The following is a 114,524-nucleotide window of genomic DNA, read 5'->3' on the forward strand; positions in this document are numbered from 1 at the left end:
ATGAGCTTCTTCTCAATCGCCTCGTTCTGCAGCTCCAGGTAGTTGACCAAGTTGCCGTTGTGCGCCAGCGCGATGTCCGTGCCGTTGGGCGAGGTGCGGAACATCGGCTGGACGTTCTCCCACGAGTTGCCCCCGGCCGTGGAGTAGCGGGTGTGACCGATGGCCACGTCGCCCTGCAGTGCTTCCAGCGCGGGTTCGTCGAAGACCTGGCTGACCAGACCGGTGTCCTTGAACACGACCAGCTTGTCCGGGTCTCCCACCGCGATGCCGGCGCCTTCCTGGCCGCGGTGCTGCAACGCGAACAAGCCGAAGTAGCTCAGCTTGGCCACGTCCTCGCCCGGCGCCCAGACGCCGAACACGCCGCACTCGTCGCGCGGGGTGTCGCTGTCGATATCGAAGTCCTGACTTGGTTTAGGGCTCTCCGTAAACACGCCCCTCACTGTATCCGAGTCCGCCTAGCGCAGCGCAATCACGGGAAGGCCGGCGGCGATTTCTGCGGCGCGGGAACCGGAGGCGTCGATAGTCCCCCGCTCGAGCTCCTCGCCGAAGGTGGTCAGCCCAGTAGCCAGCCGCAGCCACGTCTCCGGTTTCATCTCCACCACGTTCGGCGGGGTGCCGCGCGTGTGCCGCGGCCCCTCGACGCACTGCACCGCCACAAACGGCGGCACGCGCAACTCCACCGAGTGGCCCGGGAGCTCCTCGGCGAGGGTACGCGCGGTGCGCCGGCAAGCATTCGCAAGCTCGCTTCTCGACGGCTCCGCTTCCCCACCTTCCAACCACTCAGCCACCTGCTGGATCGCCTCACGTGTCAGCGCCGGGTCTTGTTTCTGCACCATGACACACCATATTAAGGTGGCCCCATGTCGAATACCCGCGTCGCCGCCGAGCGCTCCCCGTCCGTGACCCTGCGATTCATGGCCTCCCCCACCGACGTGCTGCACCACGGCGCCCAAGGTGTCTCCGGCGGCCGCGTGCTGGAGTGGATCGATAAGGCCGCCTACGCCTGCGCCGCACAGTGGTCAGCCACTTACTGCGTCACCGCATACGTGGGGCACATCCACTTCACCCGCCCGATCCCCTCGGGCCACATCGTGGAGGTGCGCTCCCGCATCGCCATGACCGGGCGGTCATCCATGCACATTGTCAACGAGGTGCTCTCCGCCGACCCCCGCGAGGGCGTGTTCACCCGCGCCTGCGACTGCCTCGTGGTCTTCGTGGCCAAGGACCCCGGCACCGGCAAGTCCATGGCGGTGCCCACTTTCGTGCCCACCAACGACGAGGAGCGCCGCGTCGCCGATGCCGCGAAGTCCCGCATCGGGCTGCGCCAGGCCATCGAGTCGGAGATGGAGGCGCAGACCTACACCGACGACTCCACCGCCCCGCGCATCGTGCACCGCTTCATGGCCAAACCCACCGACGTGAACTGGGGCGGCAACGTCCACGGCGGCACCGCCATGGAATGGATCGACGAGGCCGGCCTGGCCTGCACCATGGAGTGGTCCGGCGAGCGCACCGTGGCGGTCTACGCCGGCGGCATCCGCTTCTACCACCCCGTGCACATCGGCGACCTGATCGAGGTGGATGCACGCATAACCCGCACCGACTCGCGCTCCATCCACACCTCGGTGCACCTGCGCGCCGGCGACCCGCGCGGCGGGCGCGAAAACCTGAAGGACGCCATCCACGCCACGTTCACCTACATCGGCATCGACATCGACGGCAACCCCCTGCCGGCGCGCCACTTCACGCCGGTGACCGAGGAGGACAAGCGGCTGTGGGAGCACACGCAGACGCTCAAGGATCTGCGCGGGCAGTACGAGCCGGTACCGCTGGTCAAGCCGCTGCCGCCGGCGCAGCGCACGTCCTAAGTTTTCCGCACCCGTATAAGCGTTTGGGGAATGTGGCAAATAATTGCCACATTCCCCAAACGCGTTATTGGTGGTCGCGCTGAACCGTTAGACCGCCGCGTTCGGCGCCGTTGCGGCCGCGAAGTGCGACGGCATGGTCGCAGCCCACGCACCGGCGAGCTCCAGCATCTGGACCTCCTCGCCAGCGACGCGCAGCACGCCGTCGTTGGTGGTCTCGCCCAGCACAGCGACCGGTATGCCCGCCGACGTCGCGCGCTCCACGGCGGCCTCTGCACGGTCGCTGGTCACGGCGACCAGGACGCGGGAGGCGGACTCGGAGAACAGCGCGGTGAACGCGTCCGCGTGCACGCCCTCCAGGTTCACCTCCGCGCCCTTGTCGGAGCCGAGCAGCAGCTCGAACACCGCCTGGGACAGGCCGCCCTCGGACAGGTCGTGCGCGGCCGCGATGCCGGCGGCGTTACCGGCGAAGAACTCCGCCAGGCGCGCCTCGTTAGCCAGGTCCACCTGCGGCGGCAGGCCGGCCAGGCCCGCGCCGGAGATGTCCTGCCACACGGAGCCGCCGAACTCGTCCTTGGTCTCGCCCAGCAGAATCAGGGTGTACTGCTCGTCCGCGGACGGCAGCGCGTGCGGGATGGCCTTCTCCACGTCCTCCATCACGCCGAGCACGCCGACCACGGGGGTGGGCAGGATCGGCGTCTCGCCGGTCTGGTTGTAGAAGGACACGTTGCCGCCGGAGACTGGGATGGCCAGCTCAGCGGAGCCGTCGGCAAGCCCGTGCACCGCCTCGCGGAACTGCCACATCACATCGGGGTTCTCCGGGGAGCCGAAGTTGAGGCAGTTGGTCACCGCAACCGGTGTGGCGCCGGTGACCGCGACGTTGCGGTACGCCTCCGCCAGCGCGAGGCGCGCGCCCATGTTCGGGTCGAGGTAGGTGTAGCGGCCGGACGCATCAGCGGAGACGGCAACGCCGCGGTTGGTTTCCTCGTTGATGCGCAGCACGCCGGAGTTGGCGTACTTGGCCTGCACGGTGTTGCCGCGCACGTAGCGGTCGTACTGCTCCGTGATGAAGTCGCGCGAGCACAGCGCGGGCGATGCGACCATCTTCAGCCATGCGTCCTTGATGTCGCTTTGCTTCTCGACGTCCGCTGCGGCCTGCACACCGTCCTGCCAGTCCGGGCGCGCGTAGGGGCGCTCGTAGACCGGCCCCTCGTCGATGGTTGACGGCGGGGCGTCCACCACGAGCTCGCCGTTGTGGAACACCTGGAGGCGATCCTCGTCCGAGGTGACCTCGCCGATGACGGATGCGAGCACGTCCCACTTGGCGCAGATCTCCATGAACTTATCGACGTCCTCCGGCGCCACAACCGCACACATGCGCTCCTGCGACTCGGAGGCGAGAATCTCCGCGGCGGACATGTTCTCCGCGCGCAACGGGACATTGTCCAGGTTGACCGTCATGCCGCCGTCGCCGGACGCCGCGAGCTCGGAGGTGGCGCAGGACAGGCCGCCGCCGCCTAGGTCCTGGATGCCCTCGACCACGTCGGCGGCGTAGAGCTCGAGGCAGCACTCGATGAGGACCTTCTCCGCGAACGGGTCGCCTACCTGCACTGCCGGCAACTTGCGCTCCTCGCCCTCCTCGAAGGTGGCGGAGCCCAGCACGGACACGCCGCCGATACCGTCGAGGCCGGTGCGGGAGCCGAACAGGATGACCTTGTTGCCGGTGCCGGAGGCGAACGCCAGGTGGAGGTCATCCACCTTCAGCGTGCCCACGCACAGCGCGTTGACCAGTGTGTTGCCGGCGTACGCCGGGTCAAAGACGGTCTCGCCTCCGATGTTGGGCAGGCCCAGGCAGTTGCCGTAGCCGCCGATGCCGTGGACCACACCCGGCAGGACGCGCTTGGTGTCGTCGGCGTCGATGGCGCCGAAGCGCAGCTGGTCCATCACTGCGATCGGGCGGGCACCCATGGCCATGATGTCGCGGACGATGCCGCCGACGCCGGTGGCCGCGCCCTGGTACGGCTCCACGAAGGAGGGGTGGTTGTGGCTTTCCACGCGGAAGGTCACCGCGTCGCCGCCGCCGATGTCCACCACGCCGGCGTTCTCGCCGATACCGGCGAGGATCTTCGAAGCCATCTCCTCGGTCATGGTCTGGCCGAAGTAGCGCAGGTGCGTCTTGGAGGACTTGTAGGAGCAGTGCTCGGACCACATCACGGAGTACAGCGTCAGCTCCGCGTCGGTAGGCCTGCGGCCCAGAATCGCCTTGATCTTTTCGTACTCGTCGTCCTTCAGGCCCAGCTCGGCGTACGGCTGCTCAAGCTCCGGGGTGTCGAAGGCGTTGTCGACGGTGTCGTTGTGCACGGTCATTTCGGGTCTACGCTCCGATCTTCGAAATCGCGTCGATGGCGGAAGTGAACAGGCCGAGACCGTCCGTGGACGGGCCGGTCAGCGTCTCAATGGCGTGCTCCGGGTGCGGCATGAGACCCACCACGCGGCCGGTCTCGTTGGTCACGCCGGCGATGCCGTTGATGGAGCCGTTGAAGTTGTCCGAGTAGCGGAACACCACACGGCCCTCCTTCTCCAGCGCCTCAATGGTCTCCGGAGCGGCCTGAAAACGGCCCTCGCCGTGCTTGGCGGGGACGTAGATACGCTCGCCCAGCTGGCTGGTCCAGGCGGTTTCGGTGTTTTCCACCTCGAGGTAGGTGTCCACGCAGTGGAAGTTCAGGCCCTGGTTGCGGGTCAGCGCGCCCGGCAGCAGGCCAGTCTCGGTGAGGATCTGGAAGCCGTTGCAAATGCCGAGCACAGGCATCCCCTTCTTCGCAGCCTCCACGACGGCGCCCATCATCGGCGCCTGCGCGGCGATCGCGCCCGAACGCAAGTAATCGCCGTAGGAGAAGCCACCCGGGACAACAACCGCATCCACGCCGGTGAGGTCATTGTCCGCGTGCCACAGCTGGCGCGGTTCGGCACCGGCGAGGCGGACGGCGCGCAGCGCGTCAACGTCGTCAAGCGTGCCTGGGAAAGTAATGACTCCGATAGTTGCGCTCATCGCACAACCTCGAAGTCCTCGATAACGGTGTTAGTCAGCAGCGTTTCAGCCATGCGCTGCAGCTCGGCGTCGGAGACGGAATCATCCACCTCAATTTCAAAGCGCTTGCCCTGGCGGACGTCGGTCACCCCCTCGACTCCGATCCGGCCCAGTGCGCGGAGCACCGCCTGACCCTGCGGATCAAGAATTTCGGCCTTGGGCATGACATTAACGACGACTCGTGCCATGAGAATCCTTCACGTTTCGGGAGGTTGATCGACCTTTGCGGTACGCGCGTCAGTATATCGGACGCCCCGACACGGCCCGAAACCCTAGCTGACCGGCACAAAATGAACGACCGGTAAATTCTTAGAAAATCCTGCCATCTCGCCGAGCGCAATCTGAGAAGGACAGTTAGTTTGTTTTTGCTATCAACCGTCTTTCTTCAGTTCCCGAGAGGTTTCCATGTCCACTTACCGCAAGAGCCTCGGTGCCGCGTTGGCAATCGCGTTGGCCGCAGGCACCGTTTCAGTCGTCGCCCCGACTGCATCTGCAGCCACCGACGGTTCCAATGTCGTCATCAACGAGGTCTACGGCGGTGGCGGTAACAAGGGCGCCGCCTTCGATAAAGACTTCGTCGAGCTTTACAACCCAACCGACCAGCCCATCGACGTCACGGGCTGGACGATCGAGCAGCGCTCCACCGGCGACAACGTCGGCAATACGCACACACTCAGCGGCGTTGTCCCCGCGAAGAGCACGTTCCTGATCACAAGCACACCCGGCTCCAACGGTGACGCGATCACCGACGCTGACGACACGACCGCCAAGTTCAACTTCAGTGGCAAGGGCGCGATCGCCGTCCTGCTCGACGCAGACAACAACGAAGTGGACCTCGTCGGCTGGGGCGACGCCTCGCGCGCGGAAGGCGCGCCTGCCAACGGCACCGCGAACGCGACCTCGATCCAGCGTGTGACCCTCGGGATCGACACCGACAACAACGCCGCAGACTTTGTGGTTGCTACCCCGACCCCGAGCGGCTCTGGCCAGGCTCCTGCCGACCCCGTCCCGGAGGATCCGACAGATCCGGCGCCTCAGCCCGAGCAGCCGCAGCCGGGTGAGATCACCCCGATCGCTGAGATCCAGGGCCCCGGCGCCACCTCCCCGCTGGACGGCCAGACCGTCACCACCGAAGGCGTCGTCACGGCGGTGTACGACGAAGGTGGCAAGAACGGCTTCTTCCTCCAGACCGCAGGTACCGGCACTGAGAAGAACCCGGGCGACGCATCTGACGGCATCTTCATCTACATGGGTGACAACCAGAACTACCCGAAGCGCGGGGATTCTCTGCAGGTCACTGGTTCAGTTGGCGAATACTACAACCAGACACAGATCACCGCGTCGGCTATTGCACAGCTTGACGAAGCGCTTGAAGCTCCCAAGGCCATCGAAATCGACACCCTTCCAGCTGGCGACGAGGCTCGCGAGCCCTATGAGGGCATGCTCGTGCGACCGAAGAGCTACACGGTGACCAACAACTACACCCTGAACAACACCGGCGATCTCGGCTTGGCGCCGGGCGATAAGGCGTTCCGCAATCCGACCGACGTGATCGTTCCCGACAAGGCCAAGGTTGCCGAGATCAACGCGCAGCAGGCATCCGAGGTTGTGTATCTCGACGACGGTCGCACCCGCAACTACTTCCGCACCGACAAAGAAACTCCGCTTCCGTACCTGGTCACTTCCGACAACGGCGTGAAGTCGATCCGCACCGGCGACCAGGTGACCTTCCAGACCGATGTCGTGGTCGACTACTCCTTCGACCAGTGGCGCTTCCAGCCGCTGCAGCCGATCACCGGCAAGAATGCAGCCGAGGAACTGCCGATCACCTGGGAAGATTCCCGCGCAACGTCGTACAACGTGCCGGACACCGTCGAAGGTGACAACACCATCGGCTTTTTCAACGTGCTGAACTACTTCACCTCCTTGGGCAAGGACGAGTCGGGCTGCAAGTCGTACACCGATATGAACGGCACCCCGGTTGGCACCAACTACTGCGACGTCCGCGGCGCGTACTCCCAGGATGCGTTCCGGGATCAGCAGGCGAAGATTGTTACCGCAATCAACAAGCTCGACGCGGACGTGCTCGGCCTGTCCGAGATTGAAAACGGTGCCCGCGTCACCGGCGATGTTGCGCAGCGCGACAACGCATTGTCCAACCTGGTCAGCGAGCTCAACGAAGCCGCCGGCGAGAACAAGTGGGACTACGTGAAGTCCCCGAGCGAACTCGGCACCGCCGAAGACTTCATCCGCGTCGGCTTCATCTACCAGCCCGCACAGGTCGAGCCGGTCGGCGAGTCCCGCATCTTCGACGACGAGGCGTTCACCCGCATGGCACGCCAGCCGCTCGCGCAGGAATTCAACACCATCAACCGTGACGACGACGAAAACTTCGTCGCCGTGGTCAACCACTTCAAGTCCAAGGGATCCGTAGCCAATGGCGACGAAGCCACCGGCGACGGCCAGGGCAACAACGCCAATGTTCGCGTTGCGCAGGCGCAGGCACTGCTCGACCACATGGACAAGCAGGACGACTGGCAGGAGCTGCCGACTTTCCTCGTTGGTGACTTCAACGCCTACACCATGGAAAACGCGCTGAACACGCTGCGCGGTGGCGGCTACTCGCTGGTCCACCACGAGAAGGACTTCCCGCAGGAGTCCTACCAGTTCGACGGCCAGCTCGGCTCCCTGGACCACGTCTTCGCCAACGAAGCTGCGATGGCTCTCGTGCAAGATTCGGCTGTCTGGAACATCAACGGCGACGAGTCTGTCGCGTTCGAGTACTCCCGTCGCAACTACAACGTCCAGGACTTCTTCGGCGACGGCGACGACCCGCTCTACGGCTACGGTAACCCGTTCCGCTCCTCCGACCACGATCCGGTCAAGGTTGGTTTCGGCACCAAGCTCGCTGAGAAGGATGCGGACAAGTTTGCTCCGGAGGCAAGCGAGGCCGTCACTGTCACCCAGGGCGATGCTCTACCAGATGCAAAGACCACGGTGAAGGACGCTGATCAGCTGCCGGAAGGCACGAAGTTCGAGTGGACCAAGCCTGCGAACACCGACACTGTCGGCGACGACCAGGACGGTGAGATCACCGTCACCTACCCGGACGAGTCCGTGGATCATGTGAAAGTCGCTGTGAACGTGAAGCCGAAGGCTGAAGAGGAGAAGCCGCGCTACATCGTCAAGGCCGAAATCAACGACGCCGGTGAACTCGTCGTCACCTACGACAACGGTGACACTGAGAACCTCGGCAAGGTCGAGGGTGCCGATGGCAAGGACGGCGATCAGGGCCCGAAGGGCGACAAGGGCGACACCGGCGACGCAGGCAAGGACGGCGCTGACGGCGTCGACGGTAAGGACGGCAAGGACGGCAAGGACGGCGAGAACGGCCGCGGCATCGCGAACCTGGAGGTCAACGAGGACGGCGAGCTGATGGTCACCTACACCGACGGCGAGACCCAGAACCTCGGCCGCGTCGCAGGCGCTGACGGCCAGGACGGAACCGACGGCGTCGACGGTAAAGACGGCGCTGACGGCAAGGACGGCGAGAACGGCCGCGGCATCGCGAACCTGGAGGTCAACGAGGACGGCGAGCTGACGGTCACCTACTCCGACGGCGAGACCCAGAACCTCGGCCGCGTCGCAGGCGCTGACGGCAAGGACGGCGCTGACGGCGTCGACGGTAAGGACGGCAAGGACGGCGCTGACGGCAAGGACGGTGAGAACGGCCGCGGCATCGCGAACCTGGAGGTCAACGAGGACGGCGAGCTAATCGCCACCTACACCGACGGCGAGACCCAGAACCTCGGCCGCGTCGCAGGCGCTGACGGTCAGGACGGAACCGACGGCGTCGACGGTAAAGACGGCGCTGACGGCAAGGACGGCGAGAACGGCCGCGGCATCGCGAACCTGGAGGTCAACGAGGACGGCGAGCTGATGGTCACCTACACCGACGGCGAGACCCAGAACCTCGGCCGCGTCGCAGGCGCTGACGGTCAGGACGGAACCGACGGCGTCAACGGTAAGGACGGCAAGGACGGCGCTGACGGCAAGGACGGCGAGCAGGGCCCGAAGGGCGACAAGGGCGACACCGGCGCCGCAGGCAAGAACGGCACTGACGGCAAGGACGGCAAGGACGGCGCTGACGGCAAGGACGGCGAGCAGGGCCCGAAGGGCGACAAGGGCGACACCGGCGCCGCAGGCAAGAACGGCGTCGATGGCCAGGATGGCAAGGACGGCCGTGGCGTGAAGTCCTTCGAGGTCAACGACGAAGGCCACCTGATGGTCACCTACTCCGACGGCGAGACTGTGGACCTGGGCAAGGTCACCGCTGACGCACCCGACGGCAAGGACGGCGCTCCGGGCACCAATGGTCGTGGCATCGCAGAGGCTGTCGTTAACGAAGACGGCGAGCTCGTCCTCACCTACACCGACGGTGAGACCCAGAATCTGGGCCGCGTTGTGGGTGCTGACGGCGCTGACGGCGAGAAAGGCGCTGACGGCAAGGACGGCCAAGACGGCAAGCCGGGCAAGGACGGCGAGAAGGGTGCAGACGGTGCCGATGGCCGCGATGGCAAGGACGGTGCCAACGCTCCGGCCGGCGAGGGCTCCAGCGTGAGCGACCGCTGCCTGCCGTCCGCGGGCATCATGGCGCTGCCGCTGTTGGCGCTGATCCCGCTCGGCCTGGCTGCAACCATGGACGTCCCGGCGCTGGCTCCGGTGAAGGAGCAGGTCGATGCGGTTGGCGCATCGGTGCAGAACCAGCTGCCGATCTCCCCGGAGATGCAGCAGGCTGCTGGCACGGCTGCGGGTGTGGCGCTGGCCGTCGCGGCGATCGCCACGCTGGCCACGCTGTGCTCCACCGAGGGTGGCTCCTCCAAGTAAGCGCGTAGGCTCGCGCAGCTAGCCCCGTCCCGGTCGATCCGGGCCGGGGCTTCCTGTTTTGAAAACGATTTCCAGTAGTGGTTTAATCTCCCTTATGCGTAATCATTTTCAATACAGTGTTGGTGTGGTGGCTGCGGTGGTGGCCGTAGGGGCGTCGATAAGCAGTTGCTCCACTGAGACCGCGGATAATGCGGAGATTGTCGCCACCACCGGTGTGTGGGCGGACGTGGCCTCGGCGGTCACGGGCAACGACGTGGACGCGATCATCACCGGTGACGCGGTGGACCCCCACCACTTCGAGCCGTCGGCGAAGGACCTCGCGCGTATCAAGGGCGCAAACACCGTCGTGGCCAACGGGGGCGCGTACGACGCGGCGCTCTACACCGCCGCCGAGCAGGACCGCATCGTCTACGCCATCCCGCTTCTCGACGCTGAAGAGGCCCACGACCACGACCATTCCCACGATGATCACGAGCACGGGGACCACGACCATCACCACCATGACATCGGCTCCCTCGACGACATCGAGCACGCCTGGTTCGCGCCCGCGAAGGTGCTGCAGGTCGCGGAGGATGTCGCGGAATGCACCGGCGGGGACGCGTCAGACGTCAAGCAGCGCATCGGCGAAATCCAATCCAAGCTCAACGCGGTGCCGCACGTGCACATCGGCATGACTGAGACGATCGCGGCCGGCTTGGTGTGGGGCACGGAGCTGCACGACATCACGCCCGAGGAATACGTCAAGGCCAGCCTGAACCACCAGGAGCCGTCCGCATCTGCAGTGGCGGCGTTCCTGGAGCAGATCGAGCGCGGCGAGCTGGACATGCTGTTTGCCAACCCGCAGAGCACCAACAGCGCCACCCAGCGGTTGGCGGATGCGGCGAAGGCGCATAATGTTCCCGTTGTTGAAATTCGGGAGACGCCCCCGGCCGGCCAGAACTTCCTGGACTACTTCGAGGAGATCGTGGGGCAGATCACCGACATCGCAGCCCACGCCGAGCCGACCGACCACCACCACTAGGAATTGCCAATTTGATCGCTGAGCTTCGCAGCGCCGCCGTCGAACCACTCTGGCGCGACCTCACCCTCACCGTCGAGCCCGGCGAATTCATCGCGGTGCTCGGCCCAAACGGCGTGGGCAAATCCACCCTGCTGGGCACGCTGATGGGCACGCGCAAGCTCACTACCGGCACGGCCGCGGTCCACGGGCAGGTCGGTTTTATCCCGCAGCAGCACATGTTCCCGAAGGACTTGCCGGTGCGCGGGCGCGACCTTGTTGCGTTGGCGATGGGAAAGCGGGCGAGACCGGAGGACGTCGATAGGCAATTGGCTTCTGTGGGGGCGCAATCCTTTTCCGAGCGGCGCGTGGGGGTACTCTCCGGCGGCCAGCAACAGCTGATCCGCCAGGCGCAGGCATTCTCGCAGAACCCAGAGCTTTTGCTTTGCGACGAGCCCCTGCTCTCCCTCGACCCCGCCCGCGCACGCGACACCGTGCAACGCCTCGCCGAGCACCCCGCGGCCGTGGTGTGCGTGACGCACTCGATCAACCCGGTGATGGGCGTTGTGGACCGAGTACTCTACCTCGGCCCGGAAGGCCACGTGGTGGGCAGCGTTGCCGAAGTTATGCGCTCCGAGGTGCTCAGCGAGCTCTACGGCACCCGCGTGGGCGTCGTGGAGGTTGACGGACGGATGGTGGTCCTGTGAGTGCGTTTTTAGCAGACACTTCGTATCTACTCAGCCAGGACTTCGTGCAGACGACGCTTGTGGCGTGCGCGCTTCTGGGAGTGTTGTCCGGGGTGATGGCACCGCTGATCGTGCTGCGCCAGATGTCGTTTTCGGTGCACGCGACCTCGGAGCTCGCGCTCATGGGTGCCTCCGCGGCGCTGCTGTTCGGGCTCAACGTCGGTTTCGGCGCCGTGGCGGGTGCGGTGGTCGCTGCCCTGGTGCTGGCGGCGCTGGGGCTGAAGGGCCAGCAGGATTCCGCGGTAGGTGTAGCCATGAGCTTCGGCATGGCCTTGTCCGTGCTGTTCATCCACCTGTATCCAGGAAACTCGAACCGGGCGCTAGCGCTGCTGACTGGCCAGATTGTTGGCGTGTCGGCGCAAAACGTGATGCTGCTGGCAGGCACAACGGTGCTGGTTGCCGTCGCCTTGCTGGTCCTGTGGCGGCCGCTGCTGTTCTCCTCCGCGGACCCCGTGATGGCCGCCGCGTGCGGCGTTCCCGTGCGCACGATGGCACTGGTGTTCGCGGTACTCGTGGGCATCGCGTCGGCCCAGTCCGTGCAGATCGTCGGCGCGTTGCTAGTGATGTCGCTGCTGATCACCCCGGGGGCGTCAGCCGCTCAGGTGACGGCGAACCCGAAGCTTGCGGTGGTGCTGTCCATCGTGTTCGCGGAAGTCGCGGCCGTAGGCGGGATGGTGCTTTCGCTCGCCCCAGGTATGCCGGTGAGCGTGTTTGTGGCCTTTATCTCGTTCGGGATCTACCTGGTGTGCCGAGTGATCGGCCGGGTACGCGGCTAGCGGTACTCCCGGTAGTCCGCCGGTGTCGCGCCCTTGTCTACCGCTGCCGCGGCGGCTGCGAGGAAGTCGCGGCGCACCTTCTTCTGCCCCAGCTCGCGCCCGGAGACCGACAAACGGATCGTGTTGCCCTTCTCCGCGCCGCGCTCGGCGGCCTTGATCACGTTGCGGCGCCACCACTTCGCCGCACCATAGCCCTCACCCACCGACAGGTTGCGGGCCTGGGAAAACTCCCCCCGCTTGATGCGGTAGATGCCCTTGGTGGAGGCAGCGACGGTAAAGCCGAACTCGTCGAGCACCTTCAACGTGCCGTCTGACATGCGCCAGCGCGGCGGCGCGAACATATCCAAGTCGAAACCGAGCGCCGACATCTGACGCGTGGCGCCTTTGAGACGAAGCCTCGCCTCGTGCTCGCCCAAACTGGCAAACTCGCTGCGCCTTCCCTGCACCGGCTGGTCGAAGCCGTTGAGCATGAGCGCGCGGGTGCCGAGCTGCTCGGCGAGCCAGGCGCGGGTGCCGTCGTCCTTGGCAAGGTGCCACTTTTTGTCAATGTGGGGCGCAACCAGCAGTGAAACGGGCATCCCCTCGCGGTCCAGGTCGCGCACCATGCTGGTGACATCCTCCAACGTCGTGTCGAAGATGGAAGAAATGGAGACAAGCACGCGCCCAGGCATAGGGGAGATTATCGCACATCAAAACACTCTGCGCCGGGTGAAGTTTTTCGACACCATTCGAACGGGTGTTCTATATCGGCAGGGTCGTGTCGTAGGGGGTCCTACTATGCGTAGTCAAGTGGAATGAAAGGAGGTGCTCCAGATGAGCGCAGTGCTCGACCAAGCAGTCAACCAAATCGTCGCCGGGCTGCGGTCGCTTGCCAACGTAATGCGCGACCCCGACACTCTCCACCTCGTCTCCACCCACGTGGCCATGGAGCGCCTCCACGCCTGCCTGCCGCTGTTGTCCAACGCGGACGCGGCGTTCGCGTTCCTCTGCGACCGGGACGGCGCGGGCGCCCTTGTCGGCGCGAACCACGCGGTGGAGTATCTGACCCGGAGCTTGGGCTTGTCTCGTCGAGAAGCGTTTGCGCTCCTGGAGCAGGGCAGGAAGCTCTACGGCGAACCCGAGGTGCCTGAGCCGGAAGTGAGCGACGACGAAGAAGACCGCGAGCGCAAAGAGCAGGAGGCACAAGCGCGACGCAAGAAGGCGCGCGAGGCACAGGAGCGAGCGCGCCGTGCAGCCGAAAAAGCCAACGCAGAGAAGAAGCGCATTATCACTGACGCGCTCAAAGACCTCAACGCGCACGCAGACCCCGGCTACGAAGAAATCCTCGCCGAAGCGATGGAGGCGGCCGAATCCCACACCGCCGAAGAGCTGCGGAAGTTCGTCCGCGACCTGGTCAAGCGCGCCAACAAGCGCGGGCGCGACTACGACGGAAAGAAGGACCCCCTCGCCGCGTGGAAGAAGCGCGGCATCTGGCTCGGGGAACCGGACGCAGACGGTGGCTCGTATTTCAACGGCTACCTCGACGCAGCATCACGGGCGAAGCTGGAGGCATGCCTCGCCGCCGGCGACCACATGGGATCCAACATGGAAGGCGAGGACGCCGCGAAGCGGGACAGCCGCCGCAAGCACCAGCGCCGCTTGGACCAACTTATGAGCGTGCTCGATCGTTACTGCGACGCCGCCGCAAAATCCCGCGGAGGGGTGGGCACCGTGGTAGTCACGCTCACCCTTGAGGACCTCATGGGTGCGGATGCCTTCACCGAGTTCACGACCAACACTTCGGTGTCAGTCACTCCGCTCGATATTGTCCGCCTGGGCCTTGCAGGAGATAGCTTCATCCTCCAACTCGACTCCGCCACCGGTGTCCCGCTCTCTCTCGGACGCACCCGACTGGCCTCCGTGGAGCAAAAACTCGTGCTGCTGGCGATGCAGAGCGTGTGCGCATGGAACGGCTGCACCAAGCCGGGCGTCGAACTCGAGGCCCACCACCTGGACTCCTACCTCAGCGGCGGGCTGACCAGCATCGACAACCTGGTCCTACTGTGCCGCGAGCACCACATGTGCAACAACGACAACAAAGACGGCGCCGGCAACAAGGGCCACTTCGGCCGCGACCCCGACACCGGCGACGTGCACTACCACCCCGCCAACGGCGACCCACCCAGGCACACCAGCACCTACCAGTACCGCAATTCACCTGGTCAGAGACTCACGAAGAAAGTGAGGGCGCGGCACGGCGGCAACCCAAAACGCCCGCCGGACCCTGCCTTATTCGAACCGGACGGTTAAACCGCCCCGGCTTTCACCAGCGTCCACGCGTACTCGAACGCGGTCTGCTTCCACTTTGCGTAACGGCCGGACACACCACCGTGGCCTGCGGACATCTCCGTCTTCAGCAGGATCTCGCCTGCGGTGCCCACCTCACGCAGCTTGGCCACCCACTTCGCGGGCTCGACGTAGAGCACGCGGGTGTCGTTCAAGCTTGTCACCGCAAGAATGTCCGGGTAGTCCTGCGCGACGATGTTCTCGTACGGGGCGTACCTCGCCATGTAGTCGTACACCTCGGGATCGTGGAACGGGTCGCCCCACTCCTCCCACTCGCCCACCGTCAGCGGCAGCTCCGGCTTCAGAATGGAGGTCAGCGGGTCCACGAACGGCACGATCGCGAGAATGCCGGCGAACTTCTCTGGCGCCATGTTCGCCACCGCGCCCATGAGTAGGCCGCCTGCGGAGCCACCCTCGGCTACCAGCTGCTCGTGGGTGGTCAGGCCCAGCTCCACGACGCGGTCCGCACACGCGATGAAGTCCGTGAACGTGTTTGCCTTGTGCAGCATCTTGCCGTTGTCGTACCACGCGCGGCCCATCTCGCCGCCGCCGCGCACGTGGGCGCACACCCACACCATGCCGCGGTCGAGCAGACTCAGCCGCGCCACCGAAAACCCGGGGTCCGTGGATGCCTCATACGAGCCGTAGCCGTACAGCAGCGTAGGCGCGGGGCCTTCGACGCCCTTGCGGCGCACCACCGAAATCGGCACCTGCTCCCCGTCCGCGGCGGTTGCCCACTCGCGGTAAGCCTCGTACTCGTCCGGGTTGTAACCGCCCTCGATCTCTTTTTCCTTCAGCAGGGTCAGCTCTCCGGTCGCGACCGTGTAATCCAACACCTGCGAGGGCTGGGTGTACGAGGAGTAGCCAATGCGCACCACCGGGGCGTCCCACTCCGGGTTGCCGCCGAGGCCCACGGTGTAGAGCTCTTCGGAGAACTCCAACTCCTTGAACTCGCCGAAGCCGCCGTCGAGCGTTGCCACGGCCAGCCGCGGGATCCCGCCGCGCCTGTAGGCCATGAACAAAAAGTCGCGGTAAGTGTCGATCGCTTCGATGCGCACGGTCTCGGAGTGCTCCACCAGCACGGGCAGCTCCCGCAGGGGCGCCACGGCGCCGACAGGTGTCGTCGCGACGCAGAAGTTCGCCCCGTGAGCGTTGTGCGTGACCACCCACTGCTCTTTACCGTCGACGACGCAGAAGTCCGGGTGGTACTCGATGCCCGCTTCGCGCTCCCACAGCACCTCAAACTCGCCGGTAGGGTCAGTCAGGTCGAGCACGCGGTACTCGGAGGTCAACGACGATGACGCGATGATCATGAGGAAGCGTTCCGCGCGGTCCGCGCCCACGCCGACGCCGAACTTCTCGTCGGTTTCCTCGTACACCAGCATGTCTTCGGCAGCGGGTGTGCCCAGCTTGTGGCGCCAGATCTGGTGGGGGCGCCAGGCGTCGTCGCAGCGGACGTAGAACAGATAGTCTTCGCCCGCCCAGGTCGCGCCGTAGAAGAGACCCTGAAGTTCGTCGTCGAGCAGTTCGCCGGTGTCCAGGTTTTTGAACCGCATGGTGAAGCGCTCGTCGCCTTCGGTGTCGAAGGAGTACGCGAGCAGGCGCCCGGATGTGGACACGGACGATGCCCCGAGTGCGAAGAACTCGTGCCCGGCGGCGAGCTCGTTGACGTCGAGAAGCACCTGCTCCCCCGGCATGTCCTCGGTGACCTCAGGCGGGGTCCACGGGTCATCGCCGGTCGGGACGCGGCACGAGATGCCGTAGTCCTTGCCCTCGATGGTGCGGCCGTAGTACCACCAGTCGCCCTGGCGCTGCGGCACGGACATATCGGTCTCTTTGATGCGGGATTTGATCTCGCCGTAGACGTCGTCCACCAGCCCAGACCAGGCGGACGTTTTCTCCTCCGTATAGGCGTTTTCGGCCTCGAGGTGTGCGATGACCTCGGGGTTGTCCTTGTCGCGCAGCCACTCGTAGTTGTCCACGAACTCGCGGCCGTGAAACTTGCGGACAATCGGGCGCATCGAAGCTACGGGTGGGATCATGCGTGCTCCCCCGGCCATTCGGAGAAGCGGCGGCCAGAAAGGCGCTCGTACGCCTCGATGTAGCGGTCGCGGGTGGCCTCCACGACGGAGCCGGGCAGCTCCGGCGGCGTGGTGCCTTCCTCCTGGTCCCAGCCGGACTTCGGGCCGGTGAGCCAGTTACGCACGTATTGCTTGTCAAAGCTGGGCTGGCTGCGTCCTTCTTCGTAGTTGTCGGCGGGCCAGTAGCGGGAAGAATCGGGCGTGAGCACTTCGTCGGCGAGCACGAGCTCGCCGTTTTCGTCCAGACCGAACTCGAGCTTGGTGTCGGCGAGGATGATGCCCTTGGTCTCCGCGTAGTCGGCGGCACGGCGGTATACCTCGAGCGTGGCATCCCGCAGGCGCGTAGCAAGGTCCGCGCCGAGTTTTCCTGCCATGTGCTCGAAGGTGACGTTGATGTCGTGGTCGCCCTGCTCAGCCTTGGTGGCGGGGGTGAAAATCGGCTCGTCCAGCTTGGACGCCTCGGTCAGCCCCTCGGGCAGCTTCACGCCGCAAACACGGCCGGTGGCGTCGTATTCCTTCTTGCCGGAGCCGGTGAGGTAGCCGCGGGCCACACATTCGAACGGCACCATGTCCAGCTTCTTCACCACCATGGCGCGGCCGAGGACGTCTTCGGGGATACGTTCGTCGTCGATCGGGCCGGCCAGGTGGTTCGGCACGTCGGAAAGCAGGTCGAAGAAGAACATGGAGGTAGCGGTGAGGATCCGCCCCTTGTCCGGGATCGCCGGTTCGAGGGAGAAGTCGAAGGCGGAGATGCGGTCTGTCGCGACCATGAGCAGGGTCTGCTCATCCACCTCGTAGATCTCGCGAACCTTGCCGCCGGAGATGTGTGAGTAATCTGAAAGCTCTGGACGCATGCGCGCTAGTATATGCGCCGTGAAAAACCGCGCTACCGTTGTCCTCCTCCCGCTTATCCTCGCAGCGTGCACCGCACCTTCGGAGTTCAGCGGAGAGATGCCGGATTTCTATCCTTCGCGCGATGGCGCCACATTCCGTTTCGGCCAGACCGGCAAAATCCTCACCGAGGATGTTCGTTACCACGTGCCGGTGCAGTGGGAGGTCACGGTGGACGAGCCGACCACCACCCGCGCGCCCCGCAGCGCCGAGCACGCCCGCTCCATCGTGTGCTTCCCCGTCAGCTTCACGCCGGTTGCCATCGGCGAGTTTCCCATGGATGTCACGGTTGCGTTGCCGGAGCTTTTGCCTATCGACGGCGACCTCGCCGCCAACGTGGCCGACCCCAGCTACTGCGGCGACTGGGACATCACCGGCTACACCGGCGAACTCGAAGCAAACGAAACCTACACCGGCTTCGTGGCCTCCTGGGAGGGCAGTGCCGACCCAGGAATCATCGGCCGGGGCGTCGAGCTCAAATCCCGCGACGCCACCCTGACCTGGCAGTAAGCGCTACAGGATGTCGCCCGGGGTGTAGGCGGCGGCCTGCGGATGCGCGTCGACAAGCTTTTGCACCCTCGCGAGCACCCGGTCAACCTGGGACTCGGCCGCGCCGATGAAGGCGTGCTTGTCCTCCAACGCCGCGTCCAGCTGAGCCTGATCCAACGGCAGGCGCTCGTCGGTGGCCAAACGCTCCACCAAGTTCTGCTCCGCGCCGCGCTCGCGCATGTCCAGCGCCATGGCGACCGCGTTTTCCTTGATCACCTCGTGCGCCGTCTCGCGCCCGACGCCTGCGCGAACGCTTGCCATGAGGATGCGGGTGGTGGCCAAAAACGGCAGGTAGCGGTCCAGCTCACGGTTGATCATGGCCGGGAACGCCCCGAACTCGTCGAGCACGGTGAGCATGGTCTCCAGCTGGCCGTCGATGGCAAAGAACGCGTCCGGCAGTGCGACGCGGCGCACCACGGAGCAGAACACGTCGCCTTCGTTCCACTGCTGCCCGGCGAGGTCCCCCACCATGGTGAGGTAGCCACGCAGGATGACCTGGAAGCCGCCGACGCGCTCGCAGGAACGCGCGTTCATCTTGTGCGGCATGGCGGATGAACCGACCTGGCCTTCCTTGAAGCCTTCGGTGACGGTTTCGTTGCCGGCCATGAGGCGGATCGTGGTGGCCAGCGAGGACGGTCCCGCACCCAGCTGCACCAGCGAGGACACGACGTCGAAGTCGAGGGAGCGCGGGTAAACCTGCCCCACCGAATCAAACACGCGGTCAAAGCCGAGACCTTCTGCGATGCCCTGCTCGAGGCGGGAAAGCTTGTCCTCGTCGCCCCCCATGAGGTCCAGCATGTCCTGCGCGGTACCCATCGGCCCCTTGATGCCGCGGAGGGGATACCGAGACAACAGCTCCTCGACGCGCTCCACCGCGACCAGGATTTCATCGGCTGCCGACGCGAAACGCTTGCCCAGGGTGGTCGCCTGCGCCGCCACATTGTGGGAGCGGCCGGCCATGACCAGGGACTTGTACTCGCCGGCACGGTTGCCGACGGCTTTGAGCAGCGCGATCGCCTTGTCGCGGGTGAGCTCGAGCGCGCGGCGCACCTGCAGCTGCTCCACGTTTTCGGTCAGGTCGCGCGAGGTCATGCCCTTGTGGATTTCTTCGTGGCCAGCCAGCGCGTTGAACTCCTCGATGCGCGCCTTCACGTCGTGGCGGGTGACCCGCTCGCGCTCTGCGATCGAGTCCAGGTCCACCTGGTCGATGACTTTCTCGTAGTCTTCGATCGCGCCCGGTTCGACGGAAACACCGAGCTCTTGCTGCGCTTTTAGCACCGCGATCCAGAGCTGGCGCTCCAGGATGATCTTGTGCTCCGGGGCCCACAGGGTGGCCATCTCCGGGGAGGCGTAACGGTTACTTAGAACATTCGCGTTATTCGGCTTCACGGCATTCATCATAGGGAGATGGCACCCTCAATCGCGGGGCGGGCGATGTCCTTGCGGTAGAACGCCCCGGGAAGTTCGATACCTTCGATGATCTGGTACGCCTGCGCAACGGCGTCCTCGAGCGTCGCGCCTTGGCCCACCACGCCAAGCACGCGGCCGCCTGCCGCGACGTACTCACCGTTTTCTTCCTTGGTGCCGGCGTGCAGCACCCGCGAGGGATCGTTCAACGCTTCGCCGCTCACAACACCACCGGTCTTGGCAGCCTGCGGGTAGCCCTCGGCCGCCAGCACCACCATTGCGGCGAACCCGTCGCGCCACTGCAGTTCCCCGACCTCGTCCAAGCGCCCCTGGGCCACTGCGAGGAGCACGTCCGCCAGCGGGGTCTGCAAAAGCGACAGCACCGCCTGGGTCTCCGGGTCGCCGAAACGGGCGTTGAACTCCACCACTGCCGGGCCCTGCGGACCCCAAGCGGCGCCGATGTACAAAAGGCCCTGGTACGGGGTCCCGCGGCGCACCATTTCTTCCGCCACCGGGCGCGCGATGGTGTCCACGATTGTCTGCACGCCATCCTCCGGCAGCCACGGCAGCGGCGCGTACGCACCCATGCCACCGGTGTTGGGGCCCTCGTCGTTGTCGTAGGCGCGCTTGTGGTCCTGCGCGGGCAGCAACGGCACCACCGTCTCGCCGTCCACGAGGCAGAATAGCGAGACCTCGGGGCCTTCCAGGAAGGATTCGAACAGTACCGGGTTGCCGGTCGCCAGCACCGCTTCCGCGTGCGCTTTCGCCTCGGCGCGGTCCTCGGTGACCACCACGCCTTTGCCGCCTGCCAGGCCGTCGTCCTTGACCACGTAGCGCGGGCCGTACTCGTCCAGCGCGGCCTCAACGTCCGACGTCGTCTCGACGCGGGTCGCCGACGCGGTGAGCACCCCCGCCGCGGCCATGACGTCCTTGGCAAAGGCCTTGGACCCCTCGAGCTGCGCCGCGGCCTTCGTCGGGCCGAACACCGGCACGCCGGCTTCGATCAGCGCGTCGGCCGCGCCCGCAACCAGGGGCACCTCCGGGCCGATCACCACAAGCTCCGCGTCGATGTCGCGGGCCAGCGCCACAATCTCGTCCGGGGAGGCGACGTCGACGGACCGTACCGTCGCTAAGCGGGACATGCCCGCGTTACCCGGTGCGACGGTAAGTTCGTGGCCGTGCATTGCGTTGAGTAGGGCGTGTTCGCGGCCGCCCGAACCGATGACAAGGATGCGCATGCGCCCCAATTTACCGGTAGCGTCGATAAGCATGAGCACCGTATTCAGCAAGATCATCGCCGGCGAGATCCCGGGCCGCATCGTGTACCAGGACGACACCGTCGCAGCCTTCCTCACAATCGAACCCGTCGCCTACGGCCACACGCTGGTCGTGCCGGTGGAAGAGATCGACAAGTGGACCGACATCCCAGCGGAGCTGTGGTCGCACATGAACGAGGTCGCCCAAAACATTGGCGCGGTCATCGTGGAGAAGTTCAACGCAGAGCGCGCCGGCTACCTCATCGCCGGCTTCGAGGTGCCGCACGCCCACATCCACGTGTTCCCCGCCAACGACATGTCGGGCTACACGCTGTCTACCGCGATGCGCCACGATGAAACCGACGCGGAGAAGATGGACGCCGCCGCGGACACCATCAGAGAAGCTCTTAGAGCGCAGGAAGCGAAATAGTAAACGTCGAGCCCTCCCCCGGCGCGGTGGTCACTTTCACGGTGCCGTGGTGCGCCTCAATGAGGGACTTGGTGATGGCCAGGCCCAGCCCCGAACCGCCGGTGGCGCGGTTGCGGGAGGTGTCGGCGCGGTAGAAGCGCTCGAAGATGTGCTCCGCGTCCTTGGCCTCCATGCCGCGGCCGTTGTCGGCGACGTCGATGACAACGCGGTCGAGGTTCTTGCGGATAGTCACGGTGACTTCCGCGTCCGGGCCGGCGTGCTTGTAGGCGTTGGTGATCAGGTTCACCAGCACCTGGTGCAGGCGGTCGGGATCGCCGTTGACCTGGGCGACATCCGGGGTGTCCGTGACGACTTCCACGGTGCGGTCCGGGAAAGCGGCATCGACGGTGCTCTTCGCGGACAGCACCCACTCCAGCACGTCCATCGGTTTCTTCTCTAGGCGCGCGCCCTCGGCGCGGGTGAGCGCCAGCAGGTCCTCCACCAAAAGCTGCATGCGGGCGGACTCTTCGTCGATTTTGCCCAGGACCATGTCCGGGTCGTTCGCCATCCCCTTCCGGTACAGCTCCGTGTACCCTCGCACGCTGGTTAGAGGTGTGCGCAGCTCGTGCGAGGCGTCCCCGACAAAGCGGCGCATCTGTTCCTCTTGGGTGCGGGCGTTATCCAGGGAGTCCTGCAACTTCGACACCATGGTGTTCATGGCGAAGGACAAACTGCCCACTTCAGTCTCACGCGGCCAGGCGGGCACACGGCTGTCCGTCTCGCCGTTCGCAATAGCCAACGCCGTGTTCTCCACGATCTTCAGCGGCGCGAGCGCACGGGCCACCATGTAGTTCGCGGCCACGCCGATGCCGAACAGCGCCAGCACACCGACCCCGGCTTCCACCCAGGCGAGCGCGCGAAGCATCTTCGCCTCGGTTTCCAGCGACTTAGCCACGTACTGCACAGTGCCGTCGGACTGCTGGTGCGCCATCGCCCGCCACTTCACACCTTGGACTTTGTCGTCGACGGAGGGAATGGTGGTGGGGTGGTCGAGGCGCTCCACCTTTGAGTAGTCCGGCGGGTTCACCGATCCCCTGCGCGGCACCAGCTGGTCGTGACCGGGGTACAGGGTGGCTTGGTTGAACTCGCTGGGCAGGCTGAGGATGTTGAACTGCCAGGCGGGTGTTTGCTGCGCCCACGTTGCCATGCCTTCGCGCAGTTGGTCGTCTGCGCGGTCGACCAGAAAGTAGCGCATGACAAAGTAGATCAGCACCGAGCTCAGCGCGATGCCGATCGTCGATGCGGCCATCACCACCGCGACAAGCTGCCGCTTGAGCGGCTTTTTCGACGGCGCCGTTAACACCGAATAGGACATTGCACTACTGACGCGGGGTGCGCAGCACGTAGCCGACACCGCGGACGGTGTGGATCAGCTGCACGTCGCCGGTGTCGACCTTGCGGCGCAGATACGAGATGTAGGACTCGACCACGTTGCCGTCGCCGCCGAAGTCGTAGTGCCACACGTTGTCCAGGATCTTCGCCTTGGACACCACCACCTCGGCGTTGAGCATAAGGTAGCGCAGCAGGTTGAACTCGGTGGGCGACAGTTCCACGATCTCGCCGGCCTTGGTCACCTCGTGGGTATCGTCGTTGAGCGTGAGATCCGCGTAGCGCAGGGTGCTGTCTTCGTTGGAATCTTCGCTGACGTTGCCGCGGCGCAGGATCACGCGCAGGCGCGTGATCACCTCTTCAAGAGAAAACGGCTTGGTCACGTAGTCGTCCGCGCCGATGGTGAGGCCGTGGATGCGGTCTTCCACTGCGTCCTTCGCGGTGAGGAAGAGCACCGGCGCGTCCAGGCCTTCGGCACGCAGCTTGCTTAGCAGCTCGAAGCCGTCCATCTCCGGCATCATCACGTCGAGGATGTAGGCGTCCGGCTTCCAAGAGTGGGCGAGCTCGATGGCTGCGGGACCGGAGTTTGCGGTCTCCACCTCGAACCCTTGGAACTTCAGGGAAACAGTTAACAGTTCCACGATGTTCGGCTCATCGTCGACGACGAGCACCTTCAGGTTCTGCGAGTTCTCTGCCATGACAATCACTTTCCGTTTCGTTGCAAAATTCTGCGTTGCAAATTCCGTATTGCTAACAAGATAGAGCGATTAAACCGCACAAGTCTGCACGTTTCCTGTACGTCCACTGAATAGCCCTAGCGGACTTCCCCCGAAATGTCTCCCCGCACGACAAGCCCCACAAAAGAATTGGAGCTGGAGACGGTGTCTGAAGTCACGACATATTTGACGGGGTGTGCCTGCGGAAGGCGTTGTGATCCTTGACAGGTCAGTCGCGTCATTGTTGACACTTAGGGTTACTTCAGTCGTGTCGGTGATGTTTGACTGGTGAGTCGGGACATGTTTGACACTATGAACAGTCCTAACCGCAACATCGCCATCGTCAGAGCCGTCAGAGATCAAGGCGGCACACCCACCAGCGTCGCCAAACGCTTCGGCATCTCACGGCAACGCGTCCACCAGATCCTCAACGCCTACGACGCAGGCGGCGCCGAAGCAATCGCACCGAAATCACGCGCCCCTCACACCCACCCGCACGCCGTGCCGGAAGCACTACGCAACGACATCATCACCGCCCGCGACTACCAAAAGGCCTACTGGAAACACGGCGACCCACCACTGCCCCCCCCCCGAATGAACAAAACCGGCACCCCAGAACAAAAACAACTGGGATGCCGGTCCGTCCAGCATGTCGCGACTCATGCGTCAAGCATGACGCGACTCATGACATTGGAGCTGGAGACGGGACTTGAACCCGCAACCTACGGTTTACAAGACCGTTGCGCTACCAATTGCGCCACTCCAGCAGTGCAGCAAGATCTTACACACGCCCCGCACCTGCGACATAACTGGCCAACGGATAGTGTGAACGTGTGGCAGAAGGTAGCTCATTGTGGGAGAGGATCTCCGGCTCGCGGCAGCGTGTGGCAACGATTGACGAGGCCCGCACGTCCCCGCCGCCGTCCGTCCTCGCGCCCATTAACCTGGCGGATCCCGCCGAGGTCGCGGCGGTGATGAACATCGCCGCGCGCATCGGGGAGATCCTCATTGCGAACGCGACGACGTCTGCGGATGCGGCGAAGCAGATCCACACGGTGTGTTCCTCCTATGGCCTGCACTACGTGCACGTGTCGATCACCGTGAACACGATCACGCTCAACACGATCATCGGCGTGAATCAGCGCACCCCGGTGAACGTCTTCCGCGTGGTCACGATGATCAGCGAGAACTACCACAAACTGCAGGAAGTGGACCGCCTGATCCGCTCGATCCGTTCCGGCGCGACCCCGCCGGAAATGGCGGAGCGGATCCTCAATGACATCGACACCTCGCCGATCCCCCACCGCAACACCCGCAACCTCGCCGGCTGGACGGTGATGGGTTTCTTCGTGGCGATGCTGCTCGGCGGCGACCTACTGATGATGACCGTCGGCGGCCTGACCGCGTTTCTCATCATGGGCTTCAACAAGCTGCTTTCCCGCGGCGGCCTGCCTGCGTTTTTCCACAACGTCATCGGCGGCTTCCTCGCCACGGTGCCAGCGGCAATCACGTACGACTTCTCCGCGTCGATCGGCCGCACAATTGTGCCCAGCCAGCTGATTGCGACGGGCATCATCGTCCTTCTCGCGGGTCTGACGCTTGTGCAATCGCTTCTCGACGGCGTGACCGGCTCCCCCCTCAACGCTTCCGCACGCTTCTTCTCCGCCATGCTGAACACCGGCGGCATCGTGGCCGGCGTGGCCGGCGGCGTGGCGGTTTCAGAGATGGTGGGAATGCCCCTGCCGCCGATTGAGCTTCTCCCCGGCAGCGCCGCGTATTCGAATGCGCTGCTCACCGTGGTCGGCGGCGGCATGGCTGCAGCCGCTTTTGCCGTGTGCTGTTTCGCGGAGCGCGCCGCGATCATGCTTTCCATTGTCACCGCCGCGCTCGGCTCCGCCTGCTACTACATCCTCCTCGCGCCATTCGGCCTGGGCAGGCTGTCGGCGACCGCAGCCTGCGCCATTGTGGTGGGACTTGTCGGCGGCCTGGTTTCCCGCCGGTTTTTGATCAACCCGGTGATCACGGCCGTGGCGGGCGTGACCCCGTTTTTGCCCGGCTCGTGGATTTACCGCGGCATGTACGCGTTGATGAACGAGCAGATGCTGCTGGGCATGATGAATTTGTTCAACGCCATTGGCACCTGTATGGCCCTGGCCGCCGGTGTGGTTTTCGGCGAGTGGGTTGCGCGCCGCATCCGCCGGCCGCAACTGTATGTGCCGTACCAAGCGTTCAAGCGCGCCGGCCGCTTCACGTTCGAGCAGCTGCTCAGGGTGCGGCGACGCAGATAAGTTCATCGCGTAGGATGAAAGCCCTTGACGCCTGATGGAAGAAGGAGAACGTAGTGCCACCTAAGATCACCGATTCGCGCCCTACCGCCGAGGCGATGCACGCTGTTGAGGAGCAGACGGCTTCGGGTGCCCGTCGGATCGTGGCAACGTACGCCGAGGATTTCCTGGACGGCGTAACCCTGATGTCCATGTTGGGGGTTGCCCCGAAGGGCTTCGTGTACAAGCGCTACGTGGAGGACCTGGAGCAGGAGGCCGAGGAGGAAGCTCCGAAGAAGGCCACCAAAAAGAAGGCCACGAAGAAGAAGGCCACGAAGAAGAAGGCAAGCAAGAAGGCCACCAAGAAAAAGACCACGAAGAAGGCAAGCAAGAAGGCCACCAAAAAGTCGACGAAGAAGACTGCCAAGAAGGCATAAATGGGGGACAACGAGTTCGTCGTTGTGGCGAACCGCCTGCCGGTGGACAAGGTGGGAGACCACTACGAGGTCTCCCCGGGCGGCCTCGTCGCCGCCCTTGCCCCGGTTTTGCGCGCCCGGGAGGGCTGCTGGGTGGGTTGGCCCGGCACCATCGGGGAAACGCTTGAGCCGTTCGAGTTCGGTGGCATTTCGCTGTTGCCAGTCGGGCTCGACAAGGATGATTTTGAAGGCTTCTACGAGGGCTTTTCCAACTCCGCGCTGTGGCCGCTTTACCACGATCTGATTGTCCAGCCGGAGTACAACCAAGCTTGGTGGGACCGCTACGTCGCAGTCAACCGCAAGTTCGCGGAGGCGACCGCGAAAGCTGCGGCGAAAGACGCCACCGTGTGGGTGCAGGACTACCAACTGCAGCTCGTCCCGGGGATGCTCAAAGCACTCCGTCCCGACGTGACCATCGGCTTTTTCCTGCACATCCCCTTCCCCGCCCCGGCGTTGTTCCAGCAGTTGCCGTGGCGCGACGAGATTCTCGAGGGGCTGAAAGGCTGCGATCTGATCGGCTTTCAGCGCCACACGGACGAGGACAACTTCCGCCTGCTCACGGAGGAGATCCGCTCCGGCACTTTCCCCATTTCCATCGATTCGGGGGAGATCGCTGCCGCCACAAACGAGCAGGTCGAGGCGCTGCGAAGCGCCGTCGGCAGCCCGAAGCACCTCCTTCTTGGCGTGGACCGCCTGGATTACACGAAGGGCATCCTGCAGCGCCTGCTGGCCATCGAGTCGCTGCTGGAGGAGGGCAAGCTCTCCGACATCGCCTTTGTCCAGATCGCCACCCCGTCGCGTGAGCGCATCGAGCATTACCGCACCACCCGCAAGCAGGTCGAAGAGGCCATCGGCCGCATCAACGGCCGCTTCGGCGAGGTGGGCCGGCCTATCGTCCACTACGTTCACCGCAGCGTGCCGAAGGAGCACCTGGGCACCTTTTATGCCGCCGCGGACATCATGCTGGTCACCCCGTTCAAGGACGGTATGAATCTGGTGGCCAAGGAGTATGTGGCGGCCCACCCGGACGCGGACGGCGCGCTGGTGCTCTCCGAGTTCGCGGGTGCCGCCGTGGAGCTCGACCAGGCGTACCTGTGCAACCCGTTTGACCTGGAGTCCGTCAAGGAGGCGATCCTCGAGGCGACCGACCCGGACCCTGCGCGCATGCGCCACATGCATGATTGGGTGATGGAGCACGATGTGGCCGCGTGGGCGAAATCTTTCTTGGAGGAGCTGTGAAGCGCGCCGTAGCTATCGCGCCGTTGCTCGCCTTGGCCGCCTGCGCGCCCGCTCCCACGTGGCAGGTTGTCTCGCTGCGCACCAGCGAGGACCAGCCCGCCACTGAGGCGTCGATCGCGCGCGTGCGTATCGACGACCAAAGGTTCTCCGGCACCACCGGCTGCGCCGACGTGTCCGGCTCGTTCGAGGGCGAAGACACCATCACGCTGGAAAACATCGCACTCGGCGACCCGGGCGATTGCTCCGGCTGGGCCCGCCACACCCACGATCAACTGGAACATTTCCTCACCGATAACCGCACCTTCCAGGTGTCCCACCCCGCCGATTTTGAGATGATCCTCGTGGCCGACAGTGGCGAAACCCTGAGGCTGATGCGATGAGGCTCCTCGTTTGCCTGGATTTCGACGGCACGCTCGCAGAACTCAACCCGGACCCGTACGCGGTCCGCATTCACCCGGCCGCGGAGGCAGCCATCCGTCGATTGGCTGCGCTGCCCGACACCGAGGTGGCCATCCTCACCGGCCGCCACGTCGAGGGCATCAAGAAGGTCCTCCCGCAAAACCTACCCGTCACCCTGATCGGCTCCCACGGCGCGGAGCCGGGGCCAAAACTTGCAGGGGAAGACCGCGCCTACCTGGACAGCATCGAGGGTCAGCTCGACACCCTCGCCACCGACGGCGCCTACGTGGAGGTCAAGCCGTACCAGCGCGTCCTCCACGTGGCACAAGTTCACGACCGCGACGTCGCGGCAACCATCCTCGCCGCCGCGAACGCCATCGACACCCATGGCCGCCCGAAGACTCAGGGCCACAACGTGGTGGAGTTTTCTGCGGTGTCGATTACCAAAGGCACCTGGCTAAACGATTACAAGCAGGACTTCGACAGGACGATTTTCGCCGGCGACGACGACACCGACGAGCACGCCATGGCGGTGCTCGATGACACCGACCTCGGCATCAAAGTCGGCACAAAACCGTCGCGGGCCACCCGCCGGGTACCCGACGTCGACGCCATGGCACAATTGCTCACCCAACTCGCCGACGAAAGGGAAGCATGGAGCGCCACGCGCTAGTCCACCAGGGCCACGAGCGTCGCTGGATCGAGATCGAAGGCACGACCAACGCCCTCCTTCTGGTCCTGCACGGCTCGCTGCAGTCCGGCAACGTGCTGCGCAACTTCACCGACCGCACCTTCGAGGGCCTCGGTCCCACCGTGGTCTACCCGGACGGCATCAAGCACCACTTCAACGACCTGCGCGCGGGCTTCAACGAGGATGCGCGCCGCATGCGCATCGATGACGTCGGCTTCCTCACGAAACTCGTCGAACACTACAGCGCCGACACGGTGATCGGCTGCGGTTTCTCCAACGGCGGGCAGATGGTCATGCGCTTGCTTTTCGACGCCCCAGGGCTGCTCACCGGCGCCGCCACCTTCGGCGCGTCGATGCCAACCGCGGACAACACGCTGACCACCACCGACAACTACCAACCGACGAAGCTTCTGGCCGTCCAGGGCACAAAAGACAAGCTGGTGCCTTACAAAGGCGGCGTGGCCGGCATCGGCGGCAACAACCGGGGAGAAACCCGGTCCGCCCTCAACTCCGCCGAGTTCTTTGCGAACTTAAACGGCTGCACCGACCACGTAACGTCGACAAGCGAAAAGCTCCGCGTCGACGATTGGACCGGCGAGCACCCAGTCCGCCTCGTCTCCCTCGAGGGCGCCGGGCACATGGTGCCGGTGGACAAGGACCTCGACCCGCGGCTGGGCCACAACCCGAAGTCCCCTACCGGCGGGGAGCTTATCCGGCAGTTCTTCTTTGCCTAGCAAACTCGCTTAGCACCACGCCTGCCGCGACGGAGGCGTTGAGGGATTCCACCCAGTCCTCCATGGGCACGGACATGATCACGTCGCAGTTTTCGCGCACCAGGCGCGAGATGCCCTTGCCCTCGGAGCCGACGACGATGACCACGTTGTCGGTGGCCTGGTCGAAGGTGTCCAGAGTGTGCTCGCCGCCCGCATCGAGGCCGACCACGGTGTAGCCGTTGTCCTTGAACTGCTTGACGGTACGGGTCACGTTGGTCACGCGCGCCACAGGCAGCCGCGCCGCGGTGCCGGCCGATGTCCTCCAGGCCACGCCGGTGACCTGCGCCGAGCGGCGCTCCGGGATGATCACGCCGTTGCCGCCGAACGCCGCGGTCGAGCGGATCACCGCACCCAAATTTCGCGGGTCGGTGATGTTGTCCAGCACCACGAACATGCCGGGCCCGTCCACGGACTCGAGCAAATCGCCAAAGTCGGCGTACTTGTACGGCTGGATTTTCAGCCCGAGGCCTTGGTGCATGCCGTTGCCGGTCATCGCGTCGAGCTGCTGGCGGGGCACCTCGTGCACCGGGATGCCCTTGGAGTTGGCCATGCCGACCGCCTCGCTCAGCCGTTGGTCGTGGCCGGTACCAGCGACCACGTACAGCGCTTCCGCCGGCACCTTCGCCTTGAGGCATTCCACTACCGGGTTGCGGCCGACCACCATGTCGGCGACCTCTCGGTCGTGGCGCCCCTGTGCGCGGCGCTGCCGATCCAGCTTGCGCTTGTGGGCGGCGTGGTAGACACGGTCCTCCGCCTTCGGGGTCGCGCCCTTGCCGCGCAGGCCGCGGCGACGCTGCCCGCCGGAGCCCTTCGTGGGGCCCTTCTTGTTCTTCTTTTGCTTGTCAGGCCGCTCGTACGGTTTCGCCATGATCTACTCCTTCACCTGCCACTGCGGCCCATCGGCCGTGTCGGTCACCTCGATGCCGGCCGCGGCCAGCCTGTCGCGCACCTCGTCGGCGGTCGCCCAATCCTTCTCCGCGCGGGCGGTCGCCCTGCGCTCCAGCTCCGCGCGCACCAGCACATCCAGCGCGTTGCTATTGCTTGTCGACGACGGCCACGCCCCCGGATCCACACCCAACACCGCCGCCATCGCACGCACCTGCGCAGCGATAGGAGCGGGGTCCTTCGCCTTGTTGCCCTCGCGGACGAGGTTGTGGATCTCGGCGAGCGCCTTGGGCACGGAGAAGTCGTCGTTGAGCGCGTCGGCGAACCCGTCGGTCCAGGTGGTGGGCTCGGGCATGCCGGCGCGCTTCACAAATTCCTCGATGCGCCGGTAGCCGGCCGCCGCCTCCTGCAGGGCCTCGGGCGAGTACTCCAGGACGCTGCGGTAGTGCGCGGAGCCGAGGTAGTAGCGCAGCTCCACGGGGCGAACCTGCTCGAGCATCGCGTCGATGGACAGCACGTTGCCGAGCGACTTCGACATCTTCTCGCCCGCCATGGTCACCCAGTGGTTGTGCATCCAGAAGTGGGCAAACCCATCACCGGCGGCGTGCGACTGGGCCTGTTCGTTCTCGTGGTGCGGGAACTGCAGGTCCAGTCCGCCACCGTGGATGTCGAATTCGGAGCCGAGGTACCAGGTGGACATTGCCGAGCACTCGAGGTGCCAGCCGGGCCGCCCCGGCCCCCACGGGGTGGGCCAGCTCGGCTCGCCGGGCTTGGCGGCCTTCCACAGCGCGAAGTCCGGGTCGTCGCCTGTCATATCTTCCAGCTTGTTGCCGGAGATCGAGCCGTAGTCCCCGCCGGCCTTAACCCAGGCGTTGACGTCGAAGTAGACGGAGCCGTCGCGGGGGTAAGCGAAGCCTGCGTCGATAAGCCGCTGCATGTAGTCGACCATCTGGGTCACATGCCCGGTCGCGTGCGGCTCCACGGAAGGCGGCAGCACGCCGAGGGTGTCGTACGCGCGGGTGAACTCGCGCTCGTAGGTAGAGACCCACTCCCACCAGGGGCGATTGTGCTCGCGCGCCTTGGTCAGGATCTTGTCGTCGATGTCGGTGACGTTGCGCGCGAACGCGACGTCGTAGTCGTTGGCCAGGAACCAGCGCCGGACGATGTCGAACGCGACACCCGAGCGCAGGTGCCCGATGTGGGGCTTGGCCTGCGGGGTGGCACCGCACAGGTAAATTGAGACATGCCCGGGCCGGATCGGCTCGAAGTCGCGCAGCGTGCGGGTTTTGGTGTCGAAAATGCGTTGCTTCACAACACCGCAGTCTACAGCGCCGACTCGTCCACCTTGAGCTCCGAGTAGCGAGCCTCAGGAACGGCACGTCGATCGGCTCCCCGACCTGGCCCGCGCTGCACTTCACGTCCTGTGCGTCGCCGTCGAGCATGGTGAAGGCACCGGAAACCTCGAGGGTCTCGACCCACTTTTCCTTTACGGTTTGCTCCACCGTGGCCGTGTAGGGCACGGTGCGGTTGGTGAACTGGAGGGTGCCGTCCGCCAGGTAGCGGCGGGGCCACTATGTAGTTACGGAGTACGGAACTTTCGTTCCACCAACGCCGTCGCTATGGCCGCGCGGCCCTCGCCACTTCCGGTGAATCCCATGTGGTCCGTGGTCGTCGCCGACACAGACACAGGGGCGCCGAGCGCCTCCGAGAGGACCCGCTCCGCTTCCTCGCGCACCGGCGACATCTTCGGGGTTTGGCCGATCAGTTGGGCGGAGACGTTGACGACGGTGTGACCGTGGGCGTCGAGAAGCTCTTTCAGCTCTTGCAAGAGCTGGGCGCCGCGTACCCCGTCGTATTCCGGGCGGCCGACGCCGACGAAGGAGCCGAGGTCGCCGAGGCCGGAGGCGGACAATACGGCGTCGACGATGACGTGGCTGACCACGTCGCCGTCCGAATGCCCCTCGCAGCCGTCCTGGTCTTCGTGGAGGATGCCGGCGATCCAGCATTCTTTCCCGGGTTGGATCTGGTGGGCGTCGAACGCCGTACCTACTCGGAGATTTGTCATAAGTACGACGCTACTTCAGCGTCGCTGAAGTCGTAGTCGGAGTAGTACTCCTGCATCTCCTCGAGCTCAATCTCCTTCCATTGTTTTTCCAGCGCGGCGAGGATATCCGGGGTGTCTTCCGGCTTCTTTTCCGGCGGATACTCGAATGTCATGCCGAACCTGTCCTCCATCGCGCGGATCGTGGCCATGCATGCGTCGTAGTCGAAGTCGTTTTCGTACTTCTCTACCGCAGAGTGGCAGCGGTTGTAAAACTCGGCACGGTCCTTGCGTTTCTGCCGCCGTTTCGCCAGCGTTGTCTGCCACCTCGGGTTCGTCGGCTGCAGATAGTCGGTGATGAACCCTTCCGGGGCCGAGACTTGGAAGGTGCCGTCCGAGTGCAGCCACACTATTTCGCCGGTAACCGGATCGGGCACGTAGTAGACGCGGCGATCGGTCTTTAGGTTGTGGTGGTGCGCACAGAGGCTGAACAGGTTTGAGGCGGTGGTTTTGCCGCCTTCGTTGAATGGGATGCGGTGGTCCAGCTGGCAGTTTTCGGCCTTCACGTTGCAGCCGGGCCAGAGGCACACCCCGTCGCGGGCCTGCACCAGCGCACGGATGGCGGCGGTGGGCACGTACGCCTCAGTTTCGGCGCACTCCGCTTCGTCCAGGTCCACGACGTGGGGCGGGTTGTCCTCCAGCATCTGTTCCACTGCGGCGGTACCGTCCGCGTCGGTCCATCCGAAATTCGGGATGTAGTACGAGCTGCCCGGTGTCTTCGACGTGAACATGTAGAGCACGACCTTCGGCGTCGCACGAATCTCGCCGGTGAGGATGGCCTTGATCGCGTCGTCCCTTGAGAGCTTGTGCTCGCGCGCCACCTGTTCGGTGAAACGCTCCATTCGGCCGAGCGTGACGGGGTCGCCCTCCACATTCAGCCCGGCATCGCCGTCGTCCTGGCCGTAGAAGAGGCTCCGGCAGGTGCCTAACGGCAGGTCCTTCTCTTTCTTCCGCTCCTTGATTTTCTTTTGGTTCGGCGCGAGGTCGGAATCGATGCGCTGGATCCGCTCGCGCAGACGGCGACGCAGCGAGCTTGGCGACGGCAACTCCGCCCCCACCCGCCTCGGCGTGAATACCTTGACCAGATACTCGTCCATGTCCGCGAGAATGTCTGGCGTGGCCAGATCGTTGAGGCGGTTCAGCGTGGACTCGATGGCCGACAGACGTCGCACGTCCAACCGGCGGGTCTCTTCCTGCAGCGCCCGCAGCTTCGGTAGATCAGCGAGCACCGAATACCCAAGAATCCCACTTTCAGCCCAACTCTGGCTTTCCCCTACTGCCATCGCAATCGAATAGGCCTCTAGTTCGAAGTCCTCCACTTCTACCAACGGCTTGGCGTAGCGGTGGAAAATCTGGAACTCTGCCTCCCGCATCGCCTGGCCTGCGGCGGTGATCGGACAGCCTTCTCTCTCCGTTGCAAAAGTTCCGTTCATGTCTCACCCTCCTCCCGGAACTAATGTCGAACATAATGCCGACACATGTTCCACGTCAAGGGTTTTTCAAAACTTTTTTCGGATACGTTTTCGAACCCCTGATAAGGCGAGACCTCCCCACGCTACCTATAGCAAACGACCCCGACACGGGCCTTAGAGCGCGCCGACCACGCTTTCCGCCAACCGCAAATCCAGCGGGGTGGTGATTTTGAACGCCATGGGATCCCCCTCCACGGAAACGACCGGCACACCGAACCACTCCATCAAAGACGCGTCGTCGGTGGCGACAAACGCCGGTTTCTCAGCGAGGTACTTTTCGTTCGCCTTGCGCAGCATCCGCAGGTCAAACCCTTGCGGCGTCTGGGCAGCGCGCAACGTAGACCGGTCCAGGGTCTCTTCGACAATCTCCCCCGAAACCCGCTTCACAGTGTCCGCCACCGGCACCACGGGCACCACCGCAGGGGCGTCGCAAAGCACCGCGTCAACCACGCGCGAAACCATCGCCGCGGGGGTTAACGCGCGGGCAGCGTCGTGGACGACCACGCAGGCGTCGTCAAGCGAAATCGCTTTGAGCGCCGCGAAGATGGAGTCCGCGCGCTCCGCACCCCCATGCACGAACTGGACCTCGTAGCCGGCCAGGAGCCCGCGGGCGCGCGTTTCCATCGACGGGCTGACCACTACGACAACGTGGTCGACAACCTCGGACATCGTCGCCACGGAGCGCTCGAGCAGCGTCCGGCCACCAAGTTCCACATATGCCTTGGGCACTTCGGCGCCCAGGCGGGTCCCCTGCCCGGCGGCGGCGACGACCGCCACGGTTTCGAGGCGCAATTTACTTGCCGTCGTCCTCGTCGTCGAAGGAGAGGTCGTCCAGATCCACCTCGTCATCGTCTTCGACCTGGCCCGGGTCCACGGAAATTCCGGCCTTGACCTGCTCGTCGATGATGGCCTGGATCTGCTTGTCCATCTCCTCGACCTTCTTCTCGTCCACCGGCTCCGCCAATGCGAGCTCGCCGACGAGAATCTGGCGCGCCTTACCCAGCATGCGCTTTTCACCTGCGGAAAGGCCTTTGCCCTGGTCGCGGCGCCAGAGGTCGCGGACAACCTCCGCGACCTTGTTGATGTCGCCGGACGCGAGGCGCTCCTGATTGGCCTTGTAGCGGCGGGACCAGTTGCCCGCCTCCTCCACGTCGGTCTCGCGCAGCACGGAGAACACCTTCTGCAGGCCTTCCTCGTTGACCACGTCGCGCACACCGACTAGCTCGGAGTTCTTCACCGGAACGCGCACTTCAAGGTCCGAGTGGAGAATCTGCAGCACCAGGTAATCGAGGGTCTCTCCGCGCATCTCGCGCTGCTCGATATCGGCGATGCGGGCCGCTCCGTGGTGCGGGTACACAACCACTTCTCCGACCTTGAATTCCATTGCGGCTCCTTGCGTCGTTAGGCGAAGTTCAGACCCCAACACCCTACCACCCCGCATTTCGCTTATCGACGACCAAAGGTCGGCTCGCCCAATAGGGGGAGCAAGTGGGAAAACTGCTGTGCAGACGCTAGAGTATTGCGGAGGAAACCCTCGAATGAGTTTGATGATGGAGGACACCCCGTGAAGTCCCTGAAGCGCGTCGCTGCCGCCGCCGTCGCTGGCTGCGCCACCCTGGCCCTCGTTGGCTGCTCCGCCGGCCAGATCACCCAAACCTCGAACCAGGTTGCGGCCGTTGACGGCGCTAGCGCCTCCACCGAGGACGGTTCCGTCGCCGTGCAGGACGTGACCGTGGTGCTCGCTGAGGACGGCCAGGCCGCCCTGAAGTTCACCGCCACCAACCAGGACACCGCGATGAAGGACCACACCCTGAAGTCCGTCGACGTGGACGGCCAGAACGTGACCATCTCCGGCAACTCCTCCATCGCCTACAACTGCGCGCTGGTTGCGGATTCCAAGGACGGCCTGGAGCGCATGCCGCAGGACAAGAACGACAACTGCATCGAGTACACCGCGACCACGCTGGCGAACGACGACTTCGCCTACGGCGGCAACGTGCCGGTGACCTTCAACTTCGACACCGGCTCCCTGGATGTCGTGGCAACCGTGTCCGCCCCGACCCTGGCTTCCGGCCAGGTGGACCGCGAGGTCTAAGCTCCCCCTTCTTGCGAAACCGCTGGTTTAACCAGCGGTTTTTTCGTGTTCGAACACCGTGTCGGGGCCGTGTTATACGGTGTGGCGCATGGCAAAGAAACCCCGTGTGATCCACACCTGCACCGAGTGCGGCTACTCATCCCCCAAGTGGCTCGGCCGCTGCCCCGAGTGCGGGTCTTGGGGCACGCTCCAAGAGGAAGCGCCGGCTGCTTCAGGCCCGGTGAAGAAGTCCTCGCTGACACCGTCAGCTCCCGCGAGCCCGATCACGAAGGTCGAGGCTGCGGCGACGAAGACTGTCAAGTCCGGCATCCGGGAGCTGGACCGCGTGCTCGGCTCCGGCGTGGTGCCCGGCTCTGTGGTGCTGATGGCGGGCGAGCCCGGTGTGGGTAAGTCCACGCTTTTGCTGGAGGTGGCGTCGCGCTGGGCAAAGCAGGGGCGCAAGGCGCTCTACGTCACGGCGGAGGAATCTGCGGGCCAGGTCCGGGCCCGCGCCGAGCGCACGGAGGCGCTGGTGGACACGCTGTATCTCGCCGCCGAGTCCAACCTGGACGTGGTGTTTGGGCACGTGGAGCAGCTGAAACCTTCGTTGCTGATTGTGGATTCGGTGCAGACCATGCACGCCGCCGGCGTCGAAGGCGTCGCCGGTGGCGTGGCGCAGTCTCGCGCGGTCACTGCGGCGCTGACCACGCTGGCCAAGACCACGAACATCCCGGTGCTGCTGGTGGGGCACGTGACCAAGGACGGCAACGTCGCTGGCCCGCGCGTGCTGGAACACCTGGTGGACGTGGTGTTGAACTTTGAGGGGGACAGGCAGTCGTCGCTAAGAATGCTCCGGGGCATTAAGAACCGCTTCGGCGCCACGGACGAGGTCGGCTGCTTCGAGCAGACCTCCGGCGGCATCCGGGAGGTGCCGGACCCGTCGGGGCTGTTCCTGTCTCACCGCGGAAAAACGCCGGACGGATCCGCGGTGACGGTGGCGATGGACGGCGTGCGCCCTATCCTCGCTGAGGTGCAGGCGCTGACCGTGGATCCGGTGAACAAGAGCCCGCGGCGCGTGGTCACCGGCCTCGATTTCAACCGGGTGCCCATGGTGCTGGCGGTGCTGCAGGCTCGCTGCGGGGAACGCACGAACGACAAGGACGCCTATGTGGCCACCGTCGGCGGGGTGAAGATCACGGAAACGGCCACGGACCTCGCGGTCGCGTTAGCAACGTGGTCGAGCCTGCACGAGAAGCCGCTGCCTGCGAAAACGGTGGTTGTGGGTGAGGTGGGGCTGGCGGGAGAAATCAGGCGGGTGCCAAACCTCGGCCGCCGTCTCCAGGAGGCGGCCCGCATGGGTTACACCAGCGCGATCGTGCCCGCCGGAGAGAAGCTGTCTATCGACGGCCTGACGGTCCGCCCCGTCTCCACCCTCGCGGAGGCGCTGTCCTTGCTACAGTAGGCGCGATGAATGAGGGGGAAATTCAGCGGGCTATTCACGTGCTCCGCGAACACACGGCAGATTCAGACCATGTAGTTGCAGTAATTGAGACGGCGACGTTTCTTTTGCGGGGAGGGTTGCACGACCAGGCGTTGGGGCTGGTGTCCGGCACGGAGCCGTTCATTGAGCATCCGGCGGAGGCAATGGGCGCCCTCGGGGAGTTCTTCGCGGCCGCGACGGAGGCTGGGCTGGGGCAACGTTTCCTCGTGCGGTTCACGTCGCCGCGGTGGCCTGGCAGGGACCCGCAGGTGGCGTCGCTGGCGAGGGCGTTCTGGGGAAGGTCACGGGAGGTGGACGTGCCACCGCTCGACCTGGCGGATTTTGCGGACACGGTGGTGTTTTCGTTGTCGTCCCCCGTCGGGGTGCACCTGCCGGAGCCGAACCAGCTGGTGGAGCAGGTGATGGTGCTGCAGGAGCTGGACCTGGGCTCAGAGCTGGCCCGCCAGATTTTCGATGCAGCCGGCGCGGTGGCGTTCCACCCGTCGCTGGATTACGTAGTGGTGTTCCAGCTCGCGCTGCTGGCGGACGAAGCGCGGCGGCCCCTGGACACCTTGGCGTTTCTGGATGCGCTGTCGAGGTTGCCGGAGCGAATCTGCCCGGGCATGGAAGAGATCGACCTGGCGCTGGTCAAGGCCGCGAATTACATGGACTTGGGCGCGATGCGCGACGCCGCGGCGTGCCTGCTGCTGGACACCGCTGGTGCGGACGCGGACACCGCGCTGCGCCGGTACTCGCAGGTGTTGCGCAGGCTGCTTCGCTCCGACGAGTTCGACGCCGCACTATATCTGGTCTCCCCCACCCAGGAGATTGTGGACGCTGGCGAAGGATCGCCGTGGTGGCGCCTGCAAGGGGCGTCGGCGGTGGCGCAGTGGGTCGCCTCCGCGGCCGACCCGGGGTTCGGCGAGCTGTGGCCGTCCGCGCGGGGCCGGCTGAAAAACGCGTTCACCGAGTACGTGGACAGCGGGGCAGCGGACGGTCTGGGTTCTCAGTACGTCGGCAACGTGGTTACCGCGCTGCAAAAAACACAGCGCGCAGCAGAAGCGGTGGACCTGTCGTCGTGGGCGCTGCCGGTCGCCGCGAAAACACAGAACCCGCGGGAAACCCTGTTTACGCTCTGCGACAACGCGGTGTCGCTGTTTTGCTGCGAGCGCTTCGAAGAATCCGCGCTGGTGCTGGAGTCCGTGCACCAGCGGGCGCGCGAGGCGGGCGACGCGGAGGCCATGGGTTGGGCCGTCAACTACCTGCGCGACTTCGGGGTGTTCTCGGGCTTGCCCGCGTACGCGCAGGCGCTCGAGCGGCTTAGGTGATGTTGAAGGGGCTGGCGTCGGAGGCGTTGCCCCCGATCACGCCGTGCAGGAAGTAGGAGCCGGCCTTCACTTCCGGGCGGTTGTCGCACTGTCCCGGCTGCGATGCGGTGACGGACCAGCGGGCCTCCCAACGTCGCTTCTCGCCCGGCGCGAACTCGACGTTGCCTGCCGCCACCGGCGGGTAGCAGTCGGTGTCGGACCAGATGCGGTCGTTGGTGGCCATGTCGTAGACCTCAAAACGCAGCAGGTTGTCATCCAGGTTGATCACGCAGTCGGTGTCCGTGGGGTTTTTCACCTCCATGTAAAACACCGGCTGCACCCCAATGGCGTACGAAGGCTGGTTGCTGGAGGCGTGGATCTCCAAGTCCGCCAGCTCGCAGCTGCCCTTCTTCACAGGAGCGGCGACGGTTTCCTCACTCGGCTGGGTGGAGCTGGGCGTGCTCTCCTCGGAAAGCTGCACCGTCGGCTCGGTGGCCAGGGTGGTGGACGGTGCTTCTGACACGGTCTCGGGGGTGTTTTCCGTCTCGTCGGTCTTGCCGCTGCGGGCGAACGCGGACAGGCCCCACACCAAAAGCGCCACAATCACCAGCAGGATGACGAGGGCCGCCACGCGGCGGCGCATGTAGATCTCCGGAGGCAGTGGGCGCTGGTTCGACATGCCTATAACTTAATCGCCGAAGTTTTCGTAGGTGGTCTCGACACGGCCGTCGGACAGGCGGTAGCGCGCACCCACCACGCCCACGGTCTTGTGCGTCAGCCCGGAAATGACGGACGGGATGCGGGCCACCAGGTGCTCTGCGCCGTTGCGTGCGTGCGCCTGCTCCACCTGCTCGCCGCGGGTTTTCGCCTCGGCGACGGCCGGCGAGATCTTCTCCACGAATACGCGCGTCAAGCCGGGCGGGATGTCGCCGGAGCTGAGTGCTTCCACGGCTGCCCCCACGGCGCCGCACTTCTCGTGGGCGAGGAAGAGCACGAGGTCGACACCGAGGCCGTCCACCGCAAACTCGACGGACGCCGACACCGCGGAGTCCACGCAGCCGCCGGCAGTGCGGATGACGAAGATGTCGCCGAAGCCGGCGTCGAAAAGCAGCTCAATTGGCACGCGGGAGTCGGAGCAGCCCACCACGACGACTGCCGGGTTCTGGCCGGAGGTGAGCTGCTGGCGGGTTGCGGGGTCGCGGCGCGGGTCCGCGGTGTTGCCGGTGGCGAAACGCTCGTTGCCTGCTTTCAGCAGCTCCCACACTTCGCGGGGTGTGGTGGCGGCCTGGAGATCGGTCACATTAGTCATGACCGCTATTGTTGCACGCATTGTGACGAAACTGCGCCTAAACAAGATTATTTCCTGGTACCGAGCCAACGCTCGCCAACTGCCCTGGCGAAACTCGTCAACGTCTCCGTGGGGCGTGCTGCTTAGCGAGGTGATGAGCCATCAAACCCAGGTCGAGCGCGTCGCACCTATCTGGCAGGAATGGATGCAGCGCTGGCCCACCCCGGCGGCGTTCGCGCAGGCTGGCACGGACGAGATCCTGCGCGCCTGGGGCAGCCTGGGCTACCCGCGCCGGGCTCTGCGTCTGAAGGAGTGCGCGCAGGTGATTGTGGATGAGCATGGCGGGGAGGTACCGGAGGACGTCGATAAGCTGCTGGCGCTCCCCGGGATCGGCGACTACACCGCGCGGGCGGTGGCGTGCTTCGCGTACGGGAAAAACGTGCCAGTTGTGGACACGAATGTGCGGCGCGTGGTGGCCCGCGTGGAGCGCGGCGAGGCGCTCGGGGCGCCCGGCAAGAAGGAAATCGAGCAGGTTGCGGCGCTCTTGCCGGAGCAGAATGGCCCCGAGTTTTCTGTCGGGCTGATGGAGCTCGGAGCACTCGTGTGCACCGCGCGGGCGCCGAAGTGCGAGGAATGCCCGGTGCGCGCTGAGTGTGCGTGGCTCGCGGCCGGCAAACCGGAAGCCGAAGTGAAGAAGCGCTCGCAGCGCTTTGTTGGCACCGACCGTCAGGTGCGCGGCAAGATCATGCGGTTGTTGCGGGAGTCCGACAGCCCAGTGGAGCAAAAGCTTATCGACGACCTCTGGCACGACCCCGCACAGCTTTCCCGCGCGCTATTTTCACTGCTCGAAGACGGTCTGGCCGAGCAGGACGAGAAGGGTTACTTCCACCTGCCGCGGTAGTGCAGCCCGCCGGGTAGCTTCACGTACACGCCGCCACGGGAGTTGAAGGTGACCGGCCCGATCTTCTTCGACGCGGACACGCCGGACTTGGAGTAGTTGAGCCAGCTGCCGTCGCTGATCTTTTGGCGCTTGCGGTACTGAATTCCCATGGACGGGAGCTTACACTGCTTCCCATGCGTAAACGGTGGTGTCTTTTTGCTGTCCCGCTCCTGATTTGTCCCTCTGCGCACGCTGAGGATTTGAGCGCGGAATCGCTTTCTTCCCTGTCTTCGGTAGGTTCGTCGACCTTCGAGGTGATCGGTGACGCGTCGTCGCTCTCGTCTGTCCCAGAGATGTCTTCGCAGTCGCTTGACGGCGCGGCAGGTAACACTCCTGGAAAGCTCGACGCGAAAAAGTGGGTGCTGGGCACCAATGGCAAGCGCATCCGCTACACCTCCGTCAACGAGCGCGGCGAGAAGGTGCCGGTCACCGGCGCGCTATACGACCGTCCGTTTGCAAAGGGCCTGATCGTTCTCGCCCCCGGCACGCGCGGCCTGGGCGACCAGTGCGCGCCGTCGGCGGCGTCGTCGATGTTGTCCTCCCTCGGCCCGGGCGGCACGGTGAACATCAACTACGAGGTGCCAATGGTGCAGATGCTTCTCGACGACGGCTACCGCGTGGTAGTCACGGACTACATGGGCCTAGGCACCGACGGCCTGCACACCTACCTCAACCGCGTCGACCAGGGCCGGGCGGTGATTGACGCCGCCCGGGCCGTAGCCAAACGCGGCGAGAAGGTGGCGTTCTGGGGCTACTCGCAGGGCGGCGGCGCAGCTGCGGCGGCCGCGGAGCTGGTCGGCGACTACGCCCCGGAGCTCAACGTGGTTGGTACTTTCTCTGGAGCTCCCCCGGCCGACCCCCTGGGCGTGCTGCAGCAGGCGTCCGCACCGATGCTCACCGCAGTGGCGGGTTTCGCCGCCGCCAGCTACTCGGAGACCTACCCCGAGTTCCACGAGGCGATCCAGGAACACCTCACCGACGACGGCAAGGCCCTGCTGGAGGATCTGAAAACGTCGTGCGTTATCGATGCGTCGATGAACGCCCCGAAGATCACCGACGACATGTTCGTCGACGGAAAGACGTTCGCAGACATCGCGGAAGAAGACGAGCGCATCGGCAAATACCTCGAGCACAACAAGCTTGGCAAGGTGAAGCCGAACGCGCCGATGATGGTGCTGACCAACCCGGACGACGACCTCGTCCCGGAGCCGCAAGCCACCCAGCTGGCTGAGGACTACTGCGCACTCGGCGCCGAGGTGGAGTACCGCCGCGTGGTTGTACCGGGCTCGCCCACGCAGCCCTTGTCGTCTGGCCGCCGCGAGCTCACTCCGCGCGCCCCGGGTTCCGGTCACGCGCTGCCGCTGCTGCTGCAGACCGACAACGTTGCGGACTGGCTGTCCGACCGTTTCAAAGGCAAGCCCATGAAACAGGTCTGCCCCTCCGACCACCCCGAGTACAAGGTGGTGGAGGGGCTCAACGCCGTGGAGATCACCGCTATCGTGTTCTCCGTGCTGGGCACTCTCGGCGCCCTGGGCTTGTGGGCTTACGCTTACACCGGCTCGGGGCCGTTGCCCTCGTTACCGTCGCCGCCTTCCTTGCCGTCGCTGCCCTTCTGATCTTCGCGCTCATCCGGGAACTCTGATGCCTCGGACTCCGGCTGGGTGCGCTCCGGCTCGATGTCGCGGACTTCGTCCTCCGGCTCCACGTCGAAGGCCTCTGCAGGCAGCGGGCGCGGGCGCGGGGTAAAGGTGAACTTCGCGTCCGGCGCGGCCTTGCCGCGTTCCTTGCGTGCAGCCTCGACGTCGCCGTCCCAGCCCTCGACGTCCGCGGTGATGATCTCGCCGGCGCCGATTTCGCCGAACAGGATCTTCTCCGACAGGATGTCCTCGATCTCGCGCTGAATCGTGCGGCGCAGCGGGCGCGCACCCAGCACCGGGTCGAAGCCACGGACCGCGAGCAGGCTCTTCGCGTTCTCGGTCAGCTCGATACCCATGTCCTGCGCGGCCAGGTTCTTGTCCACACGGCCGATGAGCAGGTCCACCATCTGGACAATCTCGTCCTGATTGAGCTGCTTGAACACCACGATGTCGTCGATGCGGTTCAGGAACTCCGGACGGAAGTGCTTCTTCAGCTCGTCGTTAACCTTGCCCTTCATGCGCTCGTACTGCGCCTCGGCATCCGTGGCGGTGTCACCCGTGAAGCCTAGGCCGACCGGCTTGGAAATGTCGGCGGTGCCCAGGTTCGAGGTGAAGATCAGCACGGTGTTCTTGAAGTCCACGTTGCGACCCTGGCCGTCGGTGACGTGGCCCTCTTCGAGCACCTGGAGAAGCGTGTTGTAGATCTCCTTGTGCGCCTTCTCGATCTCGTCGAAAAGCACCACGCTAAACGGCTTGCGGCGTACCTTCTCGGTGAGCTGGCCGCCTTCTTCGTAGCCGACGTATCCCGGAGGTGCGCCGAAGAGGCGCGAGGCAGTGAAGCGGTCGTGGAACTCGCCCATGTCCACCTGGATCAGCGAGTCGTCGTCGCCGAAGAGGAACTCCGCGAGCGCCTTGGACAGCTCCGTCTTACCCACACCGGACGGGCCGGCGAAGATGAAGGAGCCGGACGGACGGTTCGGGTCCTTCAGGCCGGCACGGGTGCGGCGGATGGAGCGGGAGACAGCCTTGACTGCTTCGTCCTGGCCGATGATGCGTTTGTGCAGCTCATCTTCCATGTTGAGCAGACGGTTCGACTCGCTCTCGGTGAGCTTGAACACCGGGATGCCGGTCCAGTTGGCCAGCACGTCCGCGATCTGGTCCTCGCCGACCTCGGCAATCTCCTCCAGGTCGTCGGAGCGCCACTTCTTCTCCTTGGCGGAGCGCTCCTCCCCCAGCTTGCGCTCGGTGTCGCGCAGGCCGGCGGCCTTTTCGAAGTCCTGGGCGTCGATCGCCGCTTCCTTTTCCTTGCGCACCTCGGAGATGCGATCGTCAACCTCGCGGAGGTCCTCCGGGGCGGTCATGCGCTTGATGCGCATGCGGGCACCGGCCTCGTCGAGAAGATCGACGGCCTTGTCCGGCAGGAAACGGTCGTTGATGTAGCGGTCCGACAGCGTCGCTGCCGCCTTGAGGGCGTCGTCGGTGTAGGACACGCGGTGGTGCGCCTCGTAGCGGTCGCGCAGGCCCTTGAGGATCTGCACGGTGTCTTCCAGGCTCGGCTCGTCCACCTGCACCGGCTGGAAGCGGCGCTCGAGGGCCGCGTCCTTTTCAATGTGCTTGCGGTACTCGTCCAGCGTGGTCGCGCCGATGGTCTGGAGCTCACCGCGCGCCAGCTTCGGCTTCAGCAGCGAAGCCGCGTCGATGGCACCCTCCGCGGCACCCGCGCCGACGAGGGTGTGAATCTCGTCGATGAACAGGATGATGTCGCCGCGCTGGTTGATCTCCTTGAGCACCTTCTTCAGGCGCTCCTCAAAGTCGCCGCGGTAACGGGAACCCGCCACCAGGGAACCCAGGTCCAGGGAGTAGACCTGCTTCTCCTTCAGCGTCTCCGGGACCTTGCCGTTGGCGATGTCCAGGGCAAGGCCCTCAACCACGGCGGTCTTACCCACACCGGGCTCGCCGATGAGCACCGGGTTGTTCTTGGTGCGGCGCGACAGCACCTGCATGACGCGCTCGATCTCCTTGTCGCGGCCGACAACCGGGTCGAGCTTGCCTTCCTTCGCGGCCGCGGTGAGGTTGCGGCCGAACTGGTCCAGCACCAACGAGTTGGAGCGCTCGCCGCCCTGCGGGCCACCACCAGCGCGCGGACCCGCACCGGCACCTGCGAAGCCCGGCTGGCCCTGCTGCGGGGACTCCGGGTTCTGGCCCTCGCCGCCCTCGTAGCCGGACAGCAGCTGGATAACCTGCTGGCGCACGCGCGGCAGGTCCGCGCCGAGCTTGATCAGCACCTGGGCCGCCACACCGTCGCCCTCACGGATGAGGCCGAGCAGCAAGAACTCGGTGCCAATGTACTTGTGGCCCATCTGCAGGCCCTCACGCAGGGAAAGCTCCAGCACCTTCTTCGCGCGCGGGGTGAACGGGATGTGGCCGGTCACCGGCTGGGTGCCGTGGCCGATAATGTCGATGACCTCGCGACGCACGTCGTCGAGGTTGATGCCCATGGACTCGAGCGCCTTCGCTGCGACGCCCTCGCCCTCCTTGATCAGGCCGAGCAGGATGTGCTCGGTGCCCATGTAATTGTGGTTGAGCTCGCGCGCCTCCTCCTGTGCAAGGACGATGACGCGACGGGCCCGGTCGGTAAACCGCTCGAACATGTGGCTGACCCCTTCTTTCCTAAATCAGTTGTCCACCACCATAACGCCGGGGTCCGACATCACTTCCCTGGTTTGTTCGCGCATACCCGCATGGTCGTCGATAATCGCAGGTGAGAGGCGATGTTCACCCTTAGCGAACAGGCCGGAAATACACATCCTCGTGGGCCTTGCAGCCGGGATTGAAAGGGTGCCCGCACGAGGGGCAGGACGCGCCGTATTCGGCATGCGTCATCATGCGCCCGCACGCGCCGCACATCACGGAGGGCAGTTGCCTATCGACGGGCACGAAACCGTGATCAGCCAACTCGTCGTGGCATAGCGAGCAGGCCCACAGTTTCTCGCAGGCCCCGCACGTGTTGGCAACGACGTCGCGCTCAGAGTGCCAGTGAGCGCAACGCCCTTGCCCATCGACGGCGATTCCGTGGATCAGAGCAGATCCTGCAGCACCGGATCGGCGAGGTTCAGCACGGCCTCGCGTGCGCTCTTCGCTGTTCGGGCATCAACGGCGAAGTTGGCCATCTGACGGCAGGTGTCAAAGTCGTGCAGGCGCAACGCGGCGCGCACGGCGTTGACCTTGCCCGGGGCCATCGACAGGGACTTCACACCGAGGCCCACCAACACGAGCGCCATGAGCGGGTCGCCGCCTGCCTCGCCGCACACGCCGACCGGTTTCCCTGTGGCCTCGCCGCCACGGCAAGTCTCGCGGATCATGGACAGCACCGCGGGCTGCCACGGCGAGAGCAGCTCCGCCAGCTCGCCCTGCATGCGGTCGGCGGCCATCGTGTACTGCGACAGGTCGTTGGTGCCGATGGAGGCGAAGTCCACCTCCTCCAGCACTTGCCCTGAGCGGATGGCGGCCGCTGGGGTTTCCACCATCACGCCGATCTTTGCCAGGCCAGCACCGCGGGCGCGCTCGGCGAACCACCTGGCTTCCTCAACGGTTGCGACCATCGGTGCCATCACCCACAGCTCAGCGTCGGGGACGTTTTCTCCTGCTTCGGCAAGCGCCTCCAGCTGCGTGTCCAAGAGGTCCTCGCGTGCCTGCGAGAGGCGCAGGCCGCGACGGCCCAGCGCCGGGTTTTCCTCCTCACCAAGATCCGCGAACGACAGCGGCTTGTCTGCGCCCGCGTCCAGGGTGCGCACCACCACGCGGCGGCTGCCGAAGGCTTCGAGCACCTTCGTGTAGGTCTCGGTCTGCTCTTCCAGGCTGGGCGCAGAGTCGCGGTCGAGGAAGAGGAACTCGGAGCGGAACAGGCCGGAGCCTTCGAGGTCGTAGCCCGCTGCCTTTGCGGCGTCCTCTGCGGTGCCGGTGTTGGCCAGCAGCTTGACCTTGTGCCCGTCGCGGGTCGCGCCCTCACCGGAGGAGCCGGCCAGGGCTGCCGCGCGGCGGCGGGAGCGCTCCTCGAGTTCCTCCACGTCCGATGCGTTCGGTGCGACGATGACCTCGCCGACGCCGCCGTCGAGGGCGACCAGCGGAGCGTCCAAAACTGCTTCCGCAATACCTTTGACCTGCACCGCGCACGGAATACCCAGCTGAGCGGCCAGGATGGCGGTGTGTGAGGTCGCGCCGCCAGCCTCGGTGACGATGCCGAGGACGAGGTTTTTATCCAGCGTTGCGGTCTCCGCCGGCGCCAGGTCGTGCGCGATCAGGATGGACGGCTCGGTCAGGTCCGGAATTCCCGGCTCCGGCAGTCCCCGCAGGCGAGCTGTGGCGCGGTCGCGGATGTCGTAGAGGTCGGTGACGCGCTCGGCCATGTATCCGCCAATCTTGCGCAGTTTGTTGGCGTAGAGCTCCACCGCGTCGTGGATCGCCTTCGTCGGGCCGGTGCCCTTCTTCAGCTCTTTGTCGATGCCGCGGATGAGGCCCTTGTCGGTTGCCAGCCCCGCGGTCGCCTCCAGCACGGCCTTCGCCGAGTCCGAGTTGGCGTGCTCGGCGCGGGCGGTGAGCGACGCTGCGACGTCGTCAAGCACCTTGCGAATTCGCTCGCTGTCGGCTGTCGGATCCGTGGAGGCGGGCTCGTGCTCGTCGATACCCACTGCGGGCGTGACCACGGCGATCGGGCCAGACGCGGTGCCGGCCGATACGCCAATGCCGTGCAGGACGGTGCGGTTAGACATTCGTGTTCACCTCAGTTGTGACCTCGAGAATCGGATCGCCAGCGACGACCGTGCCGTCTGCAACGTCACCCACGCCGCCGAGCTTCTTCGAGTTCACCACTGTAGTGATAACCGTCGTGTCCACGCCGTGACCGGCGATTGCGGCGAAGTCCACCTCCGCCAGCGGATCACCCGCCTCCACCAGCTGCTTCTTTTCTGCCAGCGGGGTGAAACCCTCACCGCTGAGCTTGACGGTGTCCACGCCGATGTGGACCAGAAGCTCCACACCATCGTCGGTTTTGATGCCGTAGGCGTGGCCCGTCTTCGCCACGGAAATGACCTTGCCGGCCGCCGGGGCGACCACGGTGAGCGTGGTGTTTTCGGGGGTAACGCCGACCGCCTGGCCGAGGGCGCCGGAGGCGAATGCTGCATCCGACAGCGCTTCCATCGCGACAACCTCACCGGCGATGGGCGCGAGCACAATCGCATCCGCATCGCTTGCCGACGTCAGCCCCGCCCGCTCCTTCGCCGGATCATCAACTGCCGTGACCTCGTCTTCAACCATCTCGGCTTCCTCGTCCTCATCGGCGTTCCGGGCCGCGGCAGCGCGGGCAAGCGCGTCGGCCTTCTCTTCCGGGGTGCGGTAGTCGGTGACCAGGATGATGAAGAAGGAGGTGAAGAACGCCACGGCGATGGCGAGCATGTACACCCACATCGGGTCGAACACGAACATGGTTGGCAGCGAGGTGAACACGAACGCGTTCGTCTTCACGCCGCCAAACGGGGTGCCCAGGATGGCGATGGTGAGGCCACCGGCGAAGCAACCCACCAGCATGCGCGGGTAGATCTTCTTAAAGCGCAGGTGGATGCCGTAGAGCGACGGCTCGGAGATGCCGCCAAGCAGGCCGGCCGCGAGCGCGGAACCGGAGGTCTGGCGCATGAGCGGGTCGTGGTCGCGGATGGACAGCGCGAGTACAGCGGCGGTGGCGCCGAAGCAGGCGAAGTTCCACGCACCCATCGGGCCCTGGATGAAGTCGTAGCCCAGGGTGTCAATGTTGACCAGCATCAGGGCATTGAGTGGCCAGTGCAGGCCAAGCGGCACCAGGAACGGGTACAGCATCGGGATCAGCAGGGCGAAGATGAACGGCGCATTGCCGTTCATCCAGGCCAGGCCGGTGCCGATCCACGCGCCGAGCAGGTAGCCGAACGGGCCGATGAGAAACGCGGTCACCGGGATCATGATCAGCATGGTCAAAAACGGCACGAAGACCATGTGCACCGTGGACGGGATGATCTTTTGCAGGCCTTTGTAGAGCAATGCGGCGACCGCGGCCATGATCAGCGGCACGAACACGTTGCCGTTGTAGCCGTTGAGGATCATGGGCAGGCCGAACACGTCAACGACGTCGGTCGGCGCACCGAAGAGATCAATAACCCGCGCGTCGGGGTGCTCCTTTAGGTCGATGAAATCCGGGGTGAACAGCGCCAACATGATGGCGGCAGGCACCCACGGGTCAATGTCCAGCTTCTTGCCCGCGTTGTACGCCACCGCGACCGGCAGGAAGAAGAACACGGAGTTCCACATGGCGTCCACGAACTGCCAACCCGGGGTCTTTACCTCCGCGCGGAAGTCGACGATGCTGAACGCGTCCAGGAATGCCGCGAAGGCGATGATCAGCGACGCACCGAGCAGCACACCCAAAATGGGCCGGAAGGAGTCGGAGAGGTACTCGAAGAACGCGTCCAGCCACGGGACCTTGCCCTTGGCCTTGTCGCGCTGTTGGGCTTTGAGGTCCTCGTTGGACACGTCGCGGTTCGCTAGCTCCGGCAGCTTGTTCATCGCGTTGTACACGGTGGCCACATCGCCGCCCACAATCACCTGGTAGTGGCTGCCACCTTGCGGGACAGCCCCCATGACCTTGGGGTTAGCCTCCAAGCGGTCCTTGTCTGCCAGGGAGGTGTCGTGAAGCTCGAAGCGCAAACGGGTCGCGCAGTGCGTCATAGACGCGATGTTGTCCGCCCCGCCGATGCCGGCGAGGATGTCGGCGGCCTGATCCTGCAGGCTCGCCTTGGTGGTTGCCATGGTGATGCTCCTTTCAACCACGAGGATTGATCGCATCAAACTTTAGTTGGTTATAACCACCAGTAACAACTGCTAGCTCAGCGGGACACCACGAGCATCGCGATCGTAGCCGCCGGAGCCGGTGAGCACCATGATGAATTCGACAAATGCCCACAGGGCGAGAGCAGCCCAAATCATTTCGCCGATCAGGAAGAATGCGAGCGGAACCGCCAGCAGGAACAGGCCTAGCTTGATGAAGCCCCGGGAATTTTGGTTGAGGTAGAAGTTACCTGCCCCCATCGCACCGAGGAAAAAGAACAACAACGCTGCGACAACCTTGCTCTTTGGCTTCACGTTTATCTGCTGGGAATACATATTCACCGGCATGCCGTTCTGGTCGTACTGCTGCTGCATCTGCATCGGCTGTTGACCCCACGCCGGTTGGCCGGCCGGGTTGTTTTGCTGCGGGTTGCCGTTGTCGTTGGGGCTCCAAGCGGTGCTCACTGTAAAACCTTTCAGGGAGTGGGAAACAATACCCTTGAAATATATACCAATGCCAGCAATCCCACCCGATTAACTAACAGGGGTCGACGTACTCCCCACTGTTATTCAGCAACCGCGCGTTGCCGCCGTAATTCGCCTTCGCCGCGCACAGCGCTGTCGTGTCGTGGCCAAAGTCCATGTAAATCGGATAAATGTTTTGACCGTCAACCTGCTTGCGCAATGATGCGCACTGTCCGGGGTAGGTGAATTCCGCATTGCCGTCCCCCAAGTAGGCAACGCCGAAAGCGATTTGCGAATGCGTGTGCCCGACATCCCCCTCATCAATGACGGAATCGAGGATAAGGATCCCTCGACCATCGCACGACGGAGCTGAAATTTGTCGCGTAAACCCTTCAAGATTGGCTTCAACAATGACACCGTCGCTATCACGCTTGACTCCCCAGTTCGGGTCTTTCGTCTTCGTCGTGGACGGTGCAGCCTGAGTCGACTGCATGTGATACGGCTCCTCGCCAGGCCCGTACACCCCGCAGCGCGGTTCCTTCTCCGCTAACCGCTTCGGCACACCCATTTCTTCGAGGCGCCCCGGGTTAAAGCACGGACGCGCCATACCCATTCCGTCCCAGACGCCGTCTGCATCAACCTCGGTCCAGTGCTTCCCGTCCCATTGCGCCAGCAAAATGAGGCCGGATTGTGGCACACCCGGTCGCGCAAAACCCCCTTCGCACTCGCCGAAAAATTGGAAATCCTCGAACCCCGGTGAGGCCTGCAGCGCCTCGTCGGAGCAGTCCGGCGGCGAGTCCTTGCGCTTGGTGGAGCTGGTGCTTGACGACGACTCCGTGGTCGGCTTCGTAGTCGTGGTCGGGGCGAGGCTCACGGTCGGTTCGGCGAGGTCCTCTTCGGTCTCGGTGGAACACCCCGCGAGGGACGTGGCGAGTAACGCCGCCACTAGGAGCCAACGTCGCATCGTCGCTTACGCCTCCGGCTTCACCATCGGGAAGAGGACGGTCTCGCGAATGCCCAGGCCGGTCAGGGCCATCAGCAGGCGGTCCACGCCCATGCCGCAGCCGGCTGTCGGGGGCATGCCCTGCTCCATCGCGGCGAGGAAGTCCTCGTCGAGCTGCATCGCTTCGTCGTCGCCGGCGCTGGCAAGGCGGGCCTGGTCCTCGAAACGCTCGCGCTGGATCACCGGGTCAACCAGCTCGGAGTAGCCGGTGGCCAGCTCGAAGCCGCGGACATACAGGTCGAACTTCTCGGTCACGCCGGGTTTGTCGCGGTGGTCGCGGGTCAGCGGGGAGGTCTCCACCGGGAAGTTGACCACGAAGGTCGGCTCGTAGAGCTGGTCGGAGCACAGCTCCTCCCAGATCTCCTCCACAAGCTTGCCGTGCAGCCAGCCGGCGTTTTCCGGCACCTTCAGGCCGATGGTTTCCGCGATGCCCTTGAGCGTGTCCACGTCGGTGTCGATGGTCACTTCCGGCTGTCCCGGGAACTTGCGCTGCAGCGCCTCGTTCAAGCTCGGGTACATCTCCAGGACCTTCCACTCGCCACCGAGGTCGTACTCCGTGCCGTCCGCAAGCGTGACCTTCTGGGAGCCGAAGACTTCCTCGGCACAGAACTGCACAAGCCCCTTCATAGTGGCCGCGCCGTCCTTGTAAGTGCCCCACGCCTGGTAGGTCTCCAGCATGGTGAACTCCGGGGAGTGGGAGGAATCCACGCCCTCGTTGCGGAAGTTCCTGTTGATCTCGAAGACGCGCTCGATGCCGCCGACCACAGCACGCTTGAGGAAGAGCTCCGGCGCGATGCGCAGGTACAGGTCGATGTCCAGCGCGTTGGAGCGGGTGACAAACGGACGTGCCGCGGCACCACCGTGCAGCGTCTGCAGCATCGGCGTCTCAATCTCGACAAAGTCCAGACCCGTGAGGTACTTGCGCACAGCAGCGATGACCTTGATGCGGGTCATGGCGTTGGTGCGCGCGTCCTCGCGCATGATCAGGTCGGTGTAGCGGCGGCGCACCCGCTGCTCCTCGTTCATGTCCGCGAACGCCACCGGCAGCGGGTTGAGCGACTTCGAGGCCATGTGCCAGGACTTCGCCATCACGGACAGCTCGCCGCGACGCGACGAGATGACCCGGCCACGCACGGAGACGATGTCGCCCAAGTCCGTGTCGGCCTTCCACTGGCCCAGCGCCTCTTCGCCGACCTCAGCCAGAGAAAGCATGACCTGCAGTTGGGTGCCGTCGCCCTCCTGCAGAGTGGCGAAGCACAGCTTGCCGGTGTTGCGCTGGAACATAATGCGGCCGGCAACGGCGACCTCGTCCTGCGTCTCCTCGCCCGCATCCAGCGTGCCGTCGTACTTGGCGCGAAGGTCCTTCAGAGACGTAGTGCGATCGACTTCGACGGGGTAGGCGTCCCGCCTTTCGTCGATAAGCCTCTGCCTCTTCTCCCGGCGGATTTGCTGCTGCTCTGAAAAGTCCTGCGTAGTCACGGCGAATAATCGTAGCTTATTCGCACACCGGGAGGTCCAGTCGCTGGTTCTCCGCGTCGAAACCATTGACGATGAACAGGTACTCCGGCTTGTCCTGCGGTGTCATCACGTACGCCGGCGGGTTTGCCTCCGGCAGCTCGTGAGAGTAAATCGTGCACTCGCCGGCGCCCAGGACCACGGCCTCACTCGGGTCCGGCACCGCATCGTCGCGGTCAGACACGGAAGCGTACTGCGCGACTGAAACACCCAGCTCATCATTTGCGCAACGGATCTTGCCCACCTGGTCGGTGTCCAGCGAGCCCGGCTCGCAGGCAAGGTCCTTCCAGCCCTTCTGGCCTGCGCGCTCAGAGACAACCTTCGGGTAATCTTCCGCGATCTGTGCCTCCGCGCCGGACCACTCTTCCCCGCGGTGGGTGCTCCAGTACCACAGCGCCGCCAGCGCGATCAGCAGCAGCGCGAGGATGGCGATGATCCACGGCCACGGCGCAGTCTTCTGCTTCTGCTTCGTCGGCACCGTGCGCACGTAGTTGCCGTCCGTGCCGTAGGCGTAGGGCTCCGGCGGCTTGCGGTAGCCGTCCTGCGGACGCGGCGCAACGGACTGGTCGGGCGTTGCAATGGCCACGTGCTCGGCCGGGGCGGTCTCCAGTACGCCGGCGCAGGTGCGCGCCCCGGCGCGCGGTTCGTCGCCGGTCATCAGCGCAACCACGTTGGCAAACTTGTCCACGTTGCCCTTCGCTGCCGCCTCGTCGCTTTGCGCCGGGTCGGTGCTCGGCCCCACAAGGGTGAGCTTGACCGGGGTGGTGGACCACTGCGGCTGCACCAGGAGGCGCTCCGGGGTGATGGAGCGCGAGACGAAGCCGGACAGGCCCTTCAAGTCGTAGTCGTCGATCGCCTCGGCCACCGGGGCGAGCAGGTCGCGCACCTCCTGCGGGGTGAACGTGGCGCCCTTCTTCGCAATCAACTCCGACAGTGGGGTACCGGTGGGCGCCTCACGCAGGACAAACAGTTTGCCGTCCTCGGTGGTGCCCACGCTGCGCGGCTGGAAGGCGCCCGGGTGGGCCGCCAGTGCGAGGCGGGAGTTCAGGGTGTTGACTTCGTCGCCGATCGCGGAATCCACGGGGGCGCTGAAGACCTCCACTTCAACACCGTGGTCTGTGTCGTCGGTGGCGGTGTAGAGCGTGGACGTCTCGGTGCTTCCGGTTTGCGCAACCTGCTCAGGGGTGAAGGTGAACCCGAAGCGTTCTGCGAGCATTCCGGCGATGGTGGCGTTGGACATGCGCGAGAGTCTACCGGGTGTCATGCTTCAACGTGTTTGAAGCCGACCCCCAGCGGCAGACCCACGTTGTCCATCAGGTGCACCCCGCCCAGATCCACCGCTCCGAGCAGGCGCGCGTCGCCTTCTGCGGGTGCCTCGCGCATCGCTAGATCGCGCAGCTCCAGGTACGTCGGGGTGACGCCTGCGGCCTCCAGGACACCGCGGGCGGTTTCGAGGACTTTCGCTTTTCCGTGCTCCGCGGCGTGCGCCCCAGCTGTCAGCGCGGCCGAGAGCGCAAGCGCAGCTTCCCGCTTATCTACGGCGACAAGCGCGTTCCTGTTCGACAGCGCCAACCCATCCGGGGTTCGCACCGTGGGCACGCTGTGGAGCTTGCACTCCATGCGAAGCCCGGACACCGCGTACTGGGTTGCCACCAGCACCTCGAAGTCCTTCTCCCCCAGCACCACATCCGTGGCGTGGGTCGCGTTGATCGCGGCGAGGATCCGCGCAACCTCTTTCTGGGTGAGTTGCGGGTCTTCCAGCGGTTCCACGCCGGAATCCACCCGCACGGTCGTGGCCAGCTCGCCGTGGAAGACCACGTCCACCTGCTCCCGGGCGAATACCTCAGGCACCTCATCGCCTGAGAACGTGACCACCACGTAGGAGCCGAGCAGCGACTTCGCCGCTCGGATGAGCTCCACGTGCCCGCCGTGGATGTCCGCGCCCAGCGGCACCACAACCACCGATTTGCCAATCTTGCGAAACGCCCGGCCGTAGGTGGCCAAGAGCTTCTCGTCGGTGACCACCACTGCCTGGCCTGGTTCGAAAGCCATTTATCCTCCCTCGTATTTCTGAATCACCCATAGCTCGGTGTCGGTGTCCTGGTCCACCTCACCACGCCTGCGCACAAGATCGACAAACAGGCGGCGAACGCCCGGATCCGGCAAGGCGTGGACGAGCTGGTCCAGCTGCTGCGTGTCGTGGGCATGTCGTGGCGCCGGCGGGGCTTGGAAGAACTGCTGCGCCACCGCGTCGAACCCCGGCACTGCCTCAGCGAGGATCGCCTGCGCGTCGTCGCGGATGACGGATTCCATTGCCCGCAGCTCCTGGGCGGCGGCGATCGCGGGGCGGGCGTCGTCGTTAATGCGCAAGCTCACCCCGCCAATTTCCGTGATGAGCAACCCCACCACCGTCTCTCCGAGCTCGTCGGCGGCCGAGGTCACCCACACGTTGTCGAAGATGTTGTGGGCGCACATAGTGATCGCCTGGGCGGTCTCCACGTCGTCGAGCAGCTGCTGGCCCTCGTCCAGCGCGGTGTGCAGAAACATCTGCCGCGGCCGGGCGTGGTCGGCGAGGGTTTCGCAGGCGGTGCGGATGTCGGCCGAAGGTGCGTCGAGAAGCACAAGGTCCACGTGCGCGATTGCGCCGGGATCATTGTCGATGTCCAGCGCACGCACCGTGTGGCCGGCGCGCTCGAAGCGCTCCGCAAGCGGCGAGACGCCGAACACCGCCCCCACCAACAGGCGAGGCGGCATCTACTTCCCCTGGCGAGCGAGCAGCTCGGCGACGGAAACCGAGCCCTCTCCCCGCTCATCGGCGCGACGGCGGCCAGAACGACGCTCACGCTTCGGCTCGGGCGCCGGTTCCGGGGTGGGTTCTGGGGTTGGTTCCGGGGCGGGTTCTGCCTTCGCCTTCTCCGCTTCTCGCTCGTTGATCAAGTCGGACAGCGGGTTGCGCGCCGGGCGCGCGGACGGCTGGGTGCCGATGCGGCCCGCGATCGCGTCCGAGCTCGGCGCGCCAGTCGGACGGGAGGGGCGCACGCGACTGATCACAACGGTGTCGTCCGTGGACGGGCTGTGCGCCGGCTGCGGCTGCGGTTCTGGGGTTGGTTCCGGTTCTGGAGTTGGCTCTGGCTTCGACTCCAACTCGCTGATGCGGCGCGCGCGAGCCTGCACCGCGGCGGGCTCGTACTCGAAGACGCGGCCGTTGAGCTCCTCCAGCTGGGCGCGCAGCGCCTGGATCTGCTCCTGCAGCTCGCGCAGCGTCTCCACGTCCACGGAAGACCCACTCGGCCGGGCCTCGAGCTCTTCCCGGTGGCGCTGCTCCTGCTCCTGGATGCGCTGCTCAGCGGCCGCGGCCTCAGACGTAGCGGCGTCGCGGTCACGGCGCACCTTGGAGTTGATCAGGATCCCGGCGGCACCAGCCCACAGCGCGAAGATCAGCGCGACCTTCAACGCGTTGGCGGAGTTGGTGAACAGCATGACCACGGTGCCGATGACAGCGACCACAAAAGGCACGATGACCCACAGGCTCGCGCGGTCTGGGGACGCATTCTGGGCACTCATGCCCAACACTCTAGCTAACGCCTTGGCCCTCGTTGGGCGGCGACACCTCGCAGTTTTTCTCTAACCAGATGCCAGCCACGCACAGAGCGATTCCGCCCAGGGTGCCGGCGGTCAGCGGCGGGACATCGCCGGGCGCCGCTTCGAGCACGCCGAGTTTTGTCACCACGAAGCTCAGGGTGCCGCCGTACAGGCCGCCGAAGACCGCGCCGGCCCAGGCGCACGCCTTGCCGAAGACCATGAAATTCGCCGCCTGCATGGGGTTGAGCTGGCTGCGGTCCAGCCCGACCTTGCCCTCCTTGCGGCGCTTGCGCACCACCAGCGCGAGCCAGGTGGCGATGACTGCCATCACCCACAGCGACAGCGGCACCACCATGCTGAGCGATTCCAGCAGGTTATAGAACCGGCGAACAAGGATCACCGCCGCAGCCGCGCAGAATCCGGCGACGGCGATCAGCCCCTCGTACGGCGTGCGCTTCATAGCTTGCGCACCCCCTGGTCCTCGAGGTTGTCAAGCAGCTCGCTTATCGACGCTCCGTGCATCTCCGCCCCCGGATCCATCTCGAGCCAGGGCTCGAGCACAAACTGGCGCAAGTGCGCGCGCGGATGTGGAACGGTCAGCTCCGGGTCATCGCTGGTGTAGCCCTCGATCCAGACGATGTCCACGTCCAACGTGCGCGGACCCCAGCGCTGATCGCGGACGCGGTTGGCACGCTGCTCCAGCTTTTGGCAGCGGGCCAGAAGTTCGTGCGGGGTGTCGCCCACGTCCACCAGCAGGGACTGGTTGAGAAAATCCGGCTGGTCTGTGTTTCCCCACGGCGCGGTGGCGTAGATGGAGCTCGCGGCGAGGGTCTCGCCAGCGAACTCGTCGGCCACCGTCTGCAGGTGGGCGCGCGCGTCGCCCATGTTGGACCCGGAAGACAGCACGGCACGCATCGGCTACATCCGCTTCCGGGAACGGCGGGCAACCACCGCGACGTCGTCGAACACCGCCGGGATCGGCGCGTGCGGCTTGTGCAGAGTGACTTCCACGGCGTGCAGCGCGTCGTAGCTGCGCATAGCGGTCTCTGCGATCTCCACCGCCACCGTCTCAATCAGCTGGCGCGGGGTGCCGCCGGCGATGCGCAACGCTGTTTCCGCCAGCTCCGCGTAGTTGACGGTCTGAGTCAGGTCGTCGTCCTTAGCCGCGCCCGCGAAGTCGAGCCAGCACGTGATGTCCAGAGAAAACGCCTGCCCGAACTCCGTTTCGTGGTCGAGCACGCCGTGGTTGGCGTGGAACGCGAGGCCTTTGAGCTCAATCCGGTCAGCCATTTTTCCACCTTTCTGCCACGTCTACCGCGTCGCGCGAGACCGCCACCTCGTGCACCCGCACGCACCAGGCACCAGCCTGGGCGGCAAGGGCGGTGACTGCCGCGGTGGCCGGGTCGGCGTCGATAGGCGAATGCTCGAGACCACGCTGCTGCCGCACCTCCATGAGGAAGCGCTTGCGCGACGCACCCACGAGGATGGGAAACCCGCTCGCGATGAACTCCGGCAGCGAGTTGAGCAGCGCCCAGTTATCCGCGGCCGTCTTGGCAAAGCCCAGGCCCGGGTCCAGGGTGATCTGGCTTTCGTCCACGCCTGCAGCGGTCGCCTTATCGACGAGCTCCGCCAGCACCACGTGCACATCCCCCACCACGTCCCCGCCGTGGTCAGCCGCGCCGGAAGCGTTGACGAAGGCGTCCGCGCGCCAGTGCATCAGGCACACCGGCAGCTGCATCTCAGCCATCACCCGGTACATGTCGGCGTCCGCCAGGCCGCCGGAGACATCGTTGATCAGGTCCACGCCCTCCTCGGCCGCTGCCAGGGCGGTGGCGGCGCGCATGGTGTCCACGGAGGTGCGGATCCCGTCGGCGTGGAGCGCACGAATCACGGGGCGGATGCGCGCCGCCTCCACCTCCGCGGGGACACGGGTGGCGCCGGGGCGGGTCGATTCCGCGCCGACATCGATGATGTCCGCGCCCAGGCGCACCAGCTCGTGGGCGTGTGCGATGGCGTCGTCCGTTGCGAGCCACCTGCCGCCGTCGGAAAACGAATCCTCCGTGACATTGACAATGCCCATCACACTCGTGCGCCCCGGCACGGTCAGATCGGCAACGGTAGTCATCTTCTATCCCCTAATCAGGCTCAGCACTTCCGCGCGGGAGGCGGCGTTGTTCTGAAAGCCGCCGCGCACCGCCGAGGTGGTGGTGGTCGCGCCCGGCTTGCGGATCCCGCGCATGGCCATGCACAGGTGCTCGCACTCGATGACCACGATAACCGCAGAAGCATTGAGCTTCTCGACGATCGCGTCCGCAATCTGCGCCGTCAACCGCTCCTGCACCTGCGGACGCTTCGCGTACATGTCCGCCACCCGCGCCAGCTTGGACAGGCCGGTGACCTTGCCCTCCGGGCCGGGGATGTATCCGATGTGTGCCTCGCCGTAAAACGGCACCAGGTGGTGCTCGCAGGTGGAGTAGATCGGGATGTCGCGCACGAGCACCAGCTCGCGGTGGTTCTCGGAGAACGACTTCTCCAGGTGCACCTTCGGATCCTCGTGCAGGCCCGCAAAGACCTCCTCGTAGGCGCGCGCGACGCGGGCCGGGGTTTCTACCAGGCCCTCGCGGTCCGGGTCTTCGCCGACCGCAATGAGCAGCTCGCGCACGGCGGCCTCGGCGCGTTCTCGGTCGAAGTTCGCGTTAGTCATCGTCCCTCCTGTGCTTCGGCGCGCGCTCCTCGCGCGGCAACTGGGCGGTCTCCGCATCCGGCCGCTCGTTCTCCGGCAGGCGAAAGCCGATCTGTTCGGTCTTTTCCGTCGGGTAGTTGCGGGTGCCCGGGTGCTGCTGGGGCTGGTCCTGCTTCGGCGCTCCCTTGTACGTCCAGCCCTCCGGCGGCTTCGGGCCGCCGTACTGCGGCTCGTTGGGTTTCGGCTGCTGCCAGCGGGTGGAGCCCTTCTTCGGCTCCGGGTTTTGCTCAGCCTCGCGTTCCTTGCGGCGGCGCTCGCGGGTGGCCTTGGATGCCTCCAGGATGGAGAAGCGCTTCGGCGGCTCCTCGCCGCGCTCCTTGGCAATCTCCACCGGGGTCTTCACCGGCTCGCGGTCCGACTGGCGCCCGAAGCGCGCGTCGTGCGCCGGCAGCGGCGGCCGGACCGGCTCGACAGTATCGAAGATGGCCTCCAGATCGCCGCGGCGCAGCGTTTCCTTCTCCAGGAGCTTCGAGGCCAGGTTGTCCAGCTCGTCGCGGTAGCGCTCGAGGGTGGTGTAGGCGACCTTGTGCGCTTCGTGGAGAAGCATTTGCATCTCCTCGTCGATCTTGGCCGCCACCGCCGGCGAGTACTCCAGGGAGCCGCCAGAGCCCCGGCCGGAGAAGGGATCGCCCTGCTCCTGGCCGTATTTCACCGGGCCGAGCGTGGAGGTCATGCCGTACTCGGTGACCATCGCGCGGGCGATCTTCGTCGCCTGCTCGATGTCGTTGGACGCGCCCGTGGTCGGCGCGCCGAAGACCAGCTCCTCGGCGGAGCGCCCGCCCATGGCAAACACCATGCGGGCGAACAGCTCGTCGCGGGTGTACATGCCCTTGTCGTCCTCGTCGGCGGTCATGGCGAAGCCGCCGGTGCGGCCGCGGGCGAGGATGGTCACCTTGTACACGCGCTCAATGTCTTTCAGCGCCCACGCGGCGAGGGTGTGTCCGCCCTCGTGGTAGGCGGTGACCTTCTTCTCGTGTTCGGAGATGACCTTGCTGGAGCGGCGCGGGCCGCCGATGACGCGGTCCGTGGCCTCCTCCAGGGCGTCCGCGGTGATCACGTTGCCGCCGATGCGGGCGGTCAGCAGCGCGGCCTCGTTGAGCACGTTGGCCAGATCAGCGCCGGACATGCCGGCGGTGCGCTTGGCCAGGGCGTCGAGCGAGACGTCGTCTGCAAGCGGCTTGTTCTTGGCGTGCACCTTGAGGATCTGGGCGCGGCCTGCGATGTCCGGGTTGGTCACCGGGATCTGGCGGTCGAAACGGCCGGGGCGCAGCAGCGCCGGGTCCAGGATGTCCGGGCGGTTCGTCGCCGCAATGAGGATGACGCCTTCGCGGCCGGAGAAGCCGTCCATTTCCACCAGCAGCTGGTTGAGGGTCTGTTCGCGCTCGTCGTGGCCTCCGCCCATGCCGGAGCCGCGCTGGCGTCCCACCGCGTCGATCTCGTCGACGAAGATGATGCACGGGCTGTTCTCGCGGGCCTGCTTGAACAGGTCGCGCACACGGGAGGCACCCACGCCGACGAACATCTCCACGAAGTCGGAGCCGGAGATGGTGTAGAACGGCACACCCGCTTCGCCTGCCACGGCGCGTGCTAGCAGCGTCTTACCGGTGCCGGGCGGGCCGTATAGCAACACGCCGCGTGGGATCTTCGCGCCGAGCTCCTCGTACACGGTCGGGTCGGTGAGGAAGTCCACCACCTCGTGCAGCTCGTCCACCGCCTCGTCGGCGCCGGCGACGTCCGCGAACGTGTTGGTCGGGTTGTCCTTGGTCAGCTGCTTCGCCTTCGAGCCGCCAATACCGAACGGCCCGCCGCCGCCCGCCTGCATGCGGTACATGAAGTAGAAGATCAAGCCGAAGACCAGGATCATCGGCAGCATGAATCCGAGCATGGACATCAGGAAGGACTCCTGCGTCACGTTCGTCTCGTACTTGTCCGCGCCAGATTCGCGTACCGCGCTGAAAATCTCCGGGGTGGTGCGTGCCGGGTACTGGGCGGAGACCGCCTCAACGCCCTCGCGCTCGTCCACGGAGATCGGTTCGCGCAGGTCTATGCGCACGCGCTGCTCGCGGTCGTCGATCTGCACCTCTTCCGCGTTGTGGTTCTGCAGCTGTTCAAGCGCCACAGAGGTGTCCACACGCTGGTAGGCGCGGGAATCGTCCCCGATCAACGTGAGCAGATAGAGGACGATCAACGCGATGGCGCCAATGATGCCCCACCGCAAAACCTTTTTATTTTTGCTCATAAACCTTTGTTCTAGTCAGCGTCCGAGTGCACGCGCGGGTGCAGCGTGCCCACATACGGCAGGTCCCTGTAACGCTCGGCGTAATCCAGGCCGTAGCCGATGACAAACTCGTTGGGAATATCGAAACCGATGTCCAGCAGATCAATCTTGGCCGTCTGCACCTCCGGCTTGCGCAGAAGAGTAACGACTTCGAGGCTCTTCGGGTTCCGGTTGCGCAGATTGCGCAGCAGCCAGGACAGGGTCAGGCCGGAGTCGATGATGTCTTCCACCACGAGCACGTCGCGGCCGGCGATCTCTTTGTCCAAGTCTTTCAAGATGCGCACCACGCCGGAGCTCGTAGTGGAGTTGCCGTAGGACGACACGGCCATGAACTCCATCTCCGCCGGAATGGTCAGCTTGCGCGCGAAGTCGGTGAGGAAGAACACAGCACCCTTGAGCACGCAGACCAGGATCAGGTCTTCTTCCGAGTCGCGGTACTTCTCCGAGACCATGTCCGCCAGCTCCTGGATGCGCGTTTGGAGCACATCTTCCGGGATCAGAATCGCCTCGACGTCATCGCCGTAGCGGTTCGCTGGGACCTTGAAGTCCTTCTTGTCGTGCAACTCGGTCATGGGTTGGCCCTTCCCTTTCGCGATCTTAGCGCTTCAGTTTGCGTTTACGTGCGCGTAACTTCCACATCTTGCCACCTGCCAGGCGGTAGGTACAACCATCTGCGGGGTTCGGGTCAGCCGCGACGCCAGTCCAGGCAACGCAGACCTTTCACGCGCGAGAATTCACCTGTGTTCGCGGTCACCAACACGAAATCACCCGCCAACGCCTGTGCGGCGATCCAGCGGTCATTCGTCCCGATGAGTTTTCCGCGCCTCGCCAGGTCAGCGGTCACCTCCGCGTAATGGTGAGCAGCGCGCTCATCAATCTCGCACAGGCCAAAGCCGCTGACCAACATATTCACCGTTTGCCGCGCGAGGTCGGGGTCACGTGATCGAGCGGCCCCGACGTAGAGCTCACCAAGCACAATGGTGGAAAGCCGCACTGCGCCCGGCAGTACTGCAAGGAACCGCTCGATTACCTTCTCCTGCTGTCCCCGCTCGATATCGATCCAAACATTCGTATCCAGCAGGTACATCAGTCCAGCCCGGCCTCATCGTCGCTGAGCACAGCGTCATCCAAAAGCCCGTCGCAATCTTCGAGGATGCCGCCTTCAATGCCGTGCGCAGCTTGAAAATCTCGAAGGCGGCGAACCACATGGCTCATCGACTCTTCAACGGGGCGCAACAGCAACCCTTCCGGGACCCGCTCGATGGTCACCTCGTCAGTGTCCAGCCGATACCGCGACGGAATTCGCACCGCTTGACTATTTCCAGACTTAAAGACCCGCGTTGTTGCCCTGACCATTCTGCACCTCCTATGTATATACGAAAAGAATATACATAGCGGATCAGTTACACAAGGGTCAGCTTCCTTTTCAGCGAACCGTTGCAAACTTTTGAGCAACCATGCGATGATCGCGTGCAGGAATTCCGAGAGAGACTCCGTTGGTTCACGACCAAGATTTCCACGAAAGAGGGAGACTCGGGTTCGATTCCCGGCCCACCTTGGTGGTGTAGCTCAGTGGCAGAGCCCCTCTTTACTTATATCCGCCCTGGATTTCCCCCAAAATAGCCAGCTGTCCACCCTCACGCACGACCGCGCGCCCGCCCGCGACAGCCACGGGCCCTTGCCCATGCCAATCGACGACCAAGGCTTCCACCGCATCGAGCTGGTCGCCTTGCACCGGAACACCCTGCTCCAAAAGCCATGCAGCTAATCGACGCCTCCGGACCGGCCCCGCATCCGCCTTCAACTCCGCACAAGAGGTGGTCGGTGCGAGGTCCGTGAGCGACGCGATCAAAGCCTGGTCTGCCGCGATCCGGTCAGCCGCTGCCGCGAGCGCGGGCACAGCGTCGCCGCCGAGGAGATCGCTGAGCAGGGGCAGCACCTGGTTGCGCATGGCCACGCGGCGGAAGGCCGGGTCGGCGTTCATCGGGTCGTGCCACGGATCGAGGCCCAGTTCCTCGCAAGCCCCGACGGTGTCCGCGCGGCGTATACCCAGAAACGGCCGGACGATGCGCCCGTTGCGCGGCGCCATGCCGGACGGATTGCCGCGCAGCGCGCCAAGCAGGAGCGTTTCCGCCTGGTCGTCGGCAGTGTGGCCGACCCAGACGTCACTCCCGTACGCCAGCAGCGCCTCGTACCTGGCGCTTCGCGCGGCCGCCTCCAAGTTGCCCTCGCCAACCTCGACGCGGACAACCTCGGCTTCGAGGCCGAAAGCCTCAACCGCTTGCGCTGCCCGCTCGGCAACCTCGGCCGACCCGTCTTGGAGCCCGTGGTCTACCACCACGCAGCGGACGTCTTTGTTTTCTGCTGCTGCCGCGGCGGCCAACGCCAGCGAGTCAGGCCCGCCGGACAGCCCGATGATGGCGGGGTCGTCGAAGGGGCGGAGCGCTCGTCGACAAGCGAGAAAGTGCGGCGAGCGGCGCGGCCAGAACGGCTCCATCAGAACTCGCGCAGCGCGGAGGTGAACTCGTCCATCGCGCGGCGCGCGGCGAGGACGTCGGCGTCGTTGCAGATCAGCGCGAACGTGTAAACGTTGCCGTTCACGCTGGTCACGGTGCCGGCCAGCGACGCAGTGCCGTCGAGCGTGCCGGTCTTCGCGCGCACCCAGCCGCGGCCCGGAAGGTCGCCGTAGCGGTCCAGGAGCGTGCCCTCGCCAGCGGCCACCGGCAGCGCGGAAAGCAGCGGGCGCAGCTCGGGCATGGAGGTGGCGTCGTACAGCACCGCGTCCAAAAGTTTCGGCGCGATGAGGTTGTCCGCGGACAGCCCGGAGTTGTCGCGCAGCACCAGCCCGGCGGTGTTGAAGCCGCGCTCTTCCAGCACGCTCAAGGTCGCCCCCGGCGCGTCCGTGGTGCCGCGCGCCAGCGCCACTTCGCGCCCGATGGCCTCGGCGTAGACGTTGTCGGAGTTCTTCATCATCAGCTCGAGGCGCTCCACCAGCGTCGGCGACTCCACTGCGGCGACAACCTCGCCGTCCGCAGCACCGACGCCGACGTTCTGCGCGCCGACGCGCTCCGCCAGCGCCTGTGCCACCTCGAGCGCCGGGGTGTGGGAACGGGCCACGTCGCCAGAGGTCTCGCCGTTTAAGCGACCGCCGGAAAGCATCGCCGGTTGCAGGGGTGCGACGAACCCGCCATCGATGTCCAGTGGGTCCCAGCCCGGCATCAGCTCCGGCATGCCCTCCCAGGCGGAGGTGTCGATGAGCACCGTGTCGGCCTGCCCCACCTGCTGCGCTAGCTCGTCCATGGCGTCGGCGTCCAGCCACACGTCGCCGGCGGCCTTGATCACCACCTCCCCCGGGTTCGCGCCGCGCACCACCTCGGTGGTGATGCGGTCCTGCGAGCCCAGGCTCAAAAGCGCCGCCGACGCGGTGAGCACCTTCGTCACACTCGCCGGTGTCAGCGCTTCGTCGGAGGCGCGGTCGAACACCACGTCGCCGCTGCTCGCCTGCGTCACGTGGCCGTGGAACACGCCCAGGTCAGGGTTATCGGCGAGCGAGGCCAGGGCCGTTTCGAGCGAAGTGGCGTCGATAGGCGAAGGCGTCGCGGGCTCGAGCGCCTGCGGAGCCGACTGCAGCTCATACGGCGGCGCGTGCGTGATCTCCGAGAGCTGCTCATGCGCCGCGATGCCGAACCCTGCGACACCGCCGACCGCGGCGAGCGCGACGGCGCCTGCGACCCAAGTCCATACCTTCATCGGCCAAAATGGTAGCCGAAGTATGATGGCGTGCGGACATTCACCAAATTCAGGCACCGAATAAAGGAGAAGTAATGGCTATCGAGGTCATCATCGAGATCCCCAAGGGCTCCCGCAACAAGTACGAGGTCGACCACGAGACCGGTCGCGTCTTCCTCGACCGCTACCTGTTCACCCCGATGGCGTACCCGGCGGACTACGGCTTCATCGACAACACGCTTGCCGATGACGGCGACCCGCTCGACGCCCTTGTGATCACCCCGGAGCCCGTCTTCCCGGGCGTGACCGTGATCGCGCGTCCGATCGGCGTGTTCAAGATGACCGACGAGGCCGGCGGCGACGACAAGCTGCTCTGCGTCATCGACGACGTGCGCTACGAGTCCTACCAGGACATCTCCGACGTCTCCGACTTTGTCAAAGACGAGATCGAGCACTTCTTCGTGCACTACAAGGACCTCGAGCCGAACAAGGAAGTCACCGGTTCCGGCTGGGGCGACAAGGCGGAGGCGGAGAAGATCCTGCAGGCCGCCCTCGACGAGTTCAAGCGCGTCGGCGACAACTCCCGCGAAAGCCTCGAGGCTGACAAAGAAGCCAAGACCGTCAACTAATTTGCTTGTCGACGGCTAAAGCCGGGCCAGTATTCAGACCCTGGCCCGGCTTTTTGTTTGCGCTGCTAGAACCAGCTGCGCTTGAACGCGAAGCCGAGGCCGATCGCGGAGATCGCGGCCGCGGCCACCGGCAGGATGATCGCCAGTGGCGAGACGCGCTTCGGCTGTTCGGGGGTGGGCTCCGGCGCGATCGTGGTTTCGACGACGGTCGTGCGTCGCTCGGTGGACTTCTGGCTTGTCGACGGCTGCGTTTCCGGCTCCCACGTCACCGTCGTCCGGACCGGGGTCGGGGCAACCTCAACGACCGTGGAGTTGCGCTCGCCGACCCACTCGTAAACGTTGCCGTTGTTTGCCGGGGTGGGCTCTGGGGTGGGGGTAGCGGTAGTCGTCGATAGGCGAGCTGCTCGCAGGTCGTTCGCCTGGATGAGCACCTGGGCATCCAGCGGCTGCGGGGTCTTGGCAACCTTGCCTCGGTTGGAGCCGTCCTTCATCAGCGCGTCGTCGCAGGAGTGCGCCAGGCCCATGGCGTGGCCGAGCTCGTGCGCGATGGTCATGACCAGGCTCTCGTAGTAGCCGTTGCGCAAAATGTCCGGGTTGAGCAAAAGCTCCATGTTGTTCACGTTGCCCTGCACGCGGCCGACGACGTAACTGCCCAGGTTGGCCTCGCGCACGGCGACCACCTTGTAGCCCGGCTGGTCAACGTACTCGAAGCGCATCAGGCCACCGGTGGCGTTTGCCCACTGGTCGGTTGCCTCGGTGATGTACGGCTTGTACTTCTCAGGCGCATAGATGCGCAGCACGCCGTTGTCGACGGCGTTTTCGCTGCTGCTGAGCAGGAAGTTGGCGATGTTCGGGATCGGCTGGCCCATGTTCGCGGCGGCGGTGGCGGCGCGGCACTCCGCACCGATCGGGTCGACTGCGGCCTGAGCCGGAGCGGCGAGCGTGCCCGCCGCAACTGCGACCGCACAGCTCGTTGCAATCAGATGTCTATAATTCACCAGACCAGAGAACACCATTCTCCAAGCTGGTGCAAATCTGCGCGTTTAAACCAGGCGGCGACGGGCAAACGCGAAGAATCCCGCGCCCAGGACGCTGGCCAGGACCAGCGCGAACAGCGCGCGGGCGACGGTGTTGGAACCGGTCTCCGCCTCCATGCCTCGGGCGGGCGCGGCGTACGGGGTTGCGATCTCGTCGTTGACGGCGGCCTCGACAGCCTTGCCCGCAGCACGCGCCGCCTCCAGGCCCTGACGGCCGATCTCGCCAGCGTTGGCCTGGATCATCGCGTTGGAGTCTGCGGTCTCTTCCGGGGTGACGTCCGCGTTGACGCGGGCGACGTCGGCGACGAAGGTGTGGCCGTCCTTGTTCAGGAAGAACGTCTTGCCGTCCAGGGTGAGCACCGGAGGAAACTCCACTAGGCCGTGCGCGACGGGGTCGTCGCTGGCAGGGTTCACGTCCTCGGCGCCGAGCGGCTCCTCCGGTGCGTTGTCCGGGGACGGGGCTTCGACGGGAGTCTCGGCGGGAGCTTCGGCCGGGGTCTCGGTGGTTTCCGGATCCGTCGGAACCGGCTCGCCCGTCGGCTGGTCGGAGGGTTGGTCCCGGACCACGCCGGAACCGATCAGCCCGGCAACCGCGGCATCCGCCACGGCGACTGCGCGCTCCTGCTGGCCGCTGTCCAGCTGCACGTACGGCTGCGCCGCCTCCTGGAGCGTGCGCACGTAGTGAGAGCCTTCCTCGTTGAGGAAATACTGCTCGCCGCTCACATCAGTGGTTTCGGCCGGCAGGTCTTCAGCGGTTGCGGCGACCGGCACTGCAAGCAGCGCTGCGGCTGCAGCGGTGGCGACGGCGGCGGCACGGGTGGGGCGGTACATGACGGGCTCCTAGGAGACTCGGGGAAACTTGAGAGGTTAAACCTCAAGCATTGGTTGAGAGTTTACACACTTTGTCCCCACTTTTCACTCCAGTAACACGAGTTTCTCACCAAAAAATGCAGATGAGGCCCGGTTACCTTTTCATAACCGGACCTCGGGGGCGCCTGAAGTTAGACCAGGAAGCGGCGGCCAGCCACGAAGGCGGCAGCGCCCAGCACGGACGCAATCACCAGCGCGAACAGGGTGCGCGCGATGGTGTTGGAGCCAGTCTCAGCCTCGACGCCACGGTTCGCGGCTGCAGCAACCTGCTGCGCGGCGATCTCGTCGGCGTGCTCAGCACGGAGCTGATCGGACTTCTCCTTCTCCTCCGGGGTCGGCTGCTGGTTCACACGCTCGGAAGAGCCGACCAGGGTCTCGCCGTCCTGGTTGAGAAAGTAGGTCACGCCAGCGATGACGACCGGGATGCCGATCGCAGCAGCAGCGATGCCCGCAATCGCACCCGGGGACAGCTCGGCGTTATCCTCGCCAGCGGCGCCGTTGGAGCTGCCCGCGCCAGCGCCGCCCAGGTTTGCATCCACAGTTGCGGAGACGGTGGTGTCCGTACCCGCCGGCACCGTAAGGGTGGTCGCGGTGGAGGTGGAGGTTGCAGAGGCGGTAGCCTCGCCGGTCGCCTCCGGCGCCGGGGCCTGAGGAGTGGTGGTGACCGTCGAATCGGCGGAGTTCTGACCAGCCTGGTTGAGATCCTTCTCGTTCCCCAGCACGATCGTCTCACCAGAGCCGTCCGCAAGGGTGGCGACAATGTCACCGTTGTCTGCCAGGGAAACCTTCGCGGCGTTCTCGGCGCCGGCCGGGGCGGCTGCAGCCTCCTTGTACTCGCCGTTGATCAGCTCGTAGTACGTGCCGTTCGGGGCAACGATAACGGCCGGGAAACGAGCCTCGATGATCTTCGTGGCGACCTCGGTCGGATCGATGTCGGTCTGTGCGTCGGCGGCGGGGGTTGCGGAAATTGCGATCGCGCCGGCCATTGCGGCTGCGGCGAGCGTGCGGATGGTGCGCTTCATAAGGGGCTCCTATCGGGAAAGTCTAAACCTCAGGTCGAAGGTTACGCCACAACAGTAAGCACCTTTCACACAAGTCTCAACTAAAACTTCAGACTTTTTGGGCAACGCCTGAAAACGCGCAGGTCAGCACCCGCAAAAGGACGTAAAAATCTTGACTACCGCGGCTCGAAGGCCATCTCGACCTCGTCGTCGGTCGCTGTTCCAGCCAGCTGCCACCCCACCACAGCGTTGCGCACACTGTCCGCCAGCAGGTTCGCCGGCTGGATGCAGGAAATGGTCAGCAACCTGCCCGGCATCGGCCCCGTCCCCCAAATCTCGGTGTTGCTCGCCAGCGCACCTTTGTCCGGGTCATGCAGGTCGGTCGCGGTGTACTTCAGCCAGTCCTCGCCCGAGGTTTCCGTGCGCACGAACAGCGTGTCGCCGGTGGCTACGGTGTGGCGTTCGGCTTTGCCGTCGTAAAGCTTGTTAAAAACCGCGTCTACGCCCGCACCCGTATGCCCCGCCACGACCACGATGTCGCCGGCGTTTGTCCCCGGCAGCTCGTAGGGGTAGTCCTGCCCCGTCAGCGCGCACGCCTTATCCATGCTTTTCGGGTCGATCTTGCCGTCCACCACGCGGCAATCCGCTCCCTCAAACCCGGCGCGCAGCCCCAGCACCGGCACCACCATCTCCACCGGTCGCCCCTGTGTGATCGAGGCTGCAGCTTGTCGACGAGGCTCCGCCGACACCGACGTCTCCTGCTCCGGCGCCGGGTGGTCCGAAGGTTCGTCGTGAGGCAATGCCTTGAAACCGGCGCGCACAAGAAGAAACAAAATCAGCAGTGCGGCAATGCGGCGAACGTGGTACTTCACGACGGTTATCATACGAGCCATGAAGGAAGTTTCCGTAGATCAAGTCCCCGCAGATGCACAGCTTATCGACGTCCGCGAGCCCGACGAGTACGCCGCCGTCCGCGCCGAAGGTGCCGTGAACATCCCCCTGTCCGAGTTCGTCGCACGCACCGACGAAATCAACCCGGACCAGGACATCTACCTGATCTGTAAGTCCGGCGGACGCAGCGCGCAGGCCAGCGAATACCTGGAGCAGGCCCGTGGCTGGGACAACGTCATCAACGTTGCCGGCGGCACCACCGCCTGGGTAGAGAAGGGCCTGCCCCACCAGAACTAGGCAGTCTTAGGCGATCCCCATTGTTGGGCGCGTAAACGTAGTTATGATGAGGGGCATGTCCGCCCTCCCCGAGCTACCGTCCACACTGGCCAAGTCGCCCCATTTCCAGGTTGAACGCGTGCGCAGGCACACCAAAGACGAGGTAGAGCGCACCCTGGCTAAACACTCCTCCACCATGCGCGAGTACTGGATTCTCACCTGCGTGGACGGGGAGCCGATGAGCCAGCGCCAGCTTTCCGAGCTGCTGTCCATCGACGCCTCCGACATGGTCCGCCTGATCGACAACCTGGAAAACAACAACTGGGTCACCCGCGAACGCGACCCGAAAGACCGCCGCCGCCAAATCGTCGCCGCCACAAAGAAGGGCTCCAAAGCACTGGCGAAGCTTGCCGCGGACGTGGCCGAGGCGGAGGACCGCGCGCTCGAGGCATCTTCCAACAAGCAGCTGAAGAGCCTGCGCAAGCTCTCCCAGGCCCTCGCGGCGGAGGAGTAGGGCGCTTCGGCGGCTACCCTTTCCGCCCCTGCCGCCCCTCTTCTCCGCGGATCCAGCTACAAGGGCCCAGCTAATCGGCCCCTGGAGGCGAAAATCGAGGTGCGGTTAGCTGGATCTGACCGGGGAATGGTGGCGCGGGGGCCAGCACGAGACCCCAGACACCGCAACACCGACAACGTGGGCGGTCGCAAATAGTTGGCATCTCCCATGATTTGCGGATTTTCAACGCGCTATTAGCCTTATTCGCATGTCTCAGGCCGAAAATCCGCTCCTCCGCAGCCACCTCGCCCCGCCAGAGCGAACGCTTATCGACATCCTCACGGCCACCGCCGCCGAGTACCCGGATGCCGCCGCGATCGACGACGGCGGCGCCAACTCTGCCAGCGACGGCGTGCTCACCTACGCCGAACTCGTCGACGAAATCGAGCGCCGCGCCACGGAGATGCGCAAGATGGGCGTGCCTGATGGGGGTCGCGTGGGGGTGCGGATGACGTCGGGAAGCAGGGAGCTCTACCTTGCAATCCTGTCCACGATGCGCGCCGGCTGCGCGTACGTGCCGGTGGACGCGGACGACCCGGACGAGCGCGCGGAGACCGTTTTCGGCGAAGCGGACGTTGACGCGATCTGGACCGACGACGGCCTGCGGGTGCTCAAGCCTGCGCAACCGGCCCCGTTGGGCGAGGTCACTCCGGACCACGACTGCTGGATCATCTTCACCTCCGGCTCCACAGGTAAGCCGAAGGGGGTGGCGGTGACGCACCGCTCCGCGGCCGCGTTCGTGGATGCGGAGGCGCGCCTGTTCTGCCAGGACAACCCGCTCGGCCCGGACGACCGTGTGCTGGCCGGCCTGTCCGTGGCCTTCGACGCGTCCTGCGAGGAGATGTGGCTGGCCTGGGGCCACGGCGCGTGCCTGGTGCCGGCGCCCCGCGCGCTGGTTCGCTCCGGCCAGGACTTGGGCCCGTGGCTGATTCGCCGCGACATCACCGTCGTGTCCACCGTGCCAACGCTGGCCGGGCTGTGGCCGAAGGAGGCGCTGGACAACATCCGCCTGCTCATCGTGGGCGGCGAGGCATGCTCGCAGGAACTGACCGACCGTCTGGCGGAGGGCCGCGAAATGTGGAACACCTACGGCCCCACCGAGGCGACCGTGGTGGCCAGCGCGAAGCAGCTATTCCCGGGCGAGGCCGTGACCATCGGTTGGCCGCTCGACGGCTGGGATTTGGCGGTGGCCGACGACGGCGAGCTGATCATCGGCGGCGTGGGCCTGGCCCGCTACCTGGATCCGGAGAAGGACGCCGAGAAGTACGCCCCGATGGGCGATTGGGAGCGCGCCTACCGCACCGGGGACCACGTCAAACTCACCGATAACGGCCTGGCGTTCATCGGCCGCGCCGATGACCAGGTCAAGATCGGCGGACGCCGCATTGAGCTGGGCGAGGTGGAGGCCAACGTCGCCTCCCTCGACGGCGTGTACAACTCGGCCGTCGCGGTGCAGGAGCTGCCGTCGGGCGACAAGGTGCTGGTGGGCTACGTCTCCCCCAACGAGGGCACCGAGCTGGACGTGCCGCACATGCGCGAGCGCCTCGCAGAACTTATGCCGGCGGCGCTGGTGCCGCGCCTGCACGTCATGGACGAGCTGCCCATCCGCACCTCCGGCAAGGTGGACAAGAAGGCATTGCCGTGGCCGCTGCCCGCCAGCGTGGACGCGGTTGGCTTGAGCGAGACCGAGACGTGGGTGGCGGAGCAGTGGGTTGAGGTCCTCGGTCTGGACGTGCCGGGCCACGACGCGGACTTCTTCGAGCTCGGCGGCTCCTCGCTTGCGGCCGCCGCGCTGATCACGCGCCTGCGCGAGCGTGTGCCCACAATCGCGGTGCGCGACCTCTACGACCACCCCAGGTTGGAAACGCTTGCCTCGCTTATCGACGAGCTCGCGCTGTCCAACCGCACCGCCAAGCGCGAACGCGAGGTAGAGCCGGTCGGCGCCGGCACCCGCGTGGCGCAGACTTTGGCGCTGATCCCAGTGATGACGTTGAAGGCCGCTACGGCCGTGACGTGGGTGGCTATCGCGGCGAACCTGCTGGGCTTGACCGAGCTGAGCTGGTCCTGGCTGGCCGCCGCGTTCGTGGTGCTGTGCACCCCGTTCGGGCGCATCCCCATCGGCGCGCTGGGCGCCCGCATCATCCGTGGCCGCATCAAGCCCGGCGTGTACAAACGCGGCGGCGCGCGACACGTACGGCTGTGGGCGGCCGAGCGCTGGCTGGCGGCCTCCGGCGCGCTGAATATCTCCAGCGCCAACGCCGCGAAGATCACCGCCCGCATGCTGGGCGCGAAGATCGGCAAGGGCGTGGACATGCACGCCTTTGCACCGGTGACGGGCCTGCTTTCCATCGGCGAGGGCTCCGCCATCGAGCCGGAGGTGGACCTGTCGGGTGTGTGGCTTGACGGCGACGAGTTCCACGTCGGCGAGGTGCGTATCGGTGCGGAGGCCCGCGTCGGCGCGCGCTCCACGCTCATGCCTGGCACTGAGATCCGCGACGGCGCGCACGTGGAGGCCGGATCCACCGTCACCGGCCGCAAGCCTGTGAAGAAGCGCTCGCGCTGGGCGGGCTCCCCCGCGCGCAAGGTGGGCCGCTCCAAGCACCGCTTCCCCAACGAGCGTCCGCCGCGCCGCCCGCTGTGGGCGTTCGGCTACGGCTTGACCTCTCTGTTCCTCGCGCTGCTTCCGACTGCGGCGGCTGTCGCTGGCGCCGCCGCGACGGTGGGGCTGGCGCACCTTACGCACACCTCGTCGGTGTGGGGCCTGCTCGTGTTCGCCCCGGTCGGCGGGCTGGTCTACATCGGTTGCGGTCTGGGGTTGACGTGGCTGGCCGTGAGGTTGACGTCGATAGGCGTAAAGCCCGGCGTGTTCCCGGTGCGCAGCGTGCACGGCTGGGCGCTGTGGACCGTGACCAGGCTTATGGACGACGCCCGCACCCGCTACTTCCCCATCTACGCGGGCCTGGCCACCCCGGTGTGGCTGCGGTCGCTGGGCGCGCACATTGGCGAGCGCGCCGAGGTGTCCACTGCCGTTATGGTGCCGAAGCTGACCGAGGTGCGCGACGGGGCCTTCCTTGCCGACGACACCATGGTGGGCACCTACGAACTCGGCGACGGCTGGATCCGCACCGACCGCACCGTGGTGGGCAAACGCTCGTTTTTGGGCAATTCCGGCATGCTCGCGCCCGGCCGCAAGCTGGCCAAGCAGTCGCTGGTTGCGGTGCTGTCCGCGTCCCCGAAGAAGTCCAAGGCGGGCTCGAACTGGTGGGGCTCCCCGCCGGAGCGCATGCGCCGCGTCGAGGTGGAGGCCAGCGGCGAAGCGACCTACAAGCCGTCCGCGTCCCTGATGCGCAAGCGCGGGTTGATTGAGACGCTGCGGCTTTTGGCTCCCATGACGCAGGCGGTGCTCGCCGCGGTGTTCGCCGCGGGCGTGGTGACGCTGCTTGAACACTTTGGCTTCTGGACGTACCTGCTCGGCGGCCTGGTGTGGATGGCCGTGGGCGTGCTCGCCGTGCTGTCCGCCGTGGTGGCGAAGTGGGTGCTGGTCGGTCGCCATAAGGCTGCCGAGCACCCGCTGTACTCCTGGTTTGTCTGGCTCAACGAGCTGCAGGACCAGTTCGTCGAGGTTGTCGCCGCGCCGTGGTTCTTCAACTGGGCCTCAGGCGCCGGCGAGATGAACCTGGTGCTGCGGGCGCTGGGCGTGCGCGTGGGCCGCGGCGCGTGGATCGAGTCCTACTGGTTCCCGGAGACGGACCTGTGCGTGGTGGGCCGCGGGGCAAGTGTCGGCCCGGGCACGGTGGTGCAGACGCACCTGTTCCAGGACCGCGTGATGTCCCTGGACACGGTGTCTATCCTGGACTCCGCAACTTTGGCCGCCCACTCGGTGTCCCTGCCGGGCTCCGTGATCGGCGCGGGTGCGACGGTGGGGCCGGGCTCGCTGGTCATGCGCGGCGACGAGGTGCCGGCCATGACTGTGTGGCAGGGCAACCCGGTGGAGCCGCAGTAGGGGTTTATTGCCCTACGATCTGTGCAATCCCTTTCATTGGGAGTAGCAGGTGCAGCGGCTCGCCTGGGAGTTCGCGGAAATCGGCGTGGCGGAGGTAGAAGTCCTTCGCCGACTGGTCGAGCGCGTGGACCACAACTGCTGCCGCCCCGGCCGCCGCTGCAGCTGTGAAACACCGCGCTAAAGCATCGCGTAACAGCGCTCGACCAACGCCTTTGCCCTGCGCACCCGCGTCCACAGCCAGCCGAGCAAGAATGATCACGGGAATCGGATCCGGCCGGCCTCTTGCGAAGCTGCCCGGTGCGGCCTCCTTTTCCAACCCCCCGGTACAGATCGCGTAATAGCCAGCGACGTGCTCGTTCCACGTCGACACATAGACCGCGCAGTTTTTCGCGCGCTGGTTTTGCATCGCAAACCGGTGGAACCACAAGTCCAAGGATGAGACTCCACACCGAAACGACGCTCGGTCATCGCTTTTCACCAACTGCCGTGGCGGCTGAAGGACGCCTTCAGCCGCCAAAGCTGAATTCCTTCCCGAATGGACTGTCTGCCGCAAACAGCTCAGCCAACTTCCTAAAGTCTGCGGGATGCTCTAGAAGTTTCTCCACGTGCGAGAAGTTCTCTTCACTCAGAACGAACCAGCGCTGATCAGCGAGCACCATTTCAGCTCGCTCAACAGCGCTCTCCAGCACAAACTCCGAGACTGACTTATTAGTCGCCTCCGCAGCCTGCCTGAGCCGGTCATCTTGCACCGCAGTGGTCCGAATATTTAACCGGCGGTCCTTCACTGTCATTTGCCTCTCCCCTCGATGATGTACGCACATTGTACATACGGTGCGGTGGCGTACGTCAACGGATCTGAAACGGCAGCCAGTGGATCAGTGGATCAGCTCCGGGGGCACTGCCGGCAGGCCGAGGCCACCCAAAACTTCCTGCACACGCGGCGCAAGCACCGCAAACGCCCCGCCAATCGCGGCGAGAATGCCAATAGCTACCGCGATTTTCTCGCCGGTGGAGGAACCGCCAGCGGTATCCGCGGGCGTATCCGGGTTGGGCTTGGCCGGGGCGTTGGCCGCGGGCGCCACCACGCGCTTCTGTTTGGAAAAGTCCTGGTACTTGGTCATCTTCGCCTCGCCGTCGGGGTTGGCCAGGCCGCGGCCGTCCTTGAAGTCCCATGCCTCGACGCGGATGCGGTCGTCGTAGACCTTCACACGCAGACCGGTCGCGGCCTTGTCGTCCACGATCTCCTCGTCGTGGTCGCCGTCCGGCAGGTACTCGTTCAAGATCGCGCCGGTGTTGACCACGGGAAAGCCGATGGCGCCCTGCATGGTGCCGTCGTAACGCCTAGTGCCCCACCAGTTGTTCTGCTTCAGCGAGGAGTGCGAGTGGCTGGTAAACGCCACCACGTCGTTGTACTTGGACAGCACGTCAGAGATGGCCTGCTCGTCCTCAAAATCGTTCTGGTACCAGGCGGAATGGCTCATGGACACCGTCCCCGGCAGCAGCGGGTGCGTGAACACCAGCGCGGTCACGCCCTGTGCGTCCCAGTGCGCGAGGCGCTCATCCAGCCACTTGAGCTGTTCAGCGGAGATGCGCTGGAACGGCTCCTTGCCTCCGCGGTCGATGTCGGAGTAGTACTCCGTGTTGATGGAAATCAGCGGCGTGCCGTTGACCACCACCTCGTTCCACGGTTTGTCTTGTCCGGAGTATTTGAGGAAGCGCTGCATGTGCACCTCCGAAATTTCCTTGCCGTACATCTCGTGGTTGCCAATGGTCCACAGCTCCACACCCGAATCGTGCGGCGCCTCCTCGCGCGCGGCGAGGAATCTGTCCCACTGCTCCTGGCTGCCGTTGTCCACCAGGTCGCCGTTGATCACCAGCGCGCCCGCTTTCTCCGGCATGGCATTGAGGCGGCTAATGGCCAGCTTGTAATCCTCCGGGTCGTCCTGCGGGTCGGAGATGACGTCGATGATGGTGTTGGGCTTGTCCGCGATCTTGGTAAACGGCGCACGCACCGTGACGTTGTCCACTGCCCACCAGTAGTCGTCGTTGCCGCCGAGGTAGCCGAAGGTCACCTGCATGGTCTTGGCGCCTTCCGGCACGTCGAGCTCAAAATACTCGTGTGAGGAGTAGCGGTCGTGCGTCAGCTTATCGACGACCTCCGGTTCCCCACCATCGAAACTCACCGCAACCTGCGCTACCTGGCCGTCCTTGCCCTGGCGGTAGTGCTGGTCAAACTCGAGGGCGACGGTGTCCTGGCCGGCAACGTCGATCGGCGCGGTGTTCATGCGCGCATCCATGGAGTCCCGTTCGGCCAGGCGCTGCTGCTTCGAGTCGATGATGGCGAACTGGTCGTGGCCTTGCGTGAAGAAGTGGCGCTCATCCGTGCCGGCGGCCCACGTCCAGTGACGCACGTCCGAGACCGTCCAACCGTTCCAGCGCGCCTCCCCGGAGGTCACGCCGGAGACCTTCTGCGACCAGCCCCCCGGCAGGTCGTGGGTGAAATGTGCGGGGTTAGCCACCCCGTCGAAGCTTTCGAAGTACAGGTACGGGCGGGTGGATTCGGGGAACGCGTCCGGCTGTGCAGCCAACGCGTGCGGGGTGGCGGCAGCGATCGTGAAGGCGGCGACAGTAAACGTGGCGGCGGTGTGGCGTGTTATCATGCATCAAAAATTAGCGCCAGCTTAGAGATTCCGCAGCGCAAGTTCAGACAGCAAAGTGCCCGGCTGACGGTTTCAGCCAGGCACTGTCTGCGGCTAGCCCCTCAGACGGAGCAAGAGCTCCTAGTCGCCGATCTGGTCGCGGCCGCGCTTCACAATCAGCGGGTCCGGCTCACCGACAACATCGTGGTCCTTGTTCGTGTACTCGAACTTGGACAAGATGTAGCGCATCGCGTTGAGGCGGGCGCGCTTCTTGTCGTTGGACTTGATGGTGATCCACGGCGACTCGTCGGTGTCCGTGTAGCGGAACTGCTCCTCCTTGGCGCGGGTGTAGTCCTCCCACTTGTCCAGGGAGGCCAGGTCCATCGGGGAGAGCTTCCACTGGCGCACCGGGTCCACCTGGCGGATGGCGAAGCGGGTGCGCTGCTCCTTCTGGGTCACGGAGAACCAGAACTTGGTCAGGGAGATGCCCGAGCCAAGGATCATGTTCTCCAGCATCGGCACCTCACGAAGGAACTCAGCGTGCTGGGATTCGGTGCAGAAGCCCATGACGCGCTCGACACCGGAGCGGTTGTACCAGGAGCGGTCGAAGAAGACGATCTCGCCGGCAGACGGGAAATGCTGGATGTAGCGCTGGAAGTACCAGGACGTGGACTCGCGCGGGGACGGCTTCTCCAGCGCCACGGTGCGCGCGCCGCGCGGGTTGAGGTGCTCGTTAAAGCGCTTGATGGTGCCGCCCTTACCGGCTGCGTCGCGGCCCTCGAAGAGGATGATGTGGCGCTGCCCGGTGTCCTTGGTCCAGTTCTGCCACTTCAGCAGCTCGATCTGCAGGGCGCGCTTTTCCTTCTCGTAGTCGTCGCGGGAAAGTCGCTCGTCGTACGGGTAGTTCTCGCGCCACGTCTGAATGGCGGTGCCGTCCGGCATGAGCAGGACGGGATCGTCCTCGTCGGTGTCGTCGACGACCCAACCCTCGGTCTCGGCGAGGTCGATCATCGGCAGTTCGTCGTCTTTATTGTCAGCCATGACTCTCAGTGTATTCGGCGCGGGCGAGGTCTGCCGGGGAAGTATCCAGATATGCAAAAAGCCCCGCCGCTTAGCGACGGGACCTTCGGCTCAAGGGCGGGTCTTAGATGACCAGGCCCATCAGGTCAGCGACAGCGCCGGCCAGTTCGCCGAGGTTGCCCAGCAGCTCAATGAGAGCGCCCGGAACGCGGGTGATGCCGTTGTCGCCGTTACCGGAGGAAAGTGCAACCCAGTTAGTCAATGCGTCCATGATGATTCTCCTTTAGGAAAGTTTGTGTCGAGTGAGGTGAAGGCTTACTTGTCGGTGACCTTGTCACCGAAGTCGCGGAGGGCCTTCGGGGTCTTCGTGAACAGCTTCTGGATGCTGGTGGCGAAGGTCTTGAAGGTCTTGAGAGCCTTCTGGATGGACTTGAGATCGAAAGGCATTGATTTCCCCTTTTCGATAGGTGCCAGTGTGTGTCTGGCAAAACTTGACAGGTACTGACACCCAGCGGGCGTCACAGGAGAAATTTTGCCACATCAACCAGCTACGTCAAGCGATTTCTGAAAATTAGATTTGCGCCACACAGGAAGCTTCAAGCTGACATGCGTTCACCGAAACGTAACCTTTTCGCGACCGGGCCGATAACCTGCTCCGACCAGTTTCCGAAAGTTAACACCGATTGAATATCCGCCAGAATGCGTAACTCAACCGCCTGCACGGGCGATCTATACACACCAAAAATTCCTCCCCCGCGGTGACTTTTTACACCATTCCGGGGGTGCGCCGAAGGGACGTCGATAGGCAAGAAAAAGCGCGCCCCGAAGGACGCGCTTTCAAGCCTCAAGGCTGATTTACATCATGCCCATAGCTTCCGGGTCCATGCCCGGGTTGGCAGCACCAGCCGGCTCCGGCTTGTCGGCCACGACAGCCTCGGTGGTGAGGAACAGCGCGGCGATGGACGCCGCGTTCTGGAGTGCAGAACGGGTCACCTTGGCCGGGTCGGCGATGCCGCTGGACAGCATGTCCACGTACTCGCCGGTTGCGGCGTTGAGGCCCTCGCCGTCCGGGAGGTTGGCAACCTTGTCGGCCACCACGCCCGGCTCCAGGCCAGCGTTCAGCGCGATCTGCTTCAGCGGAGCGGACAGAGCCTCGCGGACAATCTTCACGCCGGTTGCCTCGTCGCCCTCCAGGCCGAGGTCGTCGACGAGCTCGTTGGCGGCCTGCAGCAGGGCCACGCCGCCGCCGGCGACGATACCCTCCTCGACAGCAGCCTTCGCGTTGCGCACAGCGTCCTCGATGCGCAGCTTCTGCTCCTTCAGCTCCACCTCGGTGGCGGCGCCGACCTTGATCACCGCAACGCCGCCAGCCAGCTTGGCCAGGCGCTCCTGCAGCTTCTCGCGGTCGTAGTCGGAGTCGGAGTTGTCGATCTCGGCGCGGATCTGCTTCACACGGCCGTCAATCTGTGCCTGGTCGCCAGCGCCCTGGACGATGGTGGTCTCGTCCTTGGTCACCACAACCTTACGGGCCTGGCCGAGCAGCTCGATGCCGGCGGTCTCCAGCGACAGGCCGACCTCCTCGGAGATGACCTGGCCGCCGGTGAGGATAGCCAGATCCTGCAGCATGGCCTTGCGGCGATCACCAAAGCCCGGAGCCTTCACAGCCACGGACTTGAAGGTGCCGCGGATCTTGTTCACCACGAGGGTGGACAGAGCCTCGCCCTCGACGTCCTCGGCGATGATCAGCAGCGGCTTGCCGGACTGCATGACCTGCTCCAGCACCGGCACGAGCTCCTTAACGTTGGAGATCTTGCCGGAAACCAGCAGGATGTACGGGTCCTCGAGCACTGCCTCGCCGCGCTCCATGTCGGTGGCGAAGTATGCGGAGATGAAGCCCTTGTCAAAGCGCATGCCCTCGGTGACTTCGAGGTCCACGCCAAAGGTGTTGGACTCCTCAACCGTGATCACGGATTCCTTGTTCACGGCACCGTTGCCCACGGCGTACATCGCCTCGGCGATCTTCTTGCCAATCTCCGGGTCGGACGCGGAAATACCAGCGGTGGAGGCGATCTCCTCCTGGGTCTCAACTTCCTTGGCCTGATCCAGCAGGTACTTGGTCACCTTGTCGGTGGCGGCCTGGATGCCGCGCTTGATGCCCATCGGGTTGGAGCCAGCCGCGACGTTGCGCAGGCCCTCGCGCACCAGGGCCTGAGCGAGCACGGTGGCGGTGGTGGTGCCGTCGCCGGCGACGTCGTCGGTCTTCTTAGCAACTTCCTTGACCAGCTCGGCGCCGATCTTCTCGTACGGGTCCTCGAGATCGATCTCCTTGGCGATGCTCACGCCGTCGTTGGTGATGGTCGGGGCGCCCCAGGACTTCTCCAGCACCACGTTGCGGCCCTTCGGGCCGAGCGTGACCTTCACAGCGTCAGCCAGGGTGTTCAGGCCGGTTTCGAGGCCACGACGTGCTTCCTCGTCGAATGCAATCATCTTTGCCATGTGAGTGTGTCACTCCTTGTATATAGGCGTTCATGGACGATCACTCAGGTCGTCGGTGCAAGCAGGCGCCCGCGACGGCACGGCTGACGAGTGGTCTCAGCCTCACCCGCTCTATTCGTTTATTTGGCACTCGGTTTGCGTGAGTGCCAGCCACATTTTTAGCACTCGACGGGGTTGAGTGCAAGGAACGCAAGGGGTGTGGAGGATGCCGGGGCGAGGATGCTAACTGCTAGATGCTTACCGGCCCGAGGATGCTTACTGCAGGATGCTTACTTCTCGAGTAGCACGGGAGACAACGCCGGGGGTTACTCGAACAGTAGGCATCCTGGGGTAAGCATTTAGCCGGGTAAGCATCCTGGGGTAAGCATCTAGCCGAACAACACCGCCCAGAAACACCGCCGAACACAGCCACCGAGCCGGCCCCGCCAACGCTGCTAGCGTGGTGCCATGACTGCACAAAACGGATCACAGAACTACACCCCGCAACGCGACCGCATCTTCAACGACCTGTCCAAACTAGTCTCCTTCAATTCGGTGCACTCCACCCCTGAGCTGGCGGATCAGCACGAGGACGCCTGCGCCTGGACGGTGAACGCCCTGAAGGATCTTGGTCTGGACGTGACGCGCTACCCCACGGTGGATGACGCGGACACGATCGTCGCCAAGCGGGAGCCCAAAAACGGCGCACCGACAGTCCTGCTGTACTCCCATTACGACGTTGTCCCCGCGAACAACCCGGACGCCTGGACGAACAGCCCGTTCGAGCTGACTGAGCGAAACGGCCGCTGGTACGGTCGCGGCGCCGCGGACTGCAAGGGCAACTTGGCCATGCACCTGGAGGCGCTGCGGCTGCTGGAGGAAAACGGCGGCACTGACCTGGGCCTGAAGGTTGTGGTCGAGGGCTCCGAGGAGCTCGGCGGCAAGGACGGTCTGGGCAAACTCATCGTGGAAAAGCCCGAGGTGTTCGAGTCGGACGCGATCCTCATCGCGGACTCCGGTAACGTGGCCGTCGGTGTACCTACGCTGACCACCTCGCTGCGCGGCGGCGCGCAGGTGAAGGTGACGGTGGAGACGCTGGATAACCAGGTCCACTCCGGCAGCTACGGCGGCGGGGCCCCGGACGCCGCGCACGCCCTGATGGTTATCGCGAACTCGCTTTTCGACGAGCACGGCCGCACCACCATCGACGGCGTGGACACCACCGCGAAGTGGGACGGCGACGCTTACGACCGCGAGTCCTTCCGCCAGGATGCGACTGTGCTCGAGGGCGTGCAGCTGCTCGGCACCGCGGACGACGAGCCGGCCGACCTGGTGTGGGCACGCCCGGCGGTGACCATGATCGGCTTTACCTCCACCCCGGTGGCCGAGGCCATGAACGCGGTGAACGCCCGCGCGGAGGCCCAGTTCAACCTGCGCGTGCCGGCCGGCCAGAGCGCCGCCGAGATCGCGCAGAAGATGGAGCAGCACATCAAATCCCACACCCCGTGGGGCGCCAAGGTCGAGGTTGAGGTCAGCGGCGTCAACGAGCCCTTTGCGACGGATCCTTCGGCGGGCGCCGTGGCCGCGCTGGGCGAGTGCCTCAAGGATGCCTACGGTGCCGACAAGCTGTCCGTGGTCGGCTCCGGCGGCTCCATCCCGCTGACCATCACTCTGCAGAACACCTTCCCGGACGCGGAGATCGCGCTCTACGGCGTGGAGGAGCCGATGTGCGGCATCCACGGCGTGGACGAGTCCGTGGATCCGACGGAGATCGAACGCATCGCGGCAGCGGAGGCTGCTTTCCTGCAGCGTTTCGGCAAGTAGCACCAAAAATCGCTACAGTTAATTCCCAACGGCCGCGCCACCGGTGTTGACGCGTAGATACCCAGTTACCGCTGGAGTGAGTATTTTCTGTGTGAACTCAATGAGCTCCCCCGCTTGAGGCGCGGCGTGCCCTGCATGCACGCAACCAGAGGAGGGCCGCGCACCTCGTGCTGATACTGCTCATCGCGCTTACCGCCGCCACGCTGGCCGCCCCTGTGCTCATTCGCACGGTGGGACGCGCCGCGTTTGGCCTCCTCGCGCTCGTGCCGCTGAGCGGGTTCATCTGGGTGGCGCGCCTGTTCGCCGCCGGGATGTTCCGCGACGGCGGCGAGGTCAAGGCGGTGTTTACATGGATGCCGTCGACGAACCTCAACTTGGAGTTCCGCCTGGATGCCCTCGCGGGTCTGTTCAGCCTCATCATCCTGGGTATCGGCGCGCTGGTGCTGTTTTATTGTTGGGGCTACTTCAACTCCAATCCGCGGCGCCTGGCCAAGTTCGGCTTCGAGCTGACGTTCTTCGCCACGGTCATGTACGGCCTGGTCATCGCCGACAACTTCCTGCTCATGTACGTGTTCTGGGAGTTGACATCCATTCTGTCGTACATGCTCGTGTCCTACTACGGCGAGCGAGCATCCTCGAGGCGTGCCGCCATGCAAGCGCTGATGGTGACCACCATGGGCGGGCTTGCCATGCTCGTGGGCATCAACCTGCTGGGCTTCAAGGCGCAGATTTGGAAGCTGTCCGAGATCCCCCAGATCACCGACATTGAAAACACCCCGGCGATCTCCGCCGCCATCGTGCTGATCATGCTGGGCGCGCTGACAAAATCCGCCCAGTCCCCCTGGCATTTCTGGCTGCCCGGCGCGATGGCCGCACCCACCCCGGTGTCGGCTTACCTGCACTCCGCGGCGATGGTGAAGGCCGGCATCTACCTGGTGGCCCGCTTGGCGCCGGACTTGTCCGCGGTGAACACCTGGCACCTGGTGGTGTTGTCCACCGGCGGTTTCACCATGCTGCTGGGCGGCTGGATGGCGCTGAAGCAGCGGGACCTGAAGCTGATTTTGGCCTACGGCACCGTCAGCCAGCTTGGTTTTATCACCACCGTCATCGGCGTGGGCTCGCGCGAGGCCACCATGGCCGGGTTAGCCATCACGTTCGCGCACTCGCTGTTCAAGGCCGCGCTGTTCATGATCGTCGGCGCGATCGACCACGCCACCGGGACCCGCGACATCCACGAACTGTCCGGGCTGGGCAGAAAGCAGCCGCTTCTGGCCACGCTGGCCGTCATCTCCGCAGCGTCGATGGCGGGCATCCCGCCACTGTTTGGGTTTGTGGCCAAGGAGACCGCGCTGGATGCCATCCTCCACGAGGAACTGCTCGTCGGTATGCCGGGCAAGATCACCCTGGTGGTGCTGGTGGCCGGCTCGATCCTCACTATGGCGTACTCGCTGTACTTTGTCTACGGCGCGTTTGCCACGAAGGGCCAGCCGTGGGCGGAGGGGCAGTCCCCGGCGGTGCGCGACATGCACTCCCCGGGCCCGAAGCTGTGGCTTTCCCCGGCCGTCCTCACCGCCTGCACGGTGGGCTTCGGCCTGTTGCCGGCGGGGCTGTCGGCACCGATCAACGAGTACCTCAACGTGCGCTTCCCGGACGTCGAGGGTGCGGAGCTTGCACTGTGGCACGGGTTCACGGTGCCGCTGGCACTGTCCGGCGTAATCATCTTCGTGGGCGCCATTATGTTCTGGCAGAGCAACGTGGTGGCCAAGGCGCAGTTCGAGCGCCCCGCACTCGGCGATGCCAACGCGGTGTGGGACACCCTCATGGACACGCTGCGCCGCTGGTCGCTGAAGTTGACGGCATCCACGCAGCGCGGCTCGCTGACCATCAACCTGGCCGTCATCTTCACCTTCCTGGCCGTGGTGCCGCTGGCCGCGCTGATCCTGGGTGATTCCAACAACATCCGCATGCAGGTGTGGGACAACGTTTGGCAAGGCTTGGCGGTCACTGTCATGGCCGGGCTCGCGTTTTTCGCCGCCGTGCAGCGCAACCGCCTTTCCGGTGTGATCATGGTGGGCCTGACCGGCTACTTCATGGCGCTGATCTTCGTGCTGCACGGTGCACCTGACCTGGCATTGACGCAGGCACTGGTCGAGACCATCGTGATGGTGGTGTTCATGCTGGTGCTGCGCAAGATGCCCACGGAAACAGAGCAGCGCATCGAGGACAACCGTTTGCGCGCCTGGTTGTCCATCGGCACCGGCGTCTCCGTGGTCACCGTGGCCATGACGGCCATGTCCGCACGCGTGGCCGAGCCGATTTCCAAGTACATGCCGGAACTGGCGTACGAGATCGGCCACGGCCGCAACACAGTCAACGTGTTGCTGGTGGACCTGCGTGCGGCGGACACCTACGGCGAGACGCTGGTGCTGGTGGTCGCCGCCACCGGCATCGCCAGCCTGATCTTCGGCACCTTCCGTTTCGACCCGGAATCGCGCCGCCCCACTCTGTCCACCACCAAGGCGCGCTGGCTCGCCTCCGGCGTGGAGACGGAGACTGCGCAGAACCGCTCCATCCTGGTGGATGTGGTCACGCGCCTGCTCTTCCCGTCGATGATGCTGCTGTCCGCCTACTTTTTCTTCTCCGGCCACAACGCCCCGGGCGGCGGTTTCGCAGGCGGGCTCGTCGCAGCGCTTGCGCTGACGTTGCGGTACTTGGCTGGAGGACGCAGCGAGGCAGAGGAAACGCTGCCGGTGCACCCGGGCAAGGTGCTAGGCATCGGCATCATGTTCACAACCGCGTCTGCGGTCGCCCCGATGTTCTTCGGGATGCCTCCGCTGACCTCCTCGTACGCGGAGTTCAGCGTGCCGCTCGTCGGCGACGTGACGGTGCCGTCCGCCCTGATCTTCGACGCGGGCGTCTACATCATCGTCGTCGGGCTGATCATGCACGTGCTGGCCTCCATGGGCGCCTACCTGGACCGCGAGGAGGACACCCGAAAGCAGCGCGCCCGCGACCGCGCGCGCGAGTTGCAGGCGAAAAACGAGCAGCGCCGCAAGCTCATGTCCAGAAACCGCAAGGCGCGTTACGACGAGCGCAGGGCGGTGGCGGCCAGCGGGTCGTCCATAAGCAAACGCGAAAGGAGAGGCGAGTAGATGGAAGCGAACCTGTTTTTGCTTATCGGCTCCGGTGTGCTGATCGCGTGCGGCGTGTACCTGATGCTGGACAAGTCCATGACCCGCATGATCATGGGCGTGACCCTGATCGGCAACGGCGCCAACCTCCTGCTGCTGCAGTCCGGCGGGCCTGCAGGCTCCCCGCCGATCATCGGACGCGACTCCGAGGCGGCCGCCGACAGCGCGGACCCGCTGGCGCAGGCGATGATCTTGACCGCCATCGTGATATCCATGGCCATGGTCGGTTTCATGCTCGCCCTGGCCTACCGCCAATACCGCTACCGCACAGACGACATCGTCGAGCGCGACGAGGAGGATCGCGCAATCGCCGCGCGCCCCAAATCAGCCTCCCCGGACCGCGACAAATCCGACGATGCGCAAACCGGTAAAGCCAGCCCGTCCGGCCACGCGTTCGGCCCCAAGCCGTTCGAGGACCCGGTGAAGGAAGTCAAGGGAGGCCACGATGCGAAATAGCTTCATGGCCTTCGCCGACTGGGTGCTGCCTGCCATGCCGTACCTGACGGTCATGCCGATCATCCTGCCCGCGTTTGCCGCCGGGCTAATCATGCTGTTCCGCGGCGTGAACCTGCAGCGCTTCATCGCCTTGGGCACTTTGGCCGCGCTGACCGTGATCGCGGCGGTGCTGATCATCGTGGCCGACACCCACGGCATCCAGACGGTGCAGATGGGCGGTTGGGATGCGCCGGTGGGCATCACCATGGTGGCGGACCGGTTGAGCTCCATCATGCTGTTCGTCTCATCCATCGTGCTGTTTGCAGTGATGTGGTACGGCATCTCGCAGGGGCTTCGCGACGGCGACGAGGACGACCCCGTCGCCGTCTTCCTGCCCACCTACATGCTGCTGAGCATGGGTGTGAACCTGTCGTTCCTCGCCGGCGATCTATTCAATCTCTACGTCGGCTTCGAAGTCTTCCTGGTGGCCTCCTACGTGCTGTTGACTCTTGGTGCGTCCCCGCAGCGTGTGCGCGCAGGCATCGGCTACGTCATGGTCTCCATGGCGTCCTCCATGGTCTTCCTGTTCGCGCTCGCGCTGGTCTACGCGTCAGTGGGCACCGTGAACATGGCGCAGGCCGGCATCCGCATGGAGGAGCTGCCCACCGGCACCCGCGCGGCCATCTTCGCCACCTTCATCGTGGCCTTCGGCATCAAGGCGGCGATCTTCCCGCTCGACGCGTGGCTGCCGGACTCCTACCCCACCGCCGCATCCATCGTCACCGCCGTCTTCGCAGGACTTTTGACCAAGGTGGGCGTGTACGCCTTCATCCGCGTGCGCTCCACCGTGTTCACCGGCGGCGCCTTAGATTCCACGCTGATGGTGATCGCGCTTCTGACCATGATCGTGGGCGTGATGGGCGCGATCGCCCAGAACGACATCAAACGCTTGATGTCGTTCACCCTGGTCAGTCACATCGGCTACATGATCTTCGGCATCGCGCTCGGCTCGGTTGCGGGCCTGTCCGGCGCCATCTTCTACGCGGTGCACCACATTCTGGTGCAGACCTCCCTGTTCCTGGTGGTCGGCCTGGTGGAGCGCCAGGCAGGCTCCGCGCAGCTGCGCCGTTTGGGCTCGTTGCTCTACACCGCTCCCGTGATTGCGCTGCTGTACCTCATCCCCGCGCTGAACCTGGGCGGCATCCCGCCGTTTTCCGGCTTCCTGGGCAAAATCATGCTCATCCAGGCTGGCGCAGAGGACGGCTCCTGGCTGGCATGGGTGCTCATCGGCGGCGCGGTGATCACTTCACTGTTGACCCTGTACGCCATGATGAACGTGTGGTCCAAGGGCTTTCTCCGCGACCGCGCCGACGCCCCCGAAGGCGACGTTGTGTTGGCGCGCCCCGCGAACCTGGCCGCGCGCTTGGAAACCGTCGCCTCGGGCGACCGCGACGACGTCGGCCGTGTGCCCGCCGGCATGTTTTTGTCCACCGCGTTTTTGGTGCTTGCGTCCACCAGCATCACGTTTTTGGCTGGCCCGATCTCCAACATCACGGACCGCGCCGCCCAATCCGCCCAGGACCTGTCCATCTACCGAAGCGCCGTGCTTCTCGACGACCCTTCGGCCCCCACCCGCAACCTCGACGCCTTCCGCGAACAGACCGGCGCCGGCGGCGGCCGGGACTCCCTCGAACAACGGGACTCCTCCCGCCCCGCGGGTCCCACCAGCACCGGCGTGACCACCGAGAGGGTGCCGGAGCCCGCGGACGCTGAGTCCAACACAGAGTCCAACACAGAGCCGAACGAGGTGAGCCGCTGATGTTTTCCGGTATCGCCCACCGGTTCCGCCCGCTGACCGTGGCGTGGCTGACGTTCATGTGGATCCTGCTCATGGGCCAACTCAGCTGGGGCAACCTCGTCGCCGGGTTGGGCTTGGGCCTGCTCATCGTGCTGGCACTGCCCCTGCCGCCCGTGCCGCGCAGCGGCAACCGGGTGAACTGGCTCAAGCTGGCCGCGTTTGTGGCCGAGTGGTTCTTCGACCTGCTGGTGGCCTCGGCGAAAGTGGCGTGGCTGTCGCTGCGCCGCGCGCCGCAACCCCGAAACGCCGTGCTGCGCGTGCCAATGCGCCTGAGCAACGAGCTGGTGCTGTACCTAGCCACCTGCGCCTACAACCTGCAGCCCGGCGGCACTGTCACCGACATCGACCTGGCCAACCGCGAATGGACCGTGCACATCCTCGACGCCGACAGCGACGCCGCCATCACCCGCGAAATTGAAAACGTGCAGAAATTGGAGCGCCAAATGATCGCCATCTTCGAAGGAGGCCGCTGACATGCACAGCACCGCCTACACCGTCTGCCTCACCGTGGCCGCCGTGTTCCTCGTCGCCGGATTTTTCATCTTCGCCTGGCGCGCCATCGTCGGCCCCGACTCCATGGACCGCATGCTGGCCAACGACGGCATCACCGCCTCCCTCCAATGCGCCCTCGCCCTCTACATCTGCTGGACGCTGGACACCACGGTGGTCAACGTCATGATCGTCATCGCCCTGCTCGGCTTCGTTGCCACCCTGTCCGTCGCCCGCTTCCGCAAGAGGGACGGTTCCCTATGATCGCCGACGCCATTTCTCTGCTGTTTATTCTCCCCGGCGCGTTCATGGTCTTCTCCGCCGCCGTGGGCACCGCCCGGTTCAACTCCACCCTGGCGCGCGTGCATGCCATCACCAAACCCCAGACCACCGGCCTGGTGCTCATGATCACCGGCACCATCATCCGCGTCGTCACCGCCGAGGACTTCAGCGTCCACGAACGCGGCGACATCGGCATGATGGTGCTGCTCGTGATATTCGCCCTGATGACCAGCCCCGTCACCGCGCAGCGCCTCGGCCGCATCGCGCGACGCGAAGGCCTCTACGGCGACGACGAGCAGCTCACCCGCAACGACCGCCCCGCCAGCTACCACCCGCGGCGCATCAACCCTAAAGGCTAAGCTCCCACATCTCCGCGCAGGTCGCGTCCACGACGTCCTTCCAATCCCCGGTGCGCTGGTAGATCGCGCGCTGGCGCTCGTAGCCCGCGCCGCGCTCGATGATCTCACGGACCAAGTTCAGCTCGTCGACACAATCGAGGTCGGCGGCGACGGGCGTGAGCTCGTCGATAAGCAACTGCAACTCGTGTTTCACCCAGTCCTCGTCGGTGCCACGACTAGTGATGACCAGGGCGTCCATGCCATAGCGGGCACCGCGCCACTTGTTCTCCGCGACATGCCACTGCTGCAAAGTGGGCAGCTTTTCGCCGCGCTCGAGCATGCGGTCGTAATGGACAACCAGGCAGTGCGTCAGCGCCACGACGGCCGCGAGCTCGCGCAAGTTGCTCGTGGCGTCCGAGATGCGAACCTCGACGGTGCCCCACTTCGCGGCCGGACGCACGTCGAAATGCATGGAGCCGGTGTGGTTGATCACGCCCGACGTCTGCTGGTCACGCATGAAATCGACCCACTCGTCCCAGCTTTCGAACTGATACGGCATGCCCGCGGTGGGCAACTGCTGGTAGAGCATCGTGCGGTTCGACGCGTAAGAAGTGTCAATGCCGTCCCAGCCCGGGCTCGAGGCGGAAATGGCGAGCAAGTGCGGGTACTTAGTCATCACCGCGTTGATGATCGGCCACACCTTGTCCTCGTGACTGATGCCCACGTGGCAGTGGATGCCCCACAACAGCATGTGCTGGCCCCAGTACTGCGTGCGGTTGACGATTTCCTCGTACGTGTGCTTCGGGCTCAGCGGGTTCGTGCGGAAATCCGAAAACGGGTGGCCGCCACTTGCCCAGAGCTTCAGGCCCTTCTCATCCGCGACCTCCTTGACCGCGCTGAGGTCTCTTTGCAGCGCGCGCACCGCCTCTTTGGTGTTGGCGCAGATCGGGGTGACCAGCTCGATGGTGTTCTGCAAAAACTCCGGCTCGAGGCGGATGTCCGGGTAGCGGGCCTGCACCTCCTCTATCACCTCGGCGGCGCGGGGCACCAAGTCGCGTGTGACCGGGTCGACGAGGCAGATCTCCCACTCGACTCCAAGGGTGGGGCCGTCAGACCTGGAAAAATCGCGGAATGGATCCATAGACGACGAGCCTATCCCCTGCCGGGCCCTGGGCGGGTGCCAGAAGCTGTTTTATATGCGCGGGTGACGTGGGGTGTTGGGGCGTTTGTGCGCCGCTAAGGCCGCCCCAAACCGTCCATGCGCCGAAACCGGCTACCTAGAACCGGTTGCCAGCTTGATTTTCGCTTGGTAGTCGGTTCTAGGTAGCCGGTTTTGTGGGAGGGGGCACTCTGGGGCAGGCGACGACTTTGCAGATGGTGAAAGGCAGATGGTGAATCCGCGCGGATTTTGCGGATTTTCACCACCTGCCTTTCACCATCTGTGGGCAGCGGGCCTCAATCGGGCCGGCGTGCCCGGCGCGGTGCTAGCCCGCCAGGACCACCGCCACGGCGGCGCTGTTGTTCGCGGCCTGCTCCGGGATGCTCGTCGCGCCCTCGGGGAGGTCGCCCTTCGCGCGGGCGGCACCGCCGACTCGGCGGGCAATGTCGGCCGCAACCTGCTCGGCGCCCGGCACGGCCGGGTCGAAGAAGACGTAGGTCTCCGGGAAGATGCCGTAGACCTGCTCCGGCATGTTCATCACTGCGGCGTCGGCCGAGTTGTTGGCCACGTTGTACTGGCCCTTCAGCTGGTCGGCGGTGCGGCTGGCCAGGTCCGGGGTGCCGGAGTTGTTGTAGACGTACACCTGGGCCGACGCGTTGTCGAGGCCGGCGCCCGCCGGAGCGGGTGCCGGTGCCGGTGCGGGCTGGCCGTTCTCGCCCTGGCCCTCGGCGCCTTCCGGACGCTGCGCGTTCGGATCCTGCGCGTTGGGGTCCTGGGCGTTCGGGTCGCCTGCGCGGTCGCCCTCCTGGCCCGGCTGGCCTTCAGTGTCCTGGGCGTTTTGGTCGGTGCCTGGCTGACCTTCGACCCCCTGGCCATCCTGGCCGTTCTGACCAGCACCGTCGCCGGCGGGGGCGGCCTGGGAGGTGCCGACCACGGTCGACGAGGTCGGCCCAGCACCTTCACCTTTGCCGTCGTCGCCGTTGCCGTCCTGCGTCATCTTCCAAATGCCCCACAGCGCCAGCAGCGCCGCCACGGCGATCAGGATCATCGCCAGGCCGCGCTTCGGCAGGCCGCCTTCCGCGGCGCCGCCAGCAGCAGCTGCCTTACGACGATCCTCCGGCTCCTCGTAGGCGCCGTCGTAGGGCTCCTCGTAGATGGCGTCGTCGGCGCTGCGGGAGCGGGAGCGCGCGCCAGCACCAGCGGCACCAGCACCAGCGGCGCCAGCACCAGCGGCGTAGTCGACGTCCTCGATGTACTCGGAATCGTCGTCGCGGCGGTGGGCACCGCGGTACTCGGTGTCGGCACCGGAAGCGGGGTAATCGTCGACGATTTCAGCGTCGATCGGCTCGGCGTCGTACGCGCCGTCGTAGGAGTCGGAGTTCCCTGTGTAGCGCGTGGAGCCGGAGTCGGGGCGGTTGTTGCCAAAGTTGTCGTTAGTCACATCGGCAACTCTAACCACACCAACGCGGGAAGCAGGGGCAACACACCGTAAAGTTGAACTAGAGGTTGGGGGACCTTTGGTCGTCGCGAAGCCTTTGCAAACGCCGGACGAGCTGAGGCTCGGCCGCGAGCGCATCGGGCGAGTCCAGCAACCGATTCAAATGCTGGTAGTAGCGGATGGGCTGCATGCCCAGCTCAGAGCGCACAGCGTCCTCGCGCGCACCGATCGACCTGGGGGCGCGCGCGGCGAAGCGGAGCACGGAAAGGTCGGTGTCTGAAAGCATGCCTAATATATTGGCATGACCATCCGACCCATCGTTATCCACGGCGACCCGGTGCTGCACGAACCGACCAAGGAAGTCACGCAGCCCGTTAAGGAGCTGCAAGAGCTCATCGCCGACATGCACGAAACCATGGACGCCGCCCACGGCGTGGGCCTGGCCGCCAACCAGATCGGCGTGCCGCTGCGCATCTTCGTCTACCACTGCCCGGACGGCGACCAGATGCGCCGCGGCACCGTAATCAACCCGGTGCTTGAGACCTCCGAAATCCCCAAGACCATGCCCGCGGACACCGGCGAAGACGACGAGGGCTGCCTGTCCGTGCCGGGCTACGGCTGGCCCACCGGCCGCGCGGACTGGGCGAAGGTGACCGGTCTGGACGAAAACGGCAACAAGATCGAGGTCGAGGGCACCGGCTTTTTCGCCCGCTGTCTGCAACACGAGACCGGCCATTTGGACGGCTTCTTGTACACCGACGTGCTCACCGGCCGCTATAAAAAGGAAGCCAAGCGCGTGATCCGCGACAACGGCTGGAAAGAAGCCGGCCACACCTGGCTTCCGGGCACGGACGAAGATCCGTTCGGCCACGACGATTAACGCGCTAAGATATCCGCCATGCGTATCCCCGCCACCATCGCCGCCGCGTCGCTCACCCTCACCCCCGCGACGCCCGCGGAGCCAGTTGAGCAGTTGCTTGACAGCGTCTCCGCCACCCACGAATCCTCCACCACCGCCATCAACAGCGCGGAGACGGACGACGAGGTCCGAGACGTGCTCATCGCCTGGCGCAAGGAGCTCATCGCAGCCGCAGACGAACTGTCAGAGCTGCGCGAGGAAGCCGCGGAAGACGGCCTGACCGAGGAAGAAGAGGCCACCTTCGACGAGGCCGCGAAGACGCTCAAGCGCGAGCGCGCCGGCGTACGTGAGCTGCGCGCGGAGCTTCTGCCTGACGACGCACCAGTGGTCGTACCCTCCCCCATCGAGGGCCTCGACGAGATCCTGGGCACCACCGCGTTTGACGCGTTCGAGCGCTCTGAGGCCGGCGACGCCCCGATCGTGTACGGCATCCCCGGCAGCGACGCGGATCGCCCTGAGCCGACGGTGGTGACTTCGGCGACACCGGTGACCAAGCCGACGGTGGTCGAGGAGCCGACGGTGGTCGAGGAGCCGACGGTGGTCGAGGAGCCGACCACCCCAAGCAGCACGACCACCACCCCGTCGAGCACCACCTCCGCCACGTTCGACCCCGAGGTGACCCACCGCGTGGAGCGCCTCCAGGACAGCGACACCACCACGACCGAGAACACCACCACGGAAACGACGTCGGAAACTACGTCGGAAACTACGTCCACCACCACGGAATCCGCAACGTCTACCACCACCGACGCCTCTGCGACCACCACGGCCACGACGTCCACCTCGTCGACTTCGAGCAGCTCCACCCGCTCAGTGCTGGAAAACCGCACCACGTCGGCAACGTCTAGCTCGACGACCTCCTCCTCGTCGACGACCTCGTCCTCCTCCAAGACGTCGTCGACCACCACAACCGAGGATGACGACGAGCGCGACGGCGACCTCGCCGACACCGGCACCCCGATGCGCGCCCTGATCGCCATCGGCATGCTGTCGCTGATGATCGGCGCGGCCCTGGTGCTCACCGGCGCGATCCGCCCGCGCGGGGCCCGCAAATAGCCGTGTCCCGGATTTTCCGCTCCGACGAGGTGGCGGTGGGCGACCGCGTCGTGGTGCGCCAGCGCCGCGGCGAGCACGCCAGCGACATCATCGGGCACGTGCTCAGCCTCGACCCGCTGGTGATCCGCCCGCAGGAGGTCGGCGGCTTTCCCTCCTCAAAGGAGGCGATTGAGGTCACGGACCTGCACATCATCAAGAAACTCTCGCCGCGCACGGTGCGCAATTCCGAAATCCGAGAGCTGGAAAAACGCCTCGCAGACCGACTCAACGTGTGCGACTGGGCGTGGGCCGGCGGCTGGCTCATGCGCACCGGCGACACCGAGGAGGCCAACTCCGCAGTCCCGCTCGGCCCTTCGGCGGGCTTCGGGCCGTTGCCTATCGACGCCATCCGGTCCTTCTACGACCAGCGTGGCCTGCCGGTGCGGCTGACCATCCCCGAACGTATCGGCAAACCGGCGCTGAAAGTGCTCGACCACGCGTGGGAGCTCCGGGACGAGCAGGTTGTGTGGGTTGCGGGAGAGGCCTTTGGTGTGACGTCGATAGGCAATGTGCCCGAAGGGGCGCTGGAACACCACCGTAGGCGGCTGGCGCTAGGCTAGGCCGCATGCGAATCGCCACATGGAACGTTAACTCGGTGCGCACGCGCGCCGAGCGGATCGCCGCCTTCCTCGAACGCGAGGACGTGGACGTGCTGGCGATGCAGGAAACCAAAACCGCGGACAACAAATTCCCCTACGCCACCTTCGAAGCCGCAGGCTACGAGGTCGCGCACGTGGGGGTCAGCCAATGGAACGGCGTGGCCATCGCCTCGCGCGTGGGGCTGGACAACGTCCGCGACAGCTTCGAGCGCCAACCCGCGTTTGCCAAAAAAGGCGACCCGTCTGTGGAGGCGCGCGCCGTGGGGGCGGTGTGCGGCGGGGTGGACGTGTGGAGCCTTTACGTGCCCAACGGCCGCGAAATCGGCGACCCGCACTACGACTACAAACTGCAGTTCCTCTGGTCCCTGGCCGATCAGGTCCAGCCCGGGGAGCTGCAGGTGTACATGGGCGACTTCAACGTCGCGCCCCGCGACGAGGACGTGTGGGACGTGTCATGGTTCGAGGGCAAAACGCACGTGACGGAGCCCGAGCGCGCCGCGTTCCAGATGCTGCTCGAGGCCGGATTGCACAAGGTCACGCACGAAAACCAGTACTCGTTCTGGGACTACAAGGCCATGCGGTTTCAGAAGAACGAGGGCATGCTCATCGACTTCCAGCTGGCCACCAAGCCCATGTTCGAGCGGGTCCAGCGCGCGTTCGTGGACGTGGAGGAGCGCAAGGGCAAGGGTGCCTCCGACCACGCGCCCGTGATCGTGGACTACGACACCCGCGGCCTGGCCTACGACGAGGTGCGATGAGCCTGGATTTTTCCTGGTGGCAGTTCGCGGCGATGGCCGTGGACTACGCCATCAAGTTCGTGATGATCGGCGTGGTGCCCGGCGGACGCAAGCCGTCCTCGGCCAACGCGTGGCTGCTGCTCATCCTGCTCCTGCCGGTGGTGGGCCTGCCGCTGTACCTGCTGTTCGGCTCCACGTTCGTCTCCCGGCGCCGCCACCGCATCCAGGTTGAGGCGCGCCGCGCGCTGGACGGGGCGTGGGCTGGCCCCGACGGCACCATCGCGCACCTGCCGCCCGAAACCGCCTCGCTGGTCCGCCTCAACCGCCAGCTCACCGGCTACCCCGCCGTCCGCGGCGAGGTGCGCGCGCTGTGGGCGGATTACCGCAAGACCATGCTTCGCATTGCCAAGCTTATCGACGAAGCATCCGCCTCCATCTCCATCGAAATCTACGCCGTCGCCTGGGACGACACGACGGACGTGGTGTTCCGGGCGCTGCAGCGCGCCGTCGCACGCGGCGTGCACGTGCGCCTGCTTTTCGACCACATCGGCTCCGCCAAATACCCCGGGTTCCGGACTTTGAAGAAGCGTCTGACCGACATCGGCGTGGACTGGCACATGATGCTGCCCCTGGCTCCCCTGCGCGGGCGCTGGCGCCGCCCCGACCTGCGCAACCACCGCAAGGTCGTGGTCATCGACTCGAAGGTGGCGTTCGTCGGCTCGTTCAACCTCATCGACCGCGGCTACCTCATGCCCGGGCACGTCAGGGCGGGCCGCCAGTGGGTGGACACGTTTGCGGAGCTGGAGGGGCCGATCGTGGAGTCCATCGAGTCCATGTTCGCCGTGGACTGGTACACCGAATCCGGCGAACGGTTGGATGTGGTGGGGGCGTCGGGGGAAACGTCGATAAGCGATGGCGATGTGCTCCAGCTCGTCCCCTCCGGGCCCGGCTACCTCACCGAGCCGAACCTGCGCATGTTCAACTCGATCGTCCACAACGCGAAAGAGCAGCTCACACTGTGCTCGCCGTACTTCGTGCCCGAGGGATCGCTGCTGGAGGCCATCACCTCCGCGTGCTACCGCGGGGTGCGCGTCGACCTGTTCGTCGGCGAAAAAGCCGACCAGTTCATGGTGCACCACGCCCAATCCGCCTACTACGAGGCGCTGCTGAAAGCCGGAGTGCGCATCTGGGAATTCCCCGCGCCGTACGTGCTGCACAGCAAGTTCGTGCTGGCGGATCCGGGGCGCGAGGGCGCAGTCGGCGTGCTCGGGTCCTCCAACATGGACATCCGCTCGTTCTCGCTGAACTACGAATCCTCCCTGCTCGTCGCCTCCGGCGAGCTGATTACGGCGCTGGAGCAGCTGAGCGCGAACTACCAGGCCGTCTCGCGCGAGCTGACGCTGGAGCGGTGGACGCGCAGGCCCTGGTACCGGCGGTACGTGGACAACGTGTTGAAGCTGACGTCCGCGCTGCAGTAGGGGGTTCGCGCTTTATCCCCGCAGATGGTGAATCTCAAGTGGTGAATTCGGCCCTATTCGCCGACAATTCACCACTTGAGATTCACCATTTACGGTTAGATACCCAGCCTCTTAGCCAACACCCCTGGGAAGAACTCCTGCCGGCTCGGCCCCTTCGGCTGGTAAAGGCGCGGGACCTCCCGTAGGGTGCGCGAATCCTCCTCGAGCGCATCCAGGACGCGGCGCACCACAGCCACCTCGTTTCGGTTGATCTCTCTGGGGGTCACGCGCAGGATCTTGAAGCCCTGCTCCTTCAACCAATTCTCGCGGGCGATCTGTTTCGCATACGCTTCCTCCGGCCCCTCCTTCATCTTCCCCCAGCCGTCGACTTCAATGATCAAGTCTCCGATAATGAGATCCACCCGGTATGGGCCGATGAGCACCTGGGCGTGACACGTGATGCCGTGCTCTTCCAAAATGAGGCGCAACAGCGTTTCGTACGTTGACTCTGAACGGTTGGTTGCTTTTGCCAGCGCGTGTCGCGCCTTCCCGATCCCCTTCGTTCCCCTCATGCGCTGCATCATTGCGGCGCATTCCTCACGGATGAGGTCGGCCTCGGAGTCTGAGCACCGCGCTAAAAGGCTTTCAAACGCGATGATGCCGGATCGCTCTCCGGCGCTGCGGGCGATGTCGATGGCGGTGCGGACCGCGTTGGTGAACCTGATCCCTGCCCGTTGGACCACGTCTTCCTCTGGTACGGCCATGCGTTTGTACTCGATGCCCGGGCTCTGGGCCTTCGCCGATGGCGGTTTTCCGCTCGGGAGCGCGACTTGCACGCCTGGTTTGGTGTCGTAGTGCACCCACACTCCACAGACCCGCGCCGCGGAAAAGCCGACAAGGACGGCCTTGGTGCTTTGCCTGGATGCGGCGCAGCCCCGGAGAAACTCCTGCTCGTAGGGCTCTAAGGTCTTCCACTTTGCTGCGTCGACGTAGAGCGATTTGGTCAGTTGGTGCAGCTTTCCGTTTCTGATGCGGGAATGCGTGGTGATGTCGTGGGCGGTAACCCTGCGGACGTCGACAAGCATCTCCAGCAGCTCATTCTTGCGAGCCCCATCCATTTCGAACCCCCGTTCGTCGTATCCCACGGTGATGGTAACCGAGGATCACGCGCCCCGCACAGATGGTGAAAGGCCGATGGTGAATCCGCCCCGAATCAGCGGACATTCACCATCGGCCTTTCACCATGCGCAGCTACGCGTCGCGGGTCTCCAGCAGCACCACGCCGACGATCCACGCCACCACAGCCCACACGGCGAAGATCAGCAGCGACACGGGCAGTGTCCAGTTCTGGGTGGGGCTGTTGGTCATGAACGCCATGAGGTTGCCAAACGGCAGGAACTTGGCCACGTCGGCGCCGTAGCGCGGGATGAAGCCGACGATGGATTCCACCAGCAGCATCATGCCCATGCCGGTGACCACGGCGCCGGAGGTGTTGCGTGCGATCCAGCCGACCCCCTGCTGGAACAGGGTGATCAGGGCCATGCCGAGGGGGATGGCCCACAGGGCGCGTCGGGAGGCGGTGTTGCTCACCCAGTTCGCGGGCACGGGCGCGGTGAGATCGCCGATTGCGAAGGCGACGACAAGCCCGAAGAAGGTCAGCAAAGCAGCCAGCGCAGCACCGAGCACAAGCTTTGCGACGGCCACCTGCCACCGCTTCGGAGCAACCCTGAAGTTTGTCGGCGGGATGCCGAAGCGGTACTCGGTGGTCACGGTCATGGATGCCTGCACGATCACGATGATCGCGGTGGTCAGCGCCATGGTGGCTGCGACGGTCAAGGGCGCGTACGGCATGCCGCCGAGTTTGGATGCGGTGCCGAACAGGGCTCCGTAGAAGGCGCCGAAGACGATGATCAGCGCGGAGGTCCACCAGAAGGAGGCGGTGGAGCGCAGTTTGGTCCACTCGGCGGGAAACAGGTTAAGCATTGGTACCTCCGGAGACGTACTGGGCGTGGCCCTCGGTGGATTGCATGTATGCCTCTTCGAGGGAGGCGCGGCGCTCGGCGAGCTCGGATAGCGGCACCCCGGCGGCGAAGGCGACGCGGCCGACGTCGTCGGAGCTGCGGTCCGGGATCTCGAACACGGCGCGGCCGTCGGCGTCCACTGCCCGCGTGAAGGGCATGGCCGTGTCGGCGTGCTGCAGCGCGGCGGCCAAGGCGGCCGCGGCGTTGTCGGTGGGGGTGCGCACGATGGTGGTCACGCCGGAGTTTGAGCGGATGAACTCGGCCATGGACGTGTTGGCAACCAGGCGGCCGCGGCCGATGATGATTAGGTCTTCGGCGGTCTGCGCCATCTCGGCGAGCAGGTGGGAGGACACGAGCACGGTGCGCCCCTCGGCCGCCAGGGACTGCAACAGCCCGCGCACCCAGCGGATGCCGGCAGGATCGAGGCCGTTGACGGGCTCGTCCAGGATCAGGTACTCCGGGTCGCCGAGCAGCGCCGCCGCGATGCCGAGGCGCTGGCCCATGCCGAGGGAGAACCCGCCGACGTGTTTGCCGGCGACGTCGCTTAGGCCCACCAGCTCGAGCACTTCGTCTACGCGGGTGCGCGGCAGCCCGGCGGCTTGCGCTTGCCAGAGCAGGCTGGCGCGGGCGGAGCGGTTGGGGTGGACACCTTTGGCGTCGAGAAGCGCGCCCACTTTGCGCGCGGGGTTGGGAAGCTGGCGGTAGGGCACGCCGTCGATGAGCGCGGTGCCGGATGTGGGGCGGTCCAGGCCCAGGATCATGCGCATGGTGGTGGATTTACCTGCGCCGTTGGGGCCGAGGAAGCCGGTGACGACGCCGGGTTTGACGGTGAACGTGAGGTCGTCAACCGCTTGGACGGCGCCGTACCGTTTGGTCAGGCATTGCACTTCAATCATGCGGTTCAGTATGCACCATGGCTTTGGCGAGCACATTGCTTAGCGACGCCGCGAAGCCCGGGTGCAGCTCAAACCCCGAAACCTCATGCAGCCCAATCCAACGCAGTTCCTCCGATTCCTCGTTGGCGGTCACGGCCAGCGGCGCCTCGCACAGCGCGATGACGGTGGTGTAGCTCCACTCCGGCAGGTCCGTGGTGACTACTTCCTCGACTACGTTGATGCGCTCCGGGTCGATGGCGCACTCCTCCATGGTCTCGCGCACCGCCGCCTGTGCTGGGGTTTCGTGGCTGTCGCGGGCGCCGCCGGGGATGCCCCAGGTTCCGCCCTGGGCGGTCCAGCTGGCGCGGTGCTGCAGCAGCACTTTCGCGTCCGCTCCCTGACCGGCGATGAGAAAAAGGCCGGCGGCGCCGAAGCGCCCCCAGAGTTTTGTGCCGTCGGGTGTGGTGACCCAGCCGTTTCCGTCGCCAAGCATGGCCCCCACTGTAGGTGGGAACAGTTATCATTGCGGAATGGTGACGCAAAGCAGGCCGAGCGACGACGCGTGGCTCGACGAGCTTGAAGCGCGCCCGGCGCACCCGCGGCTGCACGGCGTCCTCCACGGCCCGCTCGCCGGCCCCTTAAGAATGGGGCGGCGCGGCCGCGCGTTCGCGCAGACCACCCCGGGCAAGATCATCGTGGTGATGGTTCTGCTGACCGCCTTGCTGCTAGCGGCGGGGCTATCCATGAGCCAGTCCATGTCCAGCCGCAACCAGTCGCTGGACACGGTGCGCGAGGCCACAGAGCCGATGAGCGCGGCCGCCCACTTGCTATCTACTTCCCTGCTGCGCGCCGACACCATCGCGGCGGGCGGGTTTGTCCAGCCCGGGCCGCTGTCGCACGAGGACGTGCAGGCCTACTCCGCTGCGCTGGACACTGCGGTCAGCTCCGCCAGCGAGATTTACAAGGGCGCGGTGGAGGCCGACACCGCCACTAGCGAGCGCATCGAGGAGCTGGTCAGCGAAATCCAGCGGGACCTTCCCGTCTATGCGGGCCTAAACGAGCGCGCCCGGGTGAACCAGCGAATGGGTAACCCGGTGGGCGTGGCCTACATGTCCGAGGCGTCCAGCATTATGCGCACCCGCATGCTGGTGGCCGCCTCCGAGATCAATGCGCTGACCCGCGAGGACGTGGCTAAGGAGATGCGGCGCTTGTCCGAGCCGCAGTGGGTGCCGCTGTCCGGCCTGGTCGCGGCACTCGGATTCCTCGTGCTCACACAGTGGTGGCTGTGGCGGGTGTTCCGCCGCCGTCTGAACAAGGGTTTTCTCGCCGGCACCCTCGCGGTGGTGGTGGCGCTGAGCTGGGCCACGGTGTCGAATTACCAGTCCTGGCGCAACGGTTCGGTGGAGTATGAGCGGGCGGCGAAGCCCTGGGAGGAGCTCACCGTCGCCCGCTTCGACGCGCTGCAGACGCGCACGGACGAGACATTCGCGCTGCTGCGCCGCCAGTCGGTGGTGCACTCGTCGCGGGCGTTTGACGGAACGTATGCGTCGGTAAGCGCGGCGCTCGCAACGGCCGAGGCGTACGGCGGGGAGCAGCAGCTTATCGACGACGCACGCGACGCCCTGCGCACATGGGCCTACGAGCACAACGAGCTGGTCGGCGCTTTAAACTCCGGTAGCTACGAACAGGCGGCGGACCTGTTAGTTTCCGGCGGCGGGGCGGGCGAGGCGCCGTTCAGGGAGCTGGACGCGACGCTGTCCAAACTCATCGCCTCCTCCCGGGAAGGCACGCAGGCCTACATCGACGCCTCGTTGGACGCGACGCGGCAGGTCTCCGCGGTGGTGGCGTTTTTGTCCATGCTGGCTGTGGTCTGCACGTGGCTGGGCATTCGCAGAAGGCTGGGTGAGTACCTGTGAGAACGACGTGGGCCGCGTGCGCGGCGGCTGTAACGGTGCTGGCGCTGGCGGGCTGCTCCGATGAGCCATCGCCGGTGCGCGCCACCATCGCCCCGGAGCAGGAAACCTCCACCACCCGCGAGCTGCTGCCGCTGCCGCCCGGCGCGACACTCGAGGGGGCGCAGGGGGTGCCGGAGGAGCCCTACGTGTCATCGAAATTGGAATGGGAGGGCTCGCTCAATCCGCGCGGGGCCGAGGAAGCCACCCCGAACGTCGACCGCATCAAGCGCCGCGGCCGGCTGGTGGTGGGCATCGACCAGTCCCTGTACCTGCTGGCGTTCCGCGACACCGCCAGCGGCGAGCTGCGCGGGCTGGAGGTGGACCTCGCCCGCGCGATCGCCGAGGACATCTTCGACGAGGAAAGCACCGGCATCAACCGCCTGGACCTGCGGTTTGTGGATTCGGCGGCGCGCGCCGACGCGCTGAACAACGGCGAGGTGGACATTGTCATCCGCACCATGTCCATTACCCCGGAGCGCGCGAAGTCTATCGACTTTTCCACCCCGTACCTGACCTCTCGTGTGCGGGTTTTGGTGCCGCGGGACCGGGGAGTGGACGACATCAACCAGCTGGGCGGCAAAACGGTGTGCATCGTCGACGGCACGAACCTGGCCCAGATCGCGCGCACGTTCACGCCGCATTCGGAGATTTTGCGCACCCGCTCCTGGTCCGACTGCCTGATGGCTACGCAGCAGTTCCAGGCGGACGCGATTGTGGCGGACGATTCCATCCTGGCAGGCTTGTCCGCGCAGGACCCGTACGCGAAGATCCTGCCGGGCACTCTGGCCTCGCAGTACTACGGCGTGGGGATCCCAAAGGGCCAGGCGGACCTGGTGAGGCAGGTCAACTCGACGCTGGAGCGGATGCGTAACGACGGCACGTGGTCGCAGCTCTACTCCACCTGGCTCGGGGGCTCCATCGCGGAGTCCTCCCCGCCGCCGCTGATGTACCGCAAGGAGGGGCAGTGAGCACTGAACGCAATGAACAGGACCCGCTAGAGCAGCACACCGAGGCGGTGGCCTTCGACCCCTTCGCGGACGAGGACGATGGCGCCGAGCCGGGCACCGAGGCAGTAGCGTTTGACCCCTTCGCCGACGACGAGACTGACTACTCCGCCATGGGCGAAATGGCCGGCCTGCTCAAAGACTTGGACGAGCTGCGCAGGGGCAGCAACCGCGAGGACACCTCCAAGCGCTCGCTCAGGCTCGCCCTCGACACGTTCCGCGAGCGCCGCGGCACCCGCCGCGCCACCCGCGTCGTCGCCGACGGCATGGTTGAGCTGCCCTGGGTGGAGCCCACCGAACCGAAAGAGGCGCTGATCGACCCGGAGCCGGCCGTGGTGAAAAAGGGCATCGCCCCGCCGGCCCTACAGCCGGGCGACGTGGTGGCCAGCCAGTACGAAATCATGGGCGTGATCGCCCACGGCGGCATGGGCTGGATCTACCTGGCACAGGACCACCACGTGGCCGGGCGCGTGGTGGTGCTCAAAGGCCTGCACTCCACGGACAACCCGGACGAGGCGGCGGCCGCCGCGGCCGAGCGCGAGTTCCTGGCAGAGATGACCCACCCCGGCATTGTGCAGATCTTCAACTTCATCGACGACCCGCGCGTGCCCGGCGGGTTCACCGTCATGGAGTACGTGGGCGGGCCGAGTCTGCGGGCGTGGCGGAATGCGTCGACAAGCAAAGTGCTCCAACCCGACATCGCGATTGCGTACATGCTCGAAGTGCTGCCGGCGCTGGACTACCTGCACTCGCGCGGCGTGGTGTACAACGACCTGAAGCCGGACAACATCATCGTCACCGAAGACCACGTCAAGCTCATCGACATGGGCGCGGTCTCCGGCATCGGCGCCTACGGGTTCATTTACGGCACGAAGGGGTTCCAGGCGCCGGAGGTGGCAACCGAAGGGCCTTCCGTATCCTCCGACGTGTACACCGTGGGCCGCACGCTGGCCTCGCTGGTGGTGGACCTGCCGCAGACCGACGGGGTGTACGACCCGGGCCTGCCCTCCCCCATCGACGAACCGCTGTTTCGCCAATACACCTCCCTGTACCGCCTGCTCGCCCGCTGCTGCAACGAGGACCCGGCGCAACGCTTCACCAGCCTGACCGAGCTGGAGGCGCAGATGCTCGGTGTGCTGCGAGAACTCGTCGCCGTGCGCGACGGGCGCACCTACCCTGCGCAGCACTCCCTGTTCTCCCCGCAACGTACGACGTTCGGCACAAAACACCTGGTTTTCCGCACCGACCAGCTGATCGACGGGATCGCCCGCAGCGTGGACATCACCCCGCAGGAAGTCGTCGCCGCGCTGCCGTCGCCGCTGGTCAACCGCGACGACGTCGGCGCCGCCATGCTGCAGGGCTCCTCCTACGCCGAGCCACGCGAAACGCTGGAGACTCTGCGCCAAGCCATGACCACCCCGCAGTACGAGCACTCCGTGGAAATCTCCTTCGGAGTCGTGCGCACCATGCTCGATCTTGGCCTGACCACCCAAGCGCGCACCTGGCTGCGCTCACTTTCGGACCGCTTCGGCGACAACTGGCGCTACTTTTGGTACGCGGGCGTTGTGGAGACACTGTTGGGCGACTTCAACTCCGCGAAGACCTCGTTCTCCGAGGTGCTCAATCAGCTGCCCGGCGAGGCCGCACCAAAACTCGCCCTCGCCGCAGTCAGCGAGCTCATCCTGCAGGAAGGCGGGTATCAATCGAGCGAGCTGCTTCATAGCGGGCTCGCGCCCGCCGCTGCCGGCCTTAGCCAGCACCTCTGCGACGTGCCGGACGACGTGTTCGAGCACATGGCCGCCGACGGTGTCACAGACGGCACCTGGTCGCTGACCGTGACCTCCCCCGAGGGGCTGCGCTTCCACGCCACCCGCCTCTACGCGCTGGTGTGGATGACCAACCCCACCACCGTCTCCTCCGCATTCGGCCTAGCCCGGATGCTTATGTGCGAGCGCGAAGTGGGCCTGGCTATTCAAGCTCTGGACAAGGTTCCTAACGCGTCGCGCCACTACCGCATGGCGCGGCTGACCGCGATTTTGTGCCTGGTTGCGGAGGATGCCACTGAGGACCACATCCGGCTCGCCGCCCGCCGGCTGGAGCAGATCCCCTCCACCGAACCGCGGTTTTTGCAGATCAAAGTCGCCGTCATCGAGGCCGGCCTAACGTACCTGCGTTCCCACGAGGCGGCGACCAACGTGGCGCTCTTCGAGTACCCGTTCACCATCCGGGGGCTGCGCCGCGGCCTCGCCCAAACGCTGCGGGACCAAGCCCGGGTAGCGCCGTACCCGAAGCACCGGTACGCGCTGGTGGACCTAGCCAACAAGGTCCGCCCCGCCACCTGGTTCTAGGGGGTTGGGCGCCGTTCCCAAATTTGTTCACCCCGGCCGGGTGCTGTCGGTGAACAAATCCCCTTTTGGCGGTTGATTTGTTCACTTTCCGCAGGTCGCCCAAAACCTGAGGCAGATCTATTCATCGCGCAGTGAATTAATCCGCCGGGGCGGCGGGAACCGAGCGAGGCCGCTGTCCCGCCGACACTTCACGGCGGAATCTGTCAGCCGAACCCCATCGGCCCAGGTCAGCGCAAACGGCCGCCGTAATCTGTCAGGATTACGGCGGCCGTTCCAGCGGCGGTGCTTAGATGAACCCGCCCATGACAGCTGCTGCGCCGCCGAGTCCGACAACCGCCAGGATCGCGATGATCACGCCGACGATCGTGCCGGCGCTGCTGCCGGCCTCCTTGCCACCCTTGCCGCCCTTGGTTTTCGGGGTCGGCTCGTTCTGGCTCGGGGACGCCCCCGTCTTCGGAGCGGGTGCCGGGGACGGCTTGGACTGGGTCGCGCCGTTGAGCTCGGTCACGGCCGGGCCGCGGGTGCCGGGCTGCACCGGCTGGTTCGCGGTGGTGGGCACCGGTGCCGGCTTGGCCAGGGTCGGCTTCGCCGGGTCCTTCTTGCCCACGGTGTCGCGCGCGGCCTGGAGGTGCTCGGAATTGTTCTTCTCCAGCTCCTTTACCAGCTCGTCCATCTGCTCGGTGGTGTAGTTGAGCACGGAGAACTCGTTGGTTTCCTCGGCGACCAGGTGGCCGTCGGCGTTGTACACGCGGAACTTCACCGGCATGGAGGAATCCTTGTAGCCGGCAGTGTTGGCGATCGGCACCTCGACCGGCAGCTTGGCGTGCTCGGACAGTGCGCCTTCCACCGGGTACGTCTCGCGGAACTTGCCGCCCGGGTAGTCCACCTGCAGGGTGAATTCGTGCAGGTCGATGCCCAGGTTGGACAGCTCCAGGTGCACCTTGGAGTCGGAGCGGTTGGCGATGATGGCGTTCTTGATGCCCTCGCGCTCACCCAAGACGCGGATGCCGGCCTTGCCGTTGTTCTCCTCCGCTGCCATGACAACGAGCTCGTCTACACGCGGGTGCTCGTGGCCGGATTCGTGCGGGTCCTCGGACACGCCGGTGGAGCCGGTGGCCTTGGCAATCTCGCCGTTGACAAGGTTCAGGTTGTCCCAGTCCGGGGCGATGTTGTAGGCGCCGGTGTAGCACTGCGCCGAGCCGTCGTAGCAGGCTTGCGGGATGCTGGTGTTGTCGTTGGCAGTGGAGTTCTTGTCCGAGTAGTCGAAGTGGCTGAACTGGTACAGGTAGTTCATCACGGACTCGTACTTAGGCACGTAGGAGTGGTGCGGCTTCTTCACTTGAGATGCGCCGGAGTGGGTCAGGCCCAGGTTGTGGCCGAACTCGTGGAGGATGGTGTTGCGCATCTGCTCCTGGGACGTCATCAGGTAGTTCTTGGACACGTAGAACGCGCCGTCGGAGATCAGGCCGTTGCCGGAGGCAAGGTTGCCCGCCTCCTGCTGGTCGCCGATGATGCCCACGCGGAAGACGGACTGGCGCGCGCCGAGCAGGTTCTTGCGGTCCTTGACTAGGCGCACACCGGGGACCTCCGCGCGACCCTTGTCGTCCTTGAAGTAGATCGGCGCGTACGGCAGCGTGTCGCCGCCCTGGGGCGTGATGCCCGGGATGTTGCTGTAGTAGTCGCCGGCGTCGATGTGGAGGTTGTAGCCGCGGCTGTCAAACAGGTCCACCAGGTCGTTGAGGATCTGGCGCGACGGGCGGTAGACGTTCACGTTCGCGTCGGCGCATTCCAGGAACTGGCCGAAGTCGTCTTCAGTGGCAGCGTACTGGCGCTTCTCAGAGCAGCCCTTGGTCTCCCATTCGGACTTCATCCAGTTCAGCTGGAGGAAAAAGTCCGGCTTCTCCGGGTCCGCGCCCCAGCGGTGCAGCGGGAACTGGTTGCCGTCTGGGTCGGTGTAGCCGTTGATCTCCCATTCGTCGGGCAGGCCGTCGCCGTCGGAATCCTTCAGTGCTTCGTTGGCGTCGCCGGCGATGGTCATGCGGGCGCTCAGCGATTTGTGGTGGCGCTCCCACACGCCCGCGAGGTAGCGGTCGCCGTCGTTCGCGCCTGCTTCTGCGGATTGCTGGCTCTTTCCGGTGCCGGTGGAAACTGCGCCCTCGAACGTGGTGTGCAGCTGGTAGCGGCCGCCAACGTCGATGGTGTACTCGTCCGGCTGGGATTCAACGGGTTCGGAGGTGATCGGGAAGTCGTGGGACATCAGCCCGTCCGTGAGCACGAGCTTCAGGTCCCGCTTGCTGTCGCTTCTCAGCTCCACCCGCACGTCCACTTTCTTCGAGGTGACGGTGAAGGTGCGCACGAGCTCCACGCCGAGCTTCGGGTCGGTGTGGGTGAGGGTGACAACGTCGCCTTCGTTGTTGGAGGCGGGCTGAACCGTGGTGTTCTCGCCCGCGAATTCGACCTTTTGGCCGTCCGCATAGGCGTCCAGGTAGAACGCCGTGGGCATCAGGCCGGAGGAGAGGCTGTTGTACATCAGCCAGGACACGCGGCCCTTGTTCACGTCGACGTTTTGGAAGCCCTCGCTTGAACCGGTGGTCACGCCGACCTGGTAGCTCTTGGACAGGTCCACAGCTGCGTCGGCCGTTACCGGCAGCGTGACACCGGCGGTGAGGCCGAGTGCGACTGCAGCCGCGATTGCTTTCTTACCTGTGTGCATCATGCGCCTACATCCACCGCTCTAAAAAGTGTTGAAAATTATCTCGGTTATCGTACAAAACCTTGCCAGCTGCCCCCAACAATCCAAGCACCGCGAGCGCCCACACCCAGGGCGAGGGCTTCGAGGAGCCACTTTCGCTTTGCGACGACCCTCCGGCCGCCACGCCGTCCACCTTCACAGCCACCTTGAGCTGAGTCGTGGAGCCGTCGGCGAGCAACACGTTCACCGGGATCTCCTTGACCTGGCCAGTAGCGGAAGCGGGAACGTGGATGTCCAGCACGCCGCGGGTGCGGTCCAGGGAGACCTCCCAGCCATCGGCGTCGAACTCGCCCAGAGTGAACGGATGCTCCGCGGCTGCGCGGGGTACCGGCAGGGTGATTTGCGTGGTGGTGTCGGGGCGGCCGACAGCGGAGACGTCGTTAAGCGAGATGCTCTCGGCGAGTGTGCCCTTGCCGGTCTTGGTGCGGACCTCAACCCGGGCGGACGTGATGGTGTGCGAGGAGTCCTCGAATGTGACCTTCACCGGGATGTCGCGTGGGCCCGGCACGGTGCCGTCGTAGCTGGCGACGGTCAGCTCGCCCGTCTCCGGGTCGACCTTCGTGCGCAGCCCTGGAATCGGTTTGATCAGGGAGAACGACGCGCCTGCGACATTCGGCCGCAAAATGGCGATCTGGCCGGCGTTGATGGTCACGCGCGGGTACTCCACCCGCGTCAGCGCCGCAGTGCCGCGCACGGTCGTTGCCGGCACCTCGACGACGCGCTGCGAACCGTCCGCGAACGTCACCACCACCGGGATCAGCGTGGCCTGCGGGTCCTCCTCGTCGCCGTTGCGAGCGGCAGTGATCGCGCCCGTTGTCGGGTCCACGGACGCCTGCCAGCCATCTGCGCCGAAGGACGCGGCCAGTGCGTACGTGGCACCAGCCGGGGCCTGGCTCGGCGCCACCGTGACCGGGGTTCCGGCCTCCGTGACCTGCACTGGGCGCCAGGACACGACCTGGCTGGCGGCCTCAGATTGTGTGGCCACCGGGACCGTGATCTCCTGCACGGAACCGTCCGGAAGCGTCAGCTTCAACGGGATGTCAAAGTTCGCGCCAACCGGAGCGTCCTCCGACACCTTCACGGTGATCGCGCCCGTTTCCGGATCGATCTCCACAGGCAGCGCCGTCAGCCCGGTCTGCTCGAACGTCGCGCCCGGAGGCATCGAGCCCGTGGGGAACATGCGGATGTTGCCGTCCGCGTCGAAGAACGGTTTGCCGTAGCCCGCGGCCTCGGTGGAGTCTGCCAGCGACGGTCCCGTCAGTGCCGCGATGCGGGCGAAGACGGTGGGCTCGCCGTCCTTGTCCGAAACCGTGCCGTCGGAGTACAGCACCCTCACCGGGACTTCGATCGGCTCCGGGTTCTCCTCCGGAGCAGCGGCGTAGATCGCGCCTGTGTCCGGGTCGATGCTGACATCCCAGCCCTTGTATGCCTTGGCCGTGCCGAGCTCGTTGCCCTTATCGTCATACACCGGGGCCAGCGCGTACTGGCCGATATTCTCGCCGTCCTTGTTGACGGGGAACGTGCCGTCGAGAAGCGGCACCACAACAGTCTTGCCCGGTTGCGCGCCGAGCCCCTCCTGGTAGGCGGGCTTGTACGCCTCGTTCTGCGCGCCGGCATCGACGTGGAAAACCGCATCTGCCTTGCCCTTGGTGCCGTCCGGGTAGGTGAAGTCGACGGGGATCGTGATGGTCTCGCCCGCCGGGGTACGCAGCGGCGCCTTCACCGTGACAACGCCGGTGTCCGGGTTAACGGTGCCCTCGGCGCTCTCGGTAGAGAACTTCGTGCCGGCGGGCAGCGGCTGACCTTCGTACTCGATGCCGTCGCGGTCGATGGATGCGATCGGCGTGCGGCTCGAGTTGGTCTTGCCCGCCTGGACGTACGTGTCCTTGTACTCCTCATCGCTGATGCGGTCCGCGTCGCTCACCGGCTTGGTGACCTTCACCGTGACGGTGTCGCGCTCCCCTGCCTCGGAAACCACGTCAACGGTGTACATGTCCGGCTCGACGCCGCGGCCCGGCGCCGCCACGACCTGACCGTCCGACGCCACGGACAACCACTCCGGTGCGTCGCCGTCCACGCGCACGTTGACGGTCGTGGACGGCTTGCGCGCCGGCACCGCAACCTTGGTGGTGCCTGCCTGCACGGTCAGCTCATCCCAGGCGAAGTCATCGGCCGACGGGGCGGGCTTCGGGGTGGTGGGCTTGGTCGTGGTGGGCTGTGCGGAGGTCGTCGGCGCGGGCTGGGTCGTCAGCCGGCCCGAGGTCGGGGTCGGCGAAGTCGGCTTCGAGGTGCTCGGCTCGGAGGAACCCGGCGTGGACGGTTTCGTTGTCGGCTCCGGCTGCGTCGTCGGTCGGTCCGAGGTCGGGGTCTCCGAAGTCGTGGTCGTGGAAGTCGGCGCGCCCGAAGTCGTGGTCGTCGGCTCGGGCGTCGAATCTTCAGACGTCGTCGTTGCCGGTGCCGTCGTTGCCGGTGTCGTCGATCCGCCTGATTCCTCCACCTGGATGTCGATGGTGTCGGTGATCACCTTGGCGTCGTTAGTAATGATGTCGACTTTCGCCTTGCCTGACGCCTTCGGCTTGCCGGCGATCTTGCTCTTCTCGCTGTCGTACGTCAGACCCTCCGGGAGATCCGTAACTTCGACGGAAGATGCGTTCTCCGTGGGAATAGCAATGTCTACGGACTCCCCCGGCTTCACCGGCGCCGGGTCCTCGACAATGTTCTCTTCGACCGGGGCCGGCAGGTCAGCCGAGTCCTTCACCGTGATGGTGAACGACTGCTCAAGCGGGCCATCGGCGCCGACAACGACGCTTTCGCCCTCCACCAGCTGGGTTTTCACCGTGAAAGTGCCGGTTTCAGTCGGGGTGCCCTTCAGGAAGATGTGCTTGATATTGCCGAAGTTGCGCGGCGTGGCGGTGATACCCTCCGGCAGCGTCGAGTCGTCAATCTCCAATTTTGAGGCGTACGCGGCACGATTGACGCGGATATCAACGGGGTTGATTTCTTTACCGGTCCAGTAGACCTTGTCGCTTTGGTCTACGTAAACCGGCGCGGGTTCGAGGCTAATCTCGGCATCGACCACCTTGGTGGACCCATCCCCGAAGGTGAATTCGACATGAATCGTGTCGGTCTCCGGAAGCTCGGCGTTCGAGTCCGGGGTGATGGAAAGCTCGCCGGTCGCTGGGTCCACCTCGGCGCCCCAGCCCGGGTTCACACCTTCGACAAGTTTGTAGCCGGTGGGCGGGTGCACGGTCAACGCATTGGTGTTGGGGCTAACGCTGGTTGTCTCGCCATAGCGAACCGCAGTTGTCCCAAGGTAGCTCACCAACGACTTGTCGGCCTCTGTCCTGTCCAAAAGCTGCGCCGACGCCTGCGATGCGGTCTCCGGGGCTGCAACCGGCTGGACACCCGTCACCACAAGCGACAGGCCGAGCGCGCACGCGGCTACCGATGTCCCGCGCCGACGCGGGATCGCGCGGTCATGCTTTCCAGTCATTGCAAGACCCCTTTTCTGAATCTTTCATTTACCGTCGACTGAATCAACAGCCAACAATACGGTTTTCTGCACCCGTAAATCTATCGCCCGCCAACCCATGAAGACAACACAATTATGGTTTGCAGAGCCGTAAGTCAGCTCAATAGAGGTCAGCACAGTCCTCTACCCTGCTACACCCGAGACCTTGACAGTTTTTGTGCAATCCATCACAAAAGGCGGAATCGTCATATGTTTGAGCGGGCATGGTCGATTCGGGCACTAGCAGATCAACCCCCTGCCGAACCTGCTTTTCAATATCACCTGGGACAATGCAAACTTGGACGCTTGATCTGCTAGTTGCAGCTTGCACATTGCCTATCGACGCATCCGGCACCCACGCCAACAGCTCCCATCAACACCAAGATCGCTGATCGCCTAGCACCCGCCGCACGCTGCTAGACGATCACGCAACAGGCGCAGCAAAAAGCCCCGGCACCAGAACTCGCGAACCGGTGCCGGGGCTGAAAAGCCGCACTACCCCACGCGGGCGGCGACAGCAGCGGCCTTCTGCGCGATGGCCAGCTCCTCGTTGGTGGGCACGACAAGAACCTTCACTGTGGAGTCGTCGGTGGAGATGATGCGCGGGCCGTCGTTGGGCAGCGCGTTCTTCTCCGGGTCGACTTCGATGCCGTACATCTTCAGGTTGTCCAGGGCGTCCATGCGCACGTGCTGATCGTTCTCGCCGACGCCGGCGGTGAACGTGATGGCGTCCACGCGGCCCAGGGCGATCATGTAGGAACCGATGAAGCGGCGCAGCTGGTTCAGGTAGACCATGTAGGCTAGCCAGGCGTTTTCGTCTTCCTCCTCGATCATGGCGCGCAGCTCGCGGAAGTCGTTGACGCCGGACAGGCCCTTCACACCGGACTGGCGGTTGAGCAGGTTGTCAATCTCGTCGATGGACATGCCGCCCTGGCGCACCAGGTGGAAGATGATGCCGGGGTCGATGTCGCCGGAGCGGGTGCCCATGGCCAGGCCGGCCAGCGGGGTCAGGCCCATGGAGGTGTCAATCGGGCGGCCGTTAGCCACGGCCGACGCGGAGGCGCCGTTGCCCAGGTGCAGCACGATCTGGCGGGTGTGGTTCGGGTCGCGGCCGATCAGCTCCGGCACCTGGGAGGAAACAAACTCGTGGGAGGTGCCGTGGAAGCCGTAGCGGCGGATCAGGTTCTGCTCCGCCACCTCGGCGTTGATCGCGTACAGGGCGGCGGCCGGCGGCAGGTCGCGGAAGAAACCGGTGTCGAACACCGCCACGTGCGGGATGTCCGGCAGCAGGGCGCGGGCAACCTCGATGCCGTCGATGTTGGCCGGGTTGTGCAACGGCGCCAGCGGGATCAGGTCGCGGATCATGTCCACCACCGGGTCCAGGATCAGCTCCGGCTCGGAAAAGACCATGCCGCCGTGGACGACGCGGTGGCCTGCGGCGACGATGTCGAGTTGGGTCGGGCCGATACCTTTGGCGTCGAGAAGCTTGAAAGTTTCCTGCAGGCCGTGCGCGTGCGTGGGCACCGCCTTTTGCACGACGTACTTCTGACCGTCGTGCTTGATGGTGATGCGGCCCTGCGGCTCGCCGATCTGCTCGACCAGGCCGGAGACGAACGGGTCGTCGGAGGCGCCCGAGGTCGGGTCGACGATCTGGAACTTGATGGAAGAAGAACCAGAGTTAATAACGAGTACGTAGGACATTTACTTCGCTCCCGCCTGGATCGCCGTGATAGCAACGGTGTTGACAATGTCCGGCACGGTCGCGCCGCGGGACAGGTCGTTGACCGGCTTGTTCAGGCCCTGCAGCACCGGGCCGACAGCCAGCGCGCCACCGGTGCGCTGGGCGATCTTGTAACCCGCGTTGCCCGCCTCCAGGTCCGGGAAGATGAACACGTTGGCCTGGCCGGCAACCGGGGAATCCGGGGCCTTCTTGGCGCCGACACCCGGGTCGCAGGCGGCGTCGAACTGCAGCGGGCCGTCGATGGCGACGTCCGGGGCGAGCTCCTTCGCCTTCGCGGTTGCCTCCACGGCGCGCTCCACGTCCGGGCCGGAGCCGGAGGCGCCGGTGGAGTAGGACAGGATGGCCACCTTCGGGTCGATGCCGAACTGCGCGGCCGTCTTGGCGGACACGGCGGCGATCTCGCCGATCTGCTCCGCAGTCGGGTTCGGGTTCACGGCGCAGTCACCGAACGCCCAGAGGCGGTCCTGCATGACCATGAGGAAGATCGAGGACACCACGGACGCGCCCGGGGCGGTCTTGATGATCTGGAAGGACGGCTTAATCGTGTGCGCGGTGGTGTGCGCGGCGCCGGAGACCATGCCGTCGGCAAGCCCCTTGTGCACCATCATGGTGCCGAAGTACGAGACGTCCTTCATGGTCTCGCGCGCCTCTTCGACGGTCACGCCCTTCTTCTTGCGCAGCTCCGCGAACTCGGCGGCGAACTCCTCGGCCAGCTCGGATTCGAGGTGGTTGACCAAGTTAGCCTTGGACAGGTCCAGGCGCAGCTCCTGCGCGCGACGGTTCATGTCGTCCACGTCGCCGAGGATGGTCAGCTCAGCCACGCCCTGCTTGAGCAGCTGGTCCGCGGCCTGCAGGATGCGGTCGTCCTCGCCCTCCGGCAGCACCACGTGCTTGCGGTTGGCCTTGGCCTGCTCCACCAGCTGGCGCTCGAACACCACGGGGCTCATCACCTGGCGGGCGTCCGTGCTGCCAATCTCAACGTCGTCAAGGGAGCCAATGCTTATCGACGCCACGGTCGCCCCCAACTCCCCAATCCTCGCTACAGCGAGCTTGGCAGCCGCCTCATCGCCTGCGGCGAGCAGCACCGGGGCGCCAATCGCGGCGGCGAGCTGAGCATCGAAGTTGTAGTCGCCGGTACCCGCGTACAGCGCCGGCTCTTCGGTGACCTGCTCGGAGTTGAAGATTTCTGCCACGCTGTCACCCGAAAGTCGCACCAGGGGCAGCTCCAAGCGGCTGGCAAGCTGCTGCAGATCCAGGCCATCGAAGGTGCGGTTAGCGAGGGTTACCAGCAAAGATTGGCGTTGAGACATGGCTTCACCTTTCGTCGTGGGCAAACATGCACAAGTTTACCGGTGCGAGCCCCGTCAAGACGAACCAAATGGTGTGATCTAATTCTCGCCGGGTTTGCCGTCGATTTTGTATATTTCCCGGACGGCCTCATCCGTGCGTTGGCGGGCCTCGGCTGCGGAATCGGCGGTGGCGAGGACCAGCGTGCCGTCGCCAAGCATTCGCACCGTGACCTCCTCCACCGCCATGGCCGCAGCGAGCGCGGCCTGCGACGGATGCCCCTCCAAAAAGCGCACCGCGCCAGGGCTGATCAGCGTCGAATCAATAGGCAAGCGCTGTGTGGCGCGCGCCTGCAGGTCAAACTGGTTGATGCGCTGGGTGACAAAAGTAACTAGGCCGTCGCGGCTCGGGCGCGGGGTGACCTGGGAGAAGTAGACATCGTCGCCCGAGACGAACATCTCCACCGAAAAGATGCCGCAGCTGGCCAGCGCGCCGACGATGCGCGCGGCGATCGAGCGGGCGTTATCCATCGCCGCCTCAGGCAGCGGCGCGGGCTGCCAACTCTCCACCAGTTTGCCGTCGCGGTGGCGGGTGCCAATCGGCTCGCAGAACCACGTGGCCAACTCGCCCGTGCTCGGGTCGATGGAGCGCGCGGCGAGGATGGTCGCCTCGAAATCGAAGTCGATGTAACGCTCCACCACCGCGCCCTGGCCCAGGCCGCGATCGGCGGCGCGCCACGCGTCCGCGAGATCCGCGTCGCTGTGCACGAAGCTGAACCCCTCGCCGTCCTTAGAGGTCGGCGCCTTGACCACGCACGGGTAGCCGATGCGCTCCACCGCGTCGTGCATCTCCTGCGGGGTGGCGGCGAACTCGTAGTCAAGGGTGGGAAGCCCCAGCTCCTCGTTGGCCTGCTTGCGCACCGCCATCCGGTCCGCGGTGTGGCGGCACCCCTCCACCGACGGCGCCACCACCGCGCCGACGCGCTGCGAGACCTCCTCGACCGTCTCGATCGTGTCCTCCGCGTCGCCGGAGGTGACGATGATGCCCGGGTAGAACACCTCCGCGATGCTCGCCGCCCCGATGCGGGTGTCAAAGCCCATGCGCTTGTAGGCTTGCTCCAGGTCCAGCGCCATCGCGGACTCGCCCAGGATCAACGCGCGGCGCGGCATCTCCGCCGGTTCCTCGCTGGGTGCCCTGGCGGTGTCGTTGACGGTGGGGATAGCGCCTGTGTCGTCGGCGGAGT

104 protein-coding genes, 1 tRNA gene and 1 pseudogene (2 of these 106 cut by a window edge) are annotated in these 114,524 nt (G+C 65.3%); 39 read left to right on the forward strand and 67 right to left on the reverse strand.

Annotated features, from left to right (window positions below; translation table 11 throughout):
* Together purF and CAFEA_RS09275 are read right to left on the reverse strand one after the other, a co-directional pair.
* Positions 1-431 carry the 5' portion of an amidophosphoribosyltransferase gene (gene purF, locus CAFEA_RS09270; protein ID WP_051106505.1) on the reverse strand. Its footprint begins 1,078 nt before the window's first position, so 431 of the gene's 1,509 nt are visible here — the first part of the coding sequence; its start codon is at positions 429-431; its stop codon lies beyond the left edge, outside the window.
* A gap of 24 nt (positions 432-455) precedes the next feature.
* Positions 456-836 (reverse strand): sterol carrier family protein, encoded by a 381-nt coding sequence (locus CAFEA_RS09275; RefSeq protein WP_063937246.1) that lies wholly within the window; start codon positions 834-836, stop codon positions 456-458.
* Between the two features lie 24 nt (positions 837-860).
* Between CAFEA_RS09275 and CAFEA_RS09280 the strand changes: the two genes are divergently transcribed.
* Positions 861-1,868 (forward strand): acyl-CoA thioesterase, encoded by a 1,008-nt coding sequence (locus tag CAFEA_RS09280; protein ID WP_063937247.1) that lies wholly within the window; start codon positions 861-863, stop codon positions 1,866-1,868.
* Between the two features lie 87 nt (positions 1,869-1,955).
* Here CAFEA_RS09280 and purL read toward each other — a convergent pair whose 3' ends face one another.
* From purL to purS, 3 genes are read right to left on the reverse strand one after another with little or no spacing between them, the layout of a single operon-like run.
* Positions 1,956-4,232 carry a phosphoribosylformylglycinamidine synthase subunit PurL gene (gene purL / locus CAFEA_RS09285; protein WP_063937248.1) on the reverse strand — a complete coding sequence of 759 codons (2,277 nt, stop codon included), beginning with the start codon at positions 4,230-4,232 and terminating at the stop codon, positions 1,956-1,958.
* A 7-nt stretch (positions 4,233-4,239) separates the two neighbouring features.
* Positions 4,240-4,914 carry a phosphoribosylformylglycinamidine synthase subunit PurQ gene (purQ, locus tag CAFEA_RS09290; protein ID WP_063937249.1) on the reverse strand — a complete coding sequence of 225 codons (675 nt, stop codon included), beginning with the start codon at positions 4,912-4,914 and terminating at the stop codon, positions 4,240-4,242.
* Positions 4,911-5,141, reverse strand: coding sequence for a phosphoribosylformylglycinamidine synthase subunit PurS (purS, locus tag CAFEA_RS09295; RefSeq protein ID WP_074432067.1), 231 nt, complete (start codon positions 5,139-5,141; stop codon positions 4,911-4,913). The genes purQ and purS overlap by 4 nt, the downstream gene beginning before the upstream one ends.
* A gap of 217 nt (positions 5,142-5,358) precedes the next feature.
* Here purS and CAFEA_RS09300 point away from each other — a divergent pair, with 217 nt between their 5' ends.
* The 4 genes from CAFEA_RS09300 to CAFEA_RS09315 all read left to right on the forward strand — a co-directional run bounded on the left by CAFEA_RS09300 (position 5,359) and on the right by CAFEA_RS09315 (position 12,359).
* The gene (locus CAFEA_RS09300; RefSeq protein ID WP_290183518.1) at positions 5,359-9,840 is read left to right on the forward strand and encodes an ExeM/NucH family extracellular endonuclease; all 4,482 of its coding nucleotides are present in this window, start codon (positions 5,359-5,361) and stop codon (positions 9,838-9,840) included.
* 94 nt (positions 9,841-9,934) lie between these two features.
* Entirely contained in the window at positions 9,935-10,861 is a 927-nt protein-coding gene (locus CAFEA_RS09305) for a metal ABC transporter solute-binding protein, Zn/Mn family (protein WP_063938872.1), read from the forward strand.
* Between the two features lie 11 nt (positions 10,862-10,872).
* Positions 10,873-11,544 carry a metal ABC transporter ATP-binding protein gene (locus CAFEA_RS09310; protein WP_063938873.1) on the forward strand — a complete coding sequence of 224 codons (672 nt, stop codon included), beginning with the start codon at positions 10,873-10,875 and terminating at the stop codon, positions 11,542-11,544.
* A complete protein-coding gene (locus CAFEA_RS09315; RefSeq protein ID WP_063938874.1) occupies positions 11,541-12,359 on the forward strand; it encodes a metal ABC transporter permease in 819 nt (272 codons plus the stop codon). Before CAFEA_RS09310 ends, CAFEA_RS09315 begins: the two co-directional genes overlap by 4 nt.
* Here the strand turns inward: CAFEA_RS09315 and CAFEA_RS09320 are convergent.
* Positions 12,356-13,030, reverse strand: coding sequence for a DUF2334 domain-containing protein (locus CAFEA_RS09320; protein WP_063938875.1), 675 nt, complete (start codon positions 13,028-13,030; stop codon positions 12,356-12,358). The genes CAFEA_RS09315 and CAFEA_RS09320 overlap by 4 nt on opposite strands.
* A 142-nt stretch (positions 13,031-13,172) precedes the next feature.
* On the opposite strand from CAFEA_RS09320, the gene CAFEA_RS09325 reads away from it, so the two are divergent.
* A complete protein-coding gene (locus tag CAFEA_RS09325) occupies positions 13,173-14,648 on the forward strand; it encodes a DUF222 domain-containing protein (RefSeq protein ID WP_063938876.1) in 1,476 nt (491 codons plus the stop codon).
* On the opposite strand, the gene CAFEA_RS09330 is transcribed toward CAFEA_RS09325, so the two are convergent.
* On the reverse strand, positions 14,645-16,726 hold the full coding sequence (locus CAFEA_RS09330; RefSeq protein ID WP_143313381.1) for a S9 family peptidase: 2,082 nt from the start codon (positions 16,724-16,726) through the stop codon (positions 14,645-14,647). The two genes, CAFEA_RS09325 and CAFEA_RS09330, sit on opposite strands and share 4 nt — an antisense overlap.
* Positions 16,723-17,619 (reverse strand): phosphoribosylaminoimidazolesuccinocarboxamide synthase, encoded by an 897-nt coding sequence (locus tag CAFEA_RS09335; protein WP_035000055.1) that lies wholly within the window; start codon positions 17,617-17,619, stop codon positions 16,723-16,725. Before CAFEA_RS09335 ends, CAFEA_RS09330 begins: the two co-directional genes overlap by 4 nt.
* 19 nt (positions 17,620-17,638) lie before the next feature.
* On the opposite strand from CAFEA_RS09335, the gene CAFEA_RS09340 reads away from it, so the two are divergent.
* Positions 17,639-18,166: a hypothetical protein gene (locus tag CAFEA_RS09340; protein ID WP_076590078.1), complete on the forward strand. Its 528-nt coding sequence runs from the start codon at positions 17,639-17,641 to the stop codon at positions 18,164-18,166.
* A 3-nt stretch (positions 18,167-18,169) separates the two neighbouring features.
* Here CAFEA_RS09340 and purB read toward each other — a convergent pair whose 3' ends face one another.
* Positions 18,170-19,603 carry an adenylosuccinate lyase gene (gene purB, locus CAFEA_RS09345; protein WP_253705044.1) on the reverse strand — a complete coding sequence of 478 codons (1,434 nt, stop codon included), beginning with the start codon at positions 19,601-19,603 and terminating at the stop codon, positions 18,170-18,172.
* Complete coding sequence (gene purD / locus CAFEA_RS09350) at positions 19,603-20,850, reverse strand: phosphoribosylamine--glycine ligase (RefSeq protein ID WP_063938965.1); 1,248 nt, start codon at positions 20,848-20,850, stop codon at positions 19,603-19,605. Before purD ends, purB begins: the two co-directional genes overlap by 1 nt.
* A gap of 31 nt (positions 20,851-20,881) precedes the next feature.
* Between purD and CAFEA_RS09355 the strand changes: the two genes are divergently transcribed.
* A complete protein-coding gene (locus CAFEA_RS09355) occupies positions 20,882-21,298 on the forward strand; it encodes an HIT family protein (protein WP_035000058.1) in 417 nt (138 codons plus the stop codon).
* Here CAFEA_RS09355 and CAFEA_RS09360 read toward each other — a convergent pair.
* Together CAFEA_RS09360 and CAFEA_RS09365 are read right to left on the reverse strand one after the other, a co-directional pair.
* On the reverse strand, positions 21,276-22,652 hold the full coding sequence (locus CAFEA_RS09360) for a sensor histidine kinase (RefSeq protein ID WP_051106508.1): 1,377 nt from the start codon (positions 22,650-22,652) through the stop codon (positions 21,276-21,278). The genes CAFEA_RS09355 and CAFEA_RS09360 overlap by 23 nt on opposite strands.
* A gap of 4 nt (positions 22,653-22,656) precedes the next feature.
* The gene (locus CAFEA_RS09365; protein WP_035000297.1) at positions 22,657-23,364 is read right to left on the reverse strand and encodes a response regulator transcription factor; all 708 of its coding nucleotides are present in this window, start codon (positions 23,362-23,364) and stop codon (positions 22,657-22,659) included.
* A gap of 330 nt (positions 23,365-23,694) precedes the next feature.
* On the opposite strand from CAFEA_RS09365, the pseudogene CAFEA_RS09370 reads away from it, so the two are divergent.
* Positions 23,695-23,922 (forward strand): annotated as a pseudogene (locus CAFEA_RS09370) (helix-turn-helix domain-containing protein); the annotation flags it as partial.
* A gap of 151 nt (positions 23,923-24,073) precedes the next feature.
* Here the strand turns inward: CAFEA_RS09370 and CAFEA_RS09375 are convergent.
* Positions 24,074-24,149: transfer RNA gene (locus CAFEA_RS09375), tRNA-Thr, on the reverse strand.
* Positions 24,150-24,215: 66 nt separating this feature from the next.
* Between CAFEA_RS09375 and thrE the strand changes: the two genes are divergently transcribed.
* From thrE to CAFEA_RS09405, 6 genes are read left to right on the forward strand one after another with little or no spacing between them, the layout of a single operon-like run.
* Entirely contained in the window at positions 24,216-25,670 is a 1,455-nt protein-coding gene (gene thrE / locus CAFEA_RS09380; RefSeq protein WP_063938881.1) for a threonine/serine exporter ThrE, read from the forward strand.
* A gap of 53 nt (positions 25,671-25,723) precedes the next feature.
* Entirely contained in the window at positions 25,724-26,083 is a 360-nt protein-coding gene (locus CAFEA_RS09385; protein WP_063938882.1) for a hypothetical protein, read from the forward strand.
* Positions 26,084-27,361 (forward strand): alpha,alpha-trehalose-phosphate synthase (UDP-forming), encoded by a 1,278-nt coding sequence (locus CAFEA_RS09390; RefSeq protein ID WP_063938883.1) that lies wholly within the window; start codon positions 26,084-26,086, stop codon positions 27,359-27,361.
* Positions 27,358-27,741 carry an META domain-containing protein gene (locus CAFEA_RS09395; RefSeq protein WP_063938884.1) on the forward strand — a complete coding sequence of 128 codons (384 nt, stop codon included), beginning with the start codon at positions 27,358-27,360 and terminating at the stop codon, positions 27,739-27,741. The genes CAFEA_RS09390 and CAFEA_RS09395 overlap by 4 nt, the downstream gene beginning before the upstream one ends.
* Positions 27,738-28,433: a trehalose-phosphatase gene (locus CAFEA_RS09400; protein ID WP_063938885.1), complete on the forward strand. Its 696-nt coding sequence runs from the start codon at positions 27,738-27,740 to the stop codon at positions 28,431-28,433. Before CAFEA_RS09395 ends, CAFEA_RS09400 begins: the two co-directional genes overlap by 4 nt.
* A complete protein-coding gene (locus tag CAFEA_RS09405) occupies positions 28,415-29,185 on the forward strand; it encodes a CE1 family esterase (RefSeq protein ID WP_063938886.1) in 771 nt (256 codons plus the stop codon). Before CAFEA_RS09400 ends, CAFEA_RS09405 begins: the two co-directional genes overlap by 19 nt.
* Here CAFEA_RS09405 and rlmB read toward each other — a convergent pair.
* The 6 genes from rlmB to CAFEA_RS09435 all read right to left on the reverse strand — a co-directional run bounded on the left by rlmB (position 29,160) and on the right by CAFEA_RS09435 (position 35,066).
* Entirely contained in the window at positions 29,160-30,092 is a 933-nt protein-coding gene (gene rlmB / locus CAFEA_RS09410; protein ID WP_063938887.1) for a 23S rRNA (guanosine(2251)-2'-O)-methyltransferase RlmB, read from the reverse strand. The genes CAFEA_RS09405 and rlmB overlap by 26 nt on opposite strands.
* Positions 30,093-30,095: 3 nt before the next feature.
* The gene (gene cysS / locus CAFEA_RS09415) at positions 30,096-31,421 is read right to left on the reverse strand and encodes a cysteine--tRNA ligase (protein WP_063938888.1); all 1,326 of its coding nucleotides are present in this window, start codon (positions 31,419-31,421) and stop codon (positions 30,096-30,098) included.
* A gap of 267 nt (positions 31,422-31,688) precedes the next feature.
* A complete protein-coding gene (ispF, locus tag CAFEA_RS09420) occupies positions 31,689-32,174 on the reverse strand; it encodes a 2-C-methyl-D-erythritol 2,4-cyclodiphosphate synthase (RefSeq protein WP_063938889.1) in 486 nt (161 codons plus the stop codon).
* Positions 32,171-33,643 (reverse strand): HNH endonuclease signature motif containing protein, encoded by a 1,473-nt coding sequence (locus CAFEA_RS09425; RefSeq protein WP_063938890.1) that lies wholly within the window; start codon positions 33,641-33,643, stop codon positions 32,171-32,173. The genes ispF and CAFEA_RS09425 overlap by 4 nt, the downstream gene beginning before the upstream one ends.
* Positions 33,644-33,796: 153 nt before the next feature.
* Positions 33,797-34,474 (reverse strand): 2-C-methyl-D-erythritol 4-phosphate cytidylyltransferase, encoded by a 678-nt coding sequence (gene ispD / locus CAFEA_RS09430; protein WP_253705038.1) that lies wholly within the window; start codon positions 34,472-34,474, stop codon positions 33,797-33,799.
* Position 34,475: 1 nt separating this feature from the next.
* On the reverse strand, positions 34,476-35,066 hold the full coding sequence (locus CAFEA_RS09435) for a CarD family transcriptional regulator (RefSeq protein ID WP_035000071.1): 591 nt from the start codon (positions 35,064-35,066) through the stop codon (positions 34,476-34,478).
* A gap of 180 nt (positions 35,067-35,246) precedes the next feature.
* Here CAFEA_RS09435 and CAFEA_RS09440 point away from each other — a divergent pair, with 180 nt between their 5' ends.
* The 3 genes from CAFEA_RS09440 to CAFEA_RS09450 all read left to right on the forward strand — a co-directional run bounded on the left by CAFEA_RS09440 (position 35,247) and on the right by CAFEA_RS09450 (position 38,564).
* Positions 35,247-35,777, forward strand: coding sequence for a hypothetical protein (locus CAFEA_RS09440; protein ID WP_035000073.1), 531 nt, complete (start codon positions 35,247-35,249; stop codon positions 35,775-35,777).
* 88 nt (positions 35,778-35,865) lie between these two features.
* Positions 35,866-37,218: a DNA repair protein RadA gene (gene radA / locus CAFEA_RS09445; RefSeq protein ID WP_063938892.1), complete on the forward strand. Its 1,353-nt coding sequence runs from the start codon at positions 35,866-35,868 to the stop codon at positions 37,216-37,218.
* A 5-nt stretch (positions 37,219-37,223) separates the two neighbouring features.
* Positions 37,224-38,564 carry a hypothetical protein gene (locus CAFEA_RS09450; RefSeq protein WP_143313233.1) on the forward strand — a complete coding sequence of 447 codons (1,341 nt, stop codon included), beginning with the start codon at positions 37,224-37,226 and terminating at the stop codon, positions 38,562-38,564.
* Here CAFEA_RS09450 and CAFEA_RS09455 read toward each other — a convergent pair.
* Together CAFEA_RS09455 and CAFEA_RS09460 are read right to left on the reverse strand one after the other, a co-directional pair.
* On the reverse strand, positions 38,557-39,222 hold the full coding sequence (locus CAFEA_RS09455; protein WP_063938894.1) for a hypothetical protein: 666 nt from the start codon (positions 39,220-39,222) through the stop codon (positions 38,557-38,559). The two genes, CAFEA_RS09450 and CAFEA_RS09455, sit on opposite strands and share 8 nt — an antisense overlap.
* Before the next feature lie 9 nt (positions 39,223-39,231).
* Positions 39,232-39,852 carry a carbonic anhydrase gene (locus CAFEA_RS09460; protein WP_035000077.1) on the reverse strand — a complete coding sequence of 207 codons (621 nt, stop codon included), beginning with the start codon at positions 39,850-39,852 and terminating at the stop codon, positions 39,232-39,234.
* Between CAFEA_RS09460 and CAFEA_RS09465 the strand changes: the two genes are divergently transcribed.
* Positions 39,851-40,732, forward strand: coding sequence for an HhH-GPD family protein (locus CAFEA_RS09465; protein WP_063938895.1), 882 nt, complete (start codon positions 39,851-39,853; stop codon positions 40,730-40,732). The genes CAFEA_RS09460 and CAFEA_RS09465 overlap by 2 nt on opposite strands.
* Here the strand turns inward: CAFEA_RS09465 and CAFEA_RS09470 are convergent.
* Complete coding sequence (locus tag CAFEA_RS09470; protein ID WP_074432070.1) at positions 40,711-40,881, reverse strand: DUF4236 domain-containing protein; 171 nt, start codon at positions 40,879-40,881, stop codon at positions 40,711-40,713. The two genes, CAFEA_RS09465 and CAFEA_RS09470, sit on opposite strands and share 22 nt — an antisense overlap.
* 24 nt (positions 40,882-40,905) lie before the next feature.
* Here CAFEA_RS09470 and CAFEA_RS09475 point away from each other — a divergent pair, with 24 nt between their 5' ends.
* The gene (locus CAFEA_RS09475) at positions 40,906-42,387 is read left to right on the forward strand and encodes a lipase family protein (protein ID WP_082855751.1); all 1,482 of its coding nucleotides are present in this window, start codon (positions 40,906-40,908) and stop codon (positions 42,385-42,387) included.
* On the opposite strand, the gene CAFEA_RS09480 is transcribed toward CAFEA_RS09475, so the two are convergent.
* From CAFEA_RS09480 to dacB, 22 genes are all read right to left on the reverse strand, one after another.
* Positions 42,321-45,059 (reverse strand): ATP-dependent Clp protease ATP-binding subunit, encoded by a 2,739-nt coding sequence (locus CAFEA_RS09480; RefSeq protein ID WP_063938897.1) that lies wholly within the window; start codon positions 45,057-45,059, stop codon positions 42,321-42,323. The genes CAFEA_RS09475 and CAFEA_RS09480 overlap by 67 nt on opposite strands.
* Before the next feature lie 130 nt (positions 45,060-45,189).
* Complete coding sequence (locus CAFEA_RS09485; RefSeq protein ID WP_074432071.1) at positions 45,190-45,489, reverse strand: CHY zinc finger protein; 300 nt, start codon at positions 45,487-45,489, stop codon at positions 45,190-45,192.
* Complete coding sequence (ptsP, locus tag CAFEA_RS09490; protein WP_063938898.1) at positions 45,486-47,177, reverse strand: phosphoenolpyruvate--protein phosphotransferase; 1,692 nt, start codon at positions 47,175-47,177, stop codon at positions 45,486-45,488. The genes CAFEA_RS09485 and ptsP overlap by 4 nt, the downstream gene beginning before the upstream one ends.
* Complete coding sequence (locus tag CAFEA_RS09495) at positions 47,170-49,239, reverse strand: glucose PTS transporter subunit IIA (RefSeq protein ID WP_063938899.1); 2,070 nt, start codon at positions 49,237-49,239, stop codon at positions 47,170-47,172. The genes ptsP and CAFEA_RS09495 overlap by 8 nt, the downstream gene beginning before the upstream one ends.
* Before the next feature lie 72 nt (positions 49,240-49,311).
* On the reverse strand, positions 49,312-49,722 hold the full coding sequence (locus CAFEA_RS09500; protein WP_063938900.1) for a TM2 domain-containing protein: 411 nt from the start codon (positions 49,720-49,722) through the stop codon (positions 49,312-49,314).
* A gap of 73 nt (positions 49,723-49,795) precedes the next feature.
* Positions 49,796-50,668, reverse strand: a complete 873-nt coding sequence (locus CAFEA_RS09505) for a hypothetical protein (RefSeq protein WP_076589931.1) — start codon at positions 50,666-50,668, stop codon at positions 49,796-49,798.
* A gap of 24 nt (positions 50,669-50,692) precedes the next feature.
* Complete coding sequence (gene lysS, locus CAFEA_RS09510; RefSeq protein ID WP_063938902.1) at positions 50,693-52,204, reverse strand: lysine--tRNA ligase; 1,512 nt, start codon at positions 52,202-52,204, stop codon at positions 50,693-50,695.
* 16 nt (positions 52,205-52,220) lie between these two features.
* A complete protein-coding gene (locus tag CAFEA_RS09515) occupies positions 52,221-53,480 on the reverse strand; it encodes a hypothetical protein (RefSeq protein WP_063938903.1) in 1,260 nt (419 codons plus the stop codon).
* Positions 53,481-53,500: 20 nt separating this feature from the next.
* The gene (locus tag CAFEA_RS09520) at positions 53,501-54,292 is read right to left on the reverse strand and encodes a pantoate--beta-alanine ligase (RefSeq protein WP_063938904.1); all 792 of its coding nucleotides are present in this window, start codon (positions 54,290-54,292) and stop codon (positions 53,501-53,503) included.
* Entirely contained in the window at positions 54,293-54,994 is a 702-nt protein-coding gene (locus tag CAFEA_RS09525) for a 6PGD fold domain-containing protein (RefSeq protein WP_063938905.1), read from the reverse strand.
* The gene (locus tag CAFEA_RS09530; RefSeq protein ID WP_063938966.1) at positions 54,995-55,804 is read right to left on the reverse strand and encodes a DUF6779 domain-containing protein; all 810 of its coding nucleotides are present in this window, start codon (positions 55,802-55,804) and stop codon (positions 54,995-54,997) included.
* Between the two features lie 10 nt (positions 55,805-55,814).
* A complete protein-coding gene (locus tag CAFEA_RS09535) occupies positions 55,815-56,282 on the reverse strand; it encodes a DUF3180 domain-containing protein (RefSeq protein ID WP_035000089.1) in 468 nt (155 codons plus the stop codon).
* Entirely contained in the window at positions 56,279-56,737 is a 459-nt protein-coding gene (gene folK, locus CAFEA_RS09540) for a 2-amino-4-hydroxy-6-hydroxymethyldihydropteridine diphosphokinase (protein ID WP_063938906.1), read from the reverse strand. Before folK ends, CAFEA_RS09535 begins: the two co-directional genes overlap by 4 nt.
* Before the next feature lie 3 nt (positions 56,738-56,740).
* On the reverse strand, positions 56,741-57,112 hold the full coding sequence (gene folB, locus CAFEA_RS09545; RefSeq protein ID WP_063938907.1) for a dihydroneopterin aldolase: 372 nt from the start codon (positions 57,110-57,112) through the stop codon (positions 56,741-56,743).
* Positions 57,105-57,947 (reverse strand): dihydropteroate synthase, encoded by an 843-nt coding sequence (gene folP / locus CAFEA_RS09550; RefSeq protein ID WP_063938908.1) that lies wholly within the window; start codon positions 57,945-57,947, stop codon positions 57,105-57,107. Before folP ends, folB begins: the two co-directional genes overlap by 8 nt.
* 3 nt (positions 57,948-57,950) lie before the next feature.
* Complete coding sequence (gene folE / locus CAFEA_RS09555; protein WP_035000094.1) at positions 57,951-58,526, reverse strand: GTP cyclohydrolase I FolE; 576 nt, start codon at positions 58,524-58,526, stop codon at positions 57,951-57,953.
* Complete coding sequence (gene ftsH / locus CAFEA_RS09560; protein ID WP_063938909.1) at positions 58,519-60,804, reverse strand: ATP-dependent zinc metalloprotease FtsH; 2,286 nt, start codon at positions 60,802-60,804, stop codon at positions 58,519-58,521. The genes folE and ftsH overlap by 8 nt, the downstream gene beginning before the upstream one ends.
* Positions 60,805-60,815: 11 nt before the next feature.
* Complete coding sequence (gene hpt, locus CAFEA_RS09565) at positions 60,816-61,415, reverse strand: hypoxanthine phosphoribosyltransferase (protein WP_063938910.1); 600 nt, start codon at positions 61,413-61,415, stop codon at positions 60,816-60,818.
* A 113-nt stretch (positions 61,416-61,528) separates the two neighbouring features.
* A complete protein-coding gene (locus CAFEA_RS09570; protein ID WP_063938911.1) occupies positions 61,529-61,930 on the reverse strand; it encodes a type II toxin-antitoxin system VapC family toxin in 402 nt (133 codons plus the stop codon).
* The gene (locus CAFEA_RS09575; protein WP_035000098.1) at positions 61,930-62,199 is read right to left on the reverse strand and encodes an antitoxin; all 270 of its coding nucleotides are present in this window, start codon (positions 62,197-62,199) and stop codon (positions 61,930-61,932) included. Before CAFEA_RS09575 ends, CAFEA_RS09570 begins: the two co-directional genes overlap by 1 nt.
* 232 nt (positions 62,200-62,431) lie before the next feature.
* Positions 62,432-63,340, reverse strand: a complete 909-nt coding sequence (tilS, locus tag CAFEA_RS09580; RefSeq protein ID WP_063938912.1) for a tRNA lysidine(34) synthetase TilS — start codon at positions 63,338-63,340, stop codon at positions 62,432-62,434.
* Positions 63,340-64,593 carry a D-alanyl-D-alanine carboxypeptidase/D-alanyl-D-alanine endopeptidase gene (gene dacB / locus CAFEA_RS09585; RefSeq protein WP_063938913.1) on the reverse strand — a complete coding sequence of 418 codons (1,254 nt, stop codon included), beginning with the start codon at positions 64,591-64,593 and terminating at the stop codon, positions 63,340-63,342. The genes tilS and dacB overlap by 1 nt, the downstream gene beginning before the upstream one ends.
* A gap of 74 nt (positions 64,594-64,667) precedes the next feature.
* Here dacB and CAFEA_RS09590 point away from each other — a divergent pair, with 74 nt between their 5' ends.
* Positions 64,668-65,201, forward strand: a complete 534-nt coding sequence (locus CAFEA_RS09590; protein WP_063938914.1) for an inorganic diphosphatase — start codon at positions 64,668-64,670, stop codon at positions 65,199-65,201.
* A gap of 65 nt (positions 65,202-65,266) precedes the next feature.
* Here CAFEA_RS09590 and CAFEA_RS09595 read toward each other — a convergent pair whose 3' ends face one another.
* From CAFEA_RS09595 to CAFEA_RS09610, 4 genes are all read right to left on the reverse strand, one after another.
* Entirely contained in the window at positions 65,267-66,199 is a 933-nt protein-coding gene (locus CAFEA_RS09595) for a zinc metalloprotease (RefSeq protein WP_143313231.1), read from the reverse strand.
* A gap of 45 nt (positions 66,200-66,244) precedes the next feature.
* Complete coding sequence (locus CAFEA_RS09600) at positions 66,245-67,069, reverse strand: hypothetical protein (protein WP_063938916.1); 825 nt, start codon at positions 67,067-67,069, stop codon at positions 66,245-66,247.
* A 170-nt stretch (positions 67,070-67,239) separates the two neighbouring features.
* Positions 67,240-68,130, reverse strand: a complete 891-nt coding sequence (locus tag CAFEA_RS09605; RefSeq protein WP_063938917.1) for a hypothetical protein — start codon at positions 68,128-68,130, stop codon at positions 67,240-67,242.
* Between the two features lie 155 nt (positions 68,131-68,285).
* The gene (locus tag CAFEA_RS09610) at positions 68,286-68,981 is read right to left on the reverse strand and encodes a sortase family protein (protein ID WP_238635385.1); all 696 of its coding nucleotides are present in this window, start codon (positions 68,979-68,981) and stop codon (positions 68,286-68,288) included.
* A 19-nt stretch (positions 68,982-69,000) separates the two neighbouring features.
* Between CAFEA_RS09610 and CAFEA_RS09615 the strand changes: the two genes are divergently transcribed.
* The 3 genes from CAFEA_RS09615 to CAFEA_RS09625 all read left to right on the forward strand — a co-directional run bounded on the left by CAFEA_RS09615 (position 69,001) and on the right by CAFEA_RS09625 (position 73,832).
* Positions 69,001-69,297, forward strand: coding sequence for a rhodanese-like domain-containing protein (locus CAFEA_RS09615; protein ID WP_063938918.1), 297 nt, complete (start codon positions 69,001-69,003; stop codon positions 69,295-69,297).
* A 55-nt stretch (positions 69,298-69,352) separates the two neighbouring features.
* Positions 69,353-69,790: a MarR family winged helix-turn-helix transcriptional regulator gene (locus CAFEA_RS09620; RefSeq protein ID WP_063938919.1), complete on the forward strand. Its 438-nt coding sequence runs from the start codon at positions 69,353-69,355 to the stop codon at positions 69,788-69,790.
* Between the two features lie 247 nt (positions 69,791-70,037).
* Complete coding sequence (locus CAFEA_RS09625) at positions 70,038-73,832, forward strand: Pls/PosA family non-ribosomal peptide synthetase (RefSeq protein ID WP_063938920.1); 3,795 nt, start codon at positions 70,038-70,040, stop codon at positions 73,830-73,832.
* A gap of 4 nt (positions 73,833-73,836) precedes the next feature.
* Here the strand turns inward: CAFEA_RS09625 and CAFEA_RS09630 are convergent, their stop codons facing one another.
* The 7 genes from CAFEA_RS09630 to groL all read right to left on the reverse strand — a co-directional run bounded on the left by CAFEA_RS09630 (position 73,837) and on the right by groL (position 79,987).
* Complete coding sequence (locus tag CAFEA_RS09630; protein ID WP_143313229.1) at positions 73,837-74,265, reverse strand: GNAT family N-acetyltransferase; 429 nt, start codon at positions 74,263-74,265, stop codon at positions 73,837-73,839.
* A gap of 73 nt (positions 74,266-74,338) precedes the next feature.
* Entirely contained in the window at positions 74,339-74,623 is a 285-nt protein-coding gene (locus CAFEA_RS09635; protein WP_063938922.1) for a type II toxin-antitoxin system TacA family antitoxin, read from the reverse strand.
* Positions 74,624-74,707: 84 nt separating this feature from the next.
* Positions 74,708-76,492: a metallophosphoesterase family protein gene (locus CAFEA_RS09640; RefSeq protein WP_063938923.1), complete on the reverse strand. Its 1,785-nt coding sequence runs from the start codon at positions 76,490-76,492 to the stop codon at positions 74,708-74,710.
* Positions 76,493-76,612: 120 nt separating this feature from the next.
* Entirely contained in the window at positions 76,613-77,512 is a 900-nt protein-coding gene (gene ppk2, locus CAFEA_RS09645; protein ID WP_063938924.1) for a polyphosphate kinase 2, read from the reverse strand.
* A gap of 103 nt (positions 77,513-77,615) precedes the next feature.
* Positions 77,616-77,762, reverse strand: a complete 147-nt coding sequence (locus CAFEA_RS09650) for a hypothetical protein (RefSeq protein WP_156490112.1) — start codon at positions 77,760-77,762, stop codon at positions 77,616-77,618.
* A gap of 44 nt (positions 77,763-77,806) precedes the next feature.
* A complete protein-coding gene (locus tag CAFEA_RS09655) occupies positions 77,807-77,938 on the reverse strand; it encodes a hypothetical protein (protein WP_286131537.1) in 132 nt (43 codons plus the stop codon).
* Positions 77,939-78,346: 408 nt separating this feature from the next.
* A complete protein-coding gene (groL, locus tag CAFEA_RS09660; protein ID WP_063938925.1) occupies positions 78,347-79,987 on the reverse strand; it encodes a chaperonin GroEL in 1,641 nt (546 codons plus the stop codon).
* A 447-nt stretch (positions 79,988-80,434) separates the two neighbouring features.
* Between groL and CAFEA_RS09665 the strand changes: the two genes are divergently transcribed.
* The 7 genes from CAFEA_RS09665 (at position 80,435) to CAFEA_RS09695 (ending at position 88,404) form a co-directional block, all read left to right on the forward strand.
* The gene (locus tag CAFEA_RS09665; RefSeq protein WP_063938926.1) at positions 80,435-81,790 is read left to right on the forward strand and encodes a dipeptidase; all 1,356 of its coding nucleotides are present in this window, start codon (positions 80,435-80,437) and stop codon (positions 81,788-81,790) included.
* A 167-nt stretch (positions 81,791-81,957) separates the two neighbouring features.
* On the forward strand, positions 81,958-84,942 hold the full coding sequence (locus CAFEA_RS09670) for a Na+/H+ antiporter subunit A (protein WP_063938927.1): 2,985 nt from the start codon (positions 81,958-81,960) through the stop codon (positions 84,940-84,942).
* The gene (locus tag CAFEA_RS09675) at positions 84,943-85,437 is read left to right on the forward strand and encodes a Na(+)/H(+) antiporter subunit C (RefSeq protein WP_063938928.1); all 495 of its coding nucleotides are present in this window, start codon (positions 84,943-84,945) and stop codon (positions 85,435-85,437) included. It abuts the gene before it with no gap.
* Entirely contained in the window at positions 85,427-87,235 is a 1,809-nt protein-coding gene (locus tag CAFEA_RS09680; protein ID WP_063938929.1) for a Na+/H+ antiporter subunit D, read from the forward strand. The genes CAFEA_RS09675 and CAFEA_RS09680 overlap by 11 nt, the downstream gene beginning before the upstream one ends.
* On the forward strand, positions 87,235-87,747 hold the full coding sequence (locus CAFEA_RS09685) for a Na+/H+ antiporter subunit E (protein WP_035000118.1): 513 nt from the start codon (positions 87,235-87,237) through the stop codon (positions 87,745-87,747). Before CAFEA_RS09680 ends, CAFEA_RS09685 begins: the two co-directional genes overlap by 1 nt.
* A gap of 1 nt (position 87,748) precedes the next feature.
* Entirely contained in the window at positions 87,749-88,027 is a 279-nt protein-coding gene (locus tag CAFEA_RS09690) for a monovalent cation/H+ antiporter complex subunit F (RefSeq protein WP_035000119.1), read from the forward strand.
* A complete protein-coding gene (locus tag CAFEA_RS09695; protein ID WP_035000120.1) occupies positions 88,024-88,404 on the forward strand; it encodes a monovalent cation/H(+) antiporter subunit G in 381 nt (126 codons plus the stop codon). Before CAFEA_RS09690 ends, CAFEA_RS09695 begins: the two co-directional genes overlap by 4 nt.
* On the opposite strand, the gene CAFEA_RS09700 is transcribed toward CAFEA_RS09695, so the two are convergent.
* The 3 genes from CAFEA_RS09700 to CAFEA_RS09710 all read right to left on the reverse strand — a co-directional run bounded on the left by CAFEA_RS09700 (position 88,394) and on the right by CAFEA_RS09710 (position 91,266).
* Positions 88,394-89,524 carry a glutamate--cysteine ligase gene (locus CAFEA_RS09700; RefSeq protein ID WP_063938930.1) on the reverse strand — a complete coding sequence of 377 codons (1,131 nt, stop codon included), beginning with the start codon at positions 89,522-89,524 and terminating at the stop codon, positions 88,394-88,396. The two genes, CAFEA_RS09695 and CAFEA_RS09700, sit on opposite strands and share 11 nt — an antisense overlap.
* 343 nt (positions 89,525-89,867) lie before the next feature.
* Entirely contained in the window at positions 89,868-90,983 is a 1,116-nt protein-coding gene (locus CAFEA_RS09705; protein WP_063938931.1) for a LytR C-terminal domain-containing protein, read from the reverse strand.
* Between the two features lie 58 nt (positions 90,984-91,041).
* The gene (locus CAFEA_RS09710; protein WP_063938932.1) at positions 91,042-91,266 is read right to left on the reverse strand and encodes a DUF3263 domain-containing protein; all 225 of its coding nucleotides are present in this window, start codon (positions 91,264-91,266) and stop codon (positions 91,042-91,044) included.
* Positions 91,267-91,281: 15 nt separating this feature from the next.
* On the opposite strand from CAFEA_RS09710, the gene CAFEA_RS09715 reads away from it, so the two are divergent.
* The 5 genes from CAFEA_RS09715 to CAFEA_RS09735 are packed head-to-tail and all read left to right on the forward strand — an operon-like array spanning position 91,282 to position 95,808.
* Positions 91,282-91,860 (forward strand): peptide deformylase, encoded by a 579-nt coding sequence (locus CAFEA_RS09715; RefSeq protein ID WP_063938933.1) that lies wholly within the window; start codon positions 91,282-91,284, stop codon positions 91,858-91,860.
* 18 nt (positions 91,861-91,878) lie between these two features.
* Positions 91,879-92,955, forward strand: a complete 1,077-nt coding sequence (locus CAFEA_RS09720) for a hypothetical protein (protein WP_063938934.1) — start codon at positions 91,879-91,881, stop codon at positions 92,953-92,955.
* 2 nt (positions 92,956-92,957) lie between these two features.
* Positions 92,958-93,554, forward strand: coding sequence for a GNAT family N-acetyltransferase, cg3035/Rv0428c family (locus CAFEA_RS09725; protein ID WP_063938935.1), 597 nt, complete (start codon positions 92,958-92,960; stop codon positions 93,552-93,554).
* Between the two features lie 5 nt (positions 93,555-93,559).
* Complete coding sequence (locus tag CAFEA_RS09730) at positions 93,560-94,351, forward strand: exodeoxyribonuclease III (RefSeq protein ID WP_063938936.1); 792 nt, start codon at positions 93,560-93,562, stop codon at positions 94,349-94,351.
* Entirely contained in the window at positions 94,348-95,808 is a 1,461-nt protein-coding gene (locus CAFEA_RS09735) for a phospholipase D-like domain-containing protein (protein WP_063938937.1), read from the forward strand. Before CAFEA_RS09730 ends, CAFEA_RS09735 begins: the two co-directional genes overlap by 4 nt.
* Positions 95,809-95,903: 95 nt before the next feature.
* On the opposite strand, the gene CAFEA_RS09740 is transcribed toward CAFEA_RS09735, so the two are convergent.
* The 4 genes from CAFEA_RS09740 to CAFEA_RS09755 all read right to left on the reverse strand — a co-directional run bounded on the left by CAFEA_RS09740 (position 95,904) and on the right by CAFEA_RS09755 (position 99,176).
* Positions 95,904-96,932 (reverse strand): endonuclease domain-containing protein, encoded by a 1,029-nt coding sequence (locus CAFEA_RS09740; RefSeq protein ID WP_143313227.1) that lies wholly within the window; start codon positions 96,930-96,932, stop codon positions 95,904-95,906.
* Positions 96,933-97,038: 106 nt separating this feature from the next.
* Entirely contained in the window at positions 97,039-97,770 is a 732-nt protein-coding gene (locus CAFEA_RS09745) for an ABC transporter permease (protein ID WP_063938939.1), read from the reverse strand.
* Positions 97,763-98,704, reverse strand: a complete 942-nt coding sequence (locus CAFEA_RS09750) for an ABC transporter ATP-binding protein (protein ID WP_063938940.1) — start codon at positions 98,702-98,704, stop codon at positions 97,763-97,765. Before CAFEA_RS09750 ends, CAFEA_RS09745 begins: the two co-directional genes overlap by 8 nt.
* A complete protein-coding gene (locus tag CAFEA_RS09755) occupies positions 98,697-99,176 on the reverse strand; it encodes an NUDIX domain-containing protein (RefSeq protein ID WP_063938941.1) in 480 nt (159 codons plus the stop codon). The genes CAFEA_RS09750 and CAFEA_RS09755 overlap by 8 nt, the downstream gene beginning before the upstream one ends.
* Positions 99,177-99,213: 37 nt before the next feature.
* Between CAFEA_RS09755 and CAFEA_RS09760 the strand changes: the two genes are divergently transcribed.
* From CAFEA_RS09760 to CAFEA_RS09770, 3 genes are read left to right on the forward strand one after another with little or no spacing between them, the layout of a single operon-like run.
* The gene (locus tag CAFEA_RS09760) at positions 99,214-100,599 is read left to right on the forward strand and encodes a GlnX family signal transduction membrane protein (RefSeq protein WP_063938942.1); all 1,386 of its coding nucleotides are present in this window, start codon (positions 99,214-99,216) and stop codon (positions 100,597-100,599) included.
* Positions 100,596-101,606 carry a glutamate ABC transporter substrate-binding protein gene (locus tag CAFEA_RS09765; RefSeq protein WP_063938943.1) on the forward strand — a complete coding sequence of 337 codons (1,011 nt, stop codon included), beginning with the start codon at positions 100,596-100,598 and terminating at the stop codon, positions 101,604-101,606. Before CAFEA_RS09760 ends, CAFEA_RS09765 begins: the two co-directional genes overlap by 4 nt.
* On the forward strand, positions 101,603-103,990 hold the full coding sequence (locus CAFEA_RS09770) for a serine/threonine protein kinase (RefSeq protein WP_063938944.1): 2,388 nt from the start codon (positions 101,603-101,605) through the stop codon (positions 103,988-103,990). The genes CAFEA_RS09765 and CAFEA_RS09770 overlap by 4 nt, the downstream gene beginning before the upstream one ends.
* A gap of 286 nt (positions 103,991-104,276) precedes the next feature.
* Here CAFEA_RS09770 and CAFEA_RS09775 read toward each other — a convergent pair whose 3' ends face one another.
* The 5 genes from CAFEA_RS09775 to CAFEA_RS09795 form a co-directional block, all read right to left on the reverse strand.
* On the reverse strand, positions 104,277-106,706 hold the full coding sequence (locus CAFEA_RS09775; protein WP_063938945.1) for a hypothetical protein: 2,430 nt from the start codon (positions 106,704-106,706) through the stop codon (positions 104,277-104,279).
* Positions 106,707-106,710: 4 nt separating this feature from the next.
* Entirely contained in the window at positions 106,711-110,235 is a 3,525-nt protein-coding gene (locus CAFEA_RS09780; protein ID WP_143313225.1) for a Rib/alpha-like domain-containing protein, read from the reverse strand.
* A gap of 513 nt (positions 110,236-110,748) precedes the next feature.
* A complete protein-coding gene (locus CAFEA_RS09785; RefSeq protein WP_063938947.1) occupies positions 110,749-111,954 on the reverse strand; it encodes an acetate kinase in 1,206 nt (401 codons plus the stop codon).
* Positions 111,955-113,304: a phosphate acetyltransferase gene (gene pta / locus CAFEA_RS09790; RefSeq protein ID WP_063938948.1), complete on the reverse strand. Its 1,350-nt coding sequence runs from the start codon at positions 113,302-113,304 to the stop codon at positions 111,955-111,957.
* Between the two features lie 78 nt (positions 113,305-113,382).
* Positions 113,383-114,524, reverse strand: partial view of an ATP-grasp domain-containing protein gene (locus CAFEA_RS09795; RefSeq protein WP_253705041.1) — the 3' portion only. The gene runs 73 nt beyond the window's last position; only the last 1,142 of its 1,215 coding nucleotides appear in the window; its start codon lies off the right edge, out of view; the stop codon is at positions 113,383-113,385.

Source organism: Corynebacterium afermentans subsp. afermentans (assembly GCF_030408355.1).
GTDB lineage: Bacteria > Actinomycetota > Actinomycetes > Mycobacteriales > Mycobacteriaceae > Corynebacterium > Corynebacterium afermentans.

Bases quoted from the DNA above. Each gene is read 5' to 3' on its own strand.
- CAFEA_RS09590 (WP_063938914.1), top strand. From the start codon at position 64,668: ATGGCTATCGAGGTCATCATCGAGATCCCCAAGGGCTCCCGCAACAAG.
- CAFEA_RS09710 (WP_063938932.1), bottom strand. From the start codon at position 91,266: ATGCTTTCAGACACCGACCTTTCCGTGCTCCGCTTCGCCGCGCGCGCC.
- folK (WP_063938906.1), bottom strand. From the start codon at position 56,737: ATGCGTGCCGTGCTGTCTTCCGGGTCCAACATGGGCGACGCGCGCGCC.
- CAFEA_RS09600 (WP_063938916.1), bottom strand. From the start codon at position 67,069: ATGTACCGCCCCACCCGTGCCGCCGCCGTCGCCACCGCTGCAGCCGCA.
- ptsP (WP_063938898.1), bottom strand. From the start codon at position 47,177: ATGTCTAACCGCACCGTCCTGCACGGCATTGGCGTATCGGCCGGCACC.
- CAFEA_RS09330 (WP_143313381.1), bottom strand. From the start codon at position 16,726: ATGATCCCACCCGTAGCTTCGATGCGCCCGATTGTCCGCAAGTTTCAC.
- CAFEA_RS09655 (WP_286131537.1), bottom strand. From the start codon at position 77,938: ATGCCTTTCGATCTCAAGTCCATCCAGAAGGCTCTCAAGACCTTCAAG.
- CAFEA_RS09525 (WP_063938905.1), bottom strand. From the start codon at position 54,994: ATGCCGCCTCGCCTGTTGGTGGGGGCGGTGTTCGGCGTCTCGCCGCTT.
- CAFEA_RS09405 (WP_063938886.1), top strand. From the start codon at position 28,415: ATGGAGCGCCACGCGCTAGTCCACCAGGGCCACGAGCGTCGCTGGATC.
- purQ (WP_063937249.1), bottom strand. From the start codon at position 4,914: ATGAGCGCAACTATCGGAGTCATTACTTTCCCAGGCACGCTTGACGAC.
- CAFEA_RS09520 (WP_063938904.1), bottom strand. From the start codon at position 54,292: ATGGCTTTCGAACCAGGCCAGGCAGTGGTGGTCACCGACGAGAAGCTC.
- CAFEA_RS09680 (WP_063938929.1), top strand. From the start codon at position 85,427: ATGCGAAATAGCTTCATGGCCTTCGCCGACTGGGTGCTGCCTGCCATG.
- CAFEA_RS09690 (WP_035000119.1), top strand. From the start codon at position 87,749: ATGCACAGCACCGCCTACACCGTCTGCCTCACCGTGGCCGCCGTGTTC.
- CAFEA_RS09470 (WP_074432070.1), bottom strand. From the start codon at position 40,881: ATGGGAATTCAGTACCGCAAGCGCCAAAAGATCAGCGACGGCAGCTGG.
- CAFEA_RS09570 (WP_063938911.1), bottom strand. From the start codon at position 61,930: ATGTACCTGCTGGATACGAATGTTTGGATCGATATCGAGCGGGGACAG.
- CAFEA_RS09335 (WP_035000055.1), bottom strand. From the start codon at position 17,619: ATGCGTCCAGAGCTTTCAGATTACTCACACATCTCCGGCGGCAAGGTT.
- CAFEA_RS09275 (WP_063937246.1), bottom strand. From the start codon at position 836: ATGGTGCAGAAACAAGACCCGGCGCTGACACGTGAGGCGATCCAGCAG.
- dacB (WP_063938913.1), bottom strand. From the start codon at position 64,593: ATGAAGGTATGGACTTGGGTCGCAGGCGCCGTCGCGCTCGCCGCGGTC.
- rlmB (WP_063938887.1), bottom strand. From the start codon at position 30,092: ATGGCGAAACCGTACGAGCGGCCTGACAAGCAAAAGAAGAACAAGAAG.
- CAFEA_RS09720 (WP_063938934.1), top strand. From the start codon at position 91,879: ATGCGTATCCCCGCCACCATCGCCGCCGCGTCGCTCACCCTCACCCCC.
- CAFEA_RS09480 (WP_063938897.1), bottom strand. From the start codon at position 45,059: ATGTTCGAGCGGTTTACCGACCGGGCCCGTCGCGTCATCGTCCTTGCA.
- CAFEA_RS09700 (WP_063938930.1), bottom strand. From the start codon at position 89,524: ATGGATCCATTCCGCGATTTTTCCAGGTCTGACGGCCCCACCCTTGGA.
- CAFEA_RS09495 (WP_063938899.1), bottom strand. From the start codon at position 49,239: ATGGCAACCACCAAGGCGAGCCTGCAGGATCAGGCCGCCGACATCCTC.
- CAFEA_RS09715 (WP_063938933.1), top strand. From the start codon at position 91,282: ATGACCATCCGACCCATCGTTATCCACGGCGACCCGGTGCTGCACGAA.
- CAFEA_RS09390 (WP_063938883.1), top strand. From the start codon at position 26,084: ATGGGGGACAACGAGTTCGTCGTTGTGGCGAACCGCCTGCCGGTGGAC.
- radA (WP_063938892.1), top strand. From the start codon at position 35,866: ATGGCAAAGAAACCCCGTGTGATCCACACCTGCACCGAGTGCGGCTAC.
- CAFEA_RS09475 (WP_082855751.1), top strand. From the start codon at position 40,906: ATGCGTAAACGGTGGTGTCTTTTTGCTGTCCCGCTCCTGATTTGTCCC.
- CAFEA_RS09465 (WP_063938895.1), top strand. From the start codon at position 39,851: ATGACCGCTATTGTTGCACGCATTGTGACGAAACTGCGCCTAAACAAG.
- CAFEA_RS09735 (WP_063938937.1), top strand. From the start codon at position 94,348: ATGAGCCTGGATTTTTCCTGGTGGCAGTTCGCGGCGATGGCCGTGGAC.
- CAFEA_RS09460 (WP_035000077.1), bottom strand. From the start codon at position 39,852: ATGACTAATGTGACCGATCTCCAGGCCGCCACCACACCCCGCGAAGTG.
- CAFEA_RS09400 (WP_063938885.1), top strand. From the start codon at position 27,738: ATGAGGCTCCTCGTTTGCCTGGATTTCGACGGCACGCTCGCAGAACTC.
- CAFEA_RS09360 (WP_051106508.1), bottom strand. From the start codon at position 22,652: ATGTCCTATTCGGTGTTAACGGCGCCGTCGAAAAAGCCGCTCAAGCGG.
- CAFEA_RS09365 (WP_035000297.1), bottom strand. From the start codon at position 23,364: ATGGCAGAGAACTCGCAGAACCTGAAGGTGCTCGTCGTCGACGATGAG.
- CAFEA_RS09515 (WP_063938903.1), bottom strand. From the start codon at position 53,480: ATGTCCAACGCCACCATCGCCGGAATGCTCGCAGAACGCTTCGGGTTC.
- CAFEA_RS09775 (WP_063938945.1), bottom strand. From the start codon at position 106,706: ATGATGCACACAGGTAAGAAAGCAATCGCGGCTGCAGTCGCACTCGGC.
- CAFEA_RS09620 (WP_063938919.1), top strand. From the start codon at position 69,353: ATGTCCGCCCTCCCCGAGCTACCGTCCACACTGGCCAAGTCGCCCCAT.
- ispF (WP_063938889.1), bottom strand. From the start codon at position 32,174: ATGACAAATCTCCGAGTAGGTACGGCGTTCGACGCCCACCAGATCCAA.
- ftsH (WP_063938909.1), bottom strand. From the start codon at position 60,804: ATGAGCAAAAATAAAAAGGTTTTGCGGTGGGGCATCATTGGCGCCATC.
- CAFEA_RS09780 (WP_143313225.1), bottom strand. From the start codon at position 110,235: ATGACTGGAAAGCATGACCGCGCGATCCCGCGTCGGCGCGGGACATCG.
- CAFEA_RS09750 (WP_063938940.1), bottom strand. From the start codon at position 98,704: ATGATTGAAGTGCAATGCCTGACCAAACGGTACGGCGCCGTCCAAGCG.
- folP (WP_063938908.1), bottom strand. From the start codon at position 57,947: ATGACTACCGTTGCCGATCTGACCGTGCCGGGGCGCACGAGTGTGATG.
- CAFEA_RS09280 (WP_063937247.1), top strand. From the start codon at position 861: ATGTCGAATACCCGCGTCGCCGCCGAGCGCTCCCCGTCCGTGACCCTG.
- CAFEA_RS09640 (WP_063938923.1), bottom strand. From the start codon at position 76,492: ATGATAACACGCCACACCGCCGCCACGTTTACTGTCGCCGCCTTCACG.
- CAFEA_RS09455 (WP_063938894.1), bottom strand. From the start codon at position 39,222: ATGTCGAACCAGCGCCCACTGCCTCCGGAGATCTACATGCGCCGCCGC.
- purB (WP_253705044.1), bottom strand. From the start codon at position 19,603: ATGAATGCCGTGAAGCCGAATAACGCGAATGTTCTAAGTAACCGTTAC.
- CAFEA_RS09695 (WP_035000120.1), top strand. From the start codon at position 88,024: ATGATCGCCGACGCCATTTCTCTGCTGTTTATTCTCCCCGGCGCGTTC.
- CAFEA_RS09730 (WP_063938936.1), top strand. From the start codon at position 93,560: ATGCGAATCGCCACATGGAACGTTAACTCGGTGCGCACGCGCGCCGAG.
- CAFEA_RS09300 (WP_290183518.1), top strand. From the start codon at position 5,359: ATGTCCACTTACCGCAAGAGCCTCGGTGCCGCGTTGGCAATCGCGTTG.
- CAFEA_RS09685 (WP_035000118.1), top strand. From the start codon at position 87,235: ATGTTTTCCGGTATCGCCCACCGGTTCCGCCCGCTGACCGTGGCGTGG.
- ppk2 (WP_063938924.1), bottom strand. From the start codon at position 77,512: ATGGCTGACAATAAAGACGACGAACTGCCGATGATCGACCTCGCCGAG.
- hpt (WP_063938910.1), bottom strand. From the start codon at position 61,415: ATGACCGAGTTGCACGACAAGAAGGACTTCAAGGTCCCAGCGAACCGC.
- CAFEA_RS09535 (WP_035000089.1), bottom strand. From the start codon at position 56,282: ATGAAGCGCACGCCGTACGAGGGGCTGATCGCCGTCGCCGGATTCTGC.
- folB (WP_063938907.1), bottom strand. From the start codon at position 57,112: ATGGCTGACCGGATTGAGCTCAAAGGCCTCGCGTTCCACGCCAACCAC.
- CAFEA_RS09650 (WP_156490112.1), bottom strand. From the start codon at position 77,762: ATGGACGCATTGACTAACTGGGTTGCACTTTCCTCCGGTAACGGCGAC.
- CAFEA_RS09615 (WP_063938918.1), top strand. From the start codon at position 69,001: ATGAAGGAAGTTTCCGTAGATCAAGTCCCCGCAGATGCACAGCTTATC.
- CAFEA_RS09785 (WP_063938947.1), bottom strand. From the start codon at position 111,954: ATGTCCTACGTACTCGTTATTAACTCTGGTTCTTCTTCCATCAAGTTC.
- CAFEA_RS09450 (WP_143313233.1), top strand. From the start codon at position 37,224: ATGAATGAGGGGGAAATTCAGCGGGCTATTCACGTGCTCCGCGAACAC.
- CAFEA_RS09320 (WP_063938875.1), bottom strand. From the start codon at position 13,030: ATGCCTGGGCGCGTGCTTGTCTCCATTTCTTCCATCTTCGACACGACG.
- CAFEA_RS09635 (WP_063938922.1), bottom strand. From the start codon at position 74,623: ATGACAGTGAAGGACCGCCGGTTAAATATTCGGACCACTGCGGTGCAA.
- purD (WP_063938965.1), bottom strand. From the start codon at position 20,850: ATGCGCATCCTTGTCATCGGTTCGGGCGGCCGCGAACACGCCCTACTC.
- CAFEA_RS09625 (WP_063938920.1), top strand. From the start codon at position 70,038: ATGTCTCAGGCCGAAAATCCGCTCCTCCGCAGCCACCTCGCCCCGCCA.
- purS (WP_074432067.1), bottom strand. From the start codon at position 5,141: ATGGCACGAGTCGTCGTTAATGTCATGCCCAAGGCCGAAATTCTTGAT.
- groL (WP_063938925.1), bottom strand. From the start codon at position 79,987: ATGGCAAAGATGATTGCATTCGACGAGGAAGCACGTCGTGGCCTCGAA.
- folE (WP_035000094.1), bottom strand. From the start codon at position 58,526: ATGACTAACGCGAACTTCGACCGAGAACGCGCCGAGGCCGCCGTGCGC.
- CAFEA_RS09435 (WP_035000071.1), bottom strand. From the start codon at position 35,066: ATGGAATTCAAGGTCGGAGAAGTGGTTGTGTACCCGCACCACGGAGCG.
- CAFEA_RS09605 (WP_063938917.1), bottom strand. From the start codon at position 68,130: ATGAAGCGCACCATCCGCACGCTCGCCGCAGCCGCAATGGCCGGCGCG.
- CAFEA_RS09745 (WP_063938939.1), bottom strand. From the start codon at position 97,770: ATGCTTAACCTGTTTCCCGCCGAGTGGACCAAACTGCGCTCCACCGCC.
- tilS (WP_063938912.1), bottom strand. From the start codon at position 63,340: ATGGAGCCGTTCTGGCCGCGCCGCTCGCCGCACTTTCTCGCTTGTCGA.
- CAFEA_RS09760 (WP_063938942.1), top strand. From the start codon at position 99,214: ATGGTGACGCAAAGCAGGCCGAGCGACGACGCGTGGCTCGACGAGCTT.
- CAFEA_RS09325 (WP_063938876.1), top strand. From the start codon at position 13,173: ATGAGCGCAGTGCTCGACCAAGCAGTCAACCAAATCGTCGCCGGGCTG.
- pta (WP_063938948.1), bottom strand. From the start codon at position 113,304: ATGTCTCAACGCCAATCTTTGCTGGTAACCCTCGCTAACCGCACCTTC.
- CAFEA_RS09530 (WP_063938966.1), bottom strand. From the start codon at position 55,804: ATGAGTGCCCAGAATGCGTCCCCAGACCGCGCGAGCCTGTGGGTCATC.
- CAFEA_RS09755 (WP_063938941.1), bottom strand. From the start codon at position 99,176: ATGCTTGGCGACGGAAACGGCTGGGTCACCACACCCGACGGCACAAAA.
- CAFEA_RS09305 (WP_063938872.1), top strand. From the start codon at position 9,935: ATGCGTAATCATTTTCAATACAGTGTTGGTGTGGTGGCTGCGGTGGTG.
- CAFEA_RS09355 (WP_035000058.1), top strand. From the start codon at position 20,882: ATGAGCACCGTATTCAGCAAGATCATCGCCGGCGAGATCCCGGGCCGC.
- CAFEA_RS09575 (WP_035000098.1), bottom strand. From the start codon at position 62,199: ATGGTCAGGGCAACAACGCGGGTCTTTAAGTCTGGAAATAGTCAAGCG.
- CAFEA_RS09675 (WP_063938928.1), top strand. From the start codon at position 84,943: ATGGAAGCGAACCTGTTTTTGCTTATCGGCTCCGGTGTGCTGATCGCG.
- CAFEA_RS09665 (WP_063938926.1), top strand. From the start codon at position 80,435: ATGACTGCACAAAACGGATCACAGAACTACACCCCGCAACGCGACCGC.
- CAFEA_RS09425 (WP_063938890.1), bottom strand. From the start codon at position 33,643: ATGAACGGAACTTTTGCAACGGAGAGAGAAGGCTGTCCGATCACCGCC.
- purL (WP_063937248.1), bottom strand. From the start codon at position 4,232: ATGACCGTGCACAACGACACCGTCGACAACGCCTTCGACACCCCGGAG.